105 protein-coding genes, 4 tRNA genes, 1 other RNA gene and 1 pseudogene (1 of these 111 only partly in view) are annotated in these 111466 nt (G+C 65.3%); 49 read left to right on the plus strand and 62 right to left on the minus strand.

Features of this window, described 5'->3' with window-relative positions:
• Positions 1-49: the end of an AI-2E family transporter gene (locus tag DFR45_RS01775; RefSeq protein WP_114481970.1), read on the plus strand. It extends 1016 nt beyond the left edge of the window; only the last 49 of its 1065 coding nucleotides appear in the window; the start codon falls outside the window, past its left edge; its stop codon occupies positions 47-49.
• Positions 50-128: 79 nt separating this feature from the next.
• On the opposite strand, the gene DFR45_RS01780 is transcribed toward DFR45_RS01775, so the two are convergent.
• From DFR45_RS01780 to DFR45_RS01795, 4 genes are all read right to left on the minus strand, one after another.
• Positions 129-1256 (minus strand): branched-chain amino acid ABC transporter substrate-binding protein, encoded by a 1128-nt coding sequence (locus tag DFR45_RS01780; RefSeq protein WP_114481971.1) that lies wholly within the window; start codon positions 1254-1256, stop codon positions 129-131.
• Positions 1257-1564: 308 nt separating this feature from the next.
• Entirely contained in the window at positions 1565-1903 is a 339-nt protein-coding gene (locus DFR45_RS01785; RefSeq protein ID WP_114481972.1) for a hypothetical protein, read from the minus strand.
• On the minus strand, positions 1903-2340 hold the full coding sequence (locus DFR45_RS01790; RefSeq protein ID WP_114481973.1) for a DNA polymerase III subunit chi: 438 nt from the start codon (positions 2338-2340) through the stop codon (positions 1903-1905). Before DFR45_RS01790 ends, DFR45_RS01785 begins: the two co-directional genes overlap by 1 nt.
• A gap of 37 nt (positions 2341-2377) precedes the next feature.
• A complete protein-coding gene (locus DFR45_RS01795; protein WP_114481974.1) occupies positions 2378-3892 on the minus strand; it encodes a leucyl aminopeptidase in 1515 nt (504 codons plus the stop codon).
• A gap of 114 nt (positions 3893-4006) precedes the next feature.
• On the opposite strand from DFR45_RS01795, the gene lptF reads away from it, so the two are divergent.
• From lptF to DFR45_RS01820, 5 genes are read left to right on the plus strand one after another with little or no spacing between them, the layout of a single operon-like run.
• The gene (lptF, locus tag DFR45_RS01800; protein ID WP_114481975.1) at positions 4007-5101 is read left to right on the plus strand and encodes an LPS export ABC transporter permease LptF; all 1095 of its coding nucleotides are present in this window, start codon (positions 4007-4009) and stop codon (positions 5099-5101) included.
• Complete coding sequence (lptG, locus tag DFR45_RS01805; protein WP_114481976.1) at positions 5098-6207, plus strand: LPS export ABC transporter permease LptG; 1110 nt, start codon at positions 5098-5100, stop codon at positions 6205-6207. The genes lptF and lptG overlap by 4 nt, the downstream gene beginning before the upstream one ends.
• 10 nt (positions 6208-6217) lie before the next feature.
• Positions 6218-6595, plus strand: a complete 378-nt coding sequence (locus DFR45_RS01810; RefSeq protein WP_114481977.1) for a sirohydrochlorin chelatase — start codon at positions 6218-6220, stop codon at positions 6593-6595.
• Positions 6596-6637: 42 nt separating this feature from the next.
• Positions 6638-7579: a CysB family HTH-type transcriptional regulator gene (locus tag DFR45_RS01815; RefSeq protein ID WP_114481978.1), complete on the plus strand. Its 942-nt coding sequence runs from the start codon at positions 6638-6640 to the stop codon at positions 7577-7579.
• Between the two features lie 31 nt (positions 7580-7610).
• Positions 7611-8777 carry a pyridoxal phosphate-dependent aminotransferase gene (locus DFR45_RS01820; RefSeq protein WP_114481979.1) on the plus strand — a complete coding sequence of 389 codons (1167 nt, stop codon included), beginning with the start codon at positions 7611-7613 and terminating at the stop codon, positions 8775-8777.
• A gap of 90 nt (positions 8778-8867) precedes the next feature.
• Here DFR45_RS01820 and DFR45_RS01825 read toward each other — a convergent pair.
• Positions 8868-8945: transfer RNA gene (locus tag DFR45_RS01825), tRNA-Lys, on the minus strand.
• A 106-nt stretch (positions 8946-9051) separates the two neighbouring features.
• On the opposite strand from DFR45_RS01825, the gene DFR45_RS01830 reads away from it, so the two are divergent.
• The 4 genes from DFR45_RS01830 (at position 9052) to DFR45_RS14295 (ending at position 11745) form a co-directional block, all read left to right on the plus strand.
• A complete protein-coding gene (locus DFR45_RS01830) occupies positions 9052-10368 on the plus strand; it encodes a tyrosine-type recombinase/integrase (protein WP_114481980.1) in 1317 nt (438 codons plus the stop codon).
• A 35-nt stretch (positions 10369-10403) separates the two neighbouring features.
• Positions 10404-10682, plus strand: coding sequence for a type II toxin-antitoxin system RelE/ParE family toxin (locus tag DFR45_RS01835; RefSeq protein WP_114481981.1), 279 nt, complete (start codon positions 10404-10406; stop codon positions 10680-10682).
• Between the two features lie 12 nt (positions 10683-10694).
• Positions 10695-10994, plus strand: coding sequence for a HigA family addiction module antitoxin (locus DFR45_RS01840; protein WP_114481982.1), 300 nt, complete (start codon positions 10695-10697; stop codon positions 10992-10994).
• Positions 10995-11103: 109 nt separating this feature from the next.
• Positions 11104-11745, plus strand: coding sequence for a hypothetical protein (locus DFR45_RS14295; RefSeq protein ID WP_144686945.1), 642 nt, complete (start codon positions 11104-11106; stop codon positions 11743-11745).
• On the opposite strand, the gene DFR45_RS14785 is transcribed toward DFR45_RS14295, so the two are convergent.
• Complete coding sequence (locus DFR45_RS14785; protein WP_158636986.1) at positions 11733-11999, minus strand: hypothetical protein; 267 nt, start codon at positions 11997-11999, stop codon at positions 11733-11735. The genes DFR45_RS14295 and DFR45_RS14785 overlap by 13 nt on opposite strands.
• Before the next feature lie 66 nt (positions 12000-12065).
• On the opposite strand from DFR45_RS14785, the gene DFR45_RS14430 reads away from it, so the two are divergent.
• The 7 genes from DFR45_RS14430 to DFR45_RS14445 all read left to right on the plus strand — a co-directional run bounded on the left by DFR45_RS14430 (position 12066) and on the right by DFR45_RS14445 (position 17898).
• Positions 12066-12230, plus strand: coding sequence for a hypothetical protein (locus tag DFR45_RS14430; RefSeq protein WP_158636985.1), 165 nt, complete (start codon positions 12066-12068; stop codon positions 12228-12230).
• The gene (locus DFR45_RS14435) at positions 12227-14680 is read left to right on the plus strand and encodes a DUF3987 domain-containing protein (RefSeq protein WP_114481985.1); all 2454 of its coding nucleotides are present in this window, start codon (positions 12227-12229) and stop codon (positions 14678-14680) included. Before DFR45_RS14430 ends, DFR45_RS14435 begins: the two co-directional genes overlap by 4 nt.
• Positions 14681-15243: 563 nt before the next feature.
• A complete protein-coding gene (locus tag DFR45_RS01860; protein ID WP_114481986.1) occupies positions 15244-15468 on the plus strand; it encodes a hypothetical protein in 225 nt (74 codons plus the stop codon).
• 215 nt (positions 15469-15683) lie between these two features.
• A complete protein-coding gene (locus tag DFR45_RS14625; protein WP_147269955.1) occupies positions 15684-16316 on the plus strand; it encodes a phage replication initiation protein, NGO0469 family in 633 nt (210 codons plus the stop codon).
• Between the two features lie 17 nt (positions 16317-16333).
• Complete coding sequence (locus DFR45_RS01870) at positions 16334-17086, plus strand: 3'-5' exonuclease family protein (protein ID WP_158636984.1); 753 nt, start codon at positions 16334-16336, stop codon at positions 17084-17086.
• Positions 17083-17562 (plus strand): RuvC family protein, encoded by a 480-nt coding sequence (locus DFR45_RS01875; RefSeq protein ID WP_114481989.1) that lies wholly within the window; start codon positions 17083-17085, stop codon positions 17560-17562. The genes DFR45_RS01870 and DFR45_RS01875 overlap by 4 nt, the downstream gene beginning before the upstream one ends.
• 162 nt (positions 17563-17724) lie before the next feature.
• A complete protein-coding gene (locus tag DFR45_RS14445; protein WP_158636983.1) occupies positions 17725-17898 on the plus strand; it encodes a hypothetical protein in 174 nt (57 codons plus the stop codon).
• Between the two features lie 204 nt (positions 17899-18102).
• Here the strand turns inward: DFR45_RS14445 and DFR45_RS01880 are convergent.
• From DFR45_RS01880 to tolB, 5 genes are all read right to left on the minus strand, one after another.
• Positions 18103-18178 (minus strand) — tRNA-Lys (locus DFR45_RS01880).
• A gap of 45 nt (positions 18179-18223) precedes the next feature.
• Positions 18224-19027 (minus strand): tRNA threonylcarbamoyladenosine dehydratase, encoded by an 804-nt coding sequence (locus tag DFR45_RS01885; protein ID WP_242005149.1) that lies wholly within the window; start codon positions 19025-19027, stop codon positions 18224-18226.
• 23 nt (positions 19028-19050) lie between these two features.
• Positions 19051-19806, minus strand: coding sequence for a tol-pal system protein YbgF (gene ybgF, locus DFR45_RS01890; RefSeq protein ID WP_114482195.1), 756 nt, complete (start codon positions 19804-19806; stop codon positions 19051-19053).
• A 5-nt stretch (positions 19807-19811) separates the two neighbouring features.
• Entirely contained in the window at positions 19812-20339 is a 528-nt protein-coding gene (gene pal / locus DFR45_RS01895) for a peptidoglycan-associated lipoprotein Pal (RefSeq protein ID WP_114481991.1), read from the minus strand.
• Between the two features lie 51 nt (positions 20340-20390).
• Positions 20391-21644, minus strand: a complete 1254-nt coding sequence (tolB, locus tag DFR45_RS01900; protein WP_241659376.1) for a Tol-Pal system beta propeller repeat protein TolB — start codon at positions 21642-21644, stop codon at positions 20391-20393.
• A gap of 200 nt (positions 21645-21844) precedes the next feature.
• Here tolB and msbA point away from each other — a divergent pair, with 200 nt between their 5' ends.
• Complete coding sequence (gene msbA / locus DFR45_RS01905; protein ID WP_114481993.1) at positions 21845-23674, plus strand: lipid A export permease/ATP-binding protein MsbA; 1830 nt, start codon at positions 21845-21847, stop codon at positions 23672-23674.
• 11 nt (positions 23675-23685) lie between these two features.
• Here msbA and DFR45_RS01910 read toward each other — a convergent pair whose 3' ends face one another.
• The 4 genes from DFR45_RS01910 to dnaX all read right to left on the minus strand — a co-directional run bounded on the left by DFR45_RS01910 (position 23686) and on the right by dnaX (position 27268).
• Positions 23686-24102 (minus strand): MAPEG family protein, encoded by a 417-nt coding sequence (locus DFR45_RS01910; protein ID WP_114482196.1) that lies wholly within the window; start codon positions 24100-24102, stop codon positions 23686-23688.
• Between the two features lie 112 nt (positions 24103-24214).
• Entirely contained in the window at positions 24215-24805 is a 591-nt protein-coding gene (gene recR, locus DFR45_RS01915; protein ID WP_114481994.1) for a recombination mediator RecR, read from the minus strand.
• Positions 24806-24876: 71 nt separating this feature from the next.
• Entirely contained in the window at positions 24877-25200 is a 324-nt protein-coding gene (locus DFR45_RS01920; protein WP_114481995.1) for a YbaB/EbfC family nucleoid-associated protein, read from the minus strand.
• A gap of 61 nt (positions 25201-25261) precedes the next feature.
• Positions 25262-27268, minus strand: a complete 2007-nt coding sequence (gene dnaX, locus DFR45_RS01925) for a DNA polymerase III subunit gamma/tau (protein WP_114481996.1) — start codon at positions 27266-27268, stop codon at positions 25262-25264.
• Positions 27269-27303: 35 nt separating this feature from the next.
• On the opposite strand from dnaX, the gene ffs reads away from it, so the two are divergent.
• The 5 genes from ffs to DFR45_RS01950 all read left to right on the plus strand — a co-directional run bounded on the left by ffs (position 27304) and on the right by DFR45_RS01950 (position 30272).
• Positions 27304-27399, plus strand: an RNA gene (gene ffs / locus DFR45_RS01930) — signal recognition particle sRNA small type.
• Positions 27400-27578: 179 nt separating this feature from the next.
• Entirely contained in the window at positions 27579-29234 is a 1656-nt protein-coding gene (locus DFR45_RS01935; RefSeq protein WP_338324288.1) for a L,D-transpeptidase family protein, read from the plus strand.
• 41 nt (positions 29235-29275) lie between these two features.
• Positions 29276-29845, plus strand: coding sequence for a peptidoglycan L,D-endopeptidase MepK (gene mepK, locus DFR45_RS01940; RefSeq protein WP_114481998.1), 570 nt, complete (start codon positions 29276-29278; stop codon positions 29843-29845).
• An 8-nt stretch (positions 29846-29853) separates the two neighbouring features.
• Positions 29854-30063, plus strand: coding sequence for a type II toxin-antitoxin system HicB family antitoxin (locus DFR45_RS01945; RefSeq protein ID WP_114481999.1), 210 nt, complete (start codon positions 29854-29856; stop codon positions 30061-30063).
• On the plus strand, positions 30060-30272 hold the full coding sequence (locus tag DFR45_RS01950; protein ID WP_114482000.1) for a type II toxin-antitoxin system HicA family toxin: 213 nt from the start codon (positions 30060-30062) through the stop codon (positions 30270-30272). The genes DFR45_RS01945 and DFR45_RS01950 overlap by 4 nt, the downstream gene beginning before the upstream one ends.
• Before the next feature lie 36 nt (positions 30273-30308).
• Here DFR45_RS01950 and DFR45_RS01955 read toward each other — a convergent pair whose 3' ends face one another.
• Together DFR45_RS01955 and DFR45_RS01960 are read right to left on the minus strand one after the other, a co-directional pair.
• Positions 30309-33989: a UvrD-helicase domain-containing protein gene (locus DFR45_RS01955; RefSeq protein WP_114482197.1), complete on the minus strand. Its 3681-nt coding sequence runs from the start codon at positions 33987-33989 to the stop codon at positions 30309-30311.
• A gap of 17 nt (positions 33990-34006) precedes the next feature.
• On the minus strand, positions 34007-36601 hold the full coding sequence (locus tag DFR45_RS01960; protein WP_114482001.1) for a PD-(D/E)XK nuclease family protein: 2595 nt from the start codon (positions 36599-36601) through the stop codon (positions 34007-34009).
• 120 nt (positions 36602-36721) lie between these two features.
• Here DFR45_RS01960 and trxA point away from each other — a divergent pair, with 120 nt between their 5' ends.
• From trxA to DFR45_RS01985, 5 genes are all read left to right on the plus strand, one after another.
• Positions 36722-37054, plus strand: coding sequence for a thioredoxin TrxA (gene trxA, locus DFR45_RS01965; RefSeq protein WP_114482002.1), 333 nt, complete (start codon positions 36722-36724; stop codon positions 37052-37054).
• Between the two features lie 265 nt (positions 37055-37319).
• Complete coding sequence (gene rho, locus DFR45_RS01970) at positions 37320-38582, plus strand: transcription termination factor Rho (RefSeq protein WP_114482003.1); 1263 nt, start codon at positions 37320-37322, stop codon at positions 38580-38582.
• Positions 38583-38714: 132 nt separating this feature from the next.
• A complete protein-coding gene (locus tag DFR45_RS01975; RefSeq protein ID WP_114482004.1) occupies positions 38715-38975 on the plus strand; it encodes a type B 50S ribosomal protein L31 in 261 nt (86 codons plus the stop codon).
• A gap of 285 nt (positions 38976-39260) precedes the next feature.
• Entirely contained in the window at positions 39261-40988 is a 1728-nt protein-coding gene (locus DFR45_RS01980) for a hypothetical protein (protein ID WP_114482198.1), read from the plus strand.
• The gene (locus DFR45_RS01985) at positions 40985-42361 is read left to right on the plus strand and encodes an MATE family efflux transporter (protein ID WP_114482005.1); all 1377 of its coding nucleotides are present in this window, start codon (positions 40985-40987) and stop codon (positions 42359-42361) included. The genes DFR45_RS01980 and DFR45_RS01985 overlap by 4 nt, the downstream gene beginning before the upstream one ends.
• Here the strand turns inward: DFR45_RS01985 and phoR are convergent.
• The 7 genes from phoR to pstS form a co-directional block, all read right to left on the minus strand.
• Positions 42306-43658, minus strand: a complete 1353-nt coding sequence (gene phoR / locus DFR45_RS01990) for a phosphate regulon sensor histidine kinase PhoR (RefSeq protein WP_114482006.1) — start codon at positions 43656-43658, stop codon at positions 42306-42308. The two genes, DFR45_RS01985 and phoR, sit on opposite strands and share 56 nt — an antisense overlap.
• Positions 43659-43694: 36 nt before the next feature.
• On the minus strand, positions 43695-44402 hold the full coding sequence (phoB, locus tag DFR45_RS01995; RefSeq protein WP_114482007.1) for a phosphate regulon transcriptional regulator PhoB: 708 nt from the start codon (positions 44400-44402) through the stop codon (positions 43695-43697).
• A gap of 12 nt (positions 44403-44414) precedes the next feature.
• Positions 44415-45119: a phosphate signaling complex protein PhoU gene (gene phoU / locus DFR45_RS02000; protein ID WP_114482008.1), complete on the minus strand. Its 705-nt coding sequence runs from the start codon at positions 45117-45119 to the stop codon at positions 44415-44417.
• A gap of 33 nt (positions 45120-45152) precedes the next feature.
• The gene (pstB, locus tag DFR45_RS02005; protein ID WP_114482009.1) at positions 45153-45947 is read right to left on the minus strand and encodes a phosphate ABC transporter ATP-binding protein PstB; all 795 of its coding nucleotides are present in this window, start codon (positions 45945-45947) and stop codon (positions 45153-45155) included.
• 22 nt (positions 45948-45969) lie between these two features.
• Positions 45970-46824, minus strand: a complete 855-nt coding sequence (gene pstA / locus DFR45_RS02010) for a phosphate ABC transporter permease PstA (RefSeq protein WP_114482010.1) — start codon at positions 46822-46824, stop codon at positions 45970-45972.
• Complete coding sequence (pstC, locus tag DFR45_RS02015; RefSeq protein WP_241659381.1) at positions 46821-47756, minus strand: phosphate ABC transporter permease subunit PstC; 936 nt, start codon at positions 47754-47756, stop codon at positions 46821-46823. The genes pstA and pstC overlap by 4 nt, the downstream gene beginning before the upstream one ends.
• 117 nt (positions 47757-47873) lie before the next feature.
• The gene (gene pstS / locus DFR45_RS02020) at positions 47874-48923 is read right to left on the minus strand and encodes a phosphate ABC transporter substrate-binding protein PstS (protein ID WP_114482011.1); all 1050 of its coding nucleotides are present in this window, start codon (positions 48921-48923) and stop codon (positions 47874-47876) included.
• 233 nt (positions 48924-49156) lie between these two features.
• Between pstS and DFR45_RS02025 the strand changes: the two genes are divergently transcribed.
• Both DFR45_RS02025 and DFR45_RS02030 read left to right on the plus strand, forming a co-directional pair.
• A complete protein-coding gene (locus tag DFR45_RS02025) occupies positions 49157-50647 on the plus strand; it encodes a Ppx/GppA phosphatase family protein (RefSeq protein ID WP_114482200.1) in 1491 nt (496 codons plus the stop codon).
• 271 nt (positions 50648-50918) lie between these two features.
• Positions 50919-53549 carry a cation-translocating P-type ATPase gene (locus DFR45_RS02030; protein ID WP_114482012.1) on the plus strand — a complete coding sequence of 877 codons (2631 nt, stop codon included), beginning with the start codon at positions 50919-50921 and terminating at the stop codon, positions 53547-53549.
• A gap of 10 nt (positions 53550-53559) precedes the next feature.
• Here the strand turns inward: DFR45_RS02030 and DFR45_RS02035 are convergent, their stop codons facing one another.
• A complete protein-coding gene (locus DFR45_RS02035; RefSeq protein ID WP_114482013.1) occupies positions 53560-54510 on the minus strand; it encodes a cation diffusion facilitator family transporter in 951 nt (316 codons plus the stop codon).
• A 329-nt stretch (positions 54511-54839) separates the two neighbouring features.
• Positions 54840-56018, minus strand: a complete 1179-nt coding sequence (locus DFR45_RS02040; protein WP_241659375.1) for a DUF4382 domain-containing protein — start codon at positions 56016-56018, stop codon at positions 54840-54842.
• A 333-nt stretch (positions 56019-56351) separates the two neighbouring features.
• Between DFR45_RS02040 and DFR45_RS02045 the strand changes: the two genes are divergently transcribed.
• On the plus strand, positions 56352-57560 hold the full coding sequence (locus DFR45_RS02045) for a metallophosphoesterase (protein WP_114482014.1): 1209 nt from the start codon (positions 56352-56354) through the stop codon (positions 57558-57560).
• A 193-nt stretch (positions 57561-57753) separates the two neighbouring features.
• Here the strand turns inward: DFR45_RS02045 and DFR45_RS02050 are convergent, their stop codons facing one another.
• From DFR45_RS02050 to DFR45_RS02070, 5 genes are all read right to left on the minus strand, one after another.
• A complete protein-coding gene (locus DFR45_RS02050; protein WP_114482015.1) occupies positions 57754-59388 on the minus strand; it encodes an ABC transporter ATP-binding protein in 1635 nt (544 codons plus the stop codon).
• Positions 59385-60434, minus strand: coding sequence for an ABC transporter permease (locus tag DFR45_RS02055; protein WP_114482202.1), 1050 nt, complete (start codon positions 60432-60434; stop codon positions 59385-59387). Before DFR45_RS02055 ends, DFR45_RS02050 begins: the two co-directional genes overlap by 4 nt.
• Positions 60435-60486: 52 nt before the next feature.
• Positions 60487-60723 (minus strand): hypothetical protein, encoded by a 237-nt coding sequence (locus DFR45_RS02060; RefSeq protein ID WP_114482016.1) that lies wholly within the window; start codon positions 60721-60723, stop codon positions 60487-60489.
• A 60-nt stretch (positions 60724-60783) separates the two neighbouring features.
• Positions 60784-61821, minus strand: a complete 1038-nt coding sequence (locus DFR45_RS02065; protein ID WP_114482017.1) for a microcin C ABC transporter permease YejB — start codon at positions 61819-61821, stop codon at positions 60784-60786.
• 144 nt (positions 61822-61965) lie between these two features.
• Positions 61966-63762: an extracellular solute-binding protein gene (locus DFR45_RS02070; protein ID WP_114482018.1), complete on the minus strand. Its 1797-nt coding sequence runs from the start codon at positions 63760-63762 to the stop codon at positions 61966-61968.
• A 48-nt stretch (positions 63763-63810) separates the two neighbouring features.
• On the opposite strand from DFR45_RS02070, the gene fabI reads away from it, so the two are divergent.
• From fabI to DFR45_RS02095, 5 genes are all read left to right on the plus strand, one after another.
• The gene (gene fabI / locus DFR45_RS02075; RefSeq protein ID WP_114482019.1) at positions 63811-64602 is read left to right on the plus strand and encodes an enoyl-ACP reductase FabI; all 792 of its coding nucleotides are present in this window, start codon (positions 63811-63813) and stop codon (positions 64600-64602) included.
• Between the two features lie 275 nt (positions 64603-64877).
• Positions 64878-65471, plus strand: coding sequence for an IMPACT family protein (locus DFR45_RS02080; RefSeq protein ID WP_114482020.1), 594 nt, complete (start codon positions 64878-64880; stop codon positions 65469-65471).
• Positions 65472-65572: 101 nt separating this feature from the next.
• Positions 65573-66583 carry a D-2-hydroxyacid dehydrogenase family protein gene (locus tag DFR45_RS02085; protein WP_114482021.1) on the plus strand — a complete coding sequence of 337 codons (1011 nt, stop codon included), beginning with the start codon at positions 65573-65575 and terminating at the stop codon, positions 66581-66583.
• Positions 66584-66796: 213 nt separating this feature from the next.
• Positions 66797-67009, plus strand: a complete 213-nt coding sequence (gene rpsU, locus DFR45_RS02090) for a 30S ribosomal protein S21 (RefSeq protein ID WP_091813978.1) — start codon at positions 66797-66799, stop codon at positions 67007-67009.
• Positions 67010-67112: 103 nt separating this feature from the next.
• Positions 67113-67574: a GatB/YqeY domain-containing protein gene (locus DFR45_RS02095; RefSeq protein ID WP_114482022.1), complete on the plus strand. Its 462-nt coding sequence runs from the start codon at positions 67113-67115 to the stop codon at positions 67572-67574.
• 20 nt (positions 67575-67594) lie between these two features.
• Here DFR45_RS02095 and pmbA read toward each other — a convergent pair whose 3' ends face one another.
• The gene (pmbA, locus tag DFR45_RS02100) at positions 67595-69043 is read right to left on the minus strand and encodes a metalloprotease PmbA (RefSeq protein WP_114482023.1); all 1449 of its coding nucleotides are present in this window, start codon (positions 69041-69043) and stop codon (positions 67595-67597) included.
• 80 nt (positions 69044-69123) lie between these two features.
• On the opposite strand from pmbA, the gene yjgA reads away from it, so the two are divergent.
• From yjgA to DFR45_RS02115, 3 genes are all read left to right on the plus strand, one after another.
• Positions 69124-69783, plus strand: coding sequence for a ribosome biogenesis factor YjgA (yjgA, locus tag DFR45_RS02105; RefSeq protein ID WP_114482024.1), 660 nt, complete (start codon positions 69124-69126; stop codon positions 69781-69783).
• Positions 69776-70402, plus strand: coding sequence for a molybdopterin adenylyltransferase (gene mog, locus DFR45_RS02110; protein WP_114482025.1), 627 nt, complete (start codon positions 69776-69778; stop codon positions 70400-70402). Before yjgA ends, mog begins: the two co-directional genes overlap by 8 nt.
• Positions 70403-70515: 113 nt before the next feature.
• The gene (locus DFR45_RS02115) at positions 70516-71610 is read left to right on the plus strand and encodes an NAD(P)-dependent alcohol dehydrogenase (RefSeq protein ID WP_114482026.1); all 1095 of its coding nucleotides are present in this window, start codon (positions 70516-70518) and stop codon (positions 71608-71610) included.
• A gap of 297 nt (positions 71611-71907) precedes the next feature.
• On the opposite strand, the gene cysE is transcribed toward DFR45_RS02115, so the two are convergent.
• The 4 genes from cysE to DFR45_RS02135 all read right to left on the minus strand — a co-directional run bounded on the left by cysE (position 71908) and on the right by DFR45_RS02135 (position 74695).
• On the minus strand, positions 71908-72681 hold the full coding sequence (gene cysE / locus DFR45_RS02120; protein ID WP_114482027.1) for a serine O-acetyltransferase: 774 nt from the start codon (positions 72679-72681) through the stop codon (positions 71908-71910).
• Positions 72682-72724: 43 nt separating this feature from the next.
• Entirely contained in the window at positions 72725-73516 is a 792-nt protein-coding gene (locus tag DFR45_RS02125; protein WP_114482028.1) for an RNA methyltransferase, read from the minus strand.
• Positions 73517-73653: 137 nt separating this feature from the next.
• A tRNA-Pro gene (locus tag DFR45_RS02130) sits at positions 73654-73730 on the minus strand.
• A gap of 35 nt (positions 73731-73765) precedes the next feature.
• Complete coding sequence (locus DFR45_RS02135; protein WP_114482029.1) at positions 73766-74695, minus strand: polyprenyl synthetase family protein; 930 nt, start codon at positions 74693-74695, stop codon at positions 73766-73768.
• Between the two features lie 288 nt (positions 74696-74983).
• Here DFR45_RS02135 and DFR45_RS02140 point away from each other — a divergent pair, with 288 nt between their 5' ends.
• Positions 74984-75517: a hypothetical protein gene (locus DFR45_RS02140; protein WP_114482030.1), complete on the plus strand. Its 534-nt coding sequence runs from the start codon at positions 74984-74986 to the stop codon at positions 75515-75517.
• On the opposite strand, the gene DFR45_RS02145 is transcribed toward DFR45_RS02140, so the two are convergent.
• The 9 genes from DFR45_RS02145 to DFR45_RS02185 all read right to left on the minus strand — a co-directional run bounded on the left by DFR45_RS02145 (position 75485) and on the right by DFR45_RS02185 (position 83285).
• Complete coding sequence (locus DFR45_RS02145) at positions 75485-76861, minus strand: aromatic ring-hydroxylating dioxygenase subunit alpha (RefSeq protein WP_114482031.1); 1377 nt, start codon at positions 76859-76861, stop codon at positions 75485-75487. The genes DFR45_RS02140 and DFR45_RS02145 overlap by 33 nt on opposite strands.
• An 82-nt stretch (positions 76862-76943) precedes the next feature.
• A complete protein-coding gene (locus DFR45_RS02150) occupies positions 76944-77606 on the minus strand; it encodes an OmpW/AlkL family protein (RefSeq protein WP_114482203.1) in 663 nt (220 codons plus the stop codon).
• A 96-nt stretch (positions 77607-77702) separates the two neighbouring features.
• Entirely contained in the window at positions 77703-78563 is an 861-nt protein-coding gene (gene bphD, locus DFR45_RS02155; RefSeq protein ID WP_114482032.1) for a 2-hydroxy-6-oxo-6-phenylhexa-2,4-dienoate hydrolase, read from the minus strand.
• Positions 78564-78608: 45 nt separating this feature from the next.
• The gene (locus tag DFR45_RS02160; protein ID WP_114482033.1) at positions 78609-79496 is read right to left on the minus strand and encodes a VOC family protein; all 888 of its coding nucleotides are present in this window, start codon (positions 79494-79496) and stop codon (positions 78609-78611) included.
• 13 nt (positions 79497-79509) lie between these two features.
• Complete coding sequence (bphB, locus tag DFR45_RS02165; RefSeq protein WP_114482034.1) at positions 79510-80340, minus strand: cis-2,3-dihydrobiphenyl-2,3-diol dehydrogenase; 831 nt, start codon at positions 80338-80340, stop codon at positions 79510-79512.
• An 18-nt stretch (positions 80341-80358) separates the two neighbouring features.
• On the minus strand, positions 80359-80688 hold the full coding sequence (locus DFR45_RS02170; protein ID WP_114482035.1) for a non-heme iron oxygenase ferredoxin subunit: 330 nt from the start codon (positions 80686-80688) through the stop codon (positions 80359-80361).
• 17 nt (positions 80689-80705) lie between these two features.
• Positions 80706-81287 carry an aromatic-ring-hydroxylating dioxygenase subunit beta gene (locus tag DFR45_RS02175; RefSeq protein ID WP_199755307.1) on the minus strand — a complete coding sequence of 194 codons (582 nt, stop codon included), beginning with the start codon at positions 81285-81287 and terminating at the stop codon, positions 80706-80708.
• 151 nt (positions 81288-81438) lie between these two features.
• Complete coding sequence (locus DFR45_RS02180) at positions 81439-82815, minus strand: aromatic ring-hydroxylating dioxygenase subunit alpha (RefSeq protein WP_114482036.1); 1377 nt, start codon at positions 82813-82815, stop codon at positions 81439-81441.
• A 59-nt stretch (positions 82816-82874) separates the two neighbouring features.
• Positions 82875-83285, minus strand: coding sequence for a BphX family protein (locus tag DFR45_RS02185; RefSeq protein WP_114482037.1), 411 nt, complete (start codon positions 83283-83285; stop codon positions 82875-82877).
• A gap of 216 nt (positions 83286-83501) precedes the next feature.
• Between DFR45_RS02185 and DFR45_RS02190 the strand changes: the two genes are divergently transcribed.
• The 3 genes from DFR45_RS02190 (at position 83502) to DFR45_RS02200 (ending at position 86680) form a co-directional block, all read left to right on the plus strand.
• Positions 83502-84209, plus strand: coding sequence for a GntR family transcriptional regulator (locus DFR45_RS02190; RefSeq protein WP_114482038.1), 708 nt, complete (start codon positions 83502-83504; stop codon positions 84207-84209).
• 40 nt (positions 84210-84249) lie between these two features.
• A complete protein-coding gene (locus tag DFR45_RS02195) occupies positions 84250-85476 on the plus strand; it encodes an NAD(P)/FAD-dependent oxidoreductase (RefSeq protein WP_114482039.1) in 1227 nt (408 codons plus the stop codon).
• A 121-nt stretch (positions 85477-85597) separates the two neighbouring features.
• The gene (locus DFR45_RS02200; protein WP_114482040.1) at positions 85598-86680 is read left to right on the plus strand and encodes a TRAP transporter substrate-binding protein; all 1083 of its coding nucleotides are present in this window, start codon (positions 85598-85600) and stop codon (positions 86678-86680) included.
• Positions 86681-86699: 19 nt separating this feature from the next.
• Here DFR45_RS02200 and DFR45_RS02205 read toward each other — a convergent pair whose 3' ends face one another.
• From DFR45_RS02205 to DFR45_RS02220, 4 genes are all read right to left on the minus strand, one after another.
• Positions 86700-87632: a DMT family transporter gene (locus DFR45_RS02205; protein ID WP_114482041.1), complete on the minus strand. Its 933-nt coding sequence runs from the start codon at positions 87630-87632 to the stop codon at positions 86700-86702.
• 32 nt (positions 87633-87664) lie between these two features.
• On the minus strand, positions 87665-89176 hold the full coding sequence (locus tag DFR45_RS02210; protein ID WP_114482042.1) for a tripartite tricarboxylate transporter permease: 1512 nt from the start codon (positions 89174-89176) through the stop codon (positions 87665-87667).
• A 14-nt stretch (positions 89177-89190) separates the two neighbouring features.
• The gene (locus tag DFR45_RS02215; RefSeq protein WP_114482043.1) at positions 89191-89679 is read right to left on the minus strand and encodes a tripartite tricarboxylate transporter TctB family protein; all 489 of its coding nucleotides are present in this window, start codon (positions 89677-89679) and stop codon (positions 89191-89193) included.
• Positions 89680-89744: 65 nt separating this feature from the next.
• A complete protein-coding gene (locus tag DFR45_RS02220; protein ID WP_114482044.1) occupies positions 89745-90461 on the minus strand; it encodes a YggS family pyridoxal phosphate-dependent enzyme in 717 nt (238 codons plus the stop codon).
• Between the two features lie 48 nt (positions 90462-90509).
• On the opposite strand from DFR45_RS02220, the gene DFR45_RS02225 reads away from it, so the two are divergent.
• The 3 genes from DFR45_RS02225 to DFR45_RS02235 all read left to right on the plus strand — a co-directional run bounded on the left by DFR45_RS02225 (position 90510) and on the right by DFR45_RS02235 (position 93727).
• Entirely contained in the window at positions 90510-91553 is a 1044-nt protein-coding gene (locus DFR45_RS02225; RefSeq protein ID WP_114482045.1) for a type IV pilus twitching motility protein PilT, read from the plus strand.
• A 42-nt stretch (positions 91554-91595) separates the two neighbouring features.
• Positions 91596-92732: a PilT/PilU family type 4a pilus ATPase gene (locus DFR45_RS02230; protein WP_114482046.1), complete on the plus strand. Its 1137-nt coding sequence runs from the start codon at positions 91596-91598 to the stop codon at positions 92730-92732.
• A gap of 74 nt (positions 92733-92806) precedes the next feature.
• Entirely contained in the window at positions 92807-93727 is a 921-nt protein-coding gene (locus tag DFR45_RS02235) for an NAD(P)-dependent oxidoreductase (RefSeq protein ID WP_114482047.1), read from the plus strand.
• A gap of 29 nt (positions 93728-93756) precedes the next feature.
• Here the strand turns inward: DFR45_RS02235 and DFR45_RS02240 are convergent, their stop codons facing one another.
• From DFR45_RS02240 to DFR45_RS02250, 3 genes are read right to left on the minus strand one after another with little or no spacing between them, the layout of a single operon-like run.
• Positions 93757-94431: a BON domain-containing protein gene (locus DFR45_RS02240; protein WP_114482048.1), complete on the minus strand. Its 675-nt coding sequence runs from the start codon at positions 94429-94431 to the stop codon at positions 93757-93759.
• Complete coding sequence (locus DFR45_RS02245) at positions 94428-95021, minus strand: SIS domain-containing protein (protein ID WP_114482049.1); 594 nt, start codon at positions 95019-95021, stop codon at positions 94428-94430. The genes DFR45_RS02240 and DFR45_RS02245 overlap by 4 nt, the downstream gene beginning before the upstream one ends.
• Positions 95022-95075: 54 nt before the next feature.
• A complete protein-coding gene (locus DFR45_RS02250) occupies positions 95076-95495 on the minus strand; it encodes a YraN family protein (protein WP_114482050.1) in 420 nt (139 codons plus the stop codon).
• On the opposite strand from DFR45_RS02250, the gene rsmI reads away from it, so the two are divergent.
• Complete coding sequence (rsmI, locus tag DFR45_RS02255) at positions 95495-96421, plus strand: 16S rRNA (cytidine(1402)-2'-O)-methyltransferase (protein ID WP_114482051.1); 927 nt, start codon at positions 95495-95497, stop codon at positions 96419-96421. The two genes, DFR45_RS02250 and rsmI, sit on opposite strands and share 1 nt — an antisense overlap.
• 82 nt (positions 96422-96503) lie before the next feature.
• On the opposite strand, the gene DFR45_RS02260 is transcribed toward rsmI, so the two are convergent.
• Positions 96504-98132, minus strand: a complete 1629-nt coding sequence (locus DFR45_RS02260) for a peptide chain release factor 3 (RefSeq protein WP_114482052.1) — start codon at positions 98130-98132, stop codon at positions 96504-96506.
• Positions 98133-98329: 197 nt separating this feature from the next.
• Here DFR45_RS02260 and DFR45_RS02265 point away from each other — a divergent pair.
• Positions 98330-98406 (plus strand) — tRNA-Pro (locus tag DFR45_RS02265).
• Positions 98407-99109: 703 nt separating this feature from the next.
• Here DFR45_RS02265 and DFR45_RS14305 read toward each other — a convergent pair.
• The 9 genes and pseudogenes from DFR45_RS14305 to DFR45_RS02305 all read right to left on the minus strand — a co-directional run bounded on the left by DFR45_RS14305 (position 99110) and on the right by DFR45_RS02305 (position 109918).
• The gene (locus DFR45_RS14305; protein WP_144686943.1) at positions 99110-99880 is read right to left on the minus strand and encodes a hypothetical protein; all 771 of its coding nucleotides are present in this window, start codon (positions 99878-99880) and stop codon (positions 99110-99112) included.
• Positions 99867-101612 (minus strand): DUF927 domain-containing protein, encoded by a 1746-nt coding sequence (locus DFR45_RS02275; RefSeq protein WP_199755306.1) that lies wholly within the window; start codon positions 101610-101612, stop codon positions 99867-99869. Before DFR45_RS02275 ends, DFR45_RS14305 begins: the two co-directional genes overlap by 14 nt.
• 211 nt (positions 101613-101823) lie before the next feature.
• Positions 101824-102750 (minus strand): toprim domain-containing protein, encoded by a 927-nt coding sequence (locus DFR45_RS02280; protein ID WP_199755305.1) that lies wholly within the window; start codon positions 102748-102750, stop codon positions 101824-101826.
• Positions 102747-102998 carry a hypothetical protein gene (locus tag DFR45_RS02285; RefSeq protein ID WP_114482055.1) on the minus strand — a complete coding sequence of 84 codons (252 nt, stop codon included), beginning with the start codon at positions 102996-102998 and terminating at the stop codon, positions 102747-102749. The genes DFR45_RS02280 and DFR45_RS02285 overlap by 4 nt, the downstream gene beginning before the upstream one ends.
• Before the next feature lie 13 nt (positions 102999-103011).
• Complete coding sequence (locus DFR45_RS02290; protein WP_114482056.1) at positions 103012-103194, minus strand: helix-turn-helix transcriptional regulator; 183 nt, start codon at positions 103192-103194, stop codon at positions 103012-103014.
• Positions 103195-103382: 188 nt separating this feature from the next.
• Complete coding sequence (locus DFR45_RS14450) at positions 103383-107483, minus strand: MuF-C-terminal domain-containing protein (RefSeq protein ID WP_277752676.1); 4101 nt, start codon at positions 107481-107483, stop codon at positions 103383-103385.
• Positions 107463-107906, minus strand: a pseudogene (locus DFR45_RS14630) (IS21 family transposase); the annotation flags it as partial. The pseudogene DFR45_RS14630 and the gene DFR45_RS14450, both read right to left, overlap by 21 nt.
• 191 nt (positions 107907-108097) lie before the next feature.
• Entirely contained in the window at positions 108098-108310 is a 213-nt protein-coding gene (locus tag DFR45_RS02300; RefSeq protein WP_114482057.1) for a hypothetical protein, read from the minus strand.
• Between the two features lie 132 nt (positions 108311-108442).
• Positions 108443-109918 (minus strand): tyrosine-type recombinase/integrase, encoded by a 1476-nt coding sequence (locus tag DFR45_RS02305; RefSeq protein ID WP_114482058.1) that lies wholly within the window; start codon positions 109916-109918, stop codon positions 108443-108445.
• Between the two features lie 578 nt (positions 109919-110496).
• Here DFR45_RS02305 and DFR45_RS02310 point away from each other — a divergent pair.
• A complete protein-coding gene (locus DFR45_RS02310) occupies positions 110497-111444 on the plus strand; it encodes an inositol monophosphatase family protein (protein ID WP_114482059.1) in 948 nt (315 codons plus the stop codon).
• The last annotated feature ends 22 nt before the right edge of the window (positions 111445-111466 follow it).

Genomic DNA, 111466 nt, shown 5'->3' on the forward strand with positions numbered 1-111466 from the left:
CTGGGATTTGTTTGCGCCCCTCGACGACACCAGTGCCGGGCAGCAATAAAAAACCTGCACCCCCGTTCGAGACGGGCGGTGCAGGTTTTTTGGAGATCCGTCGATCAATCGATCAGACGATCAGACAATCAGTTCAACGGGGTCTTCTTGCCGTCTTTGTAGTAGTACAAAGAAATCGCAGGGTTTTTGAGTTCACCGTTGGGTTCGAACGCGATGGTCGCTGTGACACCTTGGTAGTTGGACTTGAGCAGATAAGGAATGTAGACCTTGGGATCCCAAGAATTTGCGCGCTTCATGGCATCTGCGAACAGCATGGTCGCGTCATAGGTGTAAGGGCTGTAAATCTGGTACTGCCCAGGGAACTTGGCATCGTAGCGCGCCTTCCAGGCCAGACCGCCAGGCATTTTGGCGAGCGAAGTGCCCCCTTCAGCGCAAACCACGTTTTCCAACGTCTTGGCGCCAGCGGACAACTTGGCGATTTCTGTCGTACAAACGCCATCGCCACCGAAGAACTTGGTCTTGGTCATACCCAGTTGCTCCATCTGGCGCAACATCGGCCCCGCCTGGGGATCCATGCCGCCAAAAAAGATGGCGTCCGGGTTCTTGGACTTGATGGCGGTCAAAATGGCCATGAAGTCCGTCGCTTTGTCGTTCGTGAACTCTTCGTCGACGACCTTCATCCCTTTGGCAAGAGCGGTCTTTTTGAAAGCCTCGGCCACCCCTTGTCCATAGGCAGTGCGGTCATCGACGATTGCCACGGTCTTGAGCTTGAGCGTATCTGCCGCGTAAGAGGCCAGCCCAGCACCCAAAGCATTGTCATTCGCGATGATGCGAAACGAGGTGTTGTAGCCCGGCTTCATCAGGGCGGGGTTGGTCGAAGACCCCGTGATGTGCGGAATGCCGCATTCGTTATAAATCTTGGCCGCAGGAATCGTCGTTCCGGAGTTCAAGTGGCCCACTACACCGGCGACCTTGGCATCGCACAATTTTTGTGCCACCGCCGTGCCCTGCTTCGGATCGGCCGCATCGTCTTCGGGCACCAGTTCGAACTTGACTTTTTTGCCGCCAATGGTCATGCCCCGCGCGTTCAAGTCCTCGATGGCCATGCGCGCGCCGTTTTCGTTGTCCTTGCCGTAATGCGCCTGCGGGCCGGAAAGCGGAGCCACATGGCCGATCTTGATGACCTGCTCCTGTGCCGAGGCTGCGCCGACGGCAGCCAAGCCAGCGATGAACGTAAGTTTCCATTTCAGTTGCATAGAAATTCTCCAGTAAAGATGAAATGCTGAGAGCGTTTTTATCCCAGATTGTTCATCAGGACGCGGGATGATGGCGAGGCGGCTGGCGTGGCAGTTTGGCTGCGGCTGAGGAGTGCGTGGTGGTGTCACGAACGACGAAGCCGCGACCAAAATGACCGGCAGGCGCCCTCCAGCGCCCGCGTAGGTGCGAAGCACCGCCCAATGGACAATCTGGGGTTATATCTCAACACGCGGAACATAACGCAATTTATGGGCCAGTTGGTGCGCTTTGTCAGCCCAAATGCGTACAAAGCGACAAGGGAATTCCCTTACCCGCGCTCAACGCGACCTTCCGCCAGTTCCGCAGCCACGGCTTCATAGACCGTTTGACGCAACACGGATTCGACCTCTTCGCGCAATCGGGGCAGCAGGGAACGTGTCTGCTCGTGCACCACGGTCGCAATCGCCTCGCGCAGCCGCTGCTCCAATGCCATGTCGACCCGCTGCAGGACACGATGCACGATTTCCTCCTCCTGCACGAACAAAAGGGACTGCGGGGCAGAGGCATTCGTCTGGGCGGGGGACATTTCATCGGCCTCTGGAACGACCTCGGTCAAGGTGGGCACGAAGCGAGGCGGAAAAGATGGGGGGTTGGCGGCAAAAGACATCAAGAGGCTCCAGCAATCACCAGGTCATGGCGTTCTATCGCATAACCCTGTGCCGCGTAATATCGCCAGCGGGCGCGTGCGTCGCGGCGATCGCCGGGGTCACCGCTGCTGACGACCTCGATGAGACGCGCAAAGGCATCAAAGCCCACAGGGACGTCACTGCCCAGGTTCAAAAGTACGTCACGGTGTGGCGCAAGGTGTGGGCTTGGCGCCAGCACCACGGGTGACGCCTGCAGCAACTCCTCGCTCGCATCGCTGCGGCAGTGCGCAACGAAGTCCTGCGGAGCGAGTTGCCATAGCATGTCGTCCAGTAGCGCGAGAACTTCTGGTGGCCCAACGATCACCAGCCGCGCAGCGCTGCGCACGGCCTTGCGCGCGAAGCGACAGGCATAGACGAGTTTGTCGGGCACATTGAAATGAAACGCCACCGCCGTCATACACACCGGAGCCTTCGTAGCCCCTTGCTTGCGCGCATCAGATCCGCGGCCCAGATTTGGCACGCGCCGAGCGCGACGCTGCCTTGACAGGGGCCGGCGCTTGCTGAGCCTCCTGTTGTGCCCGGCCCAACAAAAAGTGCAGCAGCAGCCCCACGGGCCGCCCGGTCGCACCTTTGGCGGTACCGCTTTTCCAGGCAGTGCCGGCAATGTCCAGGTGCGCCCACGGCCATTCACCCACGAAGCGTTGCAGAAATTTGGCGGCCGTGACCGAACCCGCAGGTCGACCCGCAACATTGGCGACATCGGCGAAATTGCTCTTGAGCCCCTCCGCGTACTCCTCATCGAGCGGCATGCGCCAGCACAGATCGAGCGCCGCCTCCCCGGCTGCGCTCAGTTGCGCGGCGAGCGTCTCATCATTCGCATACAAACCACTACGCACTGCACCCAGCGCGATCACACAGGCGCCCGTGAGCGTGGCAATATCGACCAGCGCGGCAGGCTTGAAGCGTGCTGCGTAGGTCAGCGCGTCGCAGAGAATGAGCCGACCTTCGGCGTCCGTGTTGAGCACTTCGATGGTCTGGCCGCTCATGCTCGTGACCACGTCGCCAGGCTTCAAAGCGCGCCCGTCGGGCAGGTTTTCGCAAGCCGGAATGAGCCCGACCACGTTGAGTGACGGCTGCAACTCTGCCAATGCGCGGAACACGCCGAGCACACTCGCCGCACCGCACATGTCAAACTTCATCTCGTCCATCTCGGCGCCGGGTTTGAGAGAGATACCGCCCGAATCGAAGGTAATTCCCTTGCCCACGAGCACCACCGGCGCCTGCTTTTTGTCCGCGCCGCGATAATGCAGTTCGATGAAGCGCAGCGGCTCCTTGGAGCCGCGCGCGACGGCCATGAATGCTCCCATGCCCAGGCGCTCCACGTCCTCGGGGCCATGGACCTTGCAGTCGATGCGCGGCTCGCGGGCGAGGGACTTGGCCACTTCCGCGAGGCGCGATGGCGTGGCATGGTTGCCGGGGCGGTTGCCCCATTCGCGGGCAAGATTTTGGCCATGCACGAGTGCCATGGCTTGAGCAAACGCCGGGCGCAGCGCCTCCTCGTGCGTAACGCCGAAAACGACTTTTTCGAGGCCCGGTACCTCGGCCTTGGGTTTGGTGGCGGTATAGACGTAGCTGGCCTCGGCAACCGCTTGCACGGCCGCAGCCAACACCGTGTCGGACGCCCCATCGGCCAAGGAAACGACGGCATGGCGCACCGCAGGGGCCTTGAAATCCGCGCTCACCGCGAGCAAAGCCTGGCGGATCGCGCTCGGCGAGCCCTTGCCCACGCCCAGCAGGAGCACCCGCCGCGCGCCCACGGCAGGCGGCTGGTAGAGATGGAGGTGTTTCCCAGGTTTGGTGGTCAGATCCCCTTTTTCGAGGGCGCGCGCCGCCAGGATGGACAACGCATCTGCACCGGGCACGAAGCCTTCGGCGACGGGCACGACCAGCAAATCACATTTTTGCGCTGCAGCCGTGGAGAGGCTCAGGGTTTGAAGTTCGAAGTTCATAATCGGCGTTTTCCTTTGGCCCGGATTGTCCATGAGGACGCGGGATGATGGCGTGGCGGCTGAAGAACCTTCGGGCGCGCAGCGTCGCACCATGGACTGCCCGGATTTACAGCAATGTTATTCGATTCATCGATTCGCAAAGAGCTCGCGCGCAGCTTTGGCGCGACCCTTGTGGTGCTCGTCACCGTGGTCATGACCATGGTGCTGATCCGCACGCTCGGTCAGGCCACGCGCGGCAGCGTCAACCCTGCCGACGTGACGCTGGTCATGGGTTTTACGGTCTTGGGTTACATGCCCACCATTTTGGCCCTGAGCCTCTTCATCACCGTGGTCGCCGTGCTCTCACGTATGTACCGCGACAGCGAAATGGTGATCTGGTTTGCGTGCGGCCAGGGGCTCGCACGTCTGCTGCCCCCGCTGCTGCGCTTTGCCTGGCCGGTGATCGCCGTCGTAGCCGTGCTCGCGCTGCTGGTCTGGCCTTGGACGAACAGCCAAGTGCAAGAGCTCAAAACGCGTTACGAGCAACGCAGCGACATCGACCGCATTGCGCCAGGCGAGTTTCAAGAATCGGCCAACGGCAATAGGGTGTTCTTCATCGAAAAAGATACTGATGGCAAACAAAGGGGCAACAACGTGCTCGTGGTGGATCAAAAAGGCGCGTCCGAATCCATTACCTCGGCACGCAGTGCCCGGCTACAAATTCTGGGTGCTGATCGCTTTGCCCTGCTGAGCCAAGGCCAGCGCCTGGAGTCCGCACGGGATCGCCCGACCTTACGTTTGAGCGAATTCTCCGAATACGGCATACGCATCGGCGCAGCGCCTGCAAACCCGCTGGACAATCCCGATGTGAGCACGCTTGCCACGCGCACTCTATTGCTCCAGCCCACTCCCGCGAACCAAGGTGAGCTGGGCTGGCGCATCGGACAAGTGCTCTCGGCATTCAACCTCGTCGTGCTGGGACTGGCACTCGCCAGCGTCAACCCCAGGGCAGGCCGCAGCAGTAGCCTGGTGCTCGCACTGCTCGCCTTCATCGTTTATTTGAACTTCATGACGCTCGGACAGACCTGGGTCGCTGCGAATCGGATTCGCTTCATACCCTTCATGCTCGCACTGCACCTTGGCATGCTCGCTCTGGCGGCCCTCGTGCTCGCGGCGCGCCACAACGGCTGGTCGCTGCGTTCTTGGTTGACGCTCAAGGGGCGCGCATGAGAACGCTGCGCCGCATGATCCACCGGGAGGCGCTCGTGTCCGTGGGCTACGCGACACTGGTATTTCTTGCGCTGTTTTTCTTTTTCGACCTGGTCGATGAGCTCCGTTCCGTCAACCGCTACAACGCCCAGGGCTACGGATTCGGACAGGCCCTCATCGTGACGGCGCTCACGGTGCCAGGCCACCTCTATGAATTGCTCCCCATCACGGTGCTCATAGGCACCATTTTCGTGATGGCACGGTTCGCACAAAGCTCCGAATTCACCATCATGCGCACCAGCGGCATGGGGCCAGGGCAAGCGCTGCGCACTTTGCTCATACTAGGTGGTTTTTTCGTCGTACTGACCTTCGTTGTCGGTGACTATGTGGCCCCACAATGTGACCGGCTCGCGCAGACCCTCAAGATGCGATTCACAGGGCGCCTTGGCAGCGGCGGCACAGGCGCATGGCTGAAGGAGCGCCAGCAAGACCATTCGTTTGCCGTGAACGTGCGCGCCCTCACGCCGGACGGCGAGATGCGCGACGTGCGGATTTTCGAATTCGATGCGCAGGGCCATCTGGCCTCGCATGTGCACGCAGCGAAAGCCCGCTTTGGCCAAGACAAGGTTTCATGGGTGCTCGAGCAAGTCCAGCAAAGCCGCTTTCACCTCGAAGACGAGGCCCATGCCTGGGTCGAGCGCACGCAGATTGCAAGCCTGGCTTGGCCCACGCAGATCAAGGCCGAGATGGTGTCGGCCACCTTGCGCAAGCGCGAGCGCATGACCACGTTCGACCTGTTCGAATACATCCGCCACCTCAAGGCCAACGGCCAGACGGCGCAGCGTTACGAAATCGAACTCGGCCGCAAGGTGTTTTACCCACTGAGCTGCCTGGTCATGGTGGTGCTGGCGCTGCCGTTTGCCTACCTGCACTTCCGCTCGGGCGGCATTTCGGCGCAGGTGTTTGGCGGCATCATGGCCGGCCTGAGCTTTTTCCTGCTCAACAACCTGTTCAGCCACGTGGGCAACCTGCAAAACCTGTCGCCCTGGATCGCCGCCGCGGCACCCAGCCTGATTTATTCCTTGCTGTCGCTGGCGGCCTTCGGCTGGCTGGTGCTGCGCCGCTGAAGGGGCGCCCATGCCGCCCAGCGCCCCGGCCATTGTCCTGTTTGCGCACGGCTCGCGCGATCCGCTCTGGCGCGCACCCATTGAGGCGGTGGCGGCGTACATCCGCCAGCACCACCCCGAACGCCTGGTGCGCTGCGCCTACCTCGAATGCTGCGCTCCTACACTTGCCGAAGCTGCAGCAGATTTGATAGCGCAAAGCGCAGAACACATCTGCGTCATGCCGATGTTTTTAGGCTCAGGCAAACACGCCCGCGAAGACCTTCCGGCCTTGCTCAAGCAGCTGCAGGCAGCGCATCCGGCGGTGCGCTTCACCCTGCGCACGGCGATCGGTGAAGACCCGCGTGTCACGGCACTCATCGCCGCCATCGCCTGCGAGTCGCCAAAGTAGACATTTTCAGCATAATGATGCAATTCTTTAGAATTAAAAACCATGAATCTGCATCAATTCCGTTTCGTCCAGGAAGCCGTGCGGCGCAACCTCAATCTGACCGAGGCGGCCAAAGCCCTGCACACCTCGCAGCCGGGCGTCTCCAAGGCCATCATCGAGCTCGAAGAAGAGCTCGGCATCGAAATTTTTGCGCGCCATGGCAAGCGCCTCAAGCGCATCACCGAGCCGGGCCAGCAGGTGCTGCAAAGCATTCAGATCATCCTGCGCGAAGTCGGCAACCTCAAGCGCATAGGCGACGAATTCAGCGCCCAGGACAGCGGCACGCTGAGCATTGCCACTACGCACACGCAGGCGCGCTACGTGCTGCCCACTTCGGTGGCGCGCCTGCGCGAGGCCTACCCCAAAGTGCACATCAGCCTGCACCAGGCCACGCCACAGGAAGTGGCGCGCATGGTGCTCGACGAGGTCGCAGAAATCGGCATCGCCACCGAATCGCTGGCCGACTACCCCGACCTCGTCACCCTGCCCTGCTACGAATGGTCACACGTGCTGGTGCTGCCGCCTGCGCACCCGCTGGCGCACAAAGAGCGCGTGGGCCTTGAAGACATCGCACACGAGCCGCTCATCACCTACCACCCCTCGTTCACCGGGCGCGGCAAGATCGATCAGGCTTTTGCGACGCGCCAGCTGCAGCCGCGCATCGTGCTCGAAGCCATAGACTCGGACGTGATCAAAACCTACGTGCGCCTGGGCCTGGGCATAGGCATCGTGGCCGAAATGGCCATGAAGGACGACCCCGTGGGCGACCTCGTGGTGCGCCCGCTCGGACACCTGTTCGGGCAGAACGTCACGCGCGTGGCCTTCAAGCGCGGCGCCTACCTGCGCAATTTCGTCTATCGCTTTGCCGAACTGCTGAGTCCGCGCCTGAGTCGCGAACTCATCGCCCGCGCCATGACCGGGCATGTGCACGATTACGAACTCTGACAACCCCCTCTCCATCCTCCCCTCCAACGCCATGACCGCGCCCATCGTCCGCACGCCCGAACTGCACAGCAAACTGCCCGAAGTCGGCACCACCATCTTCACCGTGATGTCGGCGCTCGCCGCGGAAGTGGGCGCCGTGAACCTTGGCCAGGGCTTTCCCGACTTCGACTGCGACCCGGCACTCGTCGAGGCCGTGTACCAGGCCATGCGCGCGGGCCACAACCAATACCCGCCCATGCCCGGCGTGCCCGCCTTGCGTAGCGCCGTTGCTTCCAAAATAGAAGCGTTGCACGGCCGCAAATACAGCGCAGACAGCGAAATCACCATCACCGCCGGGGCCACGCAGGCGATCCTCACGGCCATCCTCGCCTGCGTGCGCCCGGGCGACGAGGTGATCGTGCTCGAGCCCTGCTACGACAGCTATGCGCCCAACATCGCGCTCGCGGGCGGCACCGTGGTGCGCGTGCCGCTCACGCCCGGGAGCTTCCGGCCCGATTTCGACAAAATCGCCGCGGCACTCTCGCCGCGCACGCGCGCGCTGCTCATCAACAGCCCGCACAACCCCAGCGCCACGGTCTGGAGCGCGCAGGACATGCTCACTTTGCAGGAGCTGCTCGCGCCCACCGACGTGCTCTTGATCAGCGACGAGGTCTATGAACACATGGTGTTCGACGGCGCCGAACACCAAAGCGCCGCACGCTTTGCGGGCCTCGCGGCGCGCGCCTTCATCGTTTCGAGCTTCGGCAAGACCTTCCACGTCACGGGCTGGAAGGTCGGCACCGTGGCGGCGCCCGCGGCGCTCACGGCCGAGTTTCGTAAGGTGCACCAGTTCAACGTCTTCACCGTGAACACGCCTATGCAGCACGGCCTGGCCAGCTACCTGCAAAACCCCGCGCCCTACCTGCAGCTGCCCGCGTTCTACCAGGCCAAGCGCGACCTGTTCCGCGCGGGGCTGGCCGGCTCGCGGCTGCGCCTGCTGCCTTGCGCCGGGAGTTACTTCCAGTGCGTGGACATTTCGGCCGTGAGTGACTTGAGCGAGGCCGACTTCTGCCAATGGCTCACGCGCGAAATCGGCGTGGCCGCGATCCCGCTCTCGGCTTTTTACGGAGACGGCTTCGACCAGCGCGTGGTGCGTTTTTGCTTTGCCAAGAAAGACGAGACGCTGCGCTTGGCATTGCAGCGATTACGCAAGCTCTGATTCAGCCCAGAAAATGGAAAGCCCGCCCCATATTTTTATGGGAGCGGGCTTCTTTTACCCAGGAGTCGCATTGTTTTCCAGGGCTTGAATTGGTAGGACGTACAAGATTCGAACTTGTGACCAACGGATTAAAAGTCCGCTCAACCCCACTTTTACCCCTGTTGACCGATGTTGACGTTTCCCTAGTAAATCAACGAGTTGCAGCACACACTTCAAGCGTTACCGTTGATTCAAATTCGCCTTTTTCGATAGAATCCGCTTACACAGCGATTACATGGCGATTACATGGAAAGGGGCGAGCACCGTGGACAAGATCAATTTCACCGCCGCGCGCGTGGCGAACTTCACCTGCCCGCCTGGCAAGGCCCAGGCGTTCCTTTGGGACGCCGACGCGCCCGGCTTGGGGCTGCGCGTTACCAGCAACGGCGCCGCGTCCTATATCTTTCAGGCCCGTGCAAACGGCGCACCGCTGCGCGTCACCATCGGCAGCCCCAGCACCTGGCCCCTACCCCAGGCACGCGCAAAAGCGCGCGAGCTGCGCCAGCAGATAGACCAAGGGCACGACCCGCGCGAAGTCAAGCGCGAGCGCGTGCAGCAAGCCGCCGCTGCCCGTGCTCTACAGCAAGCCGCCCAGGTGCGCGCGCTTGACGTGTGGGCCGCCTACTGCGAAGAGCGCAAGGCCGCATGGGGCGAGCGCCACCACCACGACCACCTTGTCATGGTGGCGCCTGGTGGCGAACCCAAGAAACGCGGCAAGGGCACCACCGCCCCCGGCCCGCTGCGCGAGCTGCTGGAAAAGCCCTTGTCCACCCTGACCGCCGCCGCCGTGGAGGGCTGGGCGAAGCGCCACGCGCCCGAGCGCCCCACCGTGGCCCGGCTGGGGCTGCGCCTGCTGCGCGCCTTCATCAACTGGTGCGCCGCGCATCCCGACTACGGCCACGCCATCAAAGACGCTGGCGCAGCCAAGTCGCGCAAGGCCCGCGAGCAACTGGGCACACCCAAGGCGAAGGGCGATGCGCTACAGCGCGAGCAACTGCCCGCCTGGTTTGCCGCCGTGCGCCAGCAAGAACCGGCCATCGCAGCCTACCTGCAAGCGCTGCTGCTGACCGGCGCCCGCCCCGGCGAGCTGCGCGACCTGCGCTGGGAAGACCTGGACTTCACATGGAAGAGCATGCGCATCCGTGACAAGGTAGAGGGTGAGCGCACCATCCCCTTGACGCCCTATGTGTCCACCCTGCTGCAAGCGCTGCCGCGTCGTGGCGCGTGGGTATTCATGACGGCCCGCACCGACGGCCCTATCACGTCCCCGAACCACCAATTGACAAGGACGTGTGCCACCGCTGGCGTGCCCCACGTCACCCTGCACGGGCTGCGCCGCAGTTTTGGCACGCTCGCCGAATGGGTGGAGGCACCGACTGGCGTAGTCGCGCAAATCATGGGGCACAAGCCGAGCGCCATTGCCGAAAAGCACTACCGCGCCCGCCCGCTGGACTTGCTGCGGATGTGGCACACCAAGATCGAGGGCGCCATCCTCGAAGCTGCTGGCATCGCCCAGCCCCAGGAAGACGCGCAGCGCCTGCGCGTGGTGTAAACGCCTGCTATACTGTAAACAATTGATTTACAAAAATGATCCGCTCATTCCGTCACAAGGGGCTGCAAGCGTTCTATGAAACAGGCAGCAAAGCAGGCATTCAGTCGATTCACGAGCGCCGCTTGCGTGAGTTGCTGACCGCCTTGGATGCCGCCCAGGCCCCGCGTGACCTGGCCCGGCCATCCTGGCGCTTGCACGCCTTGACTGGTGACCTGCACGGACATTGGGCAGTGACCGTGCAGGCCAATTGGCGGCTGACATTTCGCTTCGACGGCCCCGACGTGGACTTGCTCGATTACGTGGACTATCACTAGGAGAATCAAGCCATGATGCACAACCCCGCACACCCCGGCGAGCTGCTCGCGGGCTGGATTGAAGACGTGGGCTATTCCGTCACCGGCTTTGCGCAGCACATCGGCGTTTCGCGCGTCATGTTGAGTCGCATCCTGCACGGTCACGCTGGAATCTCTGCCGATATGGACTTGCGCTTGTCCGAAGCACTAGGCACCACCCCCGGCTTTTGGCTGCGCATGCAAGCTGCGCACGATCTTTGGCAGGCGCAGCAACGCGCCGCCGCCCGCCCCGTCGTGAAGCGCATCGCACCGCCTGAAGCCGTTACAGCGTAACCGTTTCGCCAGCGCCTAGCCCGAGGCTGATCCCCGAGGGCGAAGAGCCGGGTTCCTGCCCCGGCCTGGCGCTGGCACCCGAATGCAGGCAGCGCGCAGGACGCACACTATGCCCGACACAGACCGCCCCCAGCTACCCAAAAGAGATTGGTTCACCATCGAAGAAGTCGCCCGGCGATGGGGCTGCACAATTGAAGACCTGATTGACTATGGCGAGAATGAAGCGCTGCGAATATCGGTAAGACCCGCGCGAAAGATTTGCATTGCCTGGCGTGAAAAGAGCGCCACCAAAAACACGCCAAACCAATGGACTGAAACCATATTGCCGCTGGGCTTGACGCCTGAAGATTTACGCGGCGCTTTTGGCGATGGTTGCAGGCCATATATTGTGCTTCCCCCGGTTTCGGGAAACGAAGCATTGGTTGGGGACGTGATCTTAGATTTTGACCCCCCGCAGATATTCACCGCAAAAGACCTGGTCATAGTCCACGAAGAACTAGACCGCTTTGAGCGTGAATACCGCATTGGCGCCCATGCTGGCGAATTGCCAAAACCAAAACCAAAGCTAGGCGAGCGCGAGCGCCAAACGTTGCTGGCGCTCATCGGCGCCATGCTGGAAACCCTCGTGCACAAAGGCCCCTTCAAGTCCCAGGCCGAGCTTGTCACGTTCCTGGAAGACGAATACGCCCTACCCAAGCGCACCACCGACGGGAAGTTTGCAGAAGCCAACAGAGCGCTTCAAAACAAATAGCGCAGCATTGCACCTGCAACGCCCACCATTGCAGGTGCAATGACTTTCTCTGCGCCCATCGGCACATTCCAGCCATCAACACCGCTTGATGGAAGGAATCGCCGATGCAACCGACCCAATATCCCCCACTTCAAAATGAAACCCGTCACGCCGTCGATACGGCGTGCGCGGCATTTCATCTTGGGCGCAAGCCGCAAACCCTGCGCACGTGGGCCTGCTTTGAAAATGGCCCCATCCGGCCCATTCGCTTGCATGGCCGCCTGCTCTGGCCCACTGCCCAACTGAAAAAACTGCTGGGCGCTGCCTGATTGGAGCGCCGCATGCAAGCAATCAAAAAAAATGCCGCCCGGCTATGGGCGGCAATAACGGTTTCTGAAAACCCGGTTGCAGACCTGATTGTAACGACTGCGTTCGTTTGCGCAAGCGTTGGTTTTCAGATTGGCGTGTTTTGCGCCGTGGCAATTGGAATGCGAGGTTGCGCATGACCGATTACCTCGACCAATTCCGCCGCGTACTCGAAGCGCGCGGGCTGATACCGCCCGGCCAAATAATCGCGGACGGGAAAATTCACCGCTGCGACGCCGTGGGCAAGCATGGGCGCAGCGATGGCAGCTATCTACTACACCTTGACGGCATCCCGGCTGGTGGCGTGCAAAACCACCGTGACGGGTTGGGCTGGCAAAGCTGGCGCGCTGACATAGGCCGCAAGCTGACCCCTGCCGAAGAGGTCGCCCACCGCGAGCGCGTGCGCACCATGCAGGCGCAGCGCGCCCAGGAAGAGGCGCAGGCCCGGCAAGCTGCCGCAGAGCGCGCCGCCCAGCTTTGGGCGCAGGCCGAAGCGGCAAGCGATGCGCATCCCTATCTGGTGCGCAAAGGCGTCCGCTCCCACGGCCTGCGCCAGCACGGCGCCGCTTTGCTGGTGCCCGTGCATGACGCAGCCACTGGCGAGCTGGTGAGTCTGCAAAGCATTGGCGCCAGTGGCGACAAGCGTTTTCTTCCTGGTGGCCGTGTGAAGGGCTGCATGCACCTGCTGGGCGAGCTGACCGCCGCGCCCGCCGTGCTGCTGGTGGCCGAAGGCTACGCAACCGCCGCGACCCTGTATGAGGCGACCGGCCACCCCGTGGCGTGCGCGTTCCACGCTGGCAATCTGGCGCCAGTGGCCCAAGCGCTGCGCAAGCGCTACCCGGCTGCGCGCGTCATAGTTTGCGCCGATGATGATGCAGCGACCGCAGGCAACCCCGGCATGACCGCCGCCCGGCAGGCCGCCGCCGCCGTGGGTGGCGTGGTGGCCGTGCCCGACTTCGGCCCCGACCGGCCCGAAGGCGCCAGCGACTTCAATGACCTGCACCAAGCGCGCGGGCTTGAGGCCGTGCGCCAGTGTGTGGAGGTAGCCCTTGCCGCGCCGCCCGTGCCGACATTCCCGGCGCTGCCCGATGGCGACGCATGGGACGCCCCGCAGCCCCTGCCGGACGCCCTGCCGCCCGTGCAAGCCTTCGATGCCGAACTGCTGCCCGAGGCCCTGCGCGGCTGGGTTGAAGACATAGCGCATCGCATGCAATGCCCGCCCGACTTCGTGGCCGTGGCCGCGCTCACGGGTTTGTCTTCGCTTGTCGGTGCCCGCGCCGTGATGGCGCCCAAGCGCTTCGACGATTGGCGCGTGGTGCCCAATCTGTGGGGGCTGGTGATTGGCCGCCCCGGCGTCATGAAAAGCCCCGCGCTTGCCGAAGCACTGAAGCCCTTGCACCGCCTCGAAGCCGAGGCGCGCGAGGCATGGCAGGCAGACCACGATGAATGGCGCCTCGATTGCGAGGTGGCATCTTTGGCTGGCGACGCAAACAAAAAGAGCGCCGCAAAGGTAGCCGCCAAAGACCCAAGCGCCGCACGCGAGCTGCTGCGCCCTGCCGACCTGCCGCCCGAGCCGAGGATGCGCCGCCACGTGGTGAACGATTCGACCGTGGAGGCGCTGGGTGAGATTCTCGAATCCGCACCATGGGGCACCCTGGCCTACCGCGACGAACTGCACGGCCTTCTGTGTAGCCTAGACCGGCAGGGGCAGGAAGGATCGCGCGCCTTCTACCTTCAGGCATACGATGGCGACAAGGGCTACACCTTCGACCGCATAGGGCGCGGCACGCACTACCTGCCGCGCGTGTGCCTGGCGCTGCTGGGGGGCATGCAGCCCGGCAAAGCGCAGTCCTACGTCCGCGAAGCTGTAGCTGGTGGCGCTGGCGACGATGGCCTGCTACAGCGCTTCGGCCTGACCGTGTGGCCCGACGTTGACCACGCCTTCGAGTTGGTGGATCGGCCGCCCGATGCCGAAGCCAAAGCGCGCGCGTGGCGGGTTTTCGAGCGCTTGGCAGAGTTGCAGCCCGACGGCGAAGAGCCGCAAGCCTGGCGCTTCGACGACGCCGCCCAGGCCTTGTTTGCCGAGTGGCTGACCGGCCACGAGACAGAGATTCGCGGCGACGAACTGCATCCGGCGCTTGTCTCGCACCTTGCCAAATACCGAAAGCTGGTGCCCGCCCTGGCGCTGCTGTTCGCGCTGATCGACACACCAGACAGTGGGCGCCAGATTGGCGAGCACGAACTACTGCGCGCCCTGGCGTGGGCCGAATACCTGCGCACGCATGCCGAGCGCCTCTACAGCGCCGCCACCACGCCAGAGACAACCGGCGCGCGCGCCTTGCTGGACAAGATCAAGGGGCGCAAGCTATGCGATGCCGACGGCGTACTGCTGGCGAGCTTCACGCCCCGGCTGGTGGCCGCCAAAGGCTGGGCTGGCCTGCAAACCACCGAGGCCGCCCGCAAGGCTGCCGAGCTTCTGACCGATTACGGATGGCTGCGCCGCGAGCTGGTGCCCACTGGCGCGCAAGGCGGGCGCCCCAGCGAGCGCTACGAGGTTCACCCGGCGCTGCTGAAAGGGGGCGCAGCATGACCTGGCTTGACCGGCTTAAAAATCAAAAAGTCCCAGTCACCCGCCCTACAAAAACCACAAAAAGGGTTTCTGTTGTTTTTGTAGGCCCGTTGGCCGGGACTTCTGAAAATTTCGATGGGGTACGCCAGACAGTTGATGGGGCTGGTGCTGCGCCACTACCGGTAGCAATGGAAGCCGCGCAGCGCCAGAGCCCAGGGATGCCAATCACCCCCGCCGCTATCTACGAACCTTCGCAAGCTGGCGCCGCCCTGCTGGGGCAGGAAAAAATTACAGAAGTCCCAGTCGCCCGCCCTACAAAAACCACAAAAAGGGTTTCTGTTGTTTTTGTAGGCCCCTTGGCTGGGGTTTCTGGAAATTCGCACCCCGCCCGCACCTGCCGCGACTGCGCCCACCGCCTGGCGCATGGAACCTGTGGCGACCCCGTAGCGGCTGGACTGGCGCCGCACTACTCAATCCGCTGGGCGCCCGAGGGCCACGCGGCTACCTGCCCAGCGTACAGCGCCCGGCCCCGGGCGCCGAAGACGTGGCCGCACGCGCCCGCCAACGATGAAGAGCTGCGCACCATGACCCACCGCCTGGCGCACTTCGAGCGGCTGGGGCTGCCCGACCATGAGGCTGGGCGCATGGCCGACAAGCTGCTGCTGCGCGACCGTGATCTTGATGACCGCCGCGTGTGCCTTGAGTGCCAGCACCTGCGCGGCAGACCAGGCGCGTGGCGCTGCCCCATGCCTGCGCCGATGGTGCAACAGCTACAGCGCTGCCCAGCCTTCGCTGAGGTGCGCCAATGAGCCGCCCATGCGCTGCGTGCGCACACCACGCGCAAGCGCACGTGGATCGCTTTGTGTGCCTGGCGCCCAGCCCCGCGCGGCTGATCCCCTTGGAGCAATTCCAGGCGCGCGACGCCCACTGCCATGAGTGGCGCCGCGACAGATTCCAGACCGAGCAAAAGACCGACAAAGACCGAGCACCGCATCAACCAATCCCATGAGGTAACACCATGTCTTTGACCTTGAAAGAAACTTCCAGCGCTGGCGACTACGAATTGCCACCCGCAGGCACCCACGCCGCCCGCTGCCACCTGGTGGCTGACCTTGGCACCGTCGAAACCACCTACGACGGCAAGACCACCGCGAGCCGAAAGCTGTTGATCGGCTGGACACTGGCCGAGCTGCGAAGCGATGGCAGTTCGCACACTATCTTCAGGCGCTACACCGCATCGCTGGGGCCAAAGGCCGCCCTGCGCGCGATGCTGGAAAGCTGGCGCGCCAAAGCGTTCGGCCCTGAAGAGCTGCGCGCTTTTGACGTGGCGCGCTTGGCTGGCGTGCCCGCCCTGATCGGCGTGATCCACGTCACCAAGGGCGACCGCACCTTCGCAAACATCGCATCCGTGGGCGCGCTTCCAAAAGGGCTACAGGCGCCACGTGCGCAGGTGCCCGAAATTGTCTTCGACCTAGACAGTCCCGACGCATGGCAGGACATTGAACTGCTGCCCGCTGGCGTGCGCCGTCAGGTTGAGTTGTCCCCCGAATGGCAGGCCGTACTTGCCAAGCGTGGCGCACCTGCTGCACCTGCTGCCCAGGCTGGGGCACCTGCATCGTCGGGCTTCGACGATATGGACGACGACATTCCCTTCTAAAGCTCTTGGAGACTGCAATGACTGCTATCTTTTTTGACATTGAAACCATCCCCAGCCAAGCGCCCGGCGCCCGCGAGCAGGCGCGGCAATCCGTGCGCGCGCCTGGCACATTGCGCAAGGCCGAAAGCATTGCGGCATGGCACGCAGAGCATGGCGACGAAGCCGCCGAAGAGCTTTACAAGCGGCAGGCTTTGAGCCCGAGCGATGGCGAAGTCTGCTGCGTAGGATTCGCACTTGACGATGCCGACCCCGTGGCCGTGGTGCGCGAGCTGAATGAGTCCGAGGGCGACTACCTGCGCCGCGCGCTCGCTGTAGTCGATGAGCACCTGCGCGAAGCCAACCGGCAGGCCGACCCGCTGCTGCAACCGTGGATCGACGGCGCGCCCGTGTACCCCGTCGGCTTCAACGTCCTGAAGTTCGATTTGCCATTTTTACGCTGGCGCTGCTGGGCGAACCGGATCGCCACGCCGTCATGGCTGCCCGGCCCGTTTGCCCGAGCGCCGCGAGACCTTTGCGACGTGATGCTGCTCGCTGCTGGCCCCACGGGCATGATGAGCCTGGACAAGGTTTGCAGGGCGCTGGGGATTGCGTCACCGAAGGCTGAGGGCGTTGATGGCTCGCAGGTGCTTGACCTTTGGCGCAACAGTGCGCATGCCGATCTTGCCGCTTACTGCTGCGCCGACGTGGCGGCCACACGCGCATGCTGGCACGTCATGCAAGGGAGCTTCGGCGCCGCAGAGCCCGCCGTGGCGCAGGAGGCTACAGCATGACCGAGACACACTACATCGGCGTTGACCCAGGACTGACCGGCGCCGTGGCCGTGCTGACCGAGCGCGGCGAGCTGGTGGAGGTTGCCGACCTGCCGACATTTAAGGCGGCATCAGGGCGCAGCCTGATCGATGCGCAGCGCCTGGCGTTGATGCTTGGCAAGTACCGGCACAGCGCCCGCGTGTTCGTCGAGCAGGTGGCCGCTCGCCCGACCGATTCGCGCGTAGCTGCGTTTGCCTTTGGCCGCTCTTTAGGGGCTATCGAGGCCGCCGTGGCAATCGCTGGCATCCCTATGACGCGCTCGCAACCTGCGGCGTGGAAGCGCACAGCGGGCATTGGCGCTGGCTCAGCAAAGGATGCCAGCATCGAAGCAGCACGGCGCCTTGTCCCAGCGAGCGAGCCGCTACTGACCGCGAAGTCGCACCATAACCGCGCCGATGCGCTGTTGATCGCCTGGCACGGACTGCGGCACGGTTAGCACGACAAAAAAGGTACTTCCCGGCCACCCAGCCCGAGGGTAATTCGACCCCCGCGGCTTGGGTAGGTAGTACCGTGTTGGAGTACTGACGCGACCATGCCACGAGCACCAGACCAAGCCGCCCGAGCGCGTAGAAACGAAGCGATGCGCCTTGATCGGGCTATGGGGCGCACCGTTCGCCAGATTGCAGCGCTGCACGGCGTGGGGCTTGGCACGGCCTGGCGCGTGTCTCATGATGTTCCAATGCTGCTGCTGCCCGCCTGGCACCGAAAGCGCCTGCACGAAGAGCCGTGCACGCAGAACATAAACATGCACAGCTATCTGGCGCCACGCTGATCGAGCGCCACGGCACCGCCACAAAGACCCGGCCCCGAGCCGGGTTTTTCTTTGGGCCTGCGCGCCCTGGTGCACCACCACCATGACCGGCGTGATCGAGGAAAACCGAATAACCCCACGCCGTTGTCGGTTACATAGCGCTTACATGGAGTTTTTGTAAGAAAAAAGCACCTAGGCATTTCTGCGCTAAGTGCTTGATTTTATTGGTAGGACGTACAAGATTCGAACTTGTGACCAACGGATTAAAAGTCCGCTGCTCTACCAGCTGAGCTAACGTCCCATTTTTTGCCGCTGCATGCTTAACCGCATACAGGAAAGCCTTGCATTATAGCTTCTCTTTTTCAGACTCCTTGATTTTTTGCGATGGGCTCGTGAGTCGATCGAGCACCCAGCCGGCGGCGCATAGGCCGAAGGTGGCGGTCACGGTGACGACCGAGCCGTAGCCGTGGCAATTGAGCGTGCCGTCGCCCTGCACGGCGCAGGAGGCATCTGGCGGGGCGACGGCCTCGCGGCTGAAGACGCAAGGGATGCCTATGGGTTTGCCCGTGCGTAGCGCGCCGTGGTGTTTGCGCAGGCGATAGCGCAACTGCGCGAGCAGCGGGTCGTGCGTGACGGCGCTGAGGTCGGCGATCTCCACCTTGTGCGCCAGGCGCTTGCCGCCCGCGGCGCCGGCGCAGATGAGCAGGGCTCCGGTCGCGCGCGCCCAGGCAGCCATCGCGGTTTTGGCCTGCACCTGGTCGCAGGCGTCTATGACGGCATCCGGCAGCTCGGGCAACAAGGCGGGCCAGTTGTGCGGCGTGGCGAACTCTTCGATGCAGTGGACGCGGCAGTAGGGGTTGATCTCGGCGATGCGCGCCTGCATGGCCTGCACCTTGGCCTGGCCCAGCGTCGAAGACAGCGCATGAATCTGGCGGTTGACGTTGGATTCGGCCACGTGATCGAAGTCGATCAGCGTGATGCGCCCGACGCCGCTGCGCGCGAGCGCTTCGGCCGCCCAGGAGCCTACGCCACCGACGCCGACGACGGCCACGTGGGCCGCGCGGATGCGCTGCGCGCCTGCGATGCCGTAGAGGCGCTCGAGGCCGCCGAAGCGGCGCTGCAAATCTACCTCTTTCGGCACCGCAAGCATTGCAGGGTCTGCGTGAGCAGCACTCATTTCAATAGCAAAAGACGCTCTTTGGCCGCCACGGCCGCTTCGGACTGTGGGTAGGTGCGCAGCAGGTCTTCGAGCGTTTTGCGCGCGCTGCGTGTGTCCTTGAGCTCGATCTGGCAGTTCGCGATGGCAAGCTGGGCCTCGGGCGCCTTGGCATGCAGCGGCGCTTGCGCGAGCAGTTGCTTGAAACTGTCGATCGCCGCCTTGTAGTCGCGCAAGGCGTACTGCGCGTTGCCGAGCCAGAAGCGCGCCGAGGGGAGGTAGCCGCTGCGCGGGTATTGCTGCAGAAAATTAGCGAAAGCCGTGCGCGCGTCGGCAAATTTGCCGGCGCGAAACGCCGCGAGTGCGGCCTCGAAGTCGCGGATTTCCGCAGGATCGGCCTGGAACTCCTGGCCATCGACCGAGACTTTGACCGGCTCCAGCTTGCGCAGGCGTGCGTCCAGCGCTTGCGCCATGTCTTTTTGCTGGCGCTGCAAATCGGCCACGTCACGCATCAATTGTTCGTTTTGCCCACGCAGCTTGGCTTGGTCGGCACGCAGCGTCTCGATTTGCGACTGCAGATCGAGCAGGCCGCGCCGCTGATGCTCGTTTTCGTTCGTCAGCTGATCGACGCGCTGGCGTAACTCGAGGATGGCACGGCGCGCCTCATCGTCCTCGAACAAGCCGGCGTGGCCCGCTGGCAAGAGCGCACAAAACAGCACCAACGCGAGCAAGGCCCGCGCTGCACTCGACAAGCGCCACCAAAAGCTTGCCATGGCCATCAACGGTAGGAAATTTCGACGCGGCGGTTCTTCGCCCAAGCTTCTTCATTGTGGCCCTCGACGGCGGGCTTTTCCTTGCCGAAGCTCACGGCTTCCATCTGGCTGTCGGATACCCCCAGCAGCGCCAATGCGCGGCGCACGGCCTCGGCACGTTTTTGACCCAAGGCGAGGTTGTATTCGCGCCCGCCACGTTCGTCGGTATGGCCTTCGAGCACGACTTTGCGGCTCGGATTGGCCTTGAGAAAACGCGCATGGGCTTCGAGCAGCGACTGGAACTCCGGCTTGATGACGTAGCTGTCGAAGTCGAAATACACGAGCCGGCTCACGCCTTGCGGGCCGGCCGCGTCACGCGCGCTTTGCCCCAAATCCACGCCTGCCACGGTGCTTTGCGCGGTGTTGGAAGTGTCGGCCCCGGTGGTCGGGACGGCGGTTTTGTCTTCGACGGGCGGCTCGCTCAGTTTGACGCCGGAGCTGCAGCCAGCCATGAGGATGGCAATGACAAAAGCCAGGGTAATGCGTTGGATCATGGAAATTTCTCCGCAAAGTCATGAAAGGAAAAAGTACGACACGGTCAAAACTCAGGTTTTCTGGAACGGCCCCCAGTCGGGCTCGCGGATGTCGCCGCTCTGTCCGGCCAGGCGCGCCTTGATCTTGCCGTCGAGCGTGGTCGTCATGAGCGCCTCGCGCCCTTGGACTTGCGTGGCGTAGAGGATCAGGCGGCTGTTGGGCGCAAAGCTCGGGCTTTCGTCGGCGTTGGTGTCGGTGATGGCGGTGATCGCGCCCGAGCCCAGCTCCATGACGTGCAGCTTGAAGGCGCCGCCGATGCGCGCAATGTAGGCCATCCAGCGGCCGTCGGGGCTCAGCGCGGGCGAAATGTTGTAGTTGCCCGTGAAGGTCACGCGCTCGACGTTGCCGCCGCCCACGGGCATTTTGTAGATTTGCGGCGAGCCGCCGCGGTCGCTCACGAAATAAATGCTGCGGCCGTCCTTGGTGAAGACCGGCTCGGTGTCTATGCCCGCGCTCTGGATCAGGCGGCGCGGCTCGCCGCCGTTCGCGTCGATGAGGTACAGCTGCGAATTGCCGTCGCGCGTGAGCGTGACGGCCAGCGTGCGGCCGTCGGGCGACCAGGCGGGCGCGCTGTTGGAGCCGCGAAAGTTGGCGATCAGCCGGCGCCGCCCCGTGGCCACCTCGTGCACATAGACCACGGGCTTGCGCGACTCGAAGGACACGTAGGCGATCTGCGCGCCGCTGGGCGACCAGGCGGGCGAGATGATGGGCTCGGGGCTCGTGAGCGCAGGCTGGGCGTTTTCGCCGTCGGCGTCGGCGATCCAGAGGCTGTAGCGCCCGCCCGCTTTGGTCACGTAGGCGATGCGCGTGGAAAAAATGCCGCGCTCGCCGGTGAGTTTTTCGTAGATGAAGTCGGCGATGCGGTGCGACACCAGGCGCAGGTCGCCCTGCGTGACGACGAAACCCTGCCCGCCGAGGTCCTGCCCGCGCACCACGTCCCAGAGGCGAAAGCGCACGTCGTAGCGCCCATCAGCCAGGCGCGTGACGCTGCCCGCAGCGAGCGCGTCGGCGGCTTTTTGCCGCCACGGCGCGAGGTCGGGGCGCGACATTTCATCAAGCGCCGCGCCCGCGGTATCGACGCCGCGAAACTGCCCGCTGCGCTCCAGGTCGGCCTGCACGATCGCGGCGATCTTCTGCGGCGACTGCGCCTCGCCGCGAAACGGTGCGATGGCCACGGGCAGCTGCGTCAGCCCCACGCCCGTGACCTCGACGCGAAACTGCGCCAGCGCCGGCAAGGCCGGGCTGACCGCCAGAGCCGCGAGCATCTGGCGACGCAAGAGCCCAGGGCGCTGCGGCAGAGACGAAGGGGAGCGAAGAGAGGAATGTGAGAGATCAGTGGTCATGGACTGCCTGCGAAAACCGCGCATCTGCCGCCTAAGCCGAAAAGCCTCGAATGGTACACACAGCACCCACTGCGGGCGTGACAAATCGTCTAAGCACCGATGACCCGTAGAATCCGCGCGCCATGCAAAGTTCCCCATCACAAAACGGAGCGCAAGAGAGTGCTGGTGTGCCACCCGCGCCCGCCCCATCCCCGGCGCCCGAGGCCGGCCTGCGCGCGCGGCTGGCGCGGCTCTCGCCCTACTTCGGCAACCAGCGCCTGGCCTGGTTCGTGGCTTTTGCGGCCACCATTGCTGGCGCGGCGACCGAGCCCTTGATTCCGGCCCTGCTCAAGCCGCTGCTGGACCACGGCTTTACCGAGCGCGACTTGCCGCTGTGGACGGTGCCCGTGGCCATCGTGGGCATTTTCTTCATCCGCGGGCTCGCGCAGTTTGCCGGCCAATACGCGCTCGCGCGCATCGCCAACGACGGCATGCAGAAGCTCCGCCAACGCCTGTTCGAGCGCATCCTGGTCGCGGACATGGCGCTGTTTTCGCGCAAGACGGCGAGCGCGCTCTCGAACGCCGTGGTGTATGAGGTGCAGACCGGCGCGATGCTGCTGGTGCAGGCGCTGCTCGGCATTTCGCGCGACGGCTTCACGCTGGTGGCGCTGCTGGGCTACCTGATTTATCTGAACTGGCAGCTCACGCTGATCGTGGCCGTGATGGTGCCGGGCGTGGGCTGGATCATGAAGACGCTCTCGGGCCGCGTCTATCGCCTGACCAAGAGCAGCCAGGAGGCGACCGACGAGCTCGCCTACGTGGTCGAGGAAAATGTGCTCGCGCACCGCATGGTGCGCCTGCACGGCGCGCAGGCCAGCCAGGCCCGGCGCTTTGCACGCCTGAGCCAGCGCCTGCGCCAGCTCGCGATCAAGTCTACCATCGCCTCGGCGGCGACGACGCCGCTCACGCAGCTGCTGGCCGCGGTGGCGCTGTCGGCGGTGATCTGCATCGCGCTGTGGCAAAGCCAGGGCGCGATGGCAAACCGCGAAGTGACCGTGGGCGGCTTCGTGGCCTTCATCGCGGCCATGCTGATGCTGATCGCGCCGATCCGCCGCATGGCCGACATCACGAGCCCGATCACGCGCGGCGTGGCGGCGCTGGAGCGCGGGCTTGCGCTGCTCGACGAGGCCGGCGCCGAAAGCGGTGGCAGCTACGCGGTAGCGCGCGTGCAGGGCGCGATCACGCTGCGCGACGTGAGCGTGCGCTTCGACCCCGAACGCGCGCCCGCGCTCGATCACGTGAGCCTGAGCGTGCAGCCCGGCGAAGTGGTGGCGCTGGTCGGCCCCTCGGGCGCGGGCAAGACCACGCTCGTGAACCTGCTGCCGCGCTTCATCGATCCAACCTCGGGGCAGGTGCTGCTCGACGGCCACGCGCTGCCCGAGTGGCGCCTGGACGCGTTGCGCGCGCAGTTTGCGATGGTGAGCCAGGACGTGGTGATGTTCAACGACAGCATCGCCGCCAACGTCGCGCTCGGACAGGAGGTGGACGAGCAGCGCGTGCAGGCGTGCCTGGCTGCGGCCAACCTCGGCGACTACGTGGCCGCGCTGCCGCAAGGCATACACACGCTGGTCGGGCACAACGCCACGCAGCTCTCGGGCGGGCAGCGCCAGCGGCTCGCGATTGCGCGCGCGCTCTACAAGGACGCGCCCATCCTGATCCTCGACGAGGCGACCTCGGCGCTCGACACCGAATCCGAGCGCCTGGTGCAAGAAGCCCTGCAGCGCCTGATGCAAGGGCGCACCACGCTGGTGATCGCGCACCGCCTCTCGACGATAGAGCACGCCGACCGCCTCATCGTGATGGACAGAGGCCGGGTCGTCGAACAGGGGACGCACGCAGAACTGATGGCGCGCGGCGGCCTCTATGCGCGCCTGCAGACGCGGCCCGGCGGGCTGGAGTCCGAAGATGCTTGAGCGCCAGCAGCTCAGCGGTAGCCGCTGAACAGGATCGCGATGTTCACGGCAAGCGCCAGCGTCCACACGGCACTGCGCGCCATGGCCTTGTCGGCCACGTAGAGCCAGATATAGACGAGGCGCAGCGCGATGAAGGCGAGCGCGAGCGCATCGACCAGCCCCTGGCGCGCGCCGAGCTGGTGCGCGATGATGACCGCGCCAATGAAAAACGGTAGCGCCTCAAAGGTGTTGGCCTGCGCCGCGTTGGCGCGTGCGGCCGCGCCCTGCTGGCGCGCGAGCCATTCGCGTGGGGCGTGGTTGTCGTAGCCGCCCGCTTGCGGCGCGCGGCCGAAGCCGCCTTTTTTCGCGAGCGTGGCGCAGACCAGCGGCAGCAACGCCGCGATCAGCACGCACCAATAGGCCAGGGTGAAGTGGGTTGTCGTTGGCATGTTCTCCTCCGTGGGTGTCATTGCGGGGATGGCGATGTTGCCAGAAGCCACGCGCCCACGCAGGGCCAGGGCACCATGGGGAAGAACGAACGGCGCAAGAGGCGGCACGCCCTCAGCGCCGGTCGGCAAGCGCGTGTGCGATGGTGCCCAGGTCCACGTATTCGAGCTCGCTGCCCACGGGCACGCCGCGCGCCAGGCGCGTGACGCGCACGCCGCGGCGTTGCAGCGCCTCGCTGAGCACATGCGCCGTGGCCTCGCCCTCGGCGGTAAAACTCGTGGCGAGGATCACTTCCTGCACCACGCCGTCGCTCGCGCGCGCGATCAGCTCCTGCAGGCCGATGTCCTGCGGCCCCACGCCGTCGAGCGGGCTCAGCCGCCCCAGCAGCACGAAGTAAAGCCCGCGAAACGCCCCGGTGCGCTCGAGCGCCGCCTGGTCGGCCGGCGTCTCGACCACGCACAGCCGCGTGGCGTCGCGCTGCGGATCGAGGCAGGTGCTGCAGACCTCGGCCTCGGTGAAGGTGTGGCAGCGCGCGCAGTGGTGCACCGAGCGCACGGCGCCCTCGAGCGCGCGCGCGAGCTGCTCGGCGCCTGCGCGGTCGTGCTGCAGCAGGTGGAAAGCCATGCGCGTGGCCGACTTCACGCCCACGCCCGGCAGACGTCGCAAGGACTGGATCAGCGCATCGAGCGCATGGGACTGGGTCATCCAGAGGGCAAAAAATAAAACGAAAACCGGCTCAAAGGCAAGCAGGACGCGCGCTAGTAGCTATCAAAAATTCAGAACGGGAACTTCATCCCACCGGGCAACCCGGCGGTGAGCTTGCCCATTTTTTCGGCCGAAGTCTCTTCAGCCTTGCGCACGGCGGCGTTGAAGGCTGCGGCCACCAGGTCTTCGAGCATGTCCTTGTCTTCGGCGAGCAGGCTCGGGTCTATGGTGACGCGCTTGACATCGTGCTTGCAGGTCATGAGCACCTTGACCAGGCCCGCGCCCGATTCGCCCTCGACTTCGATCTGCGCGAGCTCTTCCTGCGCTTTCTTGAGGTTGTCCTGCATGGCCTGGGCCTGCTTCATGAGGCCGGCGAGCTGTCCTTTGTTGAACATGAAATTTCCTTTGCGAATGAAATAATGGGGGAATGTGGATGTGGATCGCAGCGGCTTTTCGTCAGTCCGGCCGGATGCTGCCAGGGACGATTTTCGCGCCGAACTCGCGCTGCAGCGTCTGCACGTAAGGGTCGCCCATGACGATTTCTTCGGCCTGGCGCTGGCGCGCGCTCGCAGCGGCGGCGTTGCGGCGCGCCGGGCTGTCCGTGACCAGGCCGACTTCCACGCTGATCCGGCTGGCGTAGCCCGCAGCCTCGAGCGCGCTGCGCAGGCGCTCGCGCGCCGTGGGCTGGTTCAGCGCCTCGCGCTCTACACGCAAGTGCCAATGGTTGCCGTCGCGCGCCACGAGCTGCGCCTGCAAGGCCAGTTCGCGCACGAGCGCACTGATGGCCTCGCTCGCCACGAGCTGCTGCACTGCGGCGTGCCAGACGTCGCCGTCTTCGCCACCTTCGCCATGTTCGCCGCGCTCGCCCGCCACAGCTCGCGCGCCTGCTACGACCGGCGCTGGAGCGGCCGCCGTGGCATTGCTGGTGGCACTGGCCAAGGATGGCGCCGCCGTGGGCACGGCTTCGGACACCGCTGCCGAGGCAGTCGGCACCCGCGGCTGCAAGCGCGAGCTCACCGGCTCCGCCATTTGGCGCACCGGAATCGCTATGACAGCAGGAGCTGCTTGCGCTTTATCTGTCTGCCTTAGAGGCGTTTTTTGCTCTACATCGGGAAGCGCCGCAGGCTCCGTTGAGGCATTGTCGGCAGGTGTTTCAGCGACACCTTGCGTCAATGCTTCAAAAACTCCTGAATTCGTAGCTGCCTGCGCAGGTGGGATGCGCGCTAAAGCCTCTTTTTGCTCTAATTTTTGCACAGCAGGCGGCGCCATGGGTACCGCTGCGGCAGGCGCGCGCGCGGCGGCTTCAGGCGGCGTCAGTGTTTTTTTTTCCGCGTGGGCTGCACCGCCAGCGCCGCCCGCCGGTTTGAAGGCCAGCAGGCGCAGCAGCACCATGGTGAGCGCGGCGTATTCGTCGGGCGCAAGGCCCAGCTCGGCGCGGCCGTGCAGGCACAGGCTGTAGAGCAGCTGGGTTTCGTCGGCCGGCAGCAGCGCGGCCAGGCGCGCGGTTTCGATGGCCTCGGGGTCTTGCGCATCGACGGCGGCGGCCATTTGCGGCACGGCCTGCAGCACCGCCATGCGCTGCAGCACGGCGCTCATTTCTTCGAGGGTGGAAGCGGCCGAGAGGCCATGCAGGCGCAGCGCCTCGGACGTTTCCACCACCGCGCGGCCGTCGCCCTGCGCCAGCGCGTCTATGAGGCGAAAGACATAGCTGCGATCGACACTGCCCAGCATCTGGCGCACCGCGGCCTCCTGCAGCTGCCCGCTGCCGTAGGCGATCGCCTGGTCGGTCAGCGAAAGCGCATCGCGCATGGAGCCGCGCGCGGCGCGCGCAATCAAGCGCAGCGCCTGCGGCTCGGCGGGCACGTTTTCTGCCGCGAGCACGCGCACGAGGTGGCTCTGCACCGTCTCGGGCGCCATGGGCCGCAGGTTGAACTGCAGGCAGCGCGAGAGCACCGTGACGGGCACTTTTTGCGGGTCGGTGGTGGCGAGCACGAACTTGAGGTACTCGGGCGGCTCCTCCAGCGTCTTGAGCATGGCGTTGAAGGCCGTGTTCGTGAGCATGTGCACTTCGTCGATCATGAAGACCTTGAAGCGTCCCTGCACCGGCTTGTAAACGGCCTGCTCGAGCAGCGCCTGCACCTCCTCGACGCCGCGGTTCGAGGCCGCGTCGAGCTCGGTGTAATCGACGAAGCGGCCGCTGTCGATCGCCGTGCAGGCCGCGCACACGCCGCACGGGCTGGCCGTGATGCCGCCCTGCCCGTCGGGTCCCTGGCAGTTGAGCGACTTGGCCAGGATGCGCGACACCGTGGTCTTGCCCACGCCGCGCGTGCCCGTGAACAGGTAGGCGTGGTGCAGGCGCTGCTGCGTGAGGGCGTTGCTCAGCGCCTGCACCACGTGCTCCTGCCCCACCATTTCGGCAAAGTTGCGCGGGCGGTACTTGCGGGCGAGCACGACGTAGGACATGCGGCCGATTCTACGGGCAGGCTACAATCGCCGGCGACGGGCCTCCTCGCATGGTGAAGCGGCCAACCGGGTCAGGTGGGGAACCAAGCAGCCCTCACCGTGGAGCCAGTGCCGGGGTCAGGCTCGTCACCTTTCTTCTTTTTCCCTCTTTTCCCGCCCTTCGTCCTTTGCGTGCGTGGGTTTCGGGATTTCCACGCACCAGACACTTTGCCCGCTGCGCAAAGTATTTTTTGCAATAGATGCGGCCCAGGCCTCTGACCGACGCTGCCCAATGCCTCACTTATCGTCCCCGCCCCCCCAGCGCAAAGCCTTGTTTGACAAAGGGCCTGTAGGCCGGCACGGCGGCTGGCAGCTTGCGCTGCTGGCCCTTTGGCTGTGGGCCTGCAGTCTGCCTGCGCAGGCCGGGCCATGGCTGATCAATAACCGCCCCACGGCGCGCGCACACGAGGCCGTAGAAATTCTCGCCGACGCCGCGAGCGAAGGGCTGGAGCCCGAGGATTACGGTGCTGGCGCACTCGCGCAGGCCGTCGCTGCCGCAACGCACGGCGCGGCACTGAACAAGGCCACGGCGCAGCAACTCGAAAACGCACTCAGCACCGCGCTGCAGCGCTTCCTGAGCGACCTGCATTCGGGCCGCGTCGATCCGCGCGCCGTGCACCAGGACTACAGCCTGCCCGCCCCCACGCGCACCGACCCGGCGCAGCTGCTGCAGCAGGCGCTCGCTGCGCCCACCTTGCACGCCGGGGTGCGCGCAGCGGCGCCGCAACTGCCGCAATACGCCCAGCTGCGCAGCGCGCTCGCGCAATACCGCGCGCTCGGCGCGCACCCCGCCTGGGCCGCGCCGCTGCCGCCTTTGCTAGCTCCTGCGGCAGCCTCGGCCCCCAAGACCGCGGCGAAAGTTACGGCGCGCAAGGCCAGCCGCAATCCCAAACTTGATCTGGGCCAGGAATGGGTCGGACTGCCGCTGCTCGTGCAGCGCCTCGTGGCCCTGGGTGATCTGCCGCCGGACACGCCCGTGCCCGCGCGCTACGACGAAAGCGTGCAAAACGGCGTCAAGGCCTTCCAGGAGCGCCACGCGCTTGACCCCGACGGTGTGATCGGCCAGGCCACGCTGGAGGCGCTCAGCGTGCCGCCCGCCGCGCGCGCACAGCAGATCGCGCTGGCCATGGAACGTCTGCGCTGGACGCCGCTGTTGCGCGGCCCGCGCATGATCGTGATCAACGTGCCCGAATTCATGCTACGCGCCTACGAGCAGCAAGATGGCCGCATCGTGCTGCGCCTGGCCATGAAGGTGATCGTGGGCAAGGCGCTGAACACACGCACGCCCTTGTTCGACGAAGACATGCGCTTCATTGAGTTCAGCCCCTACTGGAACATCCCGCCCTCGATCGCGCGCAGCGAAACCATCCCGCGCCTGCGCCGCGACCCGAGCTACTTCGAACGCGAGGGGCTCGAGTTCGTCGATTCTCAGGGCGGAGTGCACACCACGCTCTCACCGGCCCACCTCGACGCCGTGCTGCGCGGCCAGATGCGCATCCGCCAGCGCCCCGGGCCGCGCAACGCGCTGGGCGACATCAAGTTCATCTTTCCCAACAACAGCAACATCTACCTGCACCACACGCCGGCGACGCAACTGTTCGCACGCCCGCGGCGAGACTTCAGCCACGGCTGCATCCGTGTCGAAGACCCGGTGGCGCTCGCACGCTTCGTGCTGCAAAACGACCCCGCCTGGCCCGAGGAGCGCATCCGCGAAGCCATGGCCGCGGGCAAGTCCAGCACCATCCGCCTAGCCGAACCCATCCCCGTGGTGATCGCCTACATCACTACGGTCATCAAGCAAGGCAAGGTACATTTCTTTGCCGACCTCTATGGTCACGACCGCCTGCTCGCGCAGGCGCTGCGCGAGCAGGCCGAACAACGCCGTGCCGCGCCCTTACCCGTGCCCGTGCCGCGGATCGCACCATAGAAAAGAATGCGGAAAACCCGCTTTTCGCTCAGGAAACCGCCATGCCCCAGTTGCCGTACCCATTTACCCGCCACACCACGCGCCGCCGCCTCCTTGGCCTGGGCCAGTGGCTGCTCGCTGGCGCCGTGCTGCCGCAGGCGCCGCGCGCCTTCGCCAGCGTGCCCGAGGCGCGCAGCCTGTCGTTCCACCACACGCACACGGGCGAGCGCCTGGCGCTGGTGTATGCGCTCAACGATCAGTTTGTGCCCGAGGCACTGTTCAGCCTGAACCACTTTCTGCGTGACCACTACAGCGGTGCCATCGGCAGCATGGACCCGCAGCTCTTCAACCTGTTGCACCTGGTGCGCCAGGAGCTTGGCACACAGCAACCCTTCGAGGTGATCTCGGGCTACCGCAGCCCCGCCACCAACGACACCCTGCGCAACACGCGCGGCGGCGGCGTGGCCAAGCACAGCCTGCACATGGTCGGCAAGGCCATCGACGTGCGCCTGCCCGGCGTGCCGCTCACCGAGCTGCGCGACGCCGCGCTCTCGCTGCGCCAGGGCGGCGTGGGCTTTTACCCGAGCGAGCAGTTCGTGCACCTAGACACGGGGCCGGTGCGGCGCTGGTGAGGTGAATCATGAATTTCAGCATCGAATGCGAAGAAGAAACCGACGGTCGCTGGATTGCCGAGGTGCCTCAGCTACCGGGCGTCCTGTGCTACGGCAACACGGCCGAGGAAGCCATGGCCAAGGCTGAAATACTGGCGCTGCGCACGCTGGCCGAGCGCCTCGAGAACAGCGAGGCTCGTCCCGTTCCCATCCATATTTCCATCCCCATCGCCGCATGAGCCAATGGCCGTCCATCAAGGCCAGGCGTCTGCTTACGGTGTTGCTTGGCATGGGCTGGAGGATCAAACGGCAGTCGGGTTCTCACCGCACCTTGACTCGCGAGGGATGTCCAGATTTCGTCTTCGCCTTTCACGACGGCGAAGAAATCGGTCCGCGGATGCTCGCGCGCATCGCCAAACATACCGGCATCACTCCGGGAGACCTGTAGCCCAGTGGTTGCTTGCTGCGCCTCGACGCGGCCAAGCTACACCACCACCACGCGCCCGTCCCCACTGAGAAAAGCCGTGTACACGGATACATCGCCCGCTGGTGCCACCAAGGCTTTCACCGCCTCGCGGTAATGCTTCAGTTGTGAGAGCAAATCGGCCTGCTGCTCGGGCGCGGCGGCGCTTTTGTAGTCGAGCACCCACCAGCCCGCGAGCTCGGCCGGGCTGTGGCGATGGACGAGGCGGTCCAGGCGCAGGCTCTGGCCCTGGTAGTGCAGCGGCACCTCGTTCGCGGCCTGCGCGATGCAGTCCGGCTCCCAGGCCCAGGCGCCGTCGCCCGCGAGGATGCGCTGCGCGAGCGCGGCCGCCTGCGTGGCGGTGGCAAGGCTCAGGCCGTGCGTCTGCGCGAGCAACGCGAGACGCGTCGCAGGCCAGCCCGCGCGGCGCCAGGTCTGCAGCTGCAGCGCGCTCGCAACGCCGGCTTGTTCGAGCAACTCGTGCATGGCATTGCCCAGGCGCGCCGCGGGGTCATGCGCTGCGGTGCTGTCCGGCCCCTGCGGGGGATCGCGGGCGGCGCTGGAAGCTGGGCCTGACACGGCGCCAGCCCCGGCGGCCCCGGCGGCCACGCGCGCAGGCTCAGCCTGGACAAAGACGGGCAGTTCCGGCAGCACGAAAGTCTGGCTTGCGGCAGCACCCGGCAGCGGCATCTCGGACGCTGCCTGCCTGGCGGCGGCGCTCTGGCGCTGGGCGTCGTCGGGCGTCGCAGTAGCCGCAGACACCGGAGCCACCGACACCGGAGCCACAGACGATGAGGCAATGGCCGGCGAGGCCGCCGCGGGCGCATGGGCAGCCTCCAGCGCCACATCTTCGAGCAAGCCGCCCGCCGCGGCGCCGATTTGCTGCCACCAGCTGTCGGCCGCGCTGCGGCTGGTCTGCGTGGCCGAGAGCACGAGGCAGCGGCGCGCGCGCGTCATGGCGACGTAGAGCTTGTTGCGCTCTTCGCGCAGGCGTGCCTGCAGTTCGGCGGCGAGCGTTTCTTCGGCGCTCGGCGGCGGCTCGGACTCCTTGGCCAAAAAAACGAGGCGGCGCGGCGCGGCCTGCGCGCCCGGCCAGTCGATCAGCACACCCATGCTCTCGGCCTTTTGCGCGGGTGCGTCGCAGTCCAGCAGCAGCACGCAGTCCGCCTCCAGCCCCTTGGCGCCGTGCACCGTGAGCAGGCGCACGGCCTGCAGATCGGCGCGCAGCGGCGCGGGCACGCCGCCTTTTTTCATGGCGCGCACGAAGGCGTAGGGCGTGAGGTAGCGTCCGCCCGCGTGTTGCAAGGCGGCGCCGAGCAGCGCGCGCAGCTGCGCCTGCACGAGCTGCCGCTGCGCCGCGGGCGCGGCCGCGGCAAAGCGCGCGAGCACGTCGCCGTGCGTGTAGATGGCGTGCAGCGCGTCGTGCGGCGGCAGGCTGCGCACCCAGCCCTGGTATTGCATCAAAATGGGCCCTAACGTGCGTCCATCCTGCGTGAGCAGCTCCTCTTTTTGAATCAGCTCGAACCAGCTTGCCGGCTGCGCACAAGCGCGGCGCAAATACGCGAGCTGCACGAGCTGCACGAGCTGTGCGTCCGCCAAGCCGAACAAGGGCGACTTGAGCGCACGCGCGAGCGCCAGGTCGTTGCCCGGCGAGACCAGCGCGTCGAGCAGCGCCACCACGTCCTGCACCGCGGGGGCGTCGTAGAGGTCGGCCTTCTCGGGCTGCACGCAAGGGATGTGCAGCGCGCGCAGCGCTTCTTCCATGAGCGCGAGGCGGTCGCGCTTTTGCGCGAGCACCAGCACCTCGCGCGGCGGCGTGCCGCTTTCGATCTGCGCCGCCACCCACTGCGCAGCCTGGGCGCATTCGCGCAGGCGCAGGCTTTCCTCGGGCGTGTGGCGCGGCGTCGTGAGGCTGTCGCGCCATTCTGGCTGGGCTTGTGCTTGCGCCGGGGTCTGCGCAGACGCGGGCGACGCGGCCTGCCCCTCGGCGCCGCTTTGCATGCCGCTTTGCATGCCGCTTTCGCCGGCGCCCTCGGCACCATTCACGCCGCCCTGCCCGGCGTCGATGCCCTCCTGCATGTCGCTCGCTTCGGCAGCCGTGGCTGTGATCGGCGGCAGGCGCAGCAGCCGACCCGCGTCGCGCGACTCGGTGCTGTGCGCGCGAAAGCCGCTCGTGTGGCCCTGCGCCTGCGCGGCCTGCATGACCTGGTTCACGGCTGCGAGCACGCGCCGCGCGTTGCGCCGCGTGTGGTCGCAGCTGAGCAAGTCGCCACCGAGCGCCGTGCGCACGAAGTCCTGCGCAGCCACGAACACCTGCGGCTCGGCGCGGCGAAAGCGGTAGATGCTCTGCTTGGGGTCGCCCACGATGAACACGCTGGGCGCCGCACCGCCGCCCGCGCCCGCGTAGCCCGACAGCCAGGCGTGCAGCGCCTGCCACTGCAGCGGGTTGGTGTCCTGGAACTCGTCGATGAGCAGGTGGCGCACGCGCGCGTCGAGGCGCTCTTGCACCCAGCCGCTGAGCACAGGGTCGGCGAGCATGCGTTGCGCCATGCGCTCGACGTCGTTCATGTCCACCCAGCCGCGCGCGCGCTTGAGCGCGGCAAACTGCGCGAGCAGACAGCGCGTGAGCCGCGCCATGCGCTGCTGGTGCAGCCAGGCCGCATGCTGGCGGCGCGCGCGCAAAAGCACTTGCAATTCGGCCTCGGCTTCTTGCGCCGCAGGAAATTTTTGCAGGTGGTTTGTCAGCCGGTCGGCACTCGCCACGAAAAGTGCCTTGCGCAACCTGTCCAGCCGCGCGTCGAGGTCTGCACACGTCAACGCATCGACGATCGCGGCGGCGGCTTTTTGCGGCGTCTTGTTGCGCTCTGCGGCAAGCGCTTTCGCCCACGCCTGCCAGCGCGCGAGCGCCTCGGGTTGCGCGAGCGCCTGCGCCGGTTCTTCGAACGCCTGCAATGGGGCAGACATCTGCGCGAAATGCGGCACCGATGCCGCGACCACGCCGGCTGCGTCGGCCAGGTCGAATTCCACGCGTTTGGCCAGCACTGCGGCGAGCGCCTTGTGCGTTTGCGTGCGCCCATGCGTGGCCACCACGGCTTCGTAGTCGGCACGCAGCGCCGCGTCCGCCGCGACGGCTTGCAAAAACGGCTGCCAGACCTCGCGCACGGCCTGCGCGTCGTCTTCGAGCAGCTCGAAGCGCGCGGGCAGGCCATGCTCCTGCAGCACCGCGAGCGGCGCCGTGCCCAGCAGCGCGGCAAACCAGCTGTGGAAGGTGCGAATCTGCACGGGGCGCGCGCTCTCGAGCACTTGCCGATATAAATTCCGTAGCTGCTCACGCTGATTGGATGCGGCCTGTGGGCTCAAACCCCTGTGAATCAGCTCCTGCGTGAGTGCCTCGGGCGGCAGTTGCGCGAACTGTTGCAGCCATTCTTGCAGGCGCGCGCGCATCTCGCCCGCGGCCTTTTTGGTGAAGGTGATGGCCAGAATCTCGTGCGGCGCGCAGCCTTCGAGCAGGGCGCGCAGCATGCGCGAGACCAGCATCCAGGTCTTGCCCGCGCCCGCGCAGGCTTCCACGGCCACGCTGCGCCGCGGGTCGCAGGCGATGGCGTAAAACTCGGCGCGTTCGACGTGGCGGCCATTGTGTTCGTAGGCGGCTTGTTCGGGCAGCAGCGCGTCTGCGTCCGCCTCTTTGTCGGAAGGTTCCATCTCGGTCGGCTTGCTCGTCATTGCCAAAAATCCTTGCGGCACAGGCCGCGCGCGGCGCAAAAGTCGCACACCGGGCCTTCGCCCAGCGCGGGCAGCGGCGCCCCGGCGGCGATGCGGCCCAGGTCGCTGCGGATGCCGGCGCGCAGCAGCGTGCGCAGCGCGAGCACGTCTTGTTGCTCGTAGGTCGCGGTTTCGCCGCGCTCGCCCACGTTCACATAGGCCGCGCGCAGGCGTTCGGCGCCGAGCAATGCGGCATAAAACGCGAGTTGCGTGTCCTCGGCGCCGTCTGCGATGCGCTGCTTCGTCTTGGCTGCGCTCTCGGTTTTGTAGTCGATCACGAAGGGAATGGGTTCGCCTTCCGGCGGTTCAGGCACTTCATCGACGCGGTCCAGCTTGCCCACGAGCCGCCACGCGTCGAGCGGCTGCTCGAGCGCCAGCTCCGCCTGCCGAAACACCGCGCCCTGCGCTTCGTGCTCTGCGAGCCAGCGCAAATAACCGTCGCGCACCTGCGGCCAGGTCGCGGCAAAGGGCAGAAAGCCGCCCGCGTCCAGCCCCAGATGCGCCGTCGCGGACTGCGCCGCGGCGTCGAGCAAGTCCGCACGCGCGGCAGCATCGGACGCGGGCGCGAAAACATCTGACGCTGACGCATCACGCAGCCGCTCGTGAAAATGTTGCAGCACGAGGTGCAGCCAGCTGCCGAAGTCGCGCTTGTCGATCTCGGCTTCGAGCTCGCCCGCCTCCTGCAAACCGAGCTGGCGCAGCGCAAAAAAGCGGTACGGGCAGGCGCGCAGGTCGGCGTACATGCTCGCAGAGAGCTTGCGCACGGGCAGCGATGCCGCGCTGGGCGCGGGCCGCAGCGTAGGCGCCGCGCAGACTTCGCGGGCGCAGCGCGCGTCCACGCCTGCCGCGGTCAGGCCGTCGCATTGCAAAGCCTGCAGCAAGGGGCTGGGCAAAAGCGGCTCGCCGCCCTCGTCGCTGCTGCGCCAGAGCACATCCACCGCGGGCAGCTGCATGGCGCTGCGCCAGGCGGCGCGCTGCGCGGCGGCGAGCTGCGCGCGCGTGGGCAGGCCCCAGGCGCTGCGCTGCGCCTCGCTCCACGGGCCCTGGGGCTCGGGCGCGGCCGGCAGGCGCTTTTCGTCGCAACCGGCCAGCACCAGCGCATCGAAGGGGCGTGCGAGCAGTTGGGCCAGCGGCAGCAGCACCACGCGCGCGCCCGCTGGGGCCGGCGGCACATAACGCGCGGCCTCGAGCACGGCGTCGGCCCAGCGCGTGAATTCGGCCAGCGTGAGGCGCTGCGCCGCGCCCTCCCAGTCGTCCAGGCCCCACTGCAGCGCTTCGTGCAGGCGCAGCGCCTGCAGCACGAGCGCACCCGCCGCGTCGCCCTCGAGCGGTGCCCACAGGCCGCTGGCCGCAAGCAACTCGCGCAGCGCACGCAGCCAGTCCGCGAGTGGCCGCGCCGCGTGCAGGCGCGCGCGCCAGCGCTCCACCGCGGTGATGAGCTCTGCCTGCGGCGGCCACTGGCTCCAGTCGCGCGCGGCCACGCTGCGCCAGCGCGGCGCGGGGTCGGCGCGCAGGCTGCGCTCGAGCGCGTCGAGCGTGGCGGCGTCGATGGCCGGCGCCTGCTTGAGCGCGTCGAGCACGGCGTCGCTCGCCGCGTCCCAGGCGCAGGCCTGCAGCAGCGCCATGGTCTGCGCCGCGGCACGCGTGGTGGAAAGCGTCCAGCCCGTCTCGTCGCGCACGGCCACGCCCGCACCCTCGAGCTGCGCGCGAATGCGGCGCGTGAGCGCGCGGTCGATCGCCCCCAGCGCCACGCGCGTGCGCCCTTGCGCGAGATGCGCGAGCACGCAGGCGGCCGCGCGCTGGGCCTCGTCCTCACCGTCGCTCGCGGCGTGCACGGCGATGCGCGGCTTGGCATCGTCAGCACTGTGCAACAAATCCTCTTTTTGTAGCTGCAGCACGAGCGCGGGCGTGCCACCACCGTCATTCCAATACGCACACAATGCCTGCGCCAAAGAGTCGGGCTGCAGGCCTTCGAGCAGCACGAGCACATCCGCCGCCGCGCGCACCGCGGGCGTGAACAGCACGTCGGTGGGATGCGACGAAGCCAGCACCCACTCGAGCGCGATGCGCGCCACGGCGGCCTCGTAGCGCAAAGGCTGACCGGCGTCCGGCGCGGGCAGCAGGCTGCGTGCGTGCTCGGCCCAGGCGCTGCGCTGCGACGGCGGCACGGCAGCGACGGCCGGGGCGAGCTGTACGGCGGCCTCCTGCAGCGGCGCGGCCAACAGCGCACGCTCGGCGCCCAACCCCGCGCGCTCGAGCAGGCTGCGCGCGCTCAGGGCGTCGCGCGCCGCTTCGCCGCTGAAGTCGCCCGCCGCCGGCACCCAGGCCGCGAGCGTGCGCGCCCAGCTGCGCGTGGTCGCAAAGCGCGGCGCAAAGCCCTCGGGCTGCCAGCGAGCCCAAAAGCGCTGCGCCCACGGCAGCAGCTGCGCAAACGGCAGCAGCACCACGGTGCGCGCTTGTGGCACGGGATGCGCGCGCAGATGCTCCGCGAGCCTGGTAAAAACAGGGCGCCAGACGCTTTCGTAGCAATCGTCTAAAGCTATCGCATCCATAGCGTGCACAGGAGCAGCCATACCGCCATGCACAGAATCGGTTTCTGTCAAAATGCCCCCCAGTCAACTGAGAGCCTATTTCCATAGGCTCTTAGCGAGCCCCAGCAATAAGGAATCTTTATGGCCAACGAACTCATCAAACACATCTCCGACGGCAGCTTCGAGGCTGACGTGCTCCAGTCCCCCACGCCGGTGCTGGTGGACTTCTGGGCCGAATGGTGCGGCCCCTGCAAAATGATCGCCCCGATTCTCGACGAAGTCGCCAGCAGCTACCAAGGCAAGCTGCAAGTCGCCAAGATGAACGTCGATGACAACCGCGCCATCCCCGCCAAGTTCGGCATCCGCGGCATCCCCACGCTGATGCTGTTCAAAAACGGCCAGCTCGCTGCCACCAAGGTCGGCGCAGTGGCCAAGGCGCAGCTCACGGCCTTCATCGACGAGCAACTCGCTTGAGGGCCCCCCTCTTTTTTGGTTTCCATTGCGCGGTGCGGCAGCGACAGCTTGCCGCATCACCAGCGCTCGCCGCGCACAGCGCTGAAGCCGCAGCGTTTTTCCTGTCATAATCAGCGCCCATTCGGCTGGCCCACAGCGCAGCCGGCCCGAGCCCACCGGGCTCACCCTCCGGGCAGACCCGCAGCGCCGACACCGCGCTTTGCCGGGGCCGCTGCCCTCCTCTTTTCCCATCGCTTTCCCAGCCACTCCGCCAGGAGTCCCCTTCATGCACCTCAATGAACTCAAGGCACTGCACGTGTCTGAAGTCCTGAAACAAGCCGAAGAGCTTGGCATCGAAAACACCGGCCGCATGCGCAAGCAGGAGCTGATGTTCGCCATCATCAAAAAGCGCGCCAAGACCGGCGAGCAGGTGTTTGCCGACGGCGTGCTCGAAATCTTGCCCGACGGCTTCGGCTTTCTGCGCAGCCCCGACACCAGCTACACCGCGAGCACCGACGACATCTACATCTCGCCCAGCCAGGTGCGCCGCTTCAACCTGCACACCGGCGACATGATCGAGGGCGAGGTGCGCATTCCCAAGGAGGGCGAGCGCTACTTCGCGCTCAACAAGCTCGACAAGGTCAACGACGGCCCGCCCGAGCAGAACAAGCACAAGGTGATGTTCGAGAACCTCACGCCGCTCTTTCCCAAGGAGCAGCTCAAGCTCGAGCGCGACATCAAGAGCGAGGAAAACATCACCGGCCGCATCATCGACATCATCGCGCCCATAGGCAAAGGCCAGCGCGCGCTGATCGTCGCGCCGCCCAAGAGCGGCAAGACGGTGATGATGCAGCACATCGCCCACGCGATCACCGCGAACAACCCCGACGTGCACATGATGGTGCTGCTGGTCGACGAGCGCCCCGAAGAAGTCACCGAAATGCAGCGCACCGTCAAGGGCGAGATCATTGCCTCGACCTTCGACGAGCCCGCCACGCGCCACGTGCACGTGGCCGAGATGGTGATCGAGCGCGCCAAACGCCTGGTCGAACTCAAGAAAGACGTGGTGATCCTGCTCGACTCGATCACGCGCCTGGCGCGCGCCTACAACAACGTCGTGCCCTCGAGCGGCAAGGTGCTCTCGGGCGGCGTCGATGCGAACGCGCTGCACCGCCCCAAGCGCTTTTTCGGTGCCGCGCGCAAGGTTGAGGAAGGCGGCAGCCTGACCATCATCGCCACGGCGCTGGTGGACACGGGCAGCCGCATGGACGAGGTGATCTTTGAAGAATTCAAGGGCACGGGCAACTGCGAAATCCACCTGAGCCGGCGCCTCTACGAGAAGCGCGTGTTCCCCGCGATCGAGCTCAACAAGAGCGGCACGCGGCGCGAAGAGCTGCTCTTGCCGCCCGAAATCCTGCAAAAAACGCGCATCCTGCGCCAGTTCCTCTACAACATGGACGAGATCGAAGCCATGGAGCTCATGATCAAGAACATGAAGGCCACGAAGAACAATGTCGAATTCTTCGACATGATGCGCCGCGGCGGCTGAAGCCTAAGCCCACAAAAAAGCCGTGTGCGATAATAGAGAGCTTTTTCTGGCGGAAAGTACGCTCGATTCTCACGGTGCAGGGGTTGCGCCGGGTCAGGCGCGGCTGCCGCAGCACCCATCCGAGGAACGATCATGAAAGAAGGCATCCACCCCAACTACCGCGAAGTGCTGTTCGTGGACCAATCCAACGGCTTCAAGTTCGTCACGCGTTCGTGTGTGAACACCAAAGAAACCGCCAAGACCGACGACGGCCGCGAACTGCCGCTCTTCAAGCTCGACACTTCGAGCGAGTCGCACCCGTTTTACACCGGCACGCAAAAATCGGTGGACACCATGGGCGGGCGCGTCGAAAAATTCCGCAACCGTTTCGCCAAGGCCGGCGCCAAGAAATAATCCCCGGTCGATCGGGGCTGGATGCCTGGCCCGCGCCTGGCAGACTGTGCGCAACGCACCCTCCTGCAGCCCACCGAAAAAGGCAGCACGGCAGCTCAGGCCACCGCGCTGCCTTTTTCTTTCTGGACTTACGCAAACAAGGATGCAACAAAGTGTTTTGCCATGGGGCGAGCGCCTTGCCTGAGCCAGATTTGCGCAAGTCGCATCTTTTTTCTGCGCACGCAGGCACACTGCAGGGCACACGGCACGCAGCCCCAGCCCACCTCCCCCCCTTTTCCTGCCGCCGTGAATCCGCCCAACCCCGCCATCGTCAGCCAGGATGCCGCGCGCCCTTTGCCGCGCTGGGCACTGCTGTTGCTGTGCCTGGCGTACGTCGTGAGCGGTTTCGTCGGGCGCAGCCCGTGGAAGAGCGTGGACGTGATGTCGCTGGGCTACATGCTCGAACTCGCCCGCGGCCACACCGACTGGCTTGCGCCGCAGCTGCTGGGCCTGCCTGCTGCCGCCAGCGACGGGCTGCTGCCGTACTGGCTCGGTGCCTGGGCGATCCAGGCCACCGCCCCCTGGCTCGATGCAGCCGTGGCGGCGCGACTGCCCTTCATCGCCCTGCTCGGTCTCACGCTGCTCGCGACCTGGTGGGGCGTGGTTTACCTCGCGCGTCGCCCGCAGGCCCAGCCCGTGGCCTTTGCCTTCGGCGGCGAGGCCAAGCCCGACGACTACGCCCGCGCCATCGCCGACGGCGCGCTGCTCGCACTGCTCGCCTGCCTGGGGCTGGCGCAACTGGCGCATGAAACGAGCAGCTACCTCGTGCAATTGGCCTGCACCACGCTGGTGTTTTATGGCGCCGCAGCCCTGCCCTACCGCCAGTGGCTCGCGCTTGGCAGCTTTGGCGCGGGTCTGTGCGGACTAAGCCTCTCGGGGGCGCCCGGCATCTCGGCCTTGCTCGGGCTGGGCTGCCTGATACTTTTGTGGCGCGCACCGGCCGACGCGCTGCCACAAGTACCCATGCTGCGCAAGCGCTGGAGCCTGACCATGCTCGCCTGCACGGCGCTTGCCGCTGCGCTCACGGCTGCGCTGGGCCTGTGGCATTGGAACGTGGGCGACACCTGGCTCGGTTGGCAGGATTGGCGCAATCTGCTGCGGTTGCTGCTCTGGTTCGGTTGGCCCGCCTGGCCGCTGGCCTTGTGGACGCTGTGGCGTTGGCGCCAGCAGCTTTTGCACACGCCCGGCCCGCCGCATTTGCTGCTGCCGCTGTGGTTCGTGCTGGTTTCGCTGGCCTCCACCTTCACCACGCAACCGGCCGACCGCAGCCTGCTGCTGGGCCTGCCGGCCATGGCCGCGCTCGCCGCCTTTGCCCTGCCCACGCTCAAGCGCGCGATGGCGGCGTTGATCGACTGGTTCACGCTGCTCTTTTTTACGGCGCTGGCCCTGGCGCTGTGGGTGGTGTGGGTGGCCATGCAGACCGGCGTGCCCGCCAAGCCCGCGGCCAACGTTGCGCGGCTGGTGCCGGGCTTCGTTCCCGGCTTTTCCTGGCCGCCCCTGCTGCTCGCGCTGGGCGCTAGTTTTTGCTGGTGCGCGCTGGTGTGGTGGCGTGCCGCGCGCCACCGTGCGCCGATCTGGAAAAGCCTGGTGCTGCCCGCGGGCGGCACCGTCCTGTGCTGGCTGCTGCTCACTACCGTGTGGCTGCCTGCGCTCGACTACGCGCGCAGCTATGCGCCGCAGATGCAGCGCCTCGTGCATGCGCTCGGTGCGGCGCCGGGTTGCGTGCAAGTGGGGGGCGTCGGCCGCCCGCAGGCCGCGGCGCTGCTGTACCACACGCAGCTGCGCCTCGTGGCTGCGCGGCCGACCTCGGCCTGCCGCTGGCTCGTGGTCGATGCGGACAACTGGCCCGGGCGCGTTCCCGGCGTGGTACCGCATGAATGGCAGCTCGCCGCGCGCATCGTGCGCCCGACCGACAAGGACGATGCGCTGCTGCTGCTGCGCCGCATCACAGAAACCACCGCAGACGCGCCATGAGCGAGCGCGCCCTCATCGTGCGCCACGCGCTCACGGTGCTCGTGGGGCAGTGGGCGGTGATGGCCTTCGGGCTCGCAGACACGGTCGTCGCGGGCCGCCACAGCGCCACGGCGCTCGCTGCCCTCTCGGTGGGCGCGGCGATCTTCATCAGCATCTTCATCGCACTCACGGGCGTACTGCAAGCCTTGCTGCCCTTGTGGGCCGAATGGCACGGCGCGCAAGCGCCGGCGCGCATCGGCCGTTCGGTGCGCCAGGCGCTCTATCTGTGGGCGCTGCTCAGCGTGCTGGGCATGGCGCTGTTGCTCGCGCCCGATGCGCTGCTGCGCTGGGCCGAGGTGCCGCCCCCTTTGCGCGCCGAGGTGCAGCGCTACCTGGCCGTGCTCGCCTTCGCGCTGCCCGCAAACCTGCTGTTTCGGGTTTATGGCACGCTCAACCAGGCGCTGGGCATGCCGCACCTGGTCACCTGGCTGCAACTGGGCTCGCTGCTGTTCAAGCTGCCACTGTCGGTCTGGCTCACCTTTGGCGGCGCGGGCCTGCCGGCGCTCGGCGCAGCGGGCTGTGCCTGGGCCACGGTGCTCGTGCAGTACGGCATGCTGGCGCTCGCCTTGGGGCTGCTGCGCCGCCAGAGCGTCTATGCGCCCTTGCAATTGTGGCGCCGGCTGGAGCCGCTGCACCTGCCAAGCCTCGCGCAGTTCGCGCGCCTGGGCGTGCCCGCGGGGCTCGCGATCCTGGTCGAAGTGACCTCGTTCACGCTGATGTCGCTGTTCGTCGCGCGCCAGGGCACGGTGGCTGCAGCCGCGCACCAGATCGCGGCCAACGTGGCCGGCATGCTCTATGCGCTGCCGCTCGCGCTTGCCATCGCCACGAGCGCGCGTGCGAGCTACTGGCTCGGCCGCGCTGCACCCGCCCAGGCTGCAGCCGTGGTTTGGATGGGTTTTAGGCTCGCAACCGGCGTGGGTATTGCCGCAATAGCTATTTTGCTCATAGCTAAAGACGCGCTTGCAGCCCTCTACTCACAGAACCCCGAGGTGCGCACCCTGGCAAGCGCCCTGCTGCTGTGGATCGCGGCCTACCATGCGGCCGATGTGGTGCAGACCTTTTGCGTGTTCGTGCTGCGCTCGTACCGCATCACGGTGGCGCCGCTCGTGATCTATGGCCTTTTGCTGTGGGGGCTGGGCTTGGGCGGAGGCTACGTGCTTGCCTATTCAGGCTGGGGGCCGTGTGCCCCGCAGCCCTCACCACGCACGTTCTGGGCCACGAGCACCCTCGCGCTCGTGCTCGTCGCGGCGCTGTTTTGGGTGCTGCTGCGGCGCACCCTCAAGGCGCGAGTGCAGGCTGTGCAGCCGCCCGCAAGCGGATCGCCGGAAAGGTGACCGAAAAGGTCGAGCCCTTGCCCACCGTGCTCGTGATGTGCAGTGCGGCGCCGTGGCGCTGCAGCACGTGCTTGACGATCGCCAGCCCCAGCCCCGTGCCGCCGGTTTCGCGCGAGCGGCTGCGATCGACGCGGTAAAACCGCTCGGTGATGCGCGGAATGTGCTCGGGCGCAATGCCCACGCCCGTGTCATGCACGCTGAAAACCGCCGTGCCATCGGCCTCGCGCCGCCATTCGACCGTGATGCTGCCGCCCGCAGGCGTATAGCGCACGGCATTGGTGATGAGGTTCGACAGAGCACTTTGCAGCTCGGTCGCGGCGCCCGCGATCTCGCCGGCCTCTTGCAGCGTCTCGGGCGCAGGAAACTGCAGCACATGCGGGCGCTGCACGTCCTGCGTCAGCAGGGACGAAAGTGCCCGTGCCTCCTGTTCACAACGCCGCACCAGGCTTTGCACCGGCGTCCACTCATCGAGGCCCGGCAAGGGACTGCCCTCGAGACGCGAGAGCGTGAGCAGGTCTTCGACGATGTGCTGCATGCGCGCGGCCTGCTGCCCCATCATGCCGAGGTAACGACTGCGCTCCTGCGCGTCGAGTGGCAGGGTTTGCAAGGTTTCGATGAAGCCCGACAGCACCGTCAGCGGCGTGCGCATCTCATGCGACACGTTTGCGACGAAATCGCGCCGCATGGCGTCGGCCTGTTCGAGCGCCGTGACATCGCGCGCCAGCAGCAGCATGCGCCCACCATCGTAGGGAAAGAGCTGTACCGACAACCGCACGGGGTGCGCGGGCGTGCTCTCCCGGCTGCGCAGGATCACGTCGTGGCTGAAATCGTGGGCCGCCCAATACGCACTGAACTCCGGGTCACGCACGAGGTTGCCGATGAATTGCATCAGGTCGCGCTGCACATCAAGGTCAAAATGCGCCGCAGCGATTTCATTGCACCATTCGATACGCCCTTGTCCGTCGAGCAACACCACGCCGTTGGGCGTGGCCTGCAGTGCCGCCAGAAGTTCCTGCACCCGAGCCTGGCTGTATGCGACTTGCGCCTGCCCCTGCCGTAGCAAGCGCCGCGCCCTATCGGCCGCCTCGCCCCAGAGTCCGCGCAGCTGCGGCGCCGCAGAAACGTCGCCGGCGCGCAGCCAGCGCAACACTTGGCCTGCGCGCCAGACGTCGAGCGCAAACCAAGCCCACACTGCGAGGCCCGCGCCCAGCAAAGCGCCCCACGCCCCCTCCAGCCACCACCCAAGTCCCCCGCCAGCGACCTGACACAGCAAAAAAAGAAGCCAATGCCTGAACATGCGTGAGCCGAGCCTTGTGAATCCGGCAGGTGCCGCTCAGGCCCGTAGCAAAGCCGCTGGCTGGCTCGTGAAACGATAGCCCGCGCCACGCACGGTCTCGACCATGGCCCCTGCAGGACCAAGCGCCTCACGCAGGCGCTTGACGTGCACATCGACCGTGCGTTCCTCGATGAATACATGGTCGCCCCACACCTTGTCGAGCAACTGGGCGCGGCTGTGCACACGCTCGGCATGTTTCATGAAAAAGTGCAGCAGTTTGAACTCCGTCGGCCCCACTTTGAGCGCACGCCCCTGGTAGGTCACGCGGTGCGTGGCGGCGTCGAGCACCAGATCGCCCTGCGCCACGCTGTCGTTGACCTGCTCGGGCGCGCGGCGGCGCAGCACGGCGCGGATACGCGCGAGCAACTCCTGTGTGGAAAAAGGCTTGGTGATGTAGTCGTCGGCCCCGGCGTCGAGCCCCGCGACTTTGTCGGGCTCGTCGCCGCGCGCCGTGAGCATGATGATGGGCACGGACTTGCTGCGGCTGTCGGCGCGCCATTTGCGTGCGAGCACGAGGCCGCTGTGCCCCGGCAGCATCCAGTCGAGCAGGATCACGTCGGGCAAAACGGTGTCGATCTCGCGCTGGGCCGAATCGCCATCCTCTGCCCAAATCGGCTGAAAACCGTTGTGGCGCAGGTTGACGGCGATCAGCTCGGCAATCGCAGGCTCGTCCTCGACGATCAAAACGCGGGGCATTTTTTTCATCCGCACTCTCACTCAATGCGACAAAGTGGATTCGATTTCGTCCATGGCCACGTGGCGCACGTCCTTGCCTTCGACGAGGTAGATGATGAGCTCGGCCAGATTCTTGGCATGATCGCCAATGCGCTCTATGGCCTTGGCAAGAAACAGCAAATCCAGGCTCGGCGAGATGGTGCGCGGGTCTTCCATCATGTAGGTGATGAGCTTGCGCACGAAGCCGTCGAACTCCTGATCGATCAGATCGTCTTCTTTGAGGATGGCGATCGCCGCCCTGGTGTCGAGCCGCGCCAGCGCATCGAGCACTTTGCGCAGCTGCGCCGAAGCAAGATCCGCCGCCACGCGCAACTCGCCTGCGGGCAGCGAGCGCGCCGCCCCGCTCTCGATGATCGATTGCACCATGCGCGCCATTTTGTTGGCTTCGTCGCCCATGCGTTCGAGGTTGGTCGTGGCCTTGGAAAACGCGATCAGCAGGCGCAAATCGCGGGCCGTGGGCTGGCGCCGCGCAATGATCGTCGTGAGCTCATGGTCGATCTCCACTTCCATGGCATTGACCCGATGCTCGGTCACCATGACTTGGTGCGCAGCATCGAGGTTGAACTGCGACAGCGCGTAGATCGCCTGGCGTATCTGCGCCTCGACGAGCCCGCCCATCTCCATGACGCGCGCAGAGACGGTGTTGAGCTCGTTGTCGAATTGCGAGGAGAGATGTTTCTCGGTCATGGTACGTCCCTTAGGTTCATCAGCCCCATCGCTTCAGCCGAAACGGCCCGTGATGTAGTCTTCGGTCTCTTTGCGCTGCGGCTTGAAGAACATCTGCTCTGTTTCGCCGAACTCGACCAAATCGCCCAGGTACATGTACGCCGTGTAATCGCTCACCCGCGCCGCCTGCTGCATGTTGTGCGTGACGATCACCACGGTGTATTCGTCTTTGAGCTCAGCGATCAATTCTTCAATCTTCGCCGTGGAGATCGGGTCGAGCGCCGAACATGGCTCGTCGAGCAGCAACACCTCGGGTCTCACGGCAATGCCGCGTGCGATGCATAGGCGTTGCTGCTGCCCCCCGGAGAGGCTCGCGCCGCTTTGCCGGAGTTTGTCTTTGACTTCGTCCCACAGCGCCGCCTTGCGCAGCGCCCATTCGACGCGGTCGTCGAGGTCGCTCGCTCCGAGGTTTTCAAACAGTTTGACCCCGAAGGCGATGTTGTCGTAAATCGACATGGGAAACGGCGTGGGTTTTTGAAACACCATGCCCACCCTCGCGCGCAGCAAGGCCACGTCCTGCTTGCTCGTGAGCACGTCTTCGCCGTCGAGCAGGATCTGGCCTTGCGCGCGCTGCTCGGGATAGAGCTCGTACATGCGGTTGAAGGTGCGCAGCAAGGTCGATTTGCCGCAGCCCGACGGCCCGATGAAAGCCGTGACCTTGTGTTCCGGGATGTCCAAATCGATGTTTTTCAGGGCGTGAAACTTGCCGTAATAGAAATTCAAGCCGCGCACCGCGAGCTTGGGGCGAATCTTGGCAGGAGCCGTGACAGCCGGTGAGACGATGGGCATGGCAAATCTTTCCTGGTTCCGTTCATTGCTGGCGCGAAAGCATGCGCGCGAGGATATTGAGACCCAGCACAGCGAGCGTGATCAAAAACACGCCGGCCCACGCAAGCTGCTGCCAGTTTTCATAAGGGCTCATGGCAAATTTGAAAATGGTCACCGGCAGGCTGGCCATGGGCTTGGAGAGGTCGGCGCTCCAGAACTGGTTGTTGAGCGACGTGAACAGCAGCGGCGCCGTTTCGCCCGAAATACGCGCCACGGCAAGCAGCACCCCCGTGATCACGCCCGCGCGTGCCGCGCGCAAAGTCACGAGAGTGATGACTTTCCACTTGGGCGAACCCAGTGCATACGCCGCCTCGCGCAAACTCGCGGGCACGAGCAGCAGCATGTTTTCGGTCGTGCGTATGACCACCGGAATCACGATCAATGCAAGCGCCAGGATCCCTGCGTACGCCGAGAAACTCCGCAAGCGCGCAACCACCACGGCATAGACGAACAGGCCGATCACGATGCTCGGCGCCGACAGCAAAATGTCGTTGACGAAGCGCGTGACCGCCGCAAGCACACTTTTTTTGTCGTACTCAGCCAAAAACACCCCTGCCATCATGCCTATGGGCGTGCCCAACGCCGTGGCCAGCAGCACCATCGTGAGCGAGCCGAAAATCGCGTTGGCGAGGCCACCGGCATCGTTGGGCGGCGGAGTCATTTGGGTAAACAAGCCGAAACTGAACCCCGCCAGACCAAGCCGCAGCGTCTCCCACAAAATCCAGACGAGCCAGAACACGCCAAAAACCATGGCAACGAGCGACAAGCTCAGCGCCACCTGATTGATGCGCTTGCGCCTTTGGAAGCGCACCGCACGCTGCTGCGCCAAACCACTCATGTGCGCGCTCCTTCATTTTTTTGCAAGCGCATCAGCAATACCTTGGACAAAGCCAACACCACGAAGGTGATGAAAAACAACACCAAACCCAGATAGATCAACGAAGCCTGGTGCAGTCCCTCGGCGGCTTCGGCGAACTCGTTGGCCAGCGCCGAAGTGATACTGTTGGCCGCCTCGAAAAGCGACAAGGACTTGAGCTGGTTCATGTTGCCGATGACGAAGGTCACTGCCATGGTTTCGCCAAGTGCACGTCCCAAGCCCAGCATGATGCCGCCAAGCACGCCGGTCTTGGTGTAAGGCAGCACGACCTTCCATACCACCTCCCAGGTCGTGGAGCCGAGCCCGTAAGCCGACTCCTTGAGCATCGCAGGTGTCACCTCGAACACGTCACGCATCACCGAGGCGATGAACGGGATCACCATGATGGCCAAAATGATGCCCGCCGACAAAATGCCTATTCCTACGGGCGGCCCCGAAACCAGGGCTGCCAGATATGGCACGCCGCTGAACCAGGCTTGCAGTGGCTCCTGCACGAAGCGCGCGAGGATGGGTGCAAACACCAGCAAACCCCACATGCCATAGACGATGGAGGGCACCGCGGCGAGCAACTCGATCGCCGTGCCCAACGGGCGCTTGAGCCACGCGGGCGACAGCTCGGTCAGGAACAAGGCAATGCCGAAACTCACGGGCACTGCGATCAGCAAGGCAATGAACGAGGTCGCCAGCGTGCCATAAATCATCACCAGCCCGCCGTACTCGTCTTGCACCGGGTCCCACACGCTGCGCCCGAGAAAACCCAAGCCGTAACGCGCAATGGCGGGCCACGCACCGATCACGAGCGACACCAGGATACCGACCAAAACCGCCAAAGTCAGCGCAGCAGCCGCCCAGGCCAGCCAGGCAAAAATGCGATCGGCAAGCGCATTCGTCAGAAGTTTCGGGCGCGCGGGAGGGGTGCCGCGCTGCGCCTTCGGTTCAACGGCGGCGGTCGGCAAGGCGCGCACAGGCAGGGAAGTGGACACGTTGGCGATCCTCAATGCATCACGACGTCATTTGTAGGCAACCGGCTTGCCCGAGGCATCTTTGATCTCGGCCCACGACTTCATGACCATCTCCTTGACGCTGGCCGGCAACGGCACGTAGTCCAGGTCGGATGCCGTTTTGTCGCCATTTTTGTAGGCCCAATCGAAAAACCGCAGCGCCGCGGCAGCCTCGGCGGGTTTGTCCTGCACTTTGTGCATCAGAATGAAGGTGGGGTTGGTGATCGGCCAAGTGGCGTTGCCAGGCTGGTTCGTGAGGATCAGGTAAAAGCTCTTGGGCCACACGGCGCCTGCGGCGGCGGCCTTGAAAGCGTCTTCGTCTGGCGAAACGTAGCGGCCAGCAGCATTTTGCATTTGCACGTACGTCATCTTGTTTTGCTTGACGTAAGCGTACTCGACGTAGCCAATCGAGTTCGGCAGGCGGCCCACGAAAGCGGCCACGCCTTCATTGCCCTTCCCGCCGGCGCCGACGGGCCAGTTCACTGCCGTGCCCTCGCCAACTTTGCTCTTCCACTCGGGATTGACCTTGGAGAGGTAGTTGGTGAACACGAACGTGGTGCCCGAGCCATCGGCGCGGCGCACCGGTGCAATGGCCGCATCGGGCAACGCCAAGCCTGGATTCAGCGCCTGAATCGCAGGATCGTTCCATTTCGTGATCTTGCCCAAATAGATGTCGCCAAGCACCTGGCCATTGAGCTTGAGCTTGCCGGGCTCCAGGCCTTTGACATTGACCACGGGCACCACGCCGCCGATCACGGTGGGGAATTGCACCAAGCCCTTTTTCTCGAGCTCATCTTCCTTCAAAGGCATGTCGGATGCGCCGAAGGCCACCGTTTTGGCATCGATCTGTTTGAGACCTGCGCCAGAGCCCACAGATTGGTAGTTGATCTTGACACCCGTGGCCTGGTAGTAATCCGCGGCCCATTTGGCGTACAGCGGCGCCGGGAAGGTAGCACCTGCGCCGGTGATCTCTTTGACTTCCTGCTGCGCCTGCGCGCCAGCAGCCATGCCGACGGCAACCGCACCTGTTGCAAAAAAGCGGATCATTGAGAGCTTCATGGGAACACCTCTTGGGTTGGAAAGGGATGCGCCACTTTATCGGGCTGCAATGACAGAAATGTGACATTCGCCAGCCTTTGTCATGCCTACCCCAAACACCCTTTGGGCTGTCACTGTTTTGTCATGCGCGCACCCTAGCATGGTCTTTTCTTGCAAGCTGCAAGCATGGCCCATGATCCCCTGGTGCGTCTGCTATGCTGAACTGCAGCAAAAAGCGCAACACGCGCCACAACATGAACGACGGAACACTGCTTGCGGCTGTGGACTTGGGCTCCAACAGCTTTCGCCTCGAAATCGGCCGCTTTGCCTACGGCCACATCGAACGCATCGAATACCGCAAAGAAACCGTGCGCCTGGGCGGCGGCCTCGACGAGGAACGCAAGCTCACGCCCGAAGCCATGCAGCGCGGCTGGGAGTGCCTCGCGCGCTTTGGCGAGCGGCTTGCAGACTTCAGCCCTTCGCAAGTGCGCGCCGTGGCCACGCAAACGCTGCGCGAGGCGCGCAACCGCCAGGAGTTCATCGCGCGCGGCAGCGAGGTGCTGGGCTATCCGATCGACGTGGTCTCGGGCCCCGAAGAAGCGCGGCTCATCTACCAAGGCGTGGCGCACCTGCTGCCCCAGTCGGATGAGCGCCGGCTCGTGGTGGACATCGGCGGACGCTCGACCGAGCTCATCGTCGGGCAGCAATTCTCGCCGCAGCTCATGGCCTCGTACCGCGTCGGCAGTGTGGCGTGGTCGGCGCGTTACTTCGCCCAAGGCGCGTTCACGCCGCAAGCGTTCTCGACTGCTGAAATCGCCGCCAAGGCCGTGCTCGACGAAGCGCTGGACACTTTTCACCGCAACGCATGGGAAGTCGCCTATGGCGCTTCGGGCACCGTGGGTGCCGTTGCAGACATTCTGGCGCTGGCCGGGCTTGCGCCAGCGGGCGCCATCACGCGCGCCGGGCTGGACTGGCTGCAAGAGCGCCTCGTGCGCGCCCAATCGGCCGAACGCTTGCGTCTCGAAGGGCTCAAGGACGAGCGCAGGCCCGTGCTCGGCGGCGGACTCAGTGTGCTGCGTGCCGTGTTCGATCTGCTGCAAATCGACCAAATGCAGGCCGCGCAGGGCGCTTTGCGCCATGGTCTGCTCTACGACTTGCTCGACCGCGAGCAGCCCGCGACCGACTTGCGTGCCGCTGCGGTGCAGGGTCTGATGCAGCGCTTTGCCGTCGATGCCGCACAGGCAGAGCGCGTCGCGCGCACCGCGGGCATTTTGTTCGCACAGGTTGCGCCGCCATCGCCAGCCAGCGCCGCCGCGGCGCGCGAGCTCGAGTGGGCCGCCCGCATGCACGAACTGGGCAGTCTGATCTCGCACAGCGATGCGCACCGTCATGGCGCGTACATCCTCGACAACACCGACGTGCCCGGCTTCACTGCGACCGAATTGCACAGGCTGGGCTTGCTGGTGCTGGGGCAGCGCGGCAAAGTCCGCAAGCTCGAGGCCGAATTGCACGGCGACACCGGCCTGGTCGTGCAGCTGCTGTGCCTGCGCCTGGCCGTGGCGCTGTGCCATGCCCGCCGCGACCCCGACATCGCCGGGCTAACGCTGCAGTTGAAAGGCACGCACCACGTGCTCACGACGCGCCCCGGCTGGGCCAGGGCCTACCCGCAATCGGCTTACCTGCTGCGTGAAGAAGCCCTGGCGTGGCAAAAAACTCCGTGGGAGCTGCGGCTAGAGTTGCATTAACCCAGATTGTTCATTAGGACGCGGGCTGATCGTTCCCCGTCATTGCGAAGGACGAAGGCCCGTGGCAATCCATCGGGCCTTGGTAACAGCGCCGGCGCACGCTGCAAAGGATGGGATTGGATTGCCGCGCCCCTGCGGGGCTCGCAATGACGGGTTTCTTTGCAGCGGCCCCAATGACCGACAGACGTCCGTCAGCGCCCGCGTAGGCGCGCAGCGCCGCCGAATGGACAATCTGGGATGAACCCCCTGCCCCTTTCTTGCCAAAGCTGCCATGCCCTCTGCACCAATCTGTCCCCCGCCGTCGGCCGAAACCAGCACTGCCGCACCTTCTTCCTCTGTTGGCTTGCAGGGCCTGAGCAGTGCCGAGGCGGCGCGACGCCTCGCTGCCGAAGGCCCGAACCTGCTGCCTGGCAACGCGCCCAAGTCCTTCTGGACGATCGTGCGCGAAGTCCTCACCGAACCCATGTTTTTGATGCTGCTGGTCGCCGGCAGCATCTACCTGATGCTTGGCGACCGCAGCGAAGCCTTGTTCCTGCTCGGTTTCGTGTGCGTGGTGATCGGCATCACGGTGGCGCAGGAGCGCCGCACACAGCGCGCACTGGAGTCGCTGCGTGATCTCTCGGCCCCGCGCGCTTTGGTGCTGCGCGATGGTCAGGAGCAGCGCATCGCGGGCCGCGACGTGGTGCGCGGGGACTTGCTCGTGCTGCACGAGGGCGACCGCATCGCGGCCGACGCCGTGTTGCGGCAAGGGCAGCTCGAGGTCGACGAGTCGCTGCTCACGGGCGAATCGGTACCCGTGGCCAAGCTGCCCTGCCCGCCGCAATCTGCCCGCAGCAATGACGATGCGCCCCTGCCCGACGAGGAGGTGCATCTTTTGTACGCAAGCACCGTGGTGACGCGCGGTGTGGGCATTGCCGAGGTCTGCGCCACCGGCGCGCGCAGCGCTGTCGGGCGCATCGGGGCAGACCTCGCTGCCACCGTGGAGCCGCCCTCTGCGCTGCAGCAGGCTTCGCGCGCCCTGGTGCGCCGGCTCGGTGCGATCGCGGGGCTGCTCGCTGCATTTCAGGTGCTGCTGGGCTGGTGGTGGGGCGGCCGGCCGCTGCTCGAGAGCCTGCTGACCGGCATTGCGCTTGCGATGGCCATCCTGCCCGAAGAAATCCCGGTCATCCTCACCGTGTTCCTCGCGCTCGGCGCCTGGCGCATCGCCCAGCAAAAAGTGCTCACGCGGCGCGTCGCTGCCGTCGAAGCCTTGGGCGCGATCACCGTGCTCGCGGTGGACAAGACCGGCACGCTCACGCTCAACCGCATGGCCGTGGCCGAGCTCGCCACACCCCAAGCGCAGTGGCGCGCCGAAGGTGCGCAAAACCTGCCCGAAGCGTTTCACCTGCTGACCGAATTCGCCCTGCTGGCGACGCCGCTGGACCCGTTCGACCCCATGGAAAAAGCCATCCAGAGCTTCGGCCACCGCTGGCTCACGGGCACCGAGCACGTGCACGATGATGCGCAGCCCGAGTTCGAGTACGCGCTCTCGGGCGAAATCCTGGCCATGACGCGCGTTTATGCGAGCAGCAACCCAGCGCAGCACCTGCTCGCCACCAAAGGCGCGCCCGAGGCCGTGATCGACCTGTGTCACCTGCCCGCGGCGCAGCGCGAAGCCATTCAGCGCCAGACGCAGGCCATGGCCGAGCGTGGGCTGCGCGTGCTCGGCGTGGCGCGTGGGCGCTGGACGGGCGCGCCGCCGGCAGCAGGCCGCACGCCCCTCTGGCCCGCCAGCCAGCATGACTTCGACTTCGAATTCCTGGGCCTCGTGGCGCTGGCCGACCCGCCGCGCCCGGAAGTCCCGGCCGCGCTGGCCGAATGCCGCGCGGCCGGCGTGCGCGTGATCATGATGACGGGCGACCACCCGGCGACGGCCCGCGCCATTGCGCGGCAAGTGGGGCTCTCCGAGCGGCCCGACGTCATCACGGGCGCCGAGATCGAGGCGCTCGACGATGCCGCCTTGCGCGCACGCCTGCAGCATGTGGACTTGTGTGCGCGGCTCAAGCCGCAGCACAAGCTGCGCCTCGTGCAGATGCTGCGCGCAGCCGGCGAGGTCGTGGCCATGACGGGCGACGGTGTCAACGATGCGCCCGCACTCAAGGCCGCAGACGTTGGCATCGCCATGGGCGAGCGCGGCACCGACGTGGCGCGCGAGGCCGCCGCGCTGGTGCTGCTCGATGACAGCTTTGCGCGCATCGTCGCGGCGATCCGCCAAGGGCGGCGCATTGACGACAACATCCGCAAGGCCACGCGTTTCGTCTTTGCTGTGCACATGCCCATCATCGCACTTGCGCTCGTGCCCACGCTGTTGCGCTGGCCCGCACTGCTGTTGCCCGTGCACATCGTGCTGCTCGAGCTGCTGATCGACCCGATCTGCTCCGTCGTCTTCGAAGCCGAACCCGAGGATGAAGACTTGATGCGGCGTCCGCCGCGCGCGGCGTCGGACTCGCCCTTCGCCGCAGCTCCGCTGCTCCTGGGCGTTGCGCAGGGGCTGGGAATGGGCGTGCTTTTGCTTGCCGGCCAATCCTGGCTCGTGGCCTCTGGCTGGAGCGCAGAACAAGGCCGGACCATCATTTTCTGCACGCTGGTGCTTGGTGTGATGCTATTGGTTTTGGCAAATCGCGACCTTGCCCATCCTGCCTGGCATGGCCTTGCCGACCCCAATCCCTGGCTTGCGCGCATGGCCGGCGTGATGGCCCTGCTGCTGCTCGCGGTGCTTGGCGTGCCCTGGTTGCGCGAGCTCATGGGTCTGGCCCTGCCAGGTACGCCAGGCGCGCTCATCGCTGCCGTGCTGCTCGCGCTGTGTCTGTTGTGGCTGGAACTGCTGCGCTGGCTGCGGCCCAAAAGCCGTCGCCATGCTTAAGACGCCAAGACTAAGGCACGCGCGCGAGCGGCGCGTGGTCCAGATCGGGCCGGTGCCACGGATCGATGTGCGTCATGAGGTTGAGTACGCGGTGGCGCTGCAAAACGCGGCGGCGGGCTTCTACGGCGATGTCATGCCCCTGTTCGACGCTGAGGTTCGCGTCCACCTCGAGGTGCGCATCCACCAGCATCAAGTCGCCCATCTTGCGCGTGCGCACGTCGTGCACGCCGCGCACGCCGGGCGTTTCGAGCAAGGTCTGGCGGATTGCCTGCACTTCCTGCTCGTCGGCCGCGCGATCCATGAGGTCGTGCAGTGCGTCCCAGGCGAAACCCCAGCCCATGCGCGCCACCATGAGCCCGACGATCAGCGCCGCGATGGGGTCGAGCAACGGATAGCCGGCCAGATTGCCCGCAATACCTATCCCTACAACCAGCGACGACGCCGCATCCGAGCGCGCATGCCAGGCGTTGGCCACCAACATGCTCGACTTGACGCGCTTGGCCACGGCGAGCATGTAGCGAAACAGCAATTCCTTGGCAACCAAGGCCACCCCCGCGACCCACAGCGCCACCGCATGCACCTGCGGCACCGCATGCGGACTTTGCACTTTGGCAAGCGCCGCCCACAGCATGCCCAGGCCCACGCCGAGCAGCAGCAGGCCCAGCGCCAGCGAGGCCGCCGTTTCGAACCGCTGGTGGCCGTAAGGGTGGTCGGCGTCGGCGTCTTTTTGCGCATGGCGATTGGCCAGCAGCACGACGAAATCGGCCACCAGGTCTGACAGCGAATGGACACCGTCGGCAACCAAGCCCTGCGACTTGGACAGAATGCCCACGACGATCTGCACCGCCGTGAGCAACAGATTCACCGCCACGCTCACCCAGGTGCTGCGCGCAGCCGCCGCAGCGCGCTCGGCCGCCGTGTGTTCGGTGTCTTCATGGTCTTGCAGGGGCGAGATCAGCATGGGGCAATGGCAGAGTGAACAAAATATGACGATGCGGGCGAACGTGCCACAAAGCAACATTGTGCCCATGATCTCATCGTCGAAAGCATGCCACGGCCTGCACTGATTTTTTCAACCTATAGATTCACTCCTTTGAACCCAGATTGTCCATTAGGCGGTGCTGCGCACCTACGCGGGCGTTGGCGGACGTCTGCCGGTCATTTTGGCCGCAGCACAGCCAGCGGTGCAGCCCCGAGCTGCCCTCCTGTGCTGCAGCACTTTTTACTGCACCATGAGACTCCCAACTGCCATCCCCGACGGGTGTTGCACTTCGGAATCGGGAGCATGGTTCAAGGAAATATGAAATTCGTAGTCTTGGTGCCACCTGCAGTGAGCATGGGCAGAGCCTCTGTCTTGTCCGCATACCCATTCAAGCTGGCCCGCAGCGTGTAGCGGGCAGCAACGAGGTTGTCCGGGCTGAAGACCAAGGGCGCAGGTGCTGGCGCATAGGCGGCGACCAAGGGTGCGGCCACGGGCAGTTGAAAGGTGTAGCCACCCGTCACGCCGTCCACGTACTGCCCGGCGACTTCCACGACGCCCCCTATCGTGAGAGGCTGCATGGCGCGCACCAGGGTGTCGACAGGTGCCGTGCCGGTGGCAGTTGCCGTGCCCGAAGGTGGCAAGGCAATCGGAGTGGACGTGCTGGCGATGGGCGTCACGGTTTGCGCCGTGACCGGAACGCCGGTGACTACCGCCGTAGTGCGTCCTGGCGCCGTCATGACGAGGGTGTAACTACCCGGCGCCACGGGTTGCAGCAAGAACTTGCCACTGGCATCCGGCGTGGTGGCCTTGACGATGGTGCCGTCGCTTTGCTGTAGCGAGACGCCGGCAACCCCGCCGCCGATGGCTGGATCGACATAACCCAGCACGCCCGAGATATAGCGCGGAATCACCGCTACCACGGGTTTGAGCAGGTACTGCCCCGAGGCGCCGGCAGAAACGATGGACTTGCAGGCGTCGAAATCAAGCACGAAGTCGGCCATCTGGTTGGGGCCGATGTCGATGTTGATGTTGGCCTTGACCCCCGACTGCTGCCCGCTCGGCGTCTTGAGCGCGACCTCCTTGCCGCCCGTGGGCCAGACGGAGTTGGCCAGTGGCTGCGTCCCGCCGTTGGCGGCCAGCACCAGCCGCATCTGCGTGTATTTGCCCGTGGGCAAGGGCAGCTGGCCCAGTTCATACAGCACGCCGTTGGTCAGGCCGAGCAGGTCCAGGCGCACGGCGGGGTTGAGCGTGAGCTCCGACCAGCCGGGGTCGGTCTCGCTGGCGCTGCTGCTCTGGTGTACGCGGACTTTCTGGATCGTCACGTTGACGGCGTCGTAGCCGCACGCAGGGGCATCGGTCACCGCAAGGCGCAAAGTGCCCGTGCCGGCACTGCCCCCGTCACCCCCGCCGCCCCCGCAGGCGGCCAGCCCGGCGATGAGGATGCCGCCCACAGCGAGCTTCAGATTTCGGAGCAATTTCATGGTCATGGTGTCCCTCTTTGGTGGATGATTTGCCGCGGCCATTGAACCATCGGGCTGCCGCGGAGCATGCCCTGCGCTCTGCCATAGGGAGCGCGGGGCAGGGCAGTTTAGGGTGGATGGCGGCAACTCTGCGTGAGCGCATGTTACGCAGGCAACCAGGGGGTTCGCCGGGTGTTTTCCGTGCGTATGGCGAAACACTGGCGATCCAATAGGGACGACCTATCGGCAAGCCCCCCCGATTCATGCCGCTGTCATGAACGGCTTGCACCATCAAAAACGCAGCAGGCACGCTCCAGGGCGTGCTTGCTGCGTTTCATTCATCCACCCCAGGCTAAAACCATGACACGCAAAAACCCGAAACCCTTCCTGAAACTTGCCACCCCGCTGGCCTGTGCTGCCGCACTGGCCCTTACCGCATGCGGCGGTGGCGGTGGCGGCAACGACCCTTTCACCATGGCCGCGATCGGTGACGTGCCATACGGCTCCAGCCCGACGGACACCGCGCAGTTCAAAGCGTTACCCACGTTCTTGCAGGCGCTGGATGCGGATCAGGACGTGTCTTTCGCCGTTCATCTGGGCGACATCCATTCGGGCAGCGAATACTGCACAGAGGACTACGACAGGGCGATCTACCAATACTTTTCGGCCCTCAAACATCCCCTGGTCTATACGCCGGGCGACAACGAGTGGACCGACTGTCACCGTGCCAAACAAGGCGGCGGCACCTACAACGCCGCGACCGGCACCATCGATTACAAACTCGATGCCAATGGCAACCCCATGGGCTACGCGAACGGTGATCCGGTAAAAAATCTGGAACTGATACGTTCGATTTTCTTTGCTCAGCCGGGCAAGACCCTGGGCGGCAGCATGGCTGTGCACTCCCAAGCCACAGAGTTCGACCCCAAGTACCCGAGCGACAAAAATTACGTCGAAAACGTCTGGTTCGAAAAATCTGGCGTCCTGCTTTTTACGGTCAATCTGCCAGGCTCCTCGAATGACACGGTACCGTGGTACGGCGCGCCTGCCATGAGCGACGCCCAGAAGCAAGAAGTGGCAGACCGTAGCGCTGCCGACCTGCACTGGATCGACACCGCCTTCAACCGCGCCGTCGCCAACCAGGATTACGCCGTGGTCATCCAAATGCAAGCCGACATGTGGGACCTCACCCAAACACAGGCCCAGCTCGCGCAGTACCAGCAGTTCATCGACAAAATCGCCCAGCGTGCCAAGGACTACGGCAAGCCGGTGCTGTTGTTCAACGGCGACTCGCACATCTACCGCTCCGACAATCCGCTCGTCCAGGGCTCGCCCTGCATCGCCGAGCCCAGCTCGGGCGCCGCTGCCGTGGCCTGCAGCGATGATGCCTACGCCAACCAGCCCCACGGCTACAACGTGCCCAACTTCCACCGCATCACGGTGCACGGCAGCACCATGCCGCTGGAGTGGCTCAAGCTGAAGGTGGACCCCAACTACAGCACCAGCGCCCACGCCACGGCCACGCGCTTTGGCCCGTTCTCGTGGCAGCGCATGCAGCCCAAGCTGTAACCCGCCGGTAGCGCAGGTCTGCCGCCGATGCGGCGGCGGGCTGCCAAAATTTTGGTTTTTCACGCAAAAACGAGAGCGCCTTGTGCTTGATGGTGAAGCACAAGGCGCTTTTTTCATCACTCATTTTTGCTTCAGAAAAAAGAGCGAATCAAAAGAGCAAATCGCCAGTGCAGCCGCACGCCCGCGCCGTGGCTCAATCCGTCAGCCCCGCCGCCTCGACCAGTCTTTGCGTGTACGGATGCCGCGGCGCCCGCAGCACTTGCAGCGCGGGGCCGGATTCGAGCACGGCGCCGTCTTTCATCACGAGCACCTCGTGCGCCATGGCGCGCACCACTTCCACGTCGTGCGTGATGAGCAGGTAGCTCAGGCCCTTTTCACGCTGCAGGCGCTGCAGCAGGCTCAGCACCTGCTGCTGGATGGTGACGTCGAGCGCGCTCGTGGGCTCGTCGAGCACGAGGACCTGCGGCTGCACGATCAGCGCGCGCGCAATCGCGATGCGCTGGCGCTGGCCGCCCGAGAATTCGTGCGGGTAGCGCGCGAGCAGGCCGGGGTATTGCGCCGCCGTCAGGCCCACTTCGGCGAGCGCGGTCTGCACGCGCTGGCGCCGCGCGGGCGCGTCGAGCGCGGGTGCGTGCACGCGCAGCCCTTCGCCGACGATCTCTTCCACCGTGAGGCGCGGCGAGAGCGACGAGAACGGGTCCTGGAACACCACCTGCACGCGCCGGCGCAGCGCCTGGTTGGTGGGCAGGTTGCGCGTGGCCGGCTGCTGCCAGCGCTGGCCCGCGAGTTGCAAGTCGCCCGTGTGCGGCAGCAACCCGAGGATGGCCTGCGCGAGCGTGGATTTGCCCGAGCCCGATTCGCCCACCACGCCCAGCGTGCGCCCCGGCAGCAGCTGCAGCGTGACGCCGCGCACGGCCTCGAAGCGCCCCTGGCGAAACCAGCCGCGCCAGCCCGGCAGCGGCACGGGGTAGCTCACGCCCAGGTCTTGCGTCTGCAGCACCGGCGCGCTATCTGGCGGCGGGGGCGCTTCCACCACGTTGCGCTGCGGGCGGCTTGCGAGCAGGCGGCGCGTGTAGGGGTGCTGCGGCGCGCGAAAAAGTTCGGCAACGGGGCCTTGCTCGACCAGCACGCCGTGCTCGAGCACGGCCACGCGGTCAGCAAAGCGGCGCACGAGGTTCAGGTCGTGCGTGATGAGCAGCACGGCCATGCCGGTCTGACGCTGCAGGTCGGCGAGCAGGTCGAGGATTTGCCGGCGCAGCGTCACGTCGAGCGCCGTGGTGGGCTCGTCGGCGAGCAGTAGCGCGGGCTCGCTCGCGAGCGCCATGGCGATCATGGCGCGCTGGCGCTGGCCGCCGCTGAGCTGGTGCGGGTAGGCGCCGGCGCGCCGTGCGGGCTCGGGGATGCCCGTTTTTGCTAATAATTCGATAGCTGCTTGCGCAGACTGCGCGGGCGTGAGCGCCTTCTTTAACTGTAAAACCTCGGCGATCTGCCGGCCTACGGTCATGAGCGGGTTCAGCGCCGTCATCGGCTCCTGGAACACCATGGCCACTTCGCCGCCGCGCACGGCGCACAGCTCGCGCTCGCTCAGCGCGAGCAGGTCGCGCCCGCGCAGCCTGGCCTGGCCGCTGATGTGGGCCTCGCCCGCGAGGCGCAGCAGGCTCAGCGCCGTGAGCGTCTTGCCCGAGCCCGATTCGCCCACGAGCGCGAGCTTTTCGCCCGGCGCGATGGCAAAGCTCACGTGGCGCACCACCTCTTTGCTGCCAAAGCGCACGCACAAGTCCTGCACTTCGAGCAGCGGGGTGGCTGGGGTACTCGTGGCGCCGTTCATCGTTCGGCCTTGCGCGGGTCGAGCGCGTCGCGCAGCGCGTCGCCCATGAAGGTCAAGAGCAGCAGCGTGAGCACGAGCACGCCGAAGGTGAAGAGCGAGATCCACCACGCATCGATGTTGTTCTTGCCCTGGCTCAGCAGCTCGCCCAGGCTGGGCGTGCCCGGCGGCACGCCGAGGCCGAGGAAGTCGAGCGAGGTCAGCGACAAAATCGCCGCGCTCATGCGAAAGGGCAGAAAGGTGACTACGGGCGTGAGGCTGTTGGGCAGGATGTGGCGCCAGATGATCTGCCAGTTGCCCACGCCGAGCGCGCGCGCGGCCTTCACGTAGTCGAGCTGGCGGTTGCGCAGAAATTCGGCGCGCACGTAGTCCGACAGCCCCATCCAGCCAAACAGCGACAGCAGCACGAGCAGCAGCGCCACGCTGGGCGCAAACACCGCGCTGAAGATGATCAGCAGGTACAGCTCGGGCATGGAGCTCCAGATTTCGATGAAGCGTTGAAAGGCCAAATCGACCTTGCCGCCGAAAAAGCCTTGCATGGCCCCCGTGAGCACGCCCAGCAGCACGCCCGTCGCGGTGAGCACGAGCGCGAACAGCACGCTCACGCGAAAGCCGTAGATCAGCTGCGCGAGCAGGTCGCGCCCGCGGTCGTCGGTGCCCAGCCAGTTGTCGCGCGTGGGCGGCGCGGGGTTGGGGTACTTGGCAAAGTAGTTGATCGTGTTCGCGCCGTAGGGGTTGAGCGTGTAGATCGCCCAGTTGCCGCCTTGCGCGAGGCGCTCGCGGATGAAGGGGTCGAGGTAGTCGGTGGGGGTTTCGAAGTCGCCGCCGAAGACCTTTTCGGGGTAGTCGCGCAGCATGGGGAAGTAAAGCTGCCCTTCGTAGCGCACAAGCAGCGGCCGGTCGTTGCTGATGAGCTCGGCGGCCAGGCTCAGCAGCACCAGCGCGCAAAAGACGATCAGGCTGCCGTAGCCCAGGCGGTTGCGGCGAAAGCGCCGCCACGCGCGGTACGCGGGCGACCAGCCCGGCGTGGGGTCGATCGCGGGGGGCATGCCCGAATCGGCGGCGCCGGGGTCGGCCGCGGTGGGGGCGTTGGTGGCAAATTCAGCCATGGGCGCCCGGGGCCAACCGTGTCTTGTAGCTGCCGGCGATGTCGCTGCGCCCGCGCCCGCGCCCGACGAAGGCCGAAAAATGCGCGCGGCCGCTGCGTTGCGCGCGCACCTGCTCGTCAAAGCGCTGCACGCAGGTTGGCAGCACCTCGCTCACGCCCAGGCCCGTAGCTTCGGCCAGAAAGTCGAGCTGCCGCTCGGCTTGGCCCTCGAAACGTGCATTCATGCGCATGGTCGTGCTCCTGATGGATCGTTGTCTTGCATTGTGTGGTCGCCCGGGCCCATCCTGCCGTCAATGCCCCTCATCGAACTTCACGCGCGGATCGACCCACACGTAGCACAAGTCGCTCACGAGCTTGGTGAACAGCCCGATCAGTGTGAACAAATACAGCGTGCCCAGCACCACGGGGTAGTCGCGCCGGATCACGCTCTCATAGCTCAACAGGCCCAGCCCGTCGAGCGAAAACAGCGTTTCGATGAGCAGCGAGCCGGTGAAAAACGCGCCGATGAAGGCCGCCGGAAAGCCCGTGACGATGGGAATCAAGGCGTTGCGAAACACATGCCGCCACAGCACCTGGCGCTCGCTCAGGCCCTTGGCGCGCGCCGTGAGCACGTACTGCTTGCGGATTTCTTCGAGGAAGGCGTTTTTCGTGAGCATGGTCGTCACCGCAAAGCTGCCCAGCACCATGGCCGTGACGGGCAGCGTGATGTGCCAGAGGTAATCGACGATGCGCGCACCCCACGAGAGCTCGTCCCAGTTCGGCGAGGTCAGCCCGCGCAGCGGAAACCACTGCAGCTGGCCACCAAAGATCACGAGCAGCGCCACGCCGAGCACGAAGCCGGGGATCGCGTAGCCCACGAGCACGAGCAGCGTGGTCAGCAGGTCGAAGCGCGAGCCCGCGCGCACCGCCTTGGCCACGCCCAGCGGCACGGCCACGAGGTAGCTGATGAAAAACGTCCACAACCCCAGGCTCACCGAGACGGGCAGCTTTTCGACGATGAGCTGCCACACGTCCTTGTTCTGGAAAAAGCTGCGCCCGAGGTCGAAGCGCGCAAACTGCTGCAGCATCTGCCAAAAGCGCACGTGCGCGGGCTTGTCGAAGCCGTACAAGGCTTTGATCTGCGCGATCCGCTCGGGATCGACCCCTTGCGCGCCGCGGTAGCTGAGCCCCGCGCCCTCGCCGCCGTGCCCCAGCCCGGCCTTGGCCTCGGCCAGGTATTGCTCCACCGGCCCGCCGGGCACGAACTGGATCACCACGAAGGTCAGCAGCAGCACGCCCAGCAGCGTGGGCAGCATCAAGAGCAGGCGTTTGAGGATGTAGGTGCTCATGCTTTGTCCGCCTGCGTCCCTTCCCGGCAGGGCAAGGGCGCGTTTTCATGCGGTGTCGCAAAAATTGCCGGGGCGCGATTTACTTCCGATAAAAGAGCGTCCAGCGCATTATTCATAAGGGGAAACAGCATTTTTGACCCAAATTTAACGCTGTGCATCCCTGGCCCACCAGGTGTCGATGACCCAAGTTTCGCCCGGCGCATACGGCGGCACCTGCGCGGGGCGCGCGAGGCGCCAGGCGTTGTAGGCCATGCGGTGCGTGCTCGCGCTCCACTGCGGGATCAGGTAGTGGCTGTGCATGATGATGCGGTCGAGCGCGTGGCAGGCGGGCAGCAGCTCGGCCTGCGTTTTGGCGGCAACCATGGCCTCGATCATGGCATCGACGGCAGGGTTTTTGACGCCGGCAAAGTTGCCCGAGTCCTCGGTGTCGGCGGCCTTGCTGCCGAACAGGTCGGCAAACTCCTGGCCGGGGTTGTGCGTGCCCTGAAAGGCGAGCGAGGTGATGTCGAAGTCGAATTTTTGCAGCCGCTGCTGGTACAGCGCAAAGTCCACGGCGCGAAAGCGCAGCGTGATGCCGAGCTTTTCGAGGTTGCGTATCCAGGGCGCGACCACGCGCATGCTGCCTTCGCCGCTGTCGAGGTATTCGAGCTCCAGCGCCTGCCCCGCGGCGTTGCGCAGCACGCCGCCCTGCACCACCCAGCCGGCCTCTTGCAGCAGCGCCTGCGCGCGCCGCAGGTTGGCGCGCAGCGAGTGGCCGTCGTCGGTGCGCGGCGGCTCGTACATGGGGCCGAAGGCCGCCGGCGGGATAGCGTCGCGCCAGGGCTCCATGAGTGCGAGCTCTGGCGCGCTGGGCAGGCCATGCGTCTCGCACGCGGTGTTGCCGAACAGGCCGCGCACGCGCTGGTAGGCGCCGTAGAAAAGCTGGCGGTTCATCCACTCGAAGTCCAGCGCCAGCCCCAGCGCCTCGCGCACGCGCCGGTCTTGCAGCAGCGGGCGGCGCGTGTTGAGCACGTAGCTCTGAAACCCCGAGGGCAGCTTGTGCGGGAATTCGCCCTTGACCAGTTCGCCCGTCGCAAAGCGCTTGCCGTTGACGCGCCGCGCCCAGTCGGCCGCGCTGAAAAAGCGCATCAGGTCGAACTCGCCCGCCTTGAGCGCCTCGAGCCGCGCGGTGTTGTCTTTGTAAATCTTGACCTGGATGCGGTCGAAGTTGGCCGTGCCGCGGCGCACGTTGAGGTCGCGCGCCCAGTAGTTCGGATCGCGCACGTAGGTGATGTCCTTGCCAAAGCGCACCGGGCCGATGCGGTACGGGCCGCTGCCTATGGGCGTGTCCATCACCACCTGGTCGAAGGGCTTGCCCGCGCCCCAGTCGCGGCTGAACACGGGCAGGCCGCCGACGATGAGCGGCAGCTCGCGGTTGGGCTTTTTGAAGTGGTAGCGCAGCGTGCGCTCATCGAGCACCTCGGCGCCGGCCACGTCGATCAGCAAGGTCTTGTAGGCAGGCGAGGTGTGGGGGCCGACGAGCGTGTCGAAGCTGTATTTGACGTCCTGCGCGAGCACCGGCTTGCCGTTGTGAAAGCGCGCCTCGGGCCGCAGGCGAAAGGTGGCCGAGAGCCCGTCGGGCGCCACATCCACGTCCTGCGCGAGCAGCCCATAGCCCGTGGCGGTTTCGTCGAGCGCGCCCACGAGCAGCGTGTCGAACATCAGCTCGGAAAGGTAGGCCGGCGCGCTGCCCTTGATGGTGAACGGGTTGTATTTGTCGAACGTGGAGGCGCGCGAATTGCTCACCAGGCGCAGCTCGCCGCCCTTGGGCGCGGCGGGGTTCACGTAGTCGAAATGCGCAAAGCCCGCGGGGTAGCGCGGCTGCCCCCAAAGCGCGTAGGCATGCGCCGCCCACGCCGGCACGGCGCACATCCAGAGCACAAAGAGCAAGCAAAACCGCATGCGACAATTCTGCACGACTTGAATACCGTCCCACAAAGGAGAACGAACATGGGTTTTCTGACCGGCAAGAAGCTGCTCATCACGGGCGTGCTGTCCAACCGCTCCATCGCCTACGGCATCGCGCGCGCCTGCCATGCGCAGGGGGCCGAGCTCGCCTTCAGCTACGTCGGCGAGCGCTTCAAAGAGCGCATCACCGAGTTTGCCGCAGAGTTCGGCTCCACGCTGGTGTTCGATTGCGACGTGGCGAGCGACGAGCAGATCGAGCGCCTGTTTCGTGACCTCTCGCAGGTCTGGCCCAAGTTCGACGGCTTCGTGCACAGCATAGGCTTTGCGCCGCGCGAGGCGATCGCGGGCGACTTTCTCGAAGGCCTGTCGCGCGAGGCCTTCCGCATCGCGCACGACATCAGCGCCTACAGCTTCCCGGCCATGGCCAAGGCCGCGCTGCCCTACCTGAACGAAAAAGCGGCGCTGCTCACGCTGTCGTACCTGGGCGCTTTGCGCGCCATCCCGAACTACAACACCATGGGCCTGGCCAAAGCCAGCCTCGAATCCAGCGTGCGCTACCTGGCCGAATCGCTGGGCCCGCGCGGCATGCGCGTGAATGCCATCAGCGCCGGCCCCATCAAAACGCTGGCCGCCAGCGGCATCAAGGACTTCGGCAAGCTGCTGGCCGTGGTCGCCAACGCCGCGCCGCTGCGCCGCAACGTCACCATCGACGACGTGGGCAACGTCGCGGCCTTTTTGCTCTCAGACCTTGCGAGCGGCGTCACGGCCGAAGTCACCTACGTCGATGGCGGCTTCAGCCAGACCGCGGGCCTGAGCCGCGACATGGTCGAATAAGATCCGAGCAAGTCCCAGAGATTTAACCCAGATTGTCCATTAGGACGCGGGATGATGGCGAGGCGGCTGGCGAGGCAGTTTGGTCGCGGCTGAGGAGTTCGTGGTGGTGCCACGAACGACGAAGCAGCGGCCAAAATGACCGGCAGACGTCCGCCAGCGCCCGCGTAGGTGCGCAGCACCGCCTAATGGACAATCTGGGTTTAAGCCAAATCGACCTCCAGCGCTTGATGGATAAGCGCAAGCAGCTATTTTTATAGAAGCAAGCGCAGCATCCTATGCCCCTGACCTTGGCCGCCCCCGCGCACAGCGAACTCCTCATCAAGAAAAGCCGCTTCATCGGCTGCGTGCAGCCCATGCAAGACCGCGCCGGCGCGCAGGCCGTGGTCGATGCGCTGTGGCGCGAACACCCGGGCGCCGCGCACATCTGCTGGGCGCTGCTGGCCGGCGGCCACTCGGCCGCGGTCGATGATGGCGAGCCCGGCGGCACCGCGGGCCGGCCCATGCTCGAAGTGCTGCGCCACCAAGACCTCGACGGCGTGCTCGCCACCGTGGTGCGCTACTTCGGCGGCGTCAAACTCGGCGCAGGAGGCCTCGTGCGCGCCTACACCGACACCGTGGCGCAGGCGCTGCTCACGGCCACCAAGGTGCCGCTGCAGCGCCTGCAGACCTTGCAATGCGAGGTGCCCTACGCGCTCGAAGGCCTGGTGCGCCGCGAGGCCGCGCAGGCCGGCGCCGAACTGCTCGCCGTGCAGCACGGCGCCCAGGTCACGCTGCGGCTGCGCCTGCCCGAAGCCCAGGCCAGCGCCTTCGTGCAGCACCTGAACGACCTCGGCCAGGGCCGCATTGGCTGGCAGCAAGTGCGCGACTGACTGAAGTGCGCGACTGAACGGGAGTGCGCGCCGCCTGCACGCGCCACGGTCTGACACGTTCTGACGCCGCTCCCGCAAACCCGCCAAGGCACAATCGCGATATGAATATCGTGATCCTCGACGATTACCAGGACGCCGTGCGCAAGCTGCGCTGCGCGAGCGTGCTCGACCCCTACACCGCCAAGGTCTATACCAACAACGTCAAGGGCATAGGACAGCTGGCCGTGCGCCTGCGCGACGCCGACATCATCGTGCTGATCCACGAGCGCACGCAGATCACGCGCCAGCTCGTCGAAAAGCTGCCGCGCCTCAAGCTCATCGCCCAGGCCGGCCGCGTGGGCGAGCACATCGACGTGGCCGCCTGCACCGAGCGCGGCATCGCCGTGGCCGACGGCGTGAGCTCCCCCGTGGCGCCGGCCGAGCTCACCTGGGCGCTCATCATGGCCGCGATGCGCCGCCTGCCGCAATACATCGCCAACCTCAAGCACGGCGCGTGGCAGCAGTCGGGCCTCAAGTCGGCCTCCATGCCGCCCAATTTCGGCCTCGGCATGGTGCTGCGCGGCAAGACGCTGGGCATCTGGGGCTACGGCCAGATCGGCCGGCTCGTCGCGGGCTACGGCCGCGCCTTCGGCATGAACGTGAGCATCTGGGGGCCCGAGGCCGAGCGCGCGCAGGCCCTGGCCGACGGCTACCAGGCCGCGAGCAGCCGCGCCGAATTCCTCGCGCAGTGCGACGTGCTCTCGCTGCACCTGCGCCTGGCCGACACCACGCGCGGCCTGCTCGGGCTCGAAGACCTCTCGTGCATGAAGCCCACGGCGCTGCTCGTGAACACCGCGCATGCGGCGCTGGTCGAGCCCGACGCGCTACTCGCCGCGCTCAACCGCGGCCGCCCCGGCATGGCCGCGATCGACGTGTTCGAAAGCGAACCCATCCTGCAGGGCCACGCGCTGCTGCGCCTCGAAAACTGCATCTGCACGCCGCACATCGGCTTTGTGGAGCAAGACAGCTACGAGCTCTATTTCAGCGCCGCCTTCGACAACGTGGTGAACTTCATCCAGGGCAAGCCCAGCAACCTCGTCAACCCCGAGGCGCTGCAAAAGCGGCTTCGTTGACTGCGATGGCTGGTGCCGCGCATGGCCAACGCGTGGTCTGCTGCACACAATTTGCGAACGCATGCACGTCCTTGGGCCGTTATAATCAACGTTTTGCTGGCAAAGCCCTGTCGGCCAATACTAGTTCGAGACGGGGCAAAACCGCCGCGCATGGCTTGCAGGCCCGATCTTCCTGCACACCCTCTGCGGGCATCCAATGGAAACCATTAGCGAATGACCACCATCCGTGTAAAAGAGAATGAACCTTTCGAGGTTGCGCTGCGCCGCTTCAAGCGCACCATCGAAAAGCTGGGCCTGCTGACCGACCTGCGCGCACGCGAGTTCTACGAAAAGCCCACCGCCGAGCGCAAGCGCAAAAAGGCGGCTGCCGTCAAGCGCCACTACAAGCGCGTACGCAGCATGCAGCTGCCCAAAAAATTGTACTGACGCGCGTCGCGACACCCGTTCGCATACCCGCGAAACCCGCGCTTTGGGACGCCAGGCGCGGGTTTCGTTTTTTGCCTTTTCTTATTCCTGTCAGGAGAACGCCATGTCCCTCAAAGACCAGATCACCGAAGACATGAAGGCCGCGATGCGCGCCAAGGACAGTGCACGCCTGGGCGCGATCCGCCTGCTGCTTGCCGCGATCAAGCAAAAAGAGGTCGATGAACGCATCACGCTCGACGATGCCGCCGTGGTCGCCGTCGTCGACAAGATGATCAAGCAGCGCAAGGACAGCATCGCCGCCTTCGAGCAGGCGGGTCGCCAGGACTTGGCGGACAAAGAAAAAGCCGAACTCGAAGTGCTGCAGGCTTATTTGCCCGCGCGCCTCTCGGCCGAGGAAGTCCAGGCCGCGGTGCAGGCCGTCGTGGCCGAAGTCGGCGCCGAACTGGGCCGCAAGCCAGGCCCGGCCGACATGGGCAAACTCATGGGCGCGGCCAAGGCGCGCCTTGCGGGCAAGGCCGATATGGGCCAGGTTTCGGCCGCGGTCAAGGCCGCGCTGGCCGGCTGAAGCCCCACGCCACTACTGCATCAGCTGCCCGCCACCTTCATGCGCCGGATCAAGAGAGAGCCCACGGTCTTGGCGCCGAGGTTGTAGGCGTCGGCGCCCACGGCGACGATGTCTTTGAACATCTCTTTGAGGTTGCCGGCGATGGTGATCTCTTGCACCGGGTAGGCGATCTGGCCGTTTTCGACCCAGAAACCGCTCGCGCCGCGCGAATAGTCGCCCGTGACGTAGTTCACGCCCTGGCCCATGAGCTCGATCACGAACAGGCCGGTGCCCAGTTTTTGCAGCATGGTGACGAGGTCGTCACCGGGCTGCGTGAGGCGCGAGCGCAGCGTCAGGTTGTGCGAGCCGCCCGCGTTGCCCGTGGTCTTCATGCCGAGCTTGCGCGCCGAATAGCTGCTGAGGAAGTAGCCCTGCACGCGCCCGTCCTCGACGACCTGGCGCGGCGCCACGCGCACGCCCTCGTCGTCGAAAGGCACGCTGCCTTTGCCGCGCAGCACGAACGGGTCTTCGTCGATCAGGATGTGGCGCGGGAACACCTGCTTGCCCAGCGAATCGAGCAAAAAGCTGCTGCGCCGGTACAGCGCGGCGCCGCTCACGGCTTGCACGAAGCTGCCGAGCAGCCCCGCCGCGAGCGGGGCCTCGAACAGCACCGGGCACTCGGTGGTGGCGATCTTGCGGCTGCCCAGGCGGCTCAGGGCGCGCTCGGCGGCGTAACGCCCCACGGCGCGCGGGTCGGCGAGCTCGCGCGGATCGCGCATGGAGCTGTACCAGGCGTCGCGCTGCATTTCGGCGTGCTTGCCGGGCAACGCCGCGATGGGCGCGACCGCAATGCTGTGGCGCGAGCTCGGGTAGCCGCCGCGAAAGCCGTTCGTGTGCGCGCTGAAAAAGTGGCTTTGCTGCGCCGACACGCTCGCACCTTCGCTGTTGCGGATCAAGGGGCTGGTTTCGAAGGCGGCGGCTTCGCATGCGAGCGCGATGCGCGCGGCCTCGGCGCTGTCGATCGGCCAGGGGTGGAACAGGTCGAGGTCGCGGTGCGTGCCGGGCGGGGCGATGTCTTGCGCGTCGGGCAGGCCAGCGTGCGGGTCTTCGGCGGTGAAGCGCGCAATGTCGTAGGCTGCCCGCACGGTTTGCGCGATGGCTGCCGCCGAGAAGTCGGAAGTGCTCGCGTTGCCGCGCCGCTGGCCCACATAGACGGTGACCCCGAGCGACTTGTCGCGGTTGCGCTCGACGTTTTCGAGCGCGCCTTTGCGCACGCTGACCGAGAGGCCGCAGCCCTCCGACGCCTCGGCCGCGGCTGCCGTGGCGCCGAGCTTTTTGGCGTGCGCGAGGGCCTGATCGACCAGGTCTTCGAAAAACGCGCGGCTGTAGCTGAAGCCCGTTTCGGGCGGGCTTGCAACGGCAGCACCAGACGATGATGCGCTGCGTGGAGAGCGCGTGGGGCGCGAGGGCCGGCTTGCAGGTGTTTTCATAGCGGCGGCTATGATACTTGCCGAAGCCGCACGATGCCTTTGCCGCGCCAGCTGCGGCGCTTATCCTTTCCCGTCTCCCCATGTCACGCAAACCCACCAGAGGCTATTACGTCAAAGGCCAGTTCGTCGCCGCGGGCAGCGAGCTCGATGTGCAATTGCAAGCCGAGCGCAAAGGCACGCAGGGCCCAAGCCGCACCGACCGCAAGCGCGAGAGCGCGGCGCTGCAGGCGCTGGGCGAAGACTTGCTCGGCCTGCGCGCCGACCTGTTCGCACGCCTGTCGCTGCCCGATGCGCTGCGCGACGCGCTCGCCGAAGCGCAGCGCATCACGAACTTCGAGGGCAGGCGCCGCCAGATGCAGTACGTGGGCAAGCTCATGCGCCAGCTCGACCCGGAGGCGCTCGAAGCCATTCGCGCCGCACTCGACGAGCAGCACAGCGGCTCGGCGGCAGAAAACCAGCTGCTGCACGCCGCCGAACAATGGCGCGAGCGCCTGCTCGCTGACGACACGGCCCTGCCCGCGTGGCTGGCCGCGCACCCCGGCACCGACACCCAACAGCTGCGCGCGCTGATCCGTCAGGCACGCAAAGACGCACCGCCTGCCGACCAGGGCGCCCTATCGCAGGGCCTCGCACCGCGCAAAGGCCGCGCCTACCGCGAGCTCTTCCAATTGCTGCGCGCGCAGCTTGCTGCGCCCGATGCTTTGCCAACCTCCACCGCTTCCGTGCCCGACAATGAGTGACTCCAGCCCTAGCCCAACCAAACTGCCTGCCCCCGCACGCAGCCTGGCGCCGGTCAAGATCGGCATCGTATCGATCAGCGACCGCGCCAGCAGCGGCGTGTACGCCGACCAGGGCCTGCCCGCATTGCAGGACTGGCTCACGCGTGCGCTGCAAAACCCCATCACCTTCGAGCCGCGCCTGATTCCTGACGAGCAAGAGCGCATCAGCGCGACGTTGATCGAGCTCGTCGATGCCGGTTGCGCGCTGGTGCTGACCACCGGCGGCACCGGCCCCGCGCCGCGCGACGTAACGCCCGAGGCCACGCTGGCCGTGGCGCACAAGGAGTTGCCGGGCTTTGGCGAGCAGATGCGCCAGATCAGCCTGAAATTCGTGCCCACGGCCATCCTCTCGCGCCAGGTCGCGGTGGTGCGCGAACGCGCGCTCATCATCAACCTGCCGGGCCAGCCCAAGGCGATTGCCGAAACGCTTGAGGGTCTCAAAGATGCCGCGGGCAAGGTCTTGGTGCCCGGCATCTTCGCCGCCGTGCCCTACTGCATAGACCTGATCGGCGGCCCCTACCTCGAAACGCACGAAGCCGTGTGCAAGGCTTTCCGGCCCAAGTCGGCGCAGCGGGCTTGACGCCGATCAAAAAACCGTCGCGCAGCCTTCACCGCGCCTTGGAATGCGGTTATACCCACGCGAGCGGGGCGCGATGGGCGCGCCCCGGCCCCTGCCATCCAAGGAGAGCCCCCATGCGCAAGATGAAAGCCGCCGTCTTCGTCGAACCCGGCCGTATCGAAATCACCGAAAAACCCATCCCCGACGTGGGCCCCAACGATGCGCTCGTGCGCATCACCACGACCACGATCTGCGGCACCGACGTACACATCCTCAAGGGCGAATACCCCGTCGCCAAGGGCCTGACGGTGGGCCACGAGCCCGTGGGCGTGATCGAAAAACTCGGCAGCGCCGTGACCGGCTACCAGGAAGGCCAGCGCGTCATCGCGGGCGCCATCTGCCCCAACTTCAACTCCTACGCCGCGCAGGACGGCGTGCCTTCGCAGGACGGCAGCTACCTGATTCCGCAGGGGCTGTGCGGCTGCCACGGCTACAAGGCCACGGCGGGCTGGCGTTTCGGCAACCTGATCGATGGCACGCAGGCCGAGTACGTGCTGGTGCCGGACGCGCAGGCCAACCTCGCGCCCATCCCCGACGGCCTCAGCGACGAGCAGGTGCTGATGTGCCCCGACATCATGTCCACGGGCTTCAAGGGCGCAGAAAACGCCAACATCCGCATCGGCGACACGGTGGTGGTCTTTGCGCAGGGGCCGATCGGGCTGTGCGCGACGGCGGGCGCGCGCCTGCTCGGCGCGACCACCATCATCGCCGTCGATGGCAACGACCACCGTCTGGGCGTGTCGAAAAAAATGGGCGCGGACGTGACGCTGAACTTCAAGAGCTGCGACGTGGTCGACGAGGTCATGAAGCTCACCGGCGGTCGCGGCGCCGATTCGGCCATCGAGGCGCTGGGCACGCAGGGCACTTTCGAGTCGGCGCTGCGCTGCATCAAGCCGGGCGGCACGCTGTCGAGCCTGGGCGTGTATTCGACCGACCTGCACATCCCGTTGTCGGCCTTCGCCGCGGGCTTGGGCGACCACAAGATCAACACGGCCCTGTGCCCCGGCGGCAAGGAGCGCATGCGCCGCCTGATGAACGTCATCGCCTCGCAGCGCCTGGACCTGGGCGTGCTGGTCACGCACCACTACCGCCTCGACGACATCGTGGCGGCTTATGACCTGTTCTCGCACCAGCGCGACGGCGTGCTCAAGGTGGCAATCAAGCCTTGATGCGATGGGCTAGGATTTCGAGCAAAAAATGGCTCTAGCGCCCGTTATATGGGCGCGAGATGCTCATTTAAACATAGCAACCTGGCAATCGCCTCGCATGCCGCCTGCGCACTAGTGCAGTGTTCGACGCTATCTGCGACATAAAACCGCGTCTTTTCGGCCTGGGCCGCGTTGCAAATCCTCGCGATACCACCCGGTATCGCTGCGGTTTGCGCCTTGCCCAGACCAAAAATCCATCGGTTTTATTGGTCGCATCAAGCATCAAACACTGCACTAGCGTGGGCGGGCTCGCTGCGTTCACTTGCCAATCAGCGCGTTGAGCTTGTCGGCCTCGAAGTGCTCTTCGCGCGCCGCGTCGCCGGGCACGCATTCGGCGGCATGCAAGGTTTGCGAGAGCTTTTCGATGGCCTGCCACAGCAGGGCGATTTGGTGCTCCTGCGTGGCGGCGTTGTCGATCAGGCCGCGCAGCGCGAGCGAGAGCGGGTCGTCGTTTTGCGTGATGCCGTAGGCTGAAAAGCCCATGCGCGAGGCCGCCGCTTCGCGCCGCGCGTCGGCCTCGGCCTGGATGATGCGCGCGGGGTTGCCCACGGCGGTGGCGCCCGCGGGCACGGGTTTGGTGACCACGGCGTTGCTGCCGATCTTGGCGCCGTCGCCCACCGTGAAGCCGCCCAGCACCTTGGCTCCGGCCCCTACGACCACGTCGCGGCCCAGCGTCGGGTGGCGCTTGGCGCCCTTGTAGAGCGAGGTGCCGCCCAGCGTCACGCCGTGGTAGATCGTGCAGCCATCGCCGACTTCGGCCGTCTCGCCGATCACGATGCCCATGCCATGGTCGAAGAACACGCGCGCGCCGATCTTCGCGCCCGGGTGGATCTCTATGCCCGTCAAAAAGCGCGACATGTGCGAAATGAAGCGGCCCAGCCACTTGAAGCCATGATTCCAGCATGCATGCGCCCAGCGGTGCAGCACCAGCGCGTGCAGACCGGGGTAACAAGTCAGCACCTCCCAGGCCGTGCGGGCGGCCGGGTCGCGTTCGAGGATGCACTGGATGTCGGAGCGCAGGCGGGAAAACATGGTGTGCTTGGAGGGGGCGTTGCGGCTTGCAACGGCTGGCAGTCTAGCGCTTTGCCTGCGCGGCCTCGATCATGGCCTTGGCAACACCGCGCAGGATGTGGATTTCTTCGCGGTGCAGTTGCGCGCGGTTGAAAAGCTGCTGCAAGCGTGGCATGAGCTTTTTCGGCGCCGCGGGGTCGAGAAAACCGAGCGCCGTGAGCGCCTGCTCCCAATGCGCAAGCATGCCCGCGACCTGCGCGGCGTCGGCGAGCATGGGCTCTTGAACAGGCGCAGGAGCCGCCGCCGGCGCAAAGCCGCCGAGCGCAAGGCGCCACTCGTAAGCGATCACCTGCACCGCCGCCGCGAGGTTGAGCGAGCCGAAATCGGGGTTCGCCGGGATCGATAGCGCCACATGGCAGCGATAGACGTCCTCGTTGGCCATGCCGTAGCGCTCCGGGCCGAACAGAAAGGCCACACTCTGCGGGCGCACCACATTCAAAGCCAAATCGGCCTCTTGTGCTTGATGGCTTTGCGCTTCCAGCTCTTTTTTCAGGAGCATCTCGAAATGCTCGCGCGGCGTGCGCGTGGGCGGGCCGAAGTCGCGCGGCGTCATCGCCGTGGCGCACAAGTGTTCCATACCGACGAGCGCCTCGTCGAGCGTTGCCACGATGCGCGCCTGGCGCAGCACGTCGAGCGCGCCGCTCGCGCGCTGAATGGCCTCCTCGCGCCGCAGCACGTTGCTCCAGCGCGGCGCGACGAGCACGAGGTCGTCGAAGCCCATGACTTTCATGGCGCGCGCCACAGCGCCCACGTTGCCGGCGTGGCTGGGTTGGATCAGGACGAAGCGGGTTTGCATCGAGGGTCTCTGTTTATTGCCTGCGCTGATGTGGCACGAAGACCAGCAGCGTGCCACTCATCTGCCACTCACAGCGCCAAAAACAAAAAAGCTCCGACACGCGGAGCTTTTTTGTTTGTTGATTTATAAGGAAAATCTGGTCGGGGTGAGAGGATTCGAACCTCCGGCCTCTACGTCCCGAACGTAGCGCTCTACCAGGCTAAGCTACACCCCGTTGCGCCCCGAGAGGCGCGTCTGTCTGCAAACGCTTCAGGCACGCCGCTCAAGCAGCTGAGCACTCAATTTTAGCAGACTGGCCGAGTAGGGGTTGATGGGCAGTTGCTCGGCGGCACTCATGGCGCGCTTGGCTTCAGCGAGCGCTGCTTCGCGCGTTGCCTGCAGCGCTCCGGTGCTGCGCACTATCTGCACGATAGCGTCGAGGTTGTCGGTGCAGCCCTGCTCTATCGCGTCTTGAATCACGGCCACTTGCTCTGGCGTGCCTCGCTGCAAAGCAGCAATCAGCGGAAGCGTCGACTTCCCTTCCCGCAGATCATCGCCAAGGTTTTTGCCCATTTCGGCGATGTCACCGTCGTAGTCCAGCAGGTCGTCAATGATTTGAAAGGCAGTACCTAGCGCTTGTCCATAGGTGGCGCAAGCCTCTTCGATGGCACGAGGGCATTGCGCAAGTATGGCGCCCAAGCGCGCACTGGCTTCAAAGAGTTTGGCCGTTTTGGAGCGAATTACCTTTAAATAGCCCACCTCGTCGAGCGAAGCGTCATGCATGTTCATCAGTTGCAACACTTCACCTTCTGCAATGACATTGGTCGCTTCGGCCAGAATTTCGAGCACCCGCATGCTGCCCGTTTGCACCATCATTTGAAATGAACGGGTATGCAAAAAATCTCCTACCAGCACGCTTGCGGGATTCCCAAAAACTTCATTCGCGGTGGCACGACCCCGTCGCAGCGTCGAGCCGTCTACCACGTCGTCATGGAGCAATGTGGCCGTGTGAATGAGTTCAACGACAGCGGCGAGATTGAAGCGTTGTTCTCCACGATAGCCCAGGGCCCCGCAGACCAGCAGCAACAATGCAGGGCGCAAGCGCTTGCCACCCGCAGCAATGATGTAACGCGAGATTTGGGCTATCAGAGGCACCGATGAGGTCAAACGCTCGGCAATGACTCGATCGACTTGCTGCATATCATCAGCAATGATCGCAAGCGGTGAAACGGTGGCTTCAGGGCAGGTAGTGGTCAAGGTGGAGATCGTAGAGTCTGGCCCAATTATAGAAAGCGGGGCGATCAAGGCGATCAAGGCAAGGCCCCCAACCACAACCATCGCGCAGATACGCAACCCTGGCTGCCCTGAGCCCAAAGGTGTGATTTCATTGGCGGAACAGCTCACAGCCTTTTGCACCTGTAAGGCCCAGGTTGTTCATTCTGAAGGGGATGATGGTGCGGAACTGGCAGGAAGACGTTGAGCATCTGCTTGAGCGCCTCGAGCGTGTGGCACGCCACCTTTGGCGATATCAGCGTGATGGAGCCGCAGTACCGCCACGCCACCAAGCGGCTGCGCCCCTTTGCGCGCAGCGCCGGGGTTCGGGCCAGGGGCTGCTCGCGCCTGCTGCAGCGAGTGGTGACGGATTTTGCGGCCGACCCGCCCTTTGCCAAGGCGATGGACAAGCTCGTCGAACACTATGGCATCGTCCTGGGCGAGAGCACCATCCGTCACATCACGCTGCACCACGCCCAGGCGATCCACCGCGTCAGCGGCGGTGCTGCGCAAGGCCTGCCCGAAGCTGTGGCGCCCGCGCAGACCTTCATCGTTCAGACCGACGGCACCATGGTGCCCACCGTGCGCAGCGGCAGCGGGCCGGGTGATCGACGCAAAGGCAAGAGCGTGCAGTGGCAAGAAGCAAATCCCAAAGCGTGCTGTCTGCCCTGGGGCAAACAGCACGAAAAGGCTGAGGGTGGTCTCCAAGCCTGGGGTTCAGGGCTTCAGCGTGTCCCAGCTCGGCTCTGACATCATGCGCGCCCAGTGGTGGTACATGCCCCGCGCGGCTTCTTCGGCGTAGACGTAGGTCGTCTTGCCCGGAAAGGCCGGGTCACTGCGGTCGGGCATGTTCAGGCCCATTTGCGCACACAAAGGGGCGCTCCTGGCCTTGTGACCGCGCAGCACGCGCTGGATTTCGACCCAGTTCTCGCCATCGTCCTGCTCGAAGGTGCCGCCGGCGTTGAAGGTGCGGATGTTCTGACGGCGGAACTCTTCCTTGATGTCTTCGGGTGCGTCGGCATCGACGACGATGAAGGCCCACACTTCCACTTCGTTGGGGCCGCGCGGTTGCCAAGTGCGGATGGTGTTGATGCCGGGCAAGAACGAACAGGTAGGAAACACCGTCATGTGCTCGCCAAACATGGTCATTGCCGGCATTTTGGTGAGGCGCTTGGCGGCTTTTTCGGCGGCAGGGCCCTGCGTCCAGTATTGCGTGATCTTGGGCCCGCCCACAGCCAGCAAAATTCCAGGGTCGTTGGTGTACCAGCCGGAACCGTGACCGCCCCAGGTGGCGCGGTACTGATGCCCGGTGGTCGGCAGTTGCACTTGCGTCAAGTCCATCTCGGGCGGCAGGCTGGCCAGAACGGCCGACAGGTGTGACATCGTGCCAGCGTGGTACATGTCGCTGCAAAACTGTTCGGCGGCGAACTTCCAGTTGCAGGGAATGACCCATTTTTGAATGCCGCCCACCACTTCGGTGCCGGCTTCGGTACGGTCGAGCATCAAGTCCATGTAGTACATGGCCTCGCCCAAATAGGTCTTGAGGTCAGGTGCTTCGGCATCCCAGTTCGCGAAGATCAGGCCCTTGTAGGTTTCCACGCGCGCCTGCAGCGGACCCCAGTCGGCCTTGTCGAAGCCGCAGTCGCCTTCTTTCTGGTCACAAAAGGCGCCTTTTTCGAAAGGCACGTTGACCAGATTGCCGGCGATGTCATACGCCCAGCCGTGGTAGGTGCAGGTGAAAGCCTTGGCATTGCCCGCATCGGAGCGGCAAATGCGCATGCCACGGTGGCGGCACTGGTTCAGAAAGACTTTGATGCTGCCGTCTTTCTGGCGCACCATGACCACCGGGTCTTCACCCATGTAGGTGGTCATGTAGTCGCCGGTCTTGGGGATGTGGGCATCGTGCCCGAGCAAGAGCCAGGAGCGACCGAAGACGCGCTCGAGCTCGAGCTCGTACAGCTCCTGGTCGGTGTAGATGCGCGGGTCGATCAAACCCTTGTCTTGATCGACCAGTGCGCGGATGGCTTCGTCCGTCCAGCGACGCTTGAACGTCATCGGCACGGCTTGCACTTCGCGTTCCGAATGTATTCCCATGATGCAGGTCTCCTAGTACCCAAAATGCCAACACAAAAAAGCCCATTGCGCGCATTAGGACCTGAGGCGCGCGATGGAATGTTCAGAACTGTTTGCGCACGCCCAAAAAGGTCACCAGCGGGTCCAGCCTCACCGAGGCCGTGACGGGTGCGCCGCCCATGGCCGGTACGGTTCCGGTGGCATTGGTCTTGAGGTAGAGCTTCTGTACGGACAAAGCGATGCTGTAGCCATCACCCAACGGCCAATCGGCGCCGACCAGGAACACACCACCAAAGTTGTTGTCCACCTTGATGTTCTGCAGGGCACCAGGACTGGCGCTGAATACCTTGATGTAGCTGATGCCGCCTCCGAAATAGGGGCGGATGGGGCCCCACATGCCGGGCGTGTAATTCATGGTCAGGATCGCCGGGCCGACCTTGACGCCCGCAAGCCGTCCCAGCGGGCCAAGGTTGCCCGTGCCGGACAGGTCTGATTTCACGGGGTTGGCAAGGTCCAGACGCGCCATCCAGTTGGGCGTCAATCGGTAGCCGATCTCCACGCCGAGTACGTTGTCGCTGCTCGCATGGACACCTGCGCCGGGTACGGGGCCGCCGGCATACAGGTCGGCCTTGGTGCTGAAGGCGAGGTGCACAGGGCCCACTGCCACCGACCAGGGTGATGTGCCCTCAGGCTCGGTTTGCGCATGGGCGCTTCCGAGCAGTGCGGCGCAGGCCAATGGCAGCAGGGTCTTGGAAAAGGGTTTCATGAAAGTCTCCTTGCGTTTGTTGGAAGAGCGGCACGCCTCCCGCAGCGCAGAGGCGGCCAGCACGTTTGCTTTTAGGTGGAAAAGGGGACGCGACGCTCAGGCGTTGCGCAAAAAGTCCAGCGTCAGTCGGTTGAAGGCGTCTGCATGCTCCCACTGCGCCCAGTGGCCGCAGCGCGGGAAAACGTGCAACTGCGCGTCCTGCATGTTCGCGAGCAGCTTGAGGCCATGGTCCAGAGGCACGAAGCGGTCGTCGCGTCCCCAGGTGACCAGGGTCTTGGCCTTGATCTCGCCCAAGCGTGGCGAAACGTCCCAAGCCGAGAGCGGTACTTTTTGTGCGCTCAGAACGAAGTTCTTCAGGTGCTCGGGGTTGCGCTGGATGTTGGCCCAGCGGCCTTGCACGAGTTCATCGGTGATCAGGCTCTGGTCGAACAGGAAGACGTTGAGCATCTGCTTGAGCGTCTCGAGCGTGGGCTCGGCGTACAGCTTGAACATCAGCTTGATGCCCTCCATGGGCATGGCAGTGAACAGGCTGACGCCGAGACCGCCTGGCCCCATGAGGATCACTTTGCCGGTGCGCTCAGGGTATTCAAGGGCAAAATTCAACGCCCCTGCGCCGCCCATGGAGTTGCCCACGAGGTGCGCTTTTTCGATGCCGAGCTCGTCCATCATGGCCTTCACGGCACGTGCATTGACCAGCCCGCGCTGCTCCTCCATGACGATGGTGTCGGACTTGTTGAAGCCCGGTGCGTCCGGGAGGAGCACGCGGTAGCCAGCCTCGACGAAGGGGCCGATGTTGCGGTAGTAGTTGCTCCAGCCGCCCGCGCCCGGTCCGCCGCCGTGCAACATGATCACGGCCTCGCCCTGACCCGCGTCATTGAGGTGGATGCGGAAGTTGGAGAGCCCCTTTTCGTTGATGGTGACGAATTTACTTGTCGAACTTTCGGTGAGTGCTGTCATGGAATTTCCTTGGGGTGGGTAAAAAAGAGGAACGTGTGGTGCCGTTCAGCCTTGCTCAGGCAAAAGGAGCGGCTTGTGCCCCCACATGGAGATGTGGCCATGTCGCGTCACCGTCCAGGAAGCATCGACCGTGCGCGCACCGTAACCGAACTCGACATCAATTGGCGCCGCGGGGGTGCGGCCATAAAAGGAAATCATATGATCGTTGATGTGGCGGCCGAACTGCATGCTGATGAGTCCCTCGGCATCGAAGCGGTCGTAGGCGTGGCCCACGTCGTCCAAGGTGTTGACTTGCAGCATGAAGTGGTGGATGCGCTTGGGCAGCGGCAGCTCCCCGATGGCGATCGTGTGGTGGCGGCCGTTGCAATGCAAAAAATGCCCTTCAGCAGACAACTGCGGGCCGAGTTGGATGTCGACGACATCAGACAACTGGAAGCCAAGCACGTCCATGTAAAAGGCCAATGCCTTTGCGGCATCAGGCACACAGCGCACGAAGTGCCCGAGCCCCTGGTCTCCGGTGACGAAGCCGGACACGGGGGCGCTTGCCAGAAATGGGTCTGGATAAACCTCGAAAGGGCCGTAATAAATCTCGATCGGCAGCTCGAATGGGTCTTGCAGGCATAACATGCCCATGACCTTGCGCTGCTGCAGGAGCGCTTCGTCGCCGCGGGTGAATGGAACCCCTGCCTCGCGCAGCTTGTCGGCCATGCGCTCCAGTGCTGCAGCGTTATCGACTTCCAGGCCGATGTAGGCCAGGTCGTCGAGTTCGCCTGGATGCACGGCAATGCGCCATGCGCGCTGGTCCATGCGGTAGAGGGCGCCATCGCCCGCTTTGCCGGCGGGCATCAGGCCGAGCTTTTTGGTCATAAAGGCGTCCCAGGCGGGCACATCCTTGACGGCGAAGCCGAGGTAGCCCAAACGTTCAATGCTCATGGTGAGTCCTTGGTTAAGAAAGTTGCAATTTCTGTGGCAGGTCCTTACCGCCACAAGATTCAAAAAAGCCACGCACGCCCAAGCCGCCGTCGTGGTTGAGCAGCGCGCCCGTTGCGGGGTAGTTGTCACTGCGCGACGCGAAGAACACATAAGCGCCCGTGTATTCGCGCGCTTCAGGCATGCGGCCGACAGGCAACACGGAAAGCAGCATCTCCCCCAGCGGAACATTGGCCACTGATTGGTCGGCCATTCCCAGCGCGGCTGGGCCACGCAGGTCGGAATTCAGGCCGCCCGGCGCTACACCGTTGACACGCACGTGCGGCGCGAGTTCGAAGGCGAGTTCGCGCACCAGACCCACCACAGCATGCTTGGCCCCCGTGTAGAGCGGGCCGCCGCCGTTCGGGTAGAAGCCCGCGTTAGAGATCGTGAAGACCACGCTGCCGCGGCTTTGCACCAGCGCGGGCAGGCAGGCCTTGACGGCGAGCAGATAGCCCTTGACGTTGATGTGAAAGACCTCGTCGAAGGCGGCGTCGATCCTGTCGTCAGGGATATCGACCAGTGGCATCGAATAATCCCAGATGCCCGCGTTGGGGATCAGGCAGTCGATCTTGCCAAAGGCGGCCACGCATTCGCGCGCGGCCTTCTGGTGGTCGGCCAGCACGCGCACGTCACCTTCGATGCCCAGCACTTTGGCGCCGTGTGCGGCCTGGAGTTCCTGAAGCTTGGCCGCCGACTTGTCGAGCACGGCCACGCGCGCGCCTTCGGCCACGAACCGGTCCACGATGGCCCGGCCCAGGCCCGAGCCACCGCCGGTGACCAGGGCTACTTCATTGTTGAGTTGCATGTTGTTCTCGCTTGGGTTTCAGGCATGCAGCGCGGCTGCAGAAAAATCGACCAGCACGTCCCGCCCTTCGATGCGAATCGGGTAAACCTTCAAGGGCTCGCAGGGCGGGGGCGACTTGACCTTGCCTGTGCGCACACAAAACTTTCCCATGTGCAGGGAGCATTCCACGACATCGCCGTCGAGGTAGCCACCTTCGGACAGTGACCACTCTCCGTGGGTGCACTGGTCCTGCGTGGCAAAAAACTCCCCATCGACATTGAAGATCGCCACCTTTTGCGCGTCATGGCTGACTTGCAAGGCTTCTCCGGGCGGAACGTCGTCCACGCTGCAGGCTTTGGTAAATGCCATCGTGCTGGTTCCTTCGCTCAGAAAAACACGCTGAGGTTGTTGGCCAGAATCGTGCTCTGGTCGATCAGGATGGTGCGGCGAGCAATCTTGAAGCCCAGGCCGTTGTTTGCGCGGCGCAACACGTCCCGGCGTTCACCGGCAAAAATGTCGACTTGCCGCTCGAGACGGTTGCGATAGACCAGGAAGGCCGATGCCACTTCGAGTGTGCCGGGTGTTTCGGTCTCGCGCACGATCACGTTCGAGATGATGTGCCGGGTGCGCGAAGGCGGGTCTTCGGCCCAGTTCAGCTCGGAGGTGCGCTGGCGGATGCGGCCGCGCAGGGTTTCATGGTCTTCGTCAAAGTGGGCGTTGCCGTTTGCAGGCAGGTATTCCTTATCTCCCTCGCGCTTGGTGCGGGTGGTGCGCAAGGGCATCCAGTAGTGGATGTCCTGCTCGAGCAGGTCGAACCACGCGTTGAAGTTGTGATGGTCCAGCAACTGGGCTTCGCGGTAGTAAAACTGCTCGACTTCGTGTTGCAGTTGCGCGCTCACGGGCTGGGCGGGCCAGGCAAATTCCTTGATCAGTTCGGCCGTTTGCTGGGCCATGGCGACAGCGGTCATGTGATATCTCCTTGAAGTAAAAATAAGGGGCAGTGGCTCCTGTGCCGGCAGCTATATGGTGTTGCGCCGGGAGGCAGCAGCAAATCTCAAAGCATGCTGTCTGCTCTGCGGCAAACAGCACGAAAAGTCTCCAAGCCTGGGGTTCAGGGGTTCAGGGCTTCAGCGTGTCCCAGCTCGGCTCGGACATCATGCGTGCCCACTGGTGGTAAAAGCCCCGCGCGGCTTCTTCGGCATAGACGTAGGTCGTCTTGCCCGGAAACGCCGGGTCACCGCGGTCGGGCATGTTCAGACCCATTTGCGCGCACAAGGGAGCGCTCTTGGCCTTGTGGCCGCGCAGCACGCGCTGGATTTCGACCCAGTTCTCGCCGTCGTCCTGCTCAAAGGTGCCGCCGGCATTGAAGGTGCGGATGTTCTGGCGACGGAACTCTTCCTTGATGTCTTCGGGTGCGTCGGCATCGACGACGATGAAGGCCCACACTTCCACTTCGTTGGGGCCGCGTGGCTGCCAGGTGCGGATGGTGTTGATGCCGGGCAGGAACGAACATGTCGGGAACACACCCATGTGCTGGCCGAACATGGTCATGCTGGGCATGCCACCCAAACGCTTGGCCGCCTTTTCTGCGGCCGGACCTTGCGTCCAGTATTGCGTGATCTTGGGGCCCATGGAAGCCGCGAGAGCCAGCGGGTCGTTGGCGAACCAGCCTGCGCCGTGGCCACCCCAGGCGGAGCGGAACTGGTTCCCTTTGGTCGGCAACTGCACTTGCGTCAAGTCCATCTGGGGCGGCAGACCCGAAAGAATGCCTGACAGGTGCGACATCGTGCCGACGTGGTACATATCGCTGCAGAACTGTTCAGCGGCGAACTTCCAGTTGCAGGGAATGACCCACTTCTGAATGCCGCCCACCACGGTGGTGCCCGCCTCGGTGCGGTCGAGCATGGTGTCCATATAGGGCGTGGCGTCGCTCAGATAGGTCTTGAGGTCGGGGGCCTCGGCATCCCAATTTGCGAAGATCAGGCCCTTGTAGGTTTCCACGCGCGCCTGCAGCGGACCCCAGTCGGCTTTGTCGAAACCGCAATCGCCTTCTTTCTGGTCACAAAAGGCGCCTTTTTCGAAAGGCACGTTGACCAGGTTGCCGGCGATGTCATAGGCCCAGCCGTGGTAGGTGCAGGTGAAGGCCTTAGCGTTGCCCGCATCGGAGCGGCAAATGCGCATGCCACGGTGGCGGCACTGGTTGAGGAAGACTTTGATGCCGCCATCCTTTTGCCGCACCATGATCACAGGGTCTTCACCCATGTAGGTGGTCATGTAGTCCCCGGTATTGGGGATGTGAGCATCGTGCCCCAGCAAGAGCCAGGAGCGGCCGAAGACGCGCTCGAGCTCAAGCTCGTACAGTTCCTGGTCGGTGTAGATGCGCGGGTCGATCAAGCCCTTGTCTTGATCGACCAGTGCGCGGATGGCTTCGTCCGCCCAGCGACGCTTGAACGTCATCGGCACGGCTTGCACTTCGCGTTCCGAATGTATTCCCATGATGCAGGTCTCCTAGTACCCAAACTGCCAACACAAAAAAGCCCGGCGCATGCGCGCACTCACCGGGCCGCCTTCACCACTGCACGCCTGGCGTACAGCGCCCAAACGATCCACACAGGGTGAATCACCAAAGTCGTCAATCCGAAGGCCATGGCCTCATGGCTCCAGACGATGCTGTAGATGTCCCACAGGGCATCGACCACCTCGGTGGCGATGACGATGTCGAACACCGCCAGGTAGCGCAACGGGTCGCGCGCACCCCACAAGGCCACGATGCCGATGGCGCCCAGCTGCAGACCCACGACGGCCCAGGCGTCACTGAGCAACCGAAAGCCGGGCGTGGCTGCGTCAGGCACGAAGCCTGGGTACATCTGGCTGAACAGTGAGGCCGAAGCAAACGGCAGCGTGCCCAGCAGGTTCGCCAGGTAAAAAAGACCCAGCGCCCACAGAAAGATGCGTCCTTGCTTCATGCCTGCTCCGGAGATGATTGTGGTTGGCGGCAAAATCTACTGAACATGTGTTCGATGTTCGGCAATTCTCCAACTAATAAATCATTTAGGAATAAGTGGAAACCCTAAATAAATCTCGATATTTTTCTTGTTACCATCAAAAGGCGCTTTTCTTGGTGCCTGCTCTTTCTTGGCTGTAGGGTGGGTGTTGCTTTTACGTTCTGACCTCATTGACCTATGCTCCATGACATTGCCCTTCCCGTTGCGTCTTCCGGAGCAGAGGATGCGCCGCGTACGCTGATAGAGATGGCCTACCACGGCCTACGCCGCGCCATCATCGACGGCAAACACGCACCCAATGAGCCGCTGCGCGTCGAGCACCTGAAAAAGACCTATCAAGTCAGCGCGGGCACCTTGCGTGAGGCCTTGGCGCTGCTGGTGTCGGATGCGCTGGTGGTCACGCAGGGCTACCGCGGCTTCAAAGTGGCGCCGATGTCACTGCAGGACTTGGCCGACTTGTGCCGCGTGCGCACCTTGATCGAGTGCGAGGCCGTGCGCGAGAGCATGCAGCAGGGCAAGGATGAGTGGGAGGCGGGGGTAGTGGCCGCGTACCACAAGCTCTCGCGCGCCGAGGAGCGACTGTTCGTGGATACCATCAGCGCCTTTGATGAGTGGGAAGTGCGCAACCGCGAATTCCATGAGGCTTTGGTCTCTGCCTGTTCATCATCCTGGCTGCGCCGCATGCGCGCAGTGCTCTATCAACTGGCCGAGCGCTACCGGCGTCTCTCGGCTTTCGAAGGTGCGCCGCCGCAGGAGGTGCATGACGAGCATGCTGAAATCTACGCCGCAGTGATGGCGCGCGATGTGGCGCGCACGACCGAACTGCTGGACAGGCACATTCACCATGCTTACACAGCCATTCGCGCAAGCAATTTGCTGAAGTAGACCGACGTTTTTCTCCTTGACCCATTCGAAGCAACACACCATGTCCCCTGAAGCATTGAAGTCCCCCGTCGTCGTCCTCGGCGCCGGCTTAGCCGCCGTTTCGTTTGCCACCGAGCTGCGCCAGGCCGGCTATGCAGGCCTGCTCACCGTGGTCGGCGACGAAGCCGAGCCGCCCTACGACCGCCCGCCCCTGTCCAAGGACTTCATGGGCCATGGCGACGCCGAAAAAATCCGCCTCGACCACAAGCGCGCGCCCGAGGTCGAATGGCTGCTGGGCGTATCTGCGCAGTCGTTCGACCCACAGGCGCACACGGTGGCGCTGTCGGACGGGCGCACGCTGCCCTACGGCACGCTGGTGCTGGCCACGGGCGCGACGCCGCGCACGCTGCCCGCCTTGCAGGGTGCGCCCATGCCCGTGCACACGCTGCGCACGCTCGAAGACGCACGGCGCATCCAGGCCGGGCTGCGAGCGCAGGCGCGGCTGTTGATCGTGGGCGGCGGCGTGATCGGGCTCGAGCTTGCGGCCACGGCGCGCGCTGCGGGCGCCAGCGTGACGCTGGTCGAAACCCAGCCGCGCCTCATGGGCCGCGCGGCCTCTCCCACGCTCTCGGACTTCGTTGCGCGCTACCACGCGGCGCAGGGGGTGGACTTGCGCTTTGGCCGCAGCGTCGCGGGCTTTGACGACGGCGCCGTGCTGCTCGACGACGGCACGCGCATCGCGGCCGACATGGTGGTCGTGGGCATAGGCGTGGTGCCCAACGACGCGCTCGCGCGCGCGGCCGGGCTGGCCTGCGACGATGGCATCTTCGTCGACGCTTTTGGGCGCACCACCTGCCCCGATGTCTATGCCATAGGCGACGTGACGCGCCAGCGCAACCCCTTGAGCGGGCGCTTCGAGCGCATCGAAACCTGGTCGAACGCGCAAAACCAGGCCATCGCGGTGGCGCGCCACCTCGCCGATCCGGCCGCGCCTGGATACGCCGAACTGCCGTGGTACTGGTCCGACCAGGGTGCGCTGCGCATCCAGGTGGCGGGGCTGGCGAGCGGCGACGAGGAAATCGTGCGCGGCGAGCTCTCCATCGACGCGCCCAAGTTCACGCTGATCGAGCTGCAAAAGGGCCGCATCGTGGGCGCCACCTGCGTGAACAACGCGCGCGACTTCGCGCCGCTGCGCCGATTGCTCGCAGCCGGCGCGCAGCCCGACCGCGCCGCGCTCGCCGACCCGGCCACCGATTTGCGCAAGCTCGCGGCCGCCGTGGGCGCTTGAGTGCATGCACGTGACCGGCGCGTAGCTCAGGGAAAACCCGCGCACCGGCGCGGTGCGGCGTTTCTAGAATGAGCAAGGCCCCGTTTCTCGCGGGGCCATGCTCTATCTAGGAGACACATTCATGGATCGTCGTTCGCTCATCAAAAATGCCGGCATCGCCGGAGTGCTCGCCGCGGGGGCGGCACCTGCGGTGCATGCGCAGCAGGCCATACGCTGGCGGCTCGCGTCGAGCTTTCCGCGCTCGCTGGACATCGTGTATGGCTGTTCGGAGCTTTTCTCCAAAATGGTCAAGAGCATGTCGGGCGGCAAGTTCGAGATCACCATCCACAGCCCCGGCGAGCTGATGCCGGCTTTTGGCGTATTCGACGGCGTGCAAAGCGGCTCGGTCGAAATCTGCCACACCATGGGCTACTATTTTTATGGCAAGAACCCGGCGTTTGCGTTGAGCTCTTGCGTGCCTTTCGGCCTCAATTCGCGGCAGATGACGGCCTGGCTCATGCACGGCAACGGGCGCAAGCTCGTGAACGAGTTTTACGCGCAATACGGCGTCACGAGCTTTTTCGGCGGCAATACGGGCACGCAGATGGGTGGCTGGTTTCGCAAGGAGATCAAGACGCCGGCCGACTTCAAGGGTTTGAAGATGCGCATGGGCGGCGGACTGATCGGCGAGGTGGTGCAAAAACTCGGCGCCGTACCGCAGAACATCCCGGGCGGCGAGGTCTATACCGCGCTCGAAAAAGGCACCATAGACGCCGCCGAGTGGGTGGGCCCCTACGACGACCAGAAGCTCGGCTTCAACCGGGTGGCGCCGTATTACTACTACCCCGGCTGGTGGGAGGGCGGGCCGAACGTGGACTTGTTCGTCAACCAGAAGGCGCTCGCGGCGCTGCCCGACGAATACAAGACCATCCTCGAGGCGGCTTCGATCTACCTGCACACCAACGTGCAGGCCAAGTACGACGCCTCGAACCCGGCGGCGCTCAAGCAGCTCGTTGCGGCCAAGACCAAGGTGCTGCCGTTTTCGCAGGCCATCATGGAAGCTTCGTACAAGGCTTCGATGGAAGTGTTTGCCGAAAACGACGCCAAGAGCCCCGAGTGGCGCAAAATCTACGCCGACATGCGCGCCTTCCAGCGCGACGAGGTGCTGTGGTTCCGCTTTGCCGAGGCCTCGTTCGACGGCTTCATGTTCCGGCAAAAGCTCTGACCACTGCCCGGGATGGGACTCAGCGGCTCACGGCGCGGCGCGCGGCGCGCGTGCACACGAAGATGCCGCCGACGACGAGCGCCGTGCCCGCGGCCATCCACGGCGTGAAGGGCTCATCGAGAAGCCACACGCTCATGAAGATGGTCGAAAGCGGCCCCACCATGCCGATCTGCGCTGCCGCGCTCGCGCCTATGCGCTCTATCGCCATCATCATCAGCAGGATGGGCGCGGCGGTGCACAGCGTGGCGTTGAGCAGCGACAGCCACAGCACGGGCGGCACGACGACGGCGGCCGCGAGCGGCCGCGTCAGCGCAAAGTGCAGCAGACAGCACAGGCAGGCCACGGTGCTTGCCAGGCCCACGAGCCGCAGTGAGCCCAGCTGGCGCACCAGCGCATCGCTGTGCACCAGGTACACGGCATAGCTGAGCGTGCTCAGCAGCACGAGCAGCGTGCCCCAGGCCACGTGTGCGCCTTGTACGTGGACTTCGAGACCGAACACCAGCACCACGCCGCAATAGCTGATCGCCATGCCCAACAGCTGCCCCCAGCGTATGCCGCGGCCATACACGATACGGCCCAGCAGCATCACGAGCGTGGGGTTCAGGTAGAGGATGAGCCGCTCCAGGCTGGCGCTGATGTAGCGCAGCCCCTCGAAATCGAGCAGGCTCGCGAGGTAGTAGCCCGTCACGCCGAGCGCGAGCACGCCCAGGCGCTCGCGCGCCGTCAGCCGCGGGCGGCCCCGGCCCGCCCACCAGGCCATCAGCACGAACATCGGCAGCGCGAACAGCATGCGGTACATCAGCAGCGTGATGGCGTCGGCGCCATAGCGAAAACCGAGCTTGACGATGATCGCCTTGGCGCTGAAGCCGACCGCGCCGAGCAGCGCAAGGATGAGTCCGGATGCTATTTTTTCGTTAGCTGCTTGCGCTTGCTGTATCTGGGCTGAGGGCACTTTTTACTTAAATAATAGACTGGGGATCGCGTTCAGTCCTCGACAAAGGCTTCTTCGCGCTTGCTTTTCACGGATGGCAGCAGCACGATCACCAGCAGCAGCGCGGCCACGGCGAGCAGGCCCGCAGAGATCGGCCGCGTGACGAACACGCCCCAGTCGCCGCGCGAGAGCAGCAGCGCACGGCGCAGGTTCTCTTCCATCATGGGGCCGAGGATGAAGCCCAACAGCAGCGGCGCAGGTTCGGTGCCGAGTTTGTGAAAAAGGTAGCCAATGAGCCCGAACGCGCCCACCATCCATACGTCCCAGGTGGTGTTGTTGGTCGAATACACGCCGATCGCGCAAAACAGCACGATCGCCGGGAACAGCCAGCGGTAGGGTACGGTGAGCAGCTTGATCCACATGCCGATCAGCGGCAGGTTCAGGATCACCAGCATCGCGTTGCCCAGCCACATCGAGGCGATCAGCCCCCAGAAGAGCTCGGGGTTGCTGCTCATGACCTGCGGGCCGGGCTGGATGTTGTGGATGGTCATCGCGCCCACCATCAGCGCCATCACGGCATTGGGCGGGATACCCAGCGTGAGCAAGGGGATGAACGAGGTCTGCGCGCCCGCGTTGTTCGCCGACTCGGGCGCCGCGACGCCGCGGATGTTGCCCTGGCCGAAGGGCACCTCGCCAGGGCGCACGCGGGTTTTCTTCTCGACCGTGTAGGCGGCAAATGAGGCCAGCAGGGCTCCACCGCCGGGCAATATGCCCAGCGCCGCGCCCAGGCCGGTGCCGCGCAACACGGCGGGGATCATGCGCTTGAAGTCCTCCTTGGTTGGAAACAGGCCTTGCACCTTGGCGGCGAAGACTTCGCGGCTGCCCTCGGGATGCGAAAGGTTGGCGATGATCTCGCCATAGCCGAATACGCCCATGGAGATCGCGACGAAGCCAATGCCGTCGGTCAGTTCAGGGATGTCGAAGCTGAAGCGCGCGACACCCGAGTTCACGTCGGTGCCCACCAGGCCCAAAAGCAGCCCGAGCACGATCATGCCTATGGCCTTGAGCAGCGAGCCCGAGGCCAGCACCACCGCGCCGATCAGGCCCAGCACCATGAGCGAGAAGTATTCGGCCGGGCCGAACTTGAAGGCGACTTCGGTCAGCGGCGGCGCAAAGGCCGCGAGGATCACCGTGCCCACGCAGCCCGCAAAGAACGAGCCCAGCCCCGCCGCTGCGAGCGCCGGCCCGGCGCGGCCCTTGCGCGCCATCTGGTAGCCGTCGATCACCGTGACCACGGACGAGGATTCGCCGGGCAGGTTCACGAGGATCGCCGTGGTCGAGCCACCATACTGCGCGCCGTAGTAAATGCCCGCGAGCATGATCAGCGCCGACACCGGCGGCAGCGCGTAGGTGGCCGGCAGCAGCATGGCGATGGTCGCCACCGGGCCTATGCCGGGCAGCACGCCGATCAGCGTGCCCAGCAGGCAGCCGACAAAGCAGTAAATCAGGTTTTGCGCCGTGAACGCGACGCCGAAGCCGAGCGCGAGGTTGTGAAAGAGTTCCATGATGATTCCTCTGCTCAGCCAGCGATGAAGCTGGGCCAGACCTGAAATTGCAGCTTCAGCGCCCAGACGAAAGCCGCATAACTGCCCACGGCCAGAATCGTCGCGAGGATCGCCACTTCGAGCGGCTTGAACTGATCACCCGCAAGGCTCGCGATGAAGGTCAGCGCGTAGATCGCGACGATCAGCCCCATGGGCGGAATACCCAGGTTGGGCAGGCCGCCGAGCAAGATGCCAAACGCAAAATTGGCCGCAAGGATGAAGACGAGCGGCTTCCAGGCCCAGCGGCCGATGGGGTCGCCATCCTCGGTTTCGACCGTGGTGGCCTTGAAGGTCACGACCGCGCCTATGAGCGCGAGCAGCACACCCAGCAGCAGCGGGAAGTAGCCCGGCCCCATGCGCGCGCCCGTGCCGATCTGATAGTTGGTCGATCCCCAGGCGAAAGCTCCGCCGACCGCCATGAACATGAGGCCGGCGAAAAAGTCCTTCTGGCTTTTGATTTTCATGCAACGTCTCCTTCCGAATGAAGCGCCCGATTGTGGCGTTTTTGGGAGCGTATTCTGGCGCCAATTCATGCGCTGCCACGCGCGCGACTGCCGAAAATACCCGTGCCCACGCGTACCATGGTGCTGCCCGCGTGGATCGCGGCCTCGAGGTCTGCGGTCATGCCCAGCGACAAGGTGTCGAAGTGTTCCAAGCCGGCTGCGCCTTGCGCGCGGATATAGTCAAAAAGGCGCTTGGCCCGCATGTGAACTTCCAATTGCGCTTCGAAATCGGGAGCTTGATCGGGGATGCACATGAGTCCGCGCACGCGCAGCTGCGGCAACCGCACCACGGCAAGGGCCAGATCGAGGGCCGCGGTCGCAGGTACCCCGGCCTTGCTCGGTGCAGCGTCGATGTTGACTTGAATGCACACTTGCAACGGCGCCAGGTGGGCAGGCCGCTGCGCGGCGAGGCGTTCGGCAATCTTGAGGCGGTCTATCGTCTGCACCCAGTCGAAGTGCTCGGCCACGAGGCGCGTCTTGTTGCTCTGGATCGGCCCTATGCAGTGCCACTGCAGCGCAGCCCAGCCTGCCATGCGCAGCGCCTGGATTTTTTCGACGCCCTCTTGAATGTAGTTTTCACCGAACGCCCGCTGGCCCGCGGCTGCGGCCTCGGCCACGGCTTGCGCGTCAAAGGTCTTGGAGACGGCGAGCAGCGAAACCGTTGCCGGATCGCGTCCTGCAGCGGCGCAGGCCTTGGCCAGGCGCGCGCGCACCCGTTGGAGATTGTCTGCAATCGTGGTCATAATGATTGCCAAGCCTACCAAAGCCTAACCGACGAGACCGAGGGAACCGTGGACATCACCCAGCTGCTTGCATTCACCGTCAAAAACAAAGCCTCCGACTTGCACCTGTCGGCCGGCTTGCCGCCCATGATTCGCGTCAATGGCGACGTGCGGCGCATCAATGTCGATCCGCTGGACCACAAGGCGGTGCATGCCATGGTCTACGACATCATGAACGATGCGCAGCGCAAGACCTACGAGGAGTTTCTGGAGGTCGATTTTTCCTTCGAGGTCGAGGGCCTGGCGCGTTTTCGCGTGAACGCCTTCAACCAGTATCGTGGTGCGGCCGCGGCTTTTCGCACCATTCCCAGCAAGATCCTGACGCTCGAGCAGCTCAATGCACCGAAAATTTTTGGCGACCTGGCGCTCAAGCCGCGCGGACTGGTGCTCGTGACCGGCCCCACGGGCTCGGGCAAATCGACCACGCTCGCGGCCATGGTGAACCACCTCAACGAAACCGAATACGGTCACATCCTGACGATCGAAGACCCGATCGAATTCGTGCATGAGTCCAAAAAATGCCTGATCAACCAGCGCGAGGTCGGGCCGATGACGCTCTCGTTCGCGGCCGCCCTGCGCTCGGCGCTGCGTGAAGACCCGGACGCGATCCTGGTGGGCGAAATGCGCGACCTCGAAACCATCCGCCTGGCCATGACCGCGGCCGAAACCGGGCACCTGGTGTTCGGCACGCTGCACACTTCGAGCGCCGCCAAGACCATAGACCGGATCATCGACGTGTTTCCGGCCGAAGAAAAGGAAATGGTGCGCGCCATGCTGTCCGAATCACTACAGGCGGTGATCTCGCAGACGCTGTGCAAACTCAAGGACGGCTCGGGCCGCATCGCCGCGCATGAAATCATGCTCGGCACGAGCGCCATCCGCAACCTGATCCGCGAAGCCAAGGTGGCGCAGATGTATTCGACCATCCAGACCGGCAACAGCGTGGGCATGCAGACGCTCGACCAGTGCCTTACCGACCTCGTGCGGCGCAACCTCATCAGCCCCGCCGAGGCGCGCAGCAAAGCCAAGAGTCCGGAAAATTTCCCCGGTTGAAAAACGCCGGATATTCAAGCGGCGTCAACGGAGTACCCAGCAATGGAACGCGATCAGGCCAGTAAATTCATCAACGATTTGCTCAAACTGATGATCAATCGCAACGGCAGCGATTTGTTCATCACCGCCGATTTCCCACCGGCGATCAAGGTCGATGGCAAGGTGACCAAGGTTTCGGCCCAGCCCTTGTCGGCGACGCACACCATCGCACTGACGCGCTCGATCATGAGCGATAAACAGGTGGCCGAATTCGAGCGCACCAAGGAGTGCAATTTCGCGATCTCGCCAGCAGGAATCGGGCGCTTTCGTGTGAACGCCTTCGTGCAGCAGGGCAAGGTGGGCATGGTGCTGCGCACGATTCCACTCACGCTGCCGACCATCGATGGTTTGGGCCTGCCCCAGGTGCTCAAAGACGTGGCCATGACCAAGCGCGGCCTGTGCATCGTCGTCGGTGCCACGGGCTCGGGCAAATCGACCACGCTCGCGGCGATGGTCGATTGGCGCAACGAAAACTCCTTCGGCCATATCGTTACGGTGGAGGATCCGGTCGAATTCGTGCATCCGCACAAGAACTGCGTAGTGACGCAGCGTGAGGTCGGGTTGGACACCGACTCCTGGGAAGTGGCACTCAAAAACACGCTGCGCCAGGCGCCCGACGTGATTCTGATGGGCGAGATTCGCGACCGCGAAACCATGCAAAACGCGATCATGTTCTCCGAGACGGGGCACCTGTGCATGGCTACATTGCACGCCAACAATGCGAATCAGGCATTCGATCGCATCGTGAACTTTTTCCCCGAAGATCGGCGTGCGCAGTTGCTCATGGACTTGTCGCTGAACCTGCGCGCCATGATCTCGCAGCGCTTGGTTCCCAGGCAGGACGGCAGAGGGCGCGTCGCTGCGGTCGAGGTGATGCTCAATACACCCTTGATTGCCGATTTGATTTTCCGCGGCGAGGTGGTGGAGCTCAAAGAAATCATGAAGAAAAGCCGCAACCTCGGTATGCAAACTTTCGACCAGGCGCTTTTCGACGCGTTCGAAGGGGGCTTGATCAACTACGAGGACGCGCTGCGCAATGCCGACTCGGTCAACGACCTGCGCCTGCAGATCAAACTCAACAGCCAGCGCGCCAAATCGCCCGACCTTGCCGCGGGCACCGAGCATTTCGCCATCGTTTGATGTTTTTGCTCTTTTCGCGCCCGGGGCGCCCGAGCCACCGGGGCACGGGCAAATTCTTTTTTTGAAGGTCTCTCATGCCAAGCAGTATCCAAGCACGCAATTACGACAGCACCGCACCGCGCAAAGTCGCGTTTCTAGGCCTCGGCGTCATGGGGTATCCCATGGCGGGTCATCTCGCACGCGCGGGCCATGCCGTGACCGTCTACAACCGCACCGCGGCCAAGGCCATCGCCTGGTGCGAGGAATTTGCCGACGCACCCAGCAAGCCCCGGCATGCGGCCACGCCGCGCGAGGCCGTCGCGGGCGCGGGCCTCGTGTTTTGCTGCGTGGGCAATGACGACGACTTGCGCTCGGTGGTGCTCGGCGAGCAGGGTGCTTTTGCGGGCATGGCGCCGGGCGCGGTCTTCGTCGATCACACCACGGCCTCGGCCGAGGTCGCGCGCGAACTCTACGCGCAGGCGCGCGCGCAGGGGCTGCAGTTCGTCGATGCGCCCGTGTCGGGCGGGCAGGCGGGCGCGCAAAACGGCCAGCTCACGGTGATGTGCGGCGGCGACCAGGCAGCTTACGAAGCTGCTTTGCCGGTCATCCTGGCGTATGCGCGCGCCTGCACCCTGCTCGGGCCCGTGGGCTCGGGACAGCTCGCGAAAATGGTCAACCAGATCTGCATCGCAGGCATCCTGCAGGGCCTGGCCGAGGCCATCGCGTTCGGGCAGAACGCGCAGCTGGACATGAAGCAGGTGCTCGATGTGATCAGCAAGGGCGCGGCGCAGAGCTGGCAGCTCGAAAACCGCGGCAAGACCATGGTCGATGGCAAGTTCGACTTCGGCTTTGCCGTCGATTGGATGCGCAAGGACTTGGGGCTCGTGCTGCAAGAGGCGCGGCGCAACGGCTCGCGCCTGCCGCTCACGGCGCTGGTCGATCAGTTCTACGGCGACGTGCAGAAAATGGGTGGCAACCGCTGGGACACTTCAAGCCTGATCCAGCGCCTGCGTTGATTTTTCTGCGGCTTTTGCTGCTTTTTGCATCAGCCGCCCGAGGCTGGTGCGGCCGTGGCGGGGGTGGGTTGCGGCGGGGGCACGAGGCGGCGCAGTTCGTCTTCCGAGACGATCTCGAACACGCGCACCACCTTGGCCACGCCGGGCACGCCGCGCGCGATCTCGGTCACGCGCTCGGCCTCGCGCTGCGTCACGATCCCCATCAGATAGACCACGCCGCGCTCGGTCACGACCTTGAAAGCGCTCGATGACAGGTCGCGCGCATCGACGATGCCGGCGCGCACCTGCCCGGTGATCCAGCTGTCGCTGGAGCGCTGGCCCAGCGATGCATTGGGCATCACGGCCAGATCGTTGACCACGCCGCGCACGTTCTCGATCTGGGCGATGGCTGCCTCGACGCGCTGGCGGTCTTGCGCGGTGGGCACTTCGCCGGTGATGAGCACGCGCCGATTGAAGCTCGTGACGTTTACGTGACCACGCTCGCCGAGCAGTTCGTTCAGGCGGTTCGTGGCAATGAGCTCTATGCGCTCGTCTTCGAGTTGTGTACCTGCGGTACGGCGATCCGCTGCGACCATGCCCGTCATGGCCGCGCCGCCCAGCACCACGGGGGCGCACGCGCTCAAGCCGAGTGCGAAAACCAGGGTCAAGACCTGTAGCGGCCGCTTTGTGTACGTCCTCGCATCGTTGTTTGCTATCAAAATCATTCTTCCTCGCCCAGCAATTGGGCGTCTATGCCGTCGCAGAGGCAATGCAGCACCAGGGTGTGCACCTCGCGCACGCGCGCGGGGCGGTCGTGCGGCACGGCGACCAGAACGTCAGTTTCGCGCAGCCGCTGCGCAAGCGTGCCGCCGCTGCGCCCCGTGAGCAGCAGCACCATGAGCTCGCGCTCGTGTGCGGCTTCGAGCGCCTCCAGCAAGGCGGGCTCGTCGCCCGCCACGGACAGCATCAGCAACACGTCGCCCATCTGACCGAGCGCGCGCACCTGGCGGGCAAAAGCGGCTGGAGGCTGCGCAGCGAAGGTGCTTTCGGCGCTCAGCAAGCTGGCGTCGGCCCCGAGCGCGAGCGCGGCGAGCTCGGGGCGCTCGCGCTCGAAGCCGGCCACGCACAGCGCGGCAAACTGCTGCGCCACCGCCGCCGACGCGCCCAGACCGCAGGCCAGCACCTTGCCGCCGCCCGTGATGCACGCAACGATGGCTTGTACGGCCGCGGCGATGGGCGCCGCCAACGCCTGCGCCGCCTGGAATTGCAAGTCTGCCGCGTCGATGAAGTGCTGCTGGATGCGCTGTTCGAGCATGCGCCGATGATAGCGCCGCCCCATCGGCGCTTCTTCGGGGTGCTTCTTCGGGGGTCAACCATCCGCGTCGAACGCCCCCTGCAGCCATTGCAGGCCCTGCGGCTCCAGCAGCACCACGTCGAAGCGGCAAGGCAGCGGTGCGGGCAGGCGCAGCAGGTAGTGGCGCGCCGCGAACACGATGCGCCGTTGTTTGACGCTGCCAATGCTCGCCGCGGCGCCGCCGTGGCTGGTGCTCGCGCGGCTGCGCACCTCGACGAACACCAGCGTGCCGTCGGGCGCGCGCATCACGAGGTCGATCTCGCCGCCGCCGCGCCCCGGCGTTCGATAATTGCGCGTCACGAGTCGCAGGCCCGCGGCCTGCAGATGGGCCAGGGCGCGGTCTTCGGCCATGTTGCCTTGCTGCCGCGTCGTGGGCTGCCGCGTGGTTTCGGCGGCCTTGCTGGGCGCGGCGGGTTTTTTCCAGGGGAATGGCATTGAGTGCATCTTTCGCATTGGCGCTGGGCGCGGCGCACGCGGCAGCGGCTGCGCAGCATTATCCGCAGGGGGCGCTGTACGTGGTCGCCACGCCCATAGGCAACCTGGCCGACGTCACGCTGCGCGCGTTGCACGTGCTGCAGCTCGCCGAGCGCATCGCCTGCGAGGACACGCGCCACACGCAGGCGCTGCTGCGCGCCTACGGCATCGACAAGAAGCCGAGCCAGCTGCTCGCGGTGCACGAGCACAACGAGGCCGAAGCCGCGCAGGCGGTGCTCGCGCACCTGCGCGAAGGCGAGCGCGTGGCCTACGTGAGCGACGCGGGCACGCCCGGCGTGAGCGACCCCGGCGCACGGCTGGTTGCCGCAGTGCGCGCCGCGGGCCTGCGCGTGCTGCCGCTGCCGGGCGCGAGCAGCGTGACCACGGCACTGAGCGCGGCCGGCGCCGTGGCACCGAGCGCGGCGCAGGAGGGCTTCGTGTTCGCAGGCTTTTTGCCGACCAAGACGAGCGAGCGCGCCGCCGCCGTGCAGCAGCTCGCACACGAGGCGCGCTGCGTGGTGCTGCTCGAAGCGCCGCACCGCATCCTCGAGCTGGCACAGGCGCTCGCGCCGCTGGGCGAGCGCCCTGTGACGCTGGCGCGCGAGCTGACCAAGCAGTTCGAGGAGATCGCCACCGTCCCCGCGCAGGGCCTGCCGGCTTGGTTTGCCGCCGCGCCCGAGCGTGCACGCGGCGAATTCGTCGTGCTGCTGCACCCCGCCGCCCTTGCCGCGAGCGACGCCGGCATGGAAGCAGGCCAGCGCGCGCTGCGCCTTTTGCTGCCCGAGCTGCCGCTCAAGACCGCCGTGCGCCTGGCCGCGCAGCTCAGCGGCGCGCCGCGCAACGCGCTCTATGCGCAGGCGCTCGAGTGGAAGGGGACGGAGGATTGATCCGCCTGCGCTACGCGAAGATTTGTATAAAACCGGCTTCTAGCCCTTATCTATCAAGCACAAGCAGCTATCAATAAAAGAGCTACCCCGCACTGCCCAGCGACAGCCCCGCGTGCTCACGCAGCGGGTGGAAGTGGATTTTGGGAAAGCGCTCCTGCGCCAGGCGCACGTCGTAGGGGCTGGTGCACAGGTAGGCCAGCGCGCCCGCGGCGTCGTGCGCCATGCGTGTGGGGTAGGCGGCTTCGAATTCACGCAGCTCTTGCGGGCTGTCGGCGCTGATCCAGCGTGCGCTCGTGTAGGGGCAGCCTTCGAGCCGCACTTCGCAGTCGTATTCAGTGGCCAGGCGGTGCTGCACCACCTCGAACTGCAGCTGCCCCACGGCGCCCAGCAGCATGTTGCCGCCCATGTCGGGCTTGAAGACCTGGATCGCGCCTTCCTCGCCGAGCTGCAAAAGGCCCTGCTGCAGCTGCTTGGTGCGCAGCGGGTTTTTCAGCACCACGGTCATGAACATCTCGGGCGCGAAGAAGGGCAGGCCGGTGAACTGCAGGTTCGCCCCGTCGGTGATGGTGTCGCCCAATTGCACGCCGCCGTGCGTGGTAAAGCCGATGATGTCGCCCGCGTAGGCTTCTTCCACGGCCTCGCGGCGCTGGCTCATGAAGGTGACCACGCTGGTCGGGCGCAGCTCCTTGCCCGTGCGCTGCACCTTGAGCTTCATGCCCGGCGTGTAGCGGCCCGAGGCCACGCGCACGAAGGCGATGCGGTCGCGGTGGTTGGCGTCCATGTTCGCCTGCACCTTGAATACCACGCCCGAAAAGCCCTCGTCGTCGGGCTGCACGGTTTTTTCCACGGGCTGTTTGTTCACGAGCAAGCTGCTCAAGCGCGGGCCGGGCGGCGGCGCGAGGTCGACCAGCGCGTCCAGCACCTCCATCACGCCAAAATTGTTCACGCCCGAACCGAAGAACACCGGCGTCTGCTTGCCGGCCAGAAAGGCCGCATGATCCCAGGCGGGCGAGGCGCCCACGGCGAGTTCCATGCTCTCCATGGCCTCGTCGAATTCGCTGCCGAAGCGCGCGCGCAGGCGCTCGGTTTCGCTCAAGGGGATGGTTTCGAAGTCCTGCGGGCGCCGCTCGGAGCCGGCCTCGAACACCGTCATGCTCTGCGTGCGCAGGTTGATGATGCCGCCAAAGCGCTTGCCCTGGCCCACGGGCCAGGTCATGGGCACGCAGGACATGCCGAGCTCGCGCTCGACCTCGTCGAGGATGTCGAGCGGCGCGCGCACTTCGCGGTCCATCTTGTTCACGAAGGTGATGATGGGCGTGTCGCGCTGGCGGCAGACCTCGATCAGCCGGCGCGTCTGCGCCTCCACGCCGTTGGCCGCGTCGATCACCATGAGCGCCGAATCCACGGCCGTGAGCACGCGGTAGGTGTCTTCGGAAAAGTCCTTGTGGCCGGGCGTGTCGAGCAGGTTGATGACATGCTCGCGGTAGCTCATCTGCATCACGCTCGAGGCCACCGAGATGCCGCGCTGCTTTTCGATCTCCATCCAGTCGCTGGTGGCGTGGCGGCTGGCCTTGCGGCCCTTGACGGCGCCGGCGATCTGGATCGCGCCCGAAAACAGCAGCAGCTTTTCCGTCAGCGTGGTCTTGCCCGCGTCGGGGTGGGAAATGATGGCAAAAGTGCGGCGGCGCCGCGTTTCACTGGCGTAGGACACGGAGTTCTCGGGTGTGGGTTGGGCCCCCGCCGCGCAGCGATAGGCCAGGCGGGGCAAAGCGGCGCATGGGCCGCAGGGAGTCAGAGCGAGAACACAATTTTACCGATGCTCCCGCAGACCGTGCGCACGTTCGATTTAGGCGCACGATTTGGCCGCACGATTTGGCCGTGCTTTTCAAGATATAATGCTGTGCTTTACGGCGTGTAGCGCAGCCTGGTAGCGCACTTGCATGGGGTGCAAGGGGTCGCGAGTTCGAATCCCGCCACGCCGACCAATAAAATCAAGGGCTTACGTGAGTGATCGCGTAAGCCCTTTTTCCTATTCTGGCGGAAACGGCTTTCTGGTGCCTACATGGTGCCTACAACGCCATTGCTCAGCCCACCCCGGGGACACCCGCCGGGCCCCACCAAACTGACGGCCCTCGCTGTCGCACGGCCACAAAAAACCCGGCACGGTGGCCGGGTTGTGTGGGTGTCGGCGGGCCGACGCACACCCTATCCGCAATGCCCGGCTCCAATTGCCGGGGGTGCGGGTGCGGGCATCGCCGACCACAGCACAAGTATAGCCGTCCGGAATGCGCAGCAACAAACCTTAACGCGCCTCCGCTGGCGCGAATGCCGGGCACTCGCCGCCATCGAACCGCTCGCGCGGCGGCCAGCAGCGCCCTAGCTCGTCTGGGGCCAGCCCAGCGGCCGCACCCACCAGACAGCACCCGGCGGCGGCAAGGTTTTCGCAGCTCCAGCACCCGCGCATCGGGTTTTTTCGGGTCTCGGGTTCTGGCGCGGATGGGAGTCTCCACACGGAACCGGCCGAGAACCCCCGGCGTTCGATGATGACCCCGGCAACTGCCGATGCGCGTTGGAGCGTCCTCGATGCGATCCCACGCGCGGCCGCATGCACGCGGACGGTGGCCGCTGGCATCGGGCCACGCTCGAGAACGATGCGCAGCCACGCGGCGGCTTCGTCAACCGCTCGGCTCATGTCGCGACCTCCGTGAAGCGGTCGCAGCGCTGGAGCTGAACCGTGACCCATTCGCGCGGAATCAGGCCAAACACCGCACAGCGCCAGCCCGCGCGGTCGGCGCGGATGTGGCGGCATTCCAGACACAGACGGCGGTCATCCGCATCGCGGTCGCGCAGGTGCAACACGTCGGCAACGCGCTCGGCTTCGTCGGTTGACGCGCCCAGCGCCTCGGCATGCGCGATCCGGCGGGCCATGCGCGCGAGTTCGGCAGCATCGGCGGGCCGGTAGTCTGCCGGGTTGTAGGTTGTAGTCGTAGCGCTACTGCTACAACCCGTTACGCTGTAACGCTCACGCCACGGCAACCCCCCAGCGCCAGCGGCTTGGACATAGGCCGACCACAGCCCTGACCCCTCGGGGCACCGCTCGCCGCAGCCTTTGCCAGCGGCGGCACAAACCCGGCAGGCAAACGTGTGACGCAGGTACTCGCGATGCACCACCTCCGCCGGGCGCAACCCATCCGACGGCGCGGCGTCGGCGGGCGGGGCGACCGCCTCGGGCTTCTCCATCGGCTCCACGCGGCCAGGATCGTTGGCGGCCTCGACTTTTGCGCATGCAACCCGACCATCTTCGACTTTCGGGGTTACGGGGTTACAGGGGTTACAAGCGTCGTAACCCGTTGTTTTTTCAAGCGTAACCTGTAACCCCACCTGTAACCCAGTGCGGGTTACGGGGTTACAACCCGCTGCGCGGTCGCGGTAGCGGCGGATCACGTCAGACAGCGCCATCGCTGGCCTCCTCGTTGACGGTGAGGGGGTACACCTTGACCACGCGGCCATCGATGCGCACGGCCTGCGCATGCCTGCCGTCCGCCCCCGGCGCGGGCAGCATCTTCAAGGCGACCAGCGTTTCGAGTGCGGGTTTGAAGTCCAACCCCCGCAGCGCCTCGCGCAGCCCGTCGGCAGTGAACAGCCATTCCCGCCGACCGTCGCGCATACGCCACCAACCCGCACGATCCCGCACCAGTCGCGCGATGTCTTCGTCGGTATGGATGGCGCTGAAACGCGCGTCGCCGTGCCGGTCGATGAACGCAGTCACGGCCTCGACCACTTGGGCGGTTTCCGTGCGCCCGGCGCTGCGCGTGCTGCGCCACAGCCGGTACGCTTCGGCGGCGGCATCGATGGCGGCTCCCTCGGGCCAGTCGGTCAGCCCGTACTGTGTCGCCAACTCCCCGGCCAAGGCGATCAGCGCGAAGCGGCCCGCAGCGCGCATGCGCTGCCCATCGTCCGCTGGCGCATCGAACACGGGCAGGGTCTTGATGTCCGCCAGCGCTGCCGTCAGGTCGGTGTCGTCCTGCGTCAGTCGCTCCAGAAACGCGCGGCCCGCATGCCCGTAGTGCTGCGCGGCGGCGCGCTTGATGGCGTCCGACAGCGCGCGCCCGTCGGGGTGTTCGTGCAGGGTGTCCCACGCGCCATGCTGACGATCGACGAACACGTCCAGCAGCCGCGCCCCCTGCCCGGCCTTGACGCGCTTGCCCCCTTCGGCCATCGACGCGGCAATGGTGCGCTCACCCGTGCTCAGCACCATGCAGCGCCAGCGCGCCAGCGCGCGCGCCCCTCCGCTGCGGGTAGCCCTTTGCTTGCCCACTCCGTTGCCGAGCATGTAGGCCACCTGCCCGACCTCCTGCGGGTTGGCCTCGCTGATTTCGTCCAGACACAGCAATGCGTCGGAAAACAGCATCGCGGCCCCCTCCAACCCGTTGGCGGTCGCCTTCCATGTCCGCTTGAACAGCTCCGGCCCCCAAATGGAGCGGGCGGCCTCCAGCATCGTGGACTTGCCGGTCGAAGACGGCCCGACCAGGTGCACGCCCCCGCCCTCGGCATGGCAGCGCGCCAGCAGCGGCCCCGCGAAGCCCACCGACAGCGCCAGCGTCAACAGCGGGTTGCCCACGGCCAGCAGCGCCACGCCCTCGATCCAGCCGCGCAGCGTCCCGCCGGTTGCGTACTCGGCAGCGGATGCGTCGGCTTGGAAGATCACTTCCCCAGCCTTCGGGCCGATGGCGCAGTCGGGCAGGACGAACGTGTCGCCGACCCACCCGGTCGAACGCGTGCATGTCACCCGGCGGCGCGGGGTGCGCCATTGCAGGTACTGCGCCAGCCGCGCCCGATAGGTCGGGTCGATTTCCAAGCCTTGCCGCAGCAGTTCCCCGCGCAGCTCTTCGCCGGAACCGCGCAGCAGCTCCATCGGCATGGCCCACGTGCGCCACGTGCCAAGGGACGATTGAAAGCGCAGCACGCGGCCCACGTTGTCGCCGTGCACGTCGGCGGTCAGGGCTTCGACGTGGAGCGGCCCGCATACCCACAGGTCGCGCGGTTCCAGTCGCTTGTTGTCCCCGCGTCCGACCTCTTCGACAAAGAAGGACCAAACGCCCGGACGCAGGCGGCGGCCCTCCAACTCGACCCAGCGGTCGAACACGCGCCACGTGGGGCGGTCTTCGATGGCGGGGTATGCGTCCGGCATGGCGTCCGGCTCGGGTGTAACCCTTGTAACCCGTGCAACCTCCGCCGGGGTTACAGCATCGAATGGTTCTAAGTCTTTGTTTTGATTATGGTTTTTTGGCGGTGTAACCCCTGTAACCCGTGTAACCCCATTTTTTGATGATGCCGGGGTTGCATGTTCAACGATCGCCAGCCCATCGGCTCCGGGCAGCTCAACAGCATGCAGACTGCGTTCATCCATGGCGCACCCCCTCCCGCTGCTGCCACAACATCAGGTCATTGAAGTCGGACAGCGCCAGCGGCGCACCGTGCGGCCAACGCGGACGCAGCACCTCGCCGCCGACAGCGACGGCGGCCTCGCGCGCGGCGGTCAACCCCGGATTGCCCTGCGTCAGCCGGTCATCGTCGGCAGCGATCACGATGCGCACGTCGGGCCGGGGGCGGCGGATCGCTTGGGCCACCGGCAGCAGGTTGCCGCAGTCCACGGCGGCTACATGGGCGGCACCCGGGACCAGCGCCAACAGGTGCACGCTCATGGTCGTTGCGAAGCCTTCGGCGATCAGCACGGCGGCGGCTTCGTGCGGGTCACCCGCCACAGGGATGAAGCGCCCGCGCTTGGCCCCTCCCGATAACAGCCGCTTGGAACCGTCAGGCGCGATGCGTTGCAGACTCCACAGCCTGCCGTCAACGTCGTACAGCGGCAGGATCAGCTCGTCCCCGGTTTGCTGCGCGATACCGGGCGGGATGCCCTTGGCGGCCAAGTAGCGGTGCCCCGGATCGGCGGGCCGGGCGTTCTTCCACCACGCGGCGGCTTGCCCAGCGGCTCGCTCATGGGCGGCCTGCTGTTCGGCGTCGCGCTGGCGGCGGGCCTCCAGCATGGCGGCGTTCAGGGCGCGGCGCTGCTCCCGCGTCAGCGGCTTGTCACCCCGGCTCGACCACGTGACGCGTGCACCCGTGCGCCAGTGCCCGGCGGCTCCATGGTCGGGGTGCAGGACACACCAACCGTTGCGGGCTCCCCGGCGGTCGCCCTCGACGTGGAAGCGGCACACCCGGCCATCGGCAACGATGGCGGCGGGGTCACTGGGGACGATCCCGGCTCGCGTCAGAGCGTTGAGCAAGCCGGCCACGGGGTCGACATCGAAAGGTACGACCGCATTCATGACCGCACCCCCAGCAGATCGATAATCGCCCACGCGAGCGGCAGTCCGCTCAGCATCCCTCCAACGAACGGCAGCAGGTCGGTTTTGAGGAGGATTGCGGCGCGCGCCGGGGCGTGCCACAATGCACGCGCGGACTGCCGTGTGACAGCGCCGTCCGTTTTTTCCCCCATGTCTCGCCCCGCCCGCCCCAGCGGGGTTTTTCTTTCGGCGCGCGGCAGGGCTCGCACCGTCGAAGGAATCTTCTTCATGGTGCAGCCCCCTTCACTTGGCAGCGGCGATTCGCTGCTCGATCCATTGCCGGATCGCGCTCTCTGGCCACGCGCTGGTGCGCTGGCCGATCTTGATGGGCTTGGGGAATTCGCCCTTCCCGATCATTTCATACAACTTGCTTTTGGAAACGCCGACGGTGTTCAGCACCAGCGGCAGACGGAGAAGTTTTTCCATGTTGGTGGTTCTCTGTGAACGCGACAAAAGCGCATTTCCTCGCCGTGGTCGCGGGTCACATGTCCAGCCCGCCGAGTCTCGCTGACCCATTCCGGTGGGGCCGCTTACGCGGTATCCGTGCCGGTCAGTCCTGCCGCTTTACGTGGTGCAGGGTTTGCGCTCAGGCGCGCGGGCGACGGCCTATTAGGTCATGCTTGGGACGAAACCGTCCAGCGCCGTGCTGCGCGGCGCTTGGCGGTAGCGCACCGACCATCTGGTGTTACGCGGGTGTAAACTGTGAATCGGCTCGCTCCTTCTCCGTCGCGGGTGCGCGAAGCGGCGGATGTAGTAGGGGCGGCAGTGGCTCTCCCCGCGGCCGCCCTATCGGGATCGACCTCATACCCGGTCACGACCCAAGCATTCGCTCCGGGTTGTTTGGCCAGCCCGCGGTCGATGTTGGCCGTCACACTCTTCATGGCCGACCGGCTTAGGGCAATTTGACTCCCCGGCCGCATCGCGCGCTCACCACGCTCCACCCAGCCACGCGCGGGCAGGATGAAGTTGTTGATGATCTCGGCGTCCGTCAGGGCCAGATCCTTGAAGTACGGCACGTTCTGGCGCAGCCAGGTGCGGATGGCCGCAATCGCCCGGCGCACGAAGCCCAGTTCCGGACGGGTCTGCGCCAATTCGGCCAGCACCTCCTCGGCCACCTGGCGGCGCTCCTTCTGGCTCCCCAGATCCTTGCCGTACTCCTTGGCCTTCGCGCGCAGCAGGTCTGGCCGCGCGGCCGCCAGGTCGTCCAGCACCTTCACCAGGCCGGGGCCGAACACGGCGCGCAGCCCGTAGTGGCCAAGCGCCTCGTGGAACAGCGCTTCGGCCGCGTCGCTGATGCTGCGCAGGCCATCGGCCACCAGGTACACGGTGCCGCGGTCGTAGAAGGCGCGCGGCACCCCCGTCGCGCCGGCGGCGCGCTGGCGGGCGTCCTCCTGGCGCGCGGCCTCCGGCACGCGCATGTCCTGCATGTTTGGCACCACCACCACGGTCGGCGCCTGGGCCCAGCGTGACGTGATGGTGTCGGCCACCTGGCGCACGGCGGATTCCGTCATGCCTCCGGCGCGGCCGCGGCTCAGTCCGGCTTGCGGCCGGTCCGATTCGGTCATATACTTCGCTGGCGTGAAGCCGACAGATCGCTGAACCACCCCTGGCAATTGGAGCCCGGCAGTCGTAGCGAGAAGTCGGCTTCTGCTTTTGTCGGCGTACTTCAGCTTCCCAGCGCGAATCCACTGCGGAAACTTCCACTGCGCATCGTTACGCGGATACATGCTGGGCAGGTAAACCACCTCCAGGCGCCCGGACGATCCATTGGGCTCGACAGCCACAACCACCGGGCTGCCATTCACCACAGCTTCAGTCACCAGCAACAGCCGACCCGGCCGCGTGTCCGACTCAAAGACCAAGGCCGGGTTTTCCAGCAAGCCAGCCAAATCCCGCAACTGCGCCTTGGGCACGCCATGCTCAAGGTGCATCTTGGCAATCAGATTGCGGTTCGTGTAAACCGGCTTGTCGTCCACCCCCAGCATGCGCAGCACTTCAGGGGTGCGAATCCCTACGTCGATCTGCTGGCGCAAAGCCTGCTTGTCATCGCGCAACCCAGCGTCAATCGCGCGGTCCACCTCGGCATAAAACTCGGGTGAACGGCTGAACAGCGTCACACCCTGCTCCGTCTCCCGCGCCTTGATCCAGCCCTCCAGGCGCTCGCCGGCCTCGGGCTTTGGCGCATCCTCTGCCGCTGACTGCTGCTCGGCAGGCTGCTGGGCCGATGGCTGCTCCTGCGCCGGCTGGCGGAACAGGTCGCCCGTCGTGTCCTGGCGGCCGTCCTGCGTTTCGAGCGAGAACATCCCGGCACCGGCTTCACTCTCACGGCGGATCTGCTCGCGCGCATCGCGCTGCTCGGCCGTCTCGGCGCGCTCCTGCTGGGCCAGCACGTCCTCACGGGTGGGGTTGGTCAGCAGTGGTTCGGCAGGCTCGCCGCGCATCCTTGCCTGCACGCGGCGCTCCATCTCGTCAAACTGCTCGTCGGTGGCGTCCCACTCGCCATCCGGCGTCTGACCGATGCCCATTTCCTCGGCCACGGCAGCCTGCGCCTCGGTGTAGCTCTCGCGGCCCTCGGCCTTGCGCTTCAGCTCAGCCTGCGCGGCCGGCGAAAGCTGGCGCAGCTCAAACCCGCCATCGACCGCCACCACCTCATGCGTGCCGGTCAGGTCGTAACGCTCCTGGTACTGCTGCGCGCTGGTCTTGCTCTTGAAGGGCTTGCCGTTTTCCTGGCGCACCACGCGGTCGGATTGCAGCCGGCGCACCTCGGCGGCGCGCTCTTCGCTCTTCACCCAGGCGTTGTAGTCCTTGGGCAGGTTCTCGACCGGCTTTCCGCCCTGCTGCACGAACTTGACGTAGGCGGCGGCCTTGTCATCCATGGCCAAGTCGCCAAACGCGCTGGCGCCATTGACGCCCGCGGCCTTGTAGAGCTTGGCGGCCTCGCCACGCTCCAGCAGGTTGTTCAGGATCTGTGTCGGGAAGGTGCGGAAATCGCGCTCAAGCTGCTGCGCTTGGTCGGCAGGCAGCGCGTCCGGCTCTGCCTTCGGCTTCGCCGCCTTCTTCGGCTTCTTCGCCTTTACGGCTTGGCCGTCTGCCGCTCCCGCACGTCCTTCGGCTGCGGTTGCTCGCCCGTCAGCACCTTCTTGCTGTCCTGCTCCGGCACGCGCGGCTGCGGCGCCATCGCCTTCTTCAGCTCGCGGATCGCCTTGGCCAACTTGCTGTTGGGCTTCAGGCGCGGCATCTTGTCCGGGTTCGCTTCCGCGATCCGCAGTAGCTCCAGGCCCGCTTTCTCCTGCGCGCTGTCGCCCGACTGCCGTCCGTGCTTCACCAGCACCGACCCCAGGATCGCCGCTGCCAGCGGGTTGTCCGCGGCCTTCTTCGGGTTGAGCTTCTGCATCGCTTTGTCCTTCCGTGATCGGGTTGATTGTCGCCAGAATCTCACCGGCCGTCACCACGTCGCCAAACATGCCGGGGTCGGCGCTCGTGGCCATGGCGGCGGTCACGTAGTCGCTCAGGCTCTTGGTCAGCTTGTCCTTGCCCACGGCCCGCGTCATGTACTGGCCGGAATAGAACATGCGCAGCACGCCCACGGTCGTGGCGTCCGGTGTCTCGCCCGTCATCAGGTCGGGCTGGTTCACCAGGTCGTAGAGCATCGTGCCGTCGCGGCGCGCCTTGCGGATCAGGCCGATCGCCTGGATCAGGTTCTGCGTGATGTCCGTCTGCGGGTTGATGGCGCCCAGCTTCGCGCTGTCGCGCATGTTGGCCCACTGGCCGGCGACGGCCTTCAGCGCCTCGCCAATGGCCTTGATGTCCGTGTCCGTGGAGTCGAACATCTCTTCAACGATGTCCGAATCCCCGTAGGCGGCCTGCATCAGCGCGGCCTGGATGCGCTTGCGGCCGTCCTGGGAAAGTTGCCCGTCACCGGTCATCATCCCGGCCACGTCCTGGCCAGCGGCTTGCAGCTTGCCAATGAACGCGCGCACGAAATCGCGGTTGGCCGCGCTGGTGATCTCCCCCGGCTCATACACCGACAGCACGCTCGAATCCATCAGCGGTGCATCCTGGCGCGCCAGCTCGGCCGGACTCATGCCCAGGCCCTGGCCCTGGCTCTTGGCGGCCATGTTGGCGGTGTTGGCCGCATCGGAGTACACGCGCACCAGCATCGGGTTCGGCGTGCGCGCGATCACGTCAGCCGGGATGCCGTGCATCGCCCCGTCGGCTTGCATGCCGGCCACGTACTCGCCGGCCGTGCCCATCTCATGCGCGGCACGAACACCTGCGGTGCGGCCGTTGTTCAGCGCCTTGATCGTGCCGGGTGTCGTGCTGCTGAACTCCGGGTTCTGGCGGCCATCGGCAAAGTTCGACGGGTTGACCTTCGTGGCATCCACCACGGCGTAACGGAACGGAACGCGCTGGCCGTCGCTCATCACGGCCACGTCCTGGCGGCCGAAGTTCTCCGCGGGGATGCGGCTCACGTCGTCGCCCACGGCAAACACCATCGGCGCCCCGCTGTCCGGCGTGCGGCTCGGCCCCAGGCGCATGTAATCTGGGTTGCGGGCGATGTCGCTCATCTGCACCACGGACGCAGCGCGCGAGCGGTCACGGTTTTGCAGGTCCACGCTCGGCTGCGGTTGCAGCGGCGGCAGGATGGGCTCTGCCTGCTTGGCCTGCGGCGCCTGGAAGCGCCGCAGCAGGTTCTCGATCGCCTCGCCGGGCAGGAAGCTCAGGCGGTCGAACTGCTCGGGCTCCTTCTGGCGCAGTCGGGCCACGAAGCGTTTGACGGAGTTGTACTGGCCGGCAAAGCCGTGCTGGTCGACCAGGTCCTGGAAGATGGCCATGGCGTTGCGCTTGAGACGCAACTGCGCCTGGATGAACTCACGGTGGGGTTCGCACAGGGAGGAGGCCAGTGGCGCAGGGGCAACAGCAGGAGCCGGTGGCCGGGGTGGGGCAGTTTGACTGGCCACCGCCTCAGAGCCGGTGGCCACCCCGGGGCAGTTTGCCCGTTCGGCCGCAAAGCGTTGCCGGTAGGCGCGGATGGTGTGACGGGAGATACCTGTGACCCGCTCGATCTCTCGCTGGCTGGCGTTGGCCTCCAGCAGCGTCCATATGGTGGTTTGCAAGTGTGGCTTCAAGACGTTCACTCCGGTGGTCCCCTCGTTGGTGAGGGGGTGAAAGTAACGTCCTGCCTGTCGGCCAGCGGGCGACCAACATGCCAAGCTCAATGCATCAGGTCACCACTGGTCAGGTGGAGCAATTTGGGTGGCCATAAGTGGAGCACTTTGGGTGGCCGCCGGGGGTCGAGCATGAACATCATGCCGCACTCAACGGTAGCCTACCCCTCCACCACCAGTTCCAACTCGCCCACCCGGCTGCCCTGGTTCACCTCGAAGATCATGGTCATGAGTTGCAGCAAGGTCTTCTTGTACTCGCTGTCATCGTTGTCTGCCAGATCCTTGCCCTTCATTTTGGAATCAACGAAGCGGCCGGCGTAGGAGAGGCGTATGGCCTGGATGCGCGCCCTGAATGCGTCGTCGCCTCTGATCATCCTCCTCCCGACTCAGCGGAATGAAGTTCGATGTTCCCTCGCGGCCTTCGATAATGCGATTCAGTAGCTCCCCCGCGCGCAACGACACCACCTGTGCGCTCTTGGGACAGCAATGCCGCCCCCAATCGGCTATCAGGCGGCAGCACCCCGCGCCAGCGGGATCACGTTAACGCGCTCTTCCGTGCCGCTGATGACGCGCTCCAGGAACTCCCCCAGCGCATCGAACGCGCGGGCTTGCTCTGCCCAGCGGCGCGTCACTTGGTAGGTACGTGACACCTTGCTTGGCACCTTGTGATTCAGGCATTCGTCCACGATGGCCGGATGAACACCCAACTTGTCGGCCATCAGTGTCGCTCCCGTGCGGCGCAGATCGTGCGCTGTCCAGTGGCCGCCGGGCAGCACCAGCGCATCGGTCGCCAGCGTGCGCCGGGACAGGCGCTCTTGCAGCGCACTGCGCTGGCGGTCGGCAATCTGCTTGCCAAATGACTTGATGCACACCGGCCCCTTGCCCACCCGGTCGGGGAACAGCCACGGCGTCGGTTGCCCATCCCGCCCCAGTTCGCGCAGTTCCGCCAGAGCGCGCATGTGCCGCAGCGCGAAGTCCGACATGTGGACTACGTGCTCCCGTCCGTTCTTCGCGTCCTCCGCCGGGATGCGCCACTTCCGGGCCGTCATATCGACGTTATCCCACCGCGCGCCCAGTAGCTCACCCGCGCGGCATACAGTGGACAGGATCAACCACACCGCCAACTCGCTGCGGCGGTTCATGCGGGACTGTGGCAGCGCTTGCGCCAGCAGGCGGATTTCCTCAACGCTCAGCACGCGCTCGCGCTCTTCACCGACCGTTCCGCCCACGTCGGATCGCCCCAGCCCCTCCAACGGGTTCGTCGGGATGATTTCGCGCAGCACCGCGAACCGAAGCATTTGCTTGAGGTCGGAAAACAACACCCCCACCGTGCGCAGCGCCCCGCGCGCCTTGTGGGTGTCGAAGATGGCCATCAGGTCGGACTTGCGCAGGTCCGCGACAGCCACATCGCCAATGGCCGGGAATACATGGCGCTCGAACTGCTGGCGGACATACAGCCCGCCATCTTTGCGGCCCGATGGCTTGCCGTTCGGCCCGATCTGCCGCGCCAGCTCCACGGCGGCCCACCGCTCGAACAACTGCCGCACCGTCAGGCGGCGCTGCCGTTCGAGTTCGGCTTGCCGCGCGGCATCTTCCGCCTCGCGGCGCTGGCGCTCCAACTCCGCCAGCCGTGCACGATCTTTCTCCTCGGCGATGCGGCGCTGCTGCTCGAAGTAGCCGCGCAGGTCGCGGATCGCAGGGATACCCTTTTTCTCGTCACCGCGATACAGACTCGACCACTCCAACGCGATCTTGCGCGCGTCGGCAACGGACAACCCGGCGCGACCGCTCGGGTCGTAGTCACCGATTTTCAGGCGTACCTGTCTTCTGTCGCGGTCGGCGTAGCGGAAATAAAAAGACCGTGACCCGCTGGGTGTAATGCGTCCGATGAACGCTCCGCGTCCTCTGCCCAGCGATTCCACGATCCAGCGATCCGCCCCGGATGCGGCCGCATCCATCCCCTTTGTCGTCACCTGTGCCATGCGCCTATCCCCAATCCGCCCGACACGCCCCGCGCCTTCTGGTGCCTACACGGTGCCTACAACGGCCCGGCTTGAGGTGGACTTTAGCAGACAATCATGGACGCAAAAATCGCGGCCAATCTCGTATGTGCTTGTTTTTTAAGATATGCGGCAAACGATCGTGGACGGCCTAGGTTGCAAAACAACAACAATAAGATTGCATGGGGTGCAAGGGGTCGCGAGTTCGAATCCCGCCACGCCGACCAATAACGATAAGGGCCCCCAGCTATCAAGCTGAGGGCCCTTTTCTATTTCAGCGGTCAAATCGCCGGCCACGCCCAGACTGGCGCCGTAGGCTCCGTCTTCAACCCAGATTGTCGATTGGGCGGTGCTGCGCACCTACGCGGGCGCTGCGACATAAGGAAGCGCAACGATGGCGCTGCCTACTTCGGGCTCGCAACCGCTGAATGGAAATCTGGAAAATCCGGGAAATCGGGGGTTGATAGAATCTTCGCCCCGATTGTCGCTGTGGCACTAACGCCGCCCCGGCCTGTCTCTTTGCGCTTTCTTGCGCCGCTTTGCCCCCTCTCCCGCCCACCATGTCGTCGAACCTGCACCCCATGCTCAATGTGGCCATCAAGGCCGCCCGCGCCGCCGGCGCCCTCATCAACCGCGCGGCGCTGGACGTGGAAGCCGTGCGCGTGTCGCAAAAGCAGATCAACGATTTCGTCACCGAGGTGGATCAGGCGGCCGAGCAGGCCATCATCGAGACTTTGCTCGCGGCCTACCCGGGCCACGGCATCCTGGCCGAAGAGTCGGGCAGCCAGCACGGCGCCAAGCATTCCGAACATGTCTGGGTCATAGACCCGCTGGACGGCACGACCAACTTCATCCACGGCTTTCCGGTGTATTGCGTGAGCATCGCGCTCATGGTGCGGGGCAAGGTCGAGCATGCCGTGGTGTACGACCCCACGCGCAACGACTTGTTCACCGCCACCAAAGGCCGCGGCGCCTACCTCAACGAGCGCCGCATCCGCGTGAGCAAACGCACCCAGCTCAAGGACTGCCTGATCTCCACGGGCTTTCCGTTCCGCCCCGGCGACGACTTCAAGACCTATCTGCTGATGATGGCCGAACTGATGCCGCGCACCGCCGGCCTGCGCCGCCCGGGCGCCGCGGCGCTCGATCTGGCCTACGTCGCGGCAGGTTTCACCGACGGCTTTTTCGAGACCGGCCTGAGCATCTGGGACGTGGCTGCGGGATCGCTGCTCGTGACCGAAGCGGGCGGGCTGGTCGGCAACTTCACGGGCGAGGCCGACTTCCTCGAACAAAAAGAATGCCTCGCCGGCACGCCACGCATCTACGGCCAGCTCGTGCACCTGCTCGGCAAATACAGCAAGTTTGCCAACGCAGGCGACAAGGCTGGCGTGCGCCAGGCGGTGCAGGAGGCGCCCGGCGCATCCGGTGCCATGTCGGCCGAAGATGATGCCCCCAGCGCCCCAGAAGACGCCGATGAACGCAAGGAGAGCGGCGAGGCGGCAGCGTAAAGACACGCGCCACCATCATCGC

The sequence above is a fragment of the Extensimonas vulgaris genome, from assembly GCF_003337425.1.
In the GTDB taxonomy this organism is placed as follows: domain Bacteria; phylum Pseudomonadota; class Gammaproteobacteria; order Burkholderiales; family Burkholderiaceae_C; genus Extensimonas; species Extensimonas vulgaris.

Bases quoted from the DNA above. Each gene is read 5' to 3' on its own strand.
- DFR45_RS02245 (WP_114482049.1), bottom strand. From the start codon at position 95,021: ATGCTCGAACAGCGCATCCAGCAGCACTTCATCGACGCGGCAGACTTG.
- DFR45_RS02310 (WP_114482059.1), top strand. From the start codon at position 110,497: ATGTCGTCGAACCTGCACCCCATGCTCAATGTGGCCATCAAGGCCGCC.
- DFR45_RS02060 (WP_114482016.1), bottom strand. From the start codon at position 60,723: ATGCGCATGAATGCACGTTTCGAGGGCCAAGCCGAGCGGCAGCTCGAC.
- DFR45_RS02305 (WP_114482058.1), bottom strand. From the start codon at position 109,918: ATGGCACAGGTGACGACAAAGGGGATGGATGCGGCCGCATCCGGGGCG.
- DFR45_RS01795 (WP_114481974.1), bottom strand. From the start codon at position 3,892: ATGAACTTCGAACTTCAAACCCTGAGCCTCTCCACGGCTGCAGCGCAA.
- rpsU (WP_091813978.1), top strand. From the start codon at position 66,797: ATGACCACCATCCGTGTAAAAGAGAATGAACCTTTCGAGGTTGCGCTG.
- DFR45_RS02290 (WP_114482056.1), bottom strand. From the start codon at position 103,194: ATGGAAAAACTTCTCCGTCTGCCGCTGGTGCTGAACACCGTCGGCGTT.
- DFR45_RS02085 (WP_114482021.1), top strand. From the start codon at position 65,573: ATGAATATCGTGATCCTCGACGATTACCAGGACGCCGTGCGCAAGCTG.
- rho (WP_114482003.1), top strand. From the start codon at position 37,320: ATGCACCTCAATGAACTCAAGGCACTGCACGTGTCTGAAGTCCTGAAA.
- DFR45_RS02030 (WP_114482012.1), top strand. From the start codon at position 50,919: ATGCCCTCTGCACCAATCTGTCCCCCGCCGTCGGCCGAAACCAGCACT.
- DFR45_RS02125 (WP_114482028.1), bottom strand. From the start codon at position 73,516: ATGCAAACCCGCTTCGTCCTGATCCAACCCAGCCACGCCGGCAACGTG.
- DFR45_RS01815 (WP_114481978.1), top strand. From the start codon at position 6,638: ATGAATCTGCATCAATTCCGTTTCGTCCAGGAAGCCGTGCGGCGCAAC.
- DFR45_RS14430 (WP_158636985.1), top strand. From the start codon at position 12,066: ATGCAAGCAATCAAAAAAAATGCCGCCCGGCTATGGGCGGCAATAACG.
- DFR45_RS02095 (WP_114482022.1), top strand. From the start codon at position 67,113: ATGTCCCTCAAAGACCAGATCACCGAAGACATGAAGGCCGCGATGCGC.
- DFR45_RS01920 (WP_114481995.1), bottom strand. From the start codon at position 25,200: ATGTTCAACAAAGGACAGCTCGCCGGCCTCATGAAGCAGGCCCAGGCC.
- DFR45_RS01785 (WP_114481972.1), bottom strand. From the start codon at position 1,903: ATGTCTTTTGCCGCCAACCCCCCATCTTTTCCGCCTCGCTTCGTGCCC.
- DFR45_RS01985 (WP_114482005.1), top strand. From the start codon at position 40,985: ATGAGCGAGCGCGCCCTCATCGTGCGCCACGCGCTCACGGTGCTCGTG.
- trxA (WP_114482002.1), top strand. From the start codon at position 36,722: ATGGCCAACGAACTCATCAAACACATCTCCGACGGCAGCTTCGAGGCT.
- DFR45_RS01830 (WP_114481980.1), top strand. From the start codon at position 9,052: ATGGCGATTACATGGAAAGGGGCGAGCACCGTGGACAAGATCAATTTC.
- DFR45_RS02230 (WP_114482046.1), top strand. From the start codon at position 91,596: ATGGAACGCGATCAGGCCAGTAAATTCATCAACGATTTGCTCAAACTG.
- DFR45_RS02025 (WP_114482200.1), top strand. From the start codon at position 49,157: ATGAACGACGGAACACTGCTTGCGGCTGTGGACTTGGGCTCCAACAGC.
- DFR45_RS01820 (WP_114481979.1), top strand. From the start codon at position 7,611: ATGACCGCGCCCATCGTCCGCACGCCCGAACTGCACAGCAAACTGCCC.
- DFR45_RS02040 (WP_241659375.1), bottom strand. From the start codon at position 56,018: ATGACCATGAAATTGCTCCGAAATCTGAAGCTCGCTGTGGGCGGCATC.
- DFR45_RS02285 (WP_114482055.1), bottom strand. From the start codon at position 102,998: ATGAAGAAGATTCCTTCGACGGTGCGAGCCCTGCCGCGCGCCGAAAGA.
- DFR45_RS02220 (WP_114482044.1), bottom strand. From the start codon at position 90,461: ATGACCACGATTGCAGACAATCTCCAACGGGTGCGCGCGCGCCTGGCC.
- pal (WP_114481991.1), bottom strand. From the start codon at position 20,339: ATGATCCAACGCATTACCCTGGCTTTTGTCATTGCCATCCTCATGGCT.
- mepK (WP_114481998.1), top strand. From the start codon at position 29,276: ATGCCCCAGTTGCCGTACCCATTTACCCGCCACACCACGCGCCGCCGC.
- msbA (WP_114481993.1), top strand. From the start codon at position 21,845: ATGCAAAGTTCCCCATCACAAAACGGAGCGCAAGAGAGTGCTGGTGTG.
- pstS (WP_114482011.1), bottom strand. From the start codon at position 48,923: ATGAAGCTCTCAATGATCCGCTTTTTTGCAACAGGTGCGGTTGCCGTC.
- DFR45_RS14295 (WP_144686945.1), top strand. From the start codon at position 11,104: ATGCCCGACACAGACCGCCCCCAGCTACCCAAAAGAGATTGGTTCACC.
- DFR45_RS02055 (WP_114482202.1), bottom strand. From the start codon at position 60,434: ATGCCCCCCGCGATCGACCCCACGCCGGGCTGGTCGCCCGCGTACCGC.
- mog (WP_114482025.1), top strand. From the start codon at position 69,776: ATGAGTGACTCCAGCCCTAGCCCAACCAAACTGCCTGCCCCCGCACGC.
- cysE (WP_114482027.1), bottom strand. From the start codon at position 72,681: ATGTTTTCCCGCCTGCGCTCCGACATCCAGTGCATCCTCGAACGCGAC.
- DFR45_RS02160 (WP_114482033.1), bottom strand. From the start codon at position 79,496: ATGAGCATTGAACGTTTGGGCTACCTCGGCTTCGCCGTCAAGGATGTG.
- DFR45_RS01840 (WP_114481982.1), top strand. From the start codon at position 10,695: ATGATGCACAACCCCGCACACCCCGGCGAGCTGCTCGCGGGCTGGATT.
- DFR45_RS02235 (WP_114482047.1), top strand. From the start codon at position 92,807: ATGCCAAGCAGTATCCAAGCACGCAATTACGACAGCACCGCACCGCGC.
- lptG (WP_114481976.1), top strand. From the start codon at position 5,098: ATGAGAACGCTGCGCCGCATGATCCACCGGGAGGCGCTCGTGTCCGTG.
- DFR45_RS02195 (WP_114482039.1), top strand. From the start codon at position 84,250: ATGTCCCCTGAAGCATTGAAGTCCCCCGTCGTCGTCCTCGGCGCCGGC.
- DFR45_RS02300 (WP_114482057.1), bottom strand. From the start codon at position 108,310: ATGATCAGAGGCGACGACGCATTCAGGGCGCGCATCCAGGCCATACGC.
- DFR45_RS02250 (WP_114482050.1), bottom strand. From the start codon at position 95,495: ATGCCATTCCCCTGGAAAAAACCCGCCGCGCCCAGCAAGGCCGCCGAA.
- DFR45_RS01945 (WP_114481999.1), top strand. From the start codon at position 29,854: ATGAATTTCAGCATCGAATGCGAAGAAGAAACCGACGGTCGCTGGATT.
- phoB (WP_114482007.1), bottom strand. From the start codon at position 44,402: ATGAAAAAAATGCCCCGCGTTTTGATCGTCGAGGACGAGCCTGCGATT.
- DFR45_RS01870 (WP_158636984.1), top strand. From the start codon at position 16,334: ATGACTGCTATCTTTTTTGACATTGAAACCATCCCCAGCCAAGCGCCC.
- phoU (WP_114482008.1), bottom strand. From the start codon at position 45,119: ATGACCGAGAAACATCTCTCCTCGCAATTCGACAACGAGCTCAACACC.
- dnaX (WP_114481996.1), bottom strand. From the start codon at position 27,268: ATGTCCTACGTCGTGCTCGCCCGCAAGTACCGCCCGCGCAACTTTGCC.
- DFR45_RS01860 (WP_114481986.1), top strand. From the start codon at position 15,244: ATGACCCACCGCCTGGCGCACTTCGAGCGGCTGGGGCTGCCCGACCAT.
- tolB (WP_241659376.1), bottom strand. From the start codon at position 21,644: ATGCTCGCGGCTCTGGCGGTCAGCCCGGCCTTGCCGGCGCTGGCGCAG.
- DFR45_RS02280 (WP_199755305.1), bottom strand. From the start codon at position 102,750: ATGAATGCGGTCGTACCTTTCGATGTCGACCCCGTGGCCGGCTTGCTC.
- DFR45_RS02240 (WP_114482048.1), bottom strand. From the start codon at position 94,431: ATGATTTTGATAGCAAACAACGATGCGAGGACGTACACAAAGCGGCCG.
- DFR45_RS02180 (WP_114482036.1), bottom strand. From the start codon at position 82,815: ATGGGAATACATTCGGAACGCGAAGTGCAAGCCGTGCCGATGACGTTC.
- DFR45_RS02080 (WP_114482020.1), top strand. From the start codon at position 64,878: ATGCCCCTGACCTTGGCCGCCCCCGCGCACAGCGAACTCCTCATCAAG.
- DFR45_RS14435 (WP_114481985.1), top strand. From the start codon at position 12,227: ATGACCGATTACCTCGACCAATTCCGCCGCGTACTCGAAGCGCGCGGG.
- DFR45_RS02175 (WP_199755307.1), bottom strand. From the start codon at position 81,287: ATGACCGCTGTCGCCATGGCCCAGCAAACGGCCGAACTGATCAAGGAA.
- pmbA (WP_114482023.1), bottom strand. From the start codon at position 69,043: ATGAAAACACCTGCAAGCCGGCCCTCGCGCCCCACGCGCTCTCCACGC.
- DFR45_RS02135 (WP_114482029.1), bottom strand. From the start codon at position 74,695: ATGCAGCAAGTCGATCGAGTCATTGCCGAGCGTTTGACCTCATCGGTG.
- DFR45_RS01955 (WP_114482197.1), bottom strand. From the start codon at position 33,989: ATGGAACCTTCCGACAAAGAGGCGGACGCAGACGCGCTGCTGCCCGAA.
- bphB (WP_114482034.1), bottom strand. From the start codon at position 80,340: ATGCAACTCAACAATGAAGTAGCCCTGGTCACCGGCGGTGGCTCGGGC.
- DFR45_RS02070 (WP_114482018.1), bottom strand. From the start codon at position 63,762: ATGCGGTTTTGCTTGCTCTTTGTGCTCTGGATGTGCGCCGTGCCGGCG.
- DFR45_RS14305 (WP_144686943.1), bottom strand. From the start codon at position 99,880: ATGGCGCTGTCTGACGTGATCCGCCGCTACCGCGACCGCGCAGCGGGT.
- DFR45_RS02215 (WP_114482043.1), bottom strand. From the start codon at position 89,679: ATGAAAATCAAAAGCCAGAAGGACTTTTTCGCCGGCCTCATGTTCATG.
- DFR45_RS02065 (WP_114482017.1), bottom strand. From the start codon at position 61,821: ATGAGCACCTACATCCTCAAACGCCTGCTCTTGATGCTGCCCACGCTG.
- DFR45_RS02145 (WP_114482031.1), bottom strand. From the start codon at position 76,861: ATGGGAATACATTCGGAACGCGAAGTGCAAGCCGTGCCGATGACGTTC.
- yjgA (WP_114482024.1), top strand. From the start codon at position 69,124: ATGTCACGCAAACCCACCAGAGGCTATTACGTCAAAGGCCAGTTCGTC.
- DFR45_RS02200 (WP_114482040.1), top strand. From the start codon at position 85,598: ATGGATCGTCGTTCGCTCATCAAAAATGCCGGCATCGCCGGAGTGCTC.
- DFR45_RS02150 (WP_114482203.1), bottom strand. From the start codon at position 77,606: ATGAAACCCTTTTCCAAGACCCTGCTGCCATTGGCCTGCGCCGCACTG.
- DFR45_RS01835 (WP_114481981.1), top strand. From the start codon at position 10,404: ATGATCCGCTCATTCCGTCACAAGGGGCTGCAAGCGTTCTATGAAACA.
- DFR45_RS01790 (WP_114481973.1), bottom strand. From the start codon at position 2,340: ATGACGGCGGTGGCGTTTCATTTCAATGTGCCCGACAAACTCGTCTAT.
- DFR45_RS02210 (WP_114482042.1), bottom strand. From the start codon at position 89,176: ATGGAACTCTTTCACAACCTCGCGCTCGGCTTCGGCGTCGCGTTCACG.
- bphD (WP_114482032.1), bottom strand. From the start codon at position 78,563: ATGACAGCACTCACCGAAAGTTCGACAAGTAAATTCGTCACCATCAAC.
- DFR45_RS02190 (WP_114482038.1), top strand. From the start codon at position 83,502: ATGCTCCATGACATTGCCCTTCCCGTTGCGTCTTCCGGAGCAGAGGAT.
- DFR45_RS01975 (WP_114482004.1), top strand. From the start codon at position 38,715: ATGAAAGAAGGCATCCACCCCAACTACCGCGAAGTGCTGTTCGTGGAC.
- recR (WP_114481994.1), bottom strand. From the start codon at position 24,805: ATGACCCAGTCCCATGCGCTCGATGCGCTGATCCAGTCCTTGCGACGT.
- DFR45_RS02035 (WP_114482013.1), bottom strand. From the start codon at position 54,510: ATGCTGATCTCGCCCCTGCAAGACCATGAAGACACCGAACACACGGCG.
- ybgF (WP_114482195.1), bottom strand. From the start codon at position 19,806: ATGGCAAGCTTTTGGTGGCGCTTGTCGAGTGCAGCGCGGGCCTTGCTC.
- DFR45_RS02185 (WP_114482037.1), bottom strand. From the start codon at position 83,285: ATGAAGCAAGGACGCATCTTTCTGTGGGCGCTGGGTCTTTTTTACCTG.
- DFR45_RS02115 (WP_114482026.1), top strand. From the start codon at position 70,516: ATGCGCAAGATGAAAGCCGCCGTCTTCGTCGAACCCGGCCGTATCGAA.
- DFR45_RS01960 (WP_114482001.1), bottom strand. From the start codon at position 36,601: ATGGATGCGATAGCTTTAGACGATTGCTACGAAAGCGTCTGGCGCCCT.
- DFR45_RS14785 (WP_158636986.1), bottom strand. From the start codon at position 11,999: ATGCAAGCGAATGGGCCGGATGGGGCCATTTTCAAAGCAGGCCCACGT.
- phoR (WP_114482006.1), bottom strand. From the start codon at position 43,658: ATGTTCAGGCATTGGCTTCTTTTTTTGCTGTGTCAGGTCGCTGGCGGG.
- DFR45_RS02275 (WP_199755306.1), bottom strand. From the start codon at position 101,612: ATGCCGGACGCATACCCCGCCATCGAAGACCGCCCCACGTGGCGCGTG.
- lptF (WP_114481975.1), top strand. From the start codon at position 4,007: ATGTTATTCGATTCATCGATTCGCAAAGAGCTCGCGCGCAGCTTTGGC.
- DFR45_RS02050 (WP_114482015.1), bottom strand. From the start codon at position 59,388: ATGAACGGCGCCACGAGTACCCCAGCCACCCCGCTGCTCGAAGTGCAG.
- DFR45_RS01885 (WP_242005149.1), bottom strand. From the start codon at position 19,027: ATGCTTGCGGTGCCGAAAGAGGTAGATTTGCAGCGCCGCTTCGGCGGC.
- DFR45_RS01780 (WP_114481971.1), bottom strand. From the start codon at position 1,256: ATGCAACTGAAATGGAAACTTACGTTCATCGCTGGCTTGGCTGCCGTC.
- fabI (WP_114482019.1), top strand. From the start codon at position 63,811: ATGGGTTTTCTGACCGGCAAGAAGCTGCTCATCACGGGCGTGCTGTCC.
- pstA (WP_114482010.1), bottom strand. From the start codon at position 46,824: ATGAGTGGTTTGGCGCAGCAGCGTGCGGTGCGCTTCCAAAGGCGCAAG.
- DFR45_RS01810 (WP_114481977.1), top strand. From the start codon at position 6,218: ATGCCGCCCAGCGCCCCGGCCATTGTCCTGTTTGCGCACGGCTCGCGC.
- DFR45_RS02170 (WP_114482035.1), bottom strand. From the start codon at position 80,688: ATGGCATTTACCAAAGCCTGCAGCGTGGACGACGTTCCGCCCGGAGAA.
- DFR45_RS02045 (WP_114482014.1), top strand. From the start codon at position 56,352: ATGACACGCAAAAACCCGAAACCCTTCCTGAAACTTGCCACCCCGCTG.
- DFR45_RS01950 (WP_114482000.1), top strand. From the start codon at position 30,060: ATGAGCCAATGGCCGTCCATCAAGGCCAGGCGTCTGCTTACGGTGTTG.
- pstB (WP_114482009.1), bottom strand. From the start codon at position 45,947: ATGCCCATCGTCTCACCGGCTGTCACGGCTCCTGCCAAGATTCGCCCC.
- DFR45_RS14445 (WP_158636983.1), top strand. From the start codon at position 17,725: ATGGGGCGCACCGTTCGCCAGATTGCAGCGCTGCACGGCGTGGGGCTT.
- DFR45_RS01875 (WP_114481989.1), top strand. From the start codon at position 17,083: ATGACCGAGACACACTACATCGGCGTTGACCCAGGACTGACCGGCGCC.
- DFR45_RS01910 (WP_114482196.1), bottom strand. From the start codon at position 24,102: ATGCCAACGACAACCCACTTCACCCTGGCCTATTGGTGCGTGCTGATC.